A 115343-nucleotide genomic window follows, 5' to 3' on the forward strand; every position below is an offset into this window, starting at 1 on the left:
CGGCACAGAACCTGAAGAAGTCCACATGGTATTGATGGTCCAGCTGGTTCCTCCATTGGTCGATTTCCAGGTATTTACACCTCCTAAATAAATGGTATTCGCGTTGGTTGGGTCAGTTACCAGAGTCAGGTCATACCAACCCTGACCACCAGCATCATTCCCTGTTGCATTCCAACCCAACAAGTTAGGGGTAGAGGCTTTGAGCGTCCAGGAAGTGCCACCATTGGTGGAGGAATAGAAACCATTGAAACCACTATCCGAAGATTTGGAATAAACCGCTCCCACGTAATTGGCATTGGCTGCAGAAACGGTTAATTCTGCACGATTGGAGCTCGCGAGCGAGTGTACCTGAGTCCAGGTTACTCCATTGTCGGTAGAACGAAGGATCTGTCCTGTAGTGCCATTGACAGCCGTGGCATAAAACGTCCCGGTAGAACCTGGCATTTGTTCCAGGTCATAAAACACCCCTGTATTGGCTTGTGTCCAGCTGGCCCCTGCGTCATCAGTATACCAGATACCGATAGAAGTAGCCACCAGGATTCTTCCACCTGTAGGGTTTTTCACCAACTTGCGGGTATAACGTACATCGGAACGAACCCAATTCAAGCCAGTGGTAGACCAGGTAGCCCCCCCGTCAGTTGATTTTAAGATGCCTATTGATGGGGAGTCGCGGCCATCACCATCGCCTGTAGATACATAAATGGTATTGGGGCTTGCCGGATCGACCAGGATAGAGCTTACGCCCAAACTTGGGCTAAAATCGGTAAGAGCTGTCCAGGAAGTACCACCATTGGTAGTTTTCCATACTCCACCACCTGCGCTACCAATGTAAATGACACTTGAATTGCCAGGATCGAACGCGATGGCGTTGATCCGACCAATCCCGGCGTAACCACCCGTAGAGGATGTTGGTCCCAGGGGAGTCCAGTTGCCAACGGGTGTGAGGGCACTCGTCACCACGTCAGGAGCAAATCCATGGCTTTTTTGGTAACTGTTGAATTCTTCTTCGTTGATACCCGCTTTTGGCAGAGAGCCATCAGGCATCAGGCGGTTTTCCCAGTAATATTCCCAGCGTAAAAAGGGTTTAAAACCTTTGCCTTTTTCTGGTGTTTTGTCTTTCCAGAACACTTTAAAATCAGCCTTTGCTGCCTCAAAACTAGCCTTTTCTCCTTTTGTCATCAAATCTGCCCAAGGTTGAGCAAAACTTGAAACCGTACAACATGTAGTAAACCATAACAATAGAGCAGTAGCTCCAATTAAGCGTCTTTTCATAAAATCCGTTTATAGTTAAGAGTGATAAAATCTACGACTCTTTCAAATGAAAAAGAACCTTGAGAAAATGATTTGGCTGGAAATTTTTAAACTGTTTAAGTAAAGGCAAGATAAGTGGATTTTACAATTTGGCAAATTTATTTTGGTCAAATTGTAAAGCAACAAAAAAATGGCAAGGAAAAAAGGAATAATTGTGAAATCTTTAAAAGGCAAGGTCTAAAGACAGGTAAGCCGATTCCATGATTAGGCCTCGGCCTTCCTGTCAATGTTTAAGACAGAATACAGTAACGCTAGATAGAGTTCGGGCAAAAATGTTCTATTGCTAGCACAGTGTTAGATGGAGGCCAATAATAATTTTACTTGCTTGGGAAAATTGTAGAAATGTGGGAATTAAGGCGGATGTGAATGGCTGGAAGAGAATAGGAATACAAACTTGTTTCTGGTGTAAAATTATAAAAATATTGATTTATAAAAGCATTATTCTTAATTTTTTTATAAAATTAAAAAAGAATCAAAAAAGCGATCACTGGCAGCGTTGATGGCCATGTCTTTGAGCGTAACCGTTTGAATGGTGTAAAAACGATTGCGGACCATAAATGCTTTGGTTTTGATTACAGCTTGGTCCCTCAAGTAATTGATCCGCCATATTTTTCCTGGAAAACCTTGTTGGACAATGTCGGCTTGGTAGGCCAATTCTCCTTTGACACTACTCGTGGCCTGATCAATGCTTGCGTCAAAAAAATCCTTGAGCAATTCAGTGGAATCCGAATGAACCGTCCCTGAAGGGTAATCACAAAAGGTGATCATATAAAATAGGTTTTCAGCATTTTTTTGAGTGTTATTGTACACCAGGATGTAATAGGCCAGTTTTCCAAGTGGGGTTTGCACCGAATCAACAGCTTTGGCAAACTCCCCAGGGACAAGCACCCGAAATTTTCCCTCTAAAGATTGGTACTCCTTCCAGGGGGAGCTTCGCCAATCTTCTGCCGATGTTTGAATGAACGTATCCCGTAATACCTGTGCATTACTGATGTTTGCCGACATCATCCACAAAATCGCCCCAAGACCCAAATTTTTCAATAATTTCATTGCACGTTGATTTACTTCAAATGAGCGTATTTCCTGCCAAAAAGTTGTGCCCTCCAATTTTTTTTTGTTAACATAGGACATTTTTTTTGCAAAATTCAATAAAGCGCCATACCTTAGTTTTAAAATCAAACTAAGTGACAAATTCATCCCATTTATCCGCAGTATACCGTGAGCGATTTGCCCTGGTTGCGGACCTTTATCACCTGACGATGGCTTATGGTTTTTGGAAAAACGGAGTTCAGGACCAACCTGCTGTTTTCCAGTTGTATTACCGGCGCAACCCTTTTTCCAATCAGTACGCCATTTCCACGGGTTTGGGCCTTGCCATCGATTACCTTCAACAGTTCCGGTTTACAGTGGAGGATATCCACTACCTTGGCTCATTGAAAGGTTCAGATGGGCAGCCCCTGTTCGAAATCAGCTTTTTAAATTATCTCCAAAGGCTTGAATTCAAATGCCACGTGGACGCTATTCCCGAAGGCACGGCAGTGTTTCCCAACCAACCATTGGTACGAATTGAGGGGCCGCTGCTGCAAGCCCAAATCGTAGAGTCAGCCTTACTCAACCTGATCAATTTTTCCACTTTGATTGCTACCAAAGCGGCCCGTGTTGTGCAATCAGCTCAAGGCGATCAAATTCTGGAGTTTGGATTGCGCCGCGCTCAGGGACTGGACGGTGCACTTACCGCCTCCAGAGCAGCTTACATCGGCGGGTGCAATGCTACCAGTAATTTACTGGCTGGCAAATACTATCGCATTCCCGTTCGTGGTACCCATGCCCACAGCTGGGTGATGAGTTACGGCAATGAAAGAGAAGCTTACCGCAGTTTTGCTAATGCCATGCCCAACAATTGTATTTTCCTGGTCGATACCTATGACACCATCGAGGGGATTAAAAACGCCATCGAGGTTGGCAAAGAATTGCGTAGCATAGGATACACCCTGCTCGGGATTCGCTTGGATAGTGGCGACCTTTGCGCTTTGAGTATTAAAGCCCGCAAAATGTTGGACGATGCAGGTTTTCCTGAAACCCTCATTCTAGCCAGTGATTGTCTGGACGAAAACTCAATCAGCAGCCTTAAAGACAAGGGCGCGGCAATCAACATCTGGGGAGTAGGAACTGAGCTCATCACAGGAGGAACCCAGGCTGCATTGGGTGGTGTCTATAAACTAGCCGCAACCCAGGGAAAAAACGGAGAATGGGAATACCGCATCAAAAAATCAGAAGATTTGTACAAGATGTCTAACCCAGGTATTCACCAGGTGCGGCGTTATTTTGACCCATCCGGTAAACCTTTGGTAGATGTACTCTATGATGCCACCCAAACTGAACCTCAAGTAGAGGTCATTGAAATTCAAACGGGCAAGGTAGCCCCCCTACCCTTCCCTGCACCTTCCCAAGATCTACTTGTGCCCATTTTTAGGTCTGGAAAACTGGTGTACACCGTGCCCGATATCCACCAAGTACGAGAAAGATCCTTACAACAACAAGTTTTATTCAAGGGAACCCAAAAAGACTTTATCCATGGCTTGGACCGTTATTTGTTCGATATGAAGCAAAGATTCGCACAAAAGTAGCGGCTCAAAAAAAATAATTGTTCATTTTCTCTAAGCCCAAGGGCAAGGTAAAAAACTCAAATTGAATCGTTTATTGGTTAAACCCTTGGGCAAAATGAAACACTTATTTTTTTATCGCCCTAAAGAGCTAAATTGCATTCTTATTTTAGTTAAGGATCCGCTCACCATTTATTATGGCGGGTTCTTATGAACCTGGAATTTGCACGATGAAATATTGCTATGAATATCCTCGGCCATCCGTTACAGTAGACTGTATCATTTTTGGCCTTGATGAATCTCAAGTGCTTAAGGTACTCCTCATTCAACGAGGACATGATCCTTTTCAAGGGCATTGGGCCTTACCAGGAGGTTTTGTTGATTTGCAGGAGGACCTGGAGTTTGCAGCCTTGCGGGAACTTGAGGAGGAAACAGGCGTTCGAGACGTATTTATTGAGCAATTGTTCACTTTTGGGGCTCCGGGTCGAGATCCCCGGGGGCGGGTAATCAGTGTAGCTTACTATGCCTTGGTCAATCTTACCGAACACCCGGTAAACCCCTCTACTGATGCACAATCTGCAGAATGGTTTCCGATTACCCAACTTCCCCAACTAGCCTTTGACCATGAGTTGATTTTGGAAACGGCCTTGAACCGCCTGCGGGCCAAGGTACGTTACCAGCCCATAGGTTTTGAGTTGTTGCCCGAAAAATTCACCCTGACCCAGCTCCAAAATTTATACGAGACCATTTTGGGTTTGCCAAAAAACGAACCTTTGAACAAACGTAATTTCCGCACCCGAATCCAAAAAATGGATGTGCTAAAGGAGGTGGGCATTCAAGAGGGTGTCTCACATCGTCCGGCCAAACTATACAGTTTTGATAAGGCCCGTTATGAAGAATTACAAAAAATGAAGTACAAGGATCTGGTCTATCGAGGTCTTGATTTCGAAATATGACAAGTGTACAATGTTAACACTGTGCTACAATGTTAACTTAACTGTACAATTTAATGCTACTGCTCTATGAAAACCGTTTTTTTTGTTCGTCATGCCAAGTCAAGTTGGGACAATCCATCACTTAGTGATAGGGATCGCCCACTCAATGCACGTGGCCTGCGTGATGCACCACAAATGGGTTTAAAGCTTAAACAACTCAATGCAAATATTGAGCTCATTGTGAGCAGCCCTGCAAAAAGAGCTTTTACAACGGCAACCTTTTTTGCAGCAGCCTTAGGTTTACCTCTTGATGAAATTGTACTGGAACCCCGTTTGTACGAAGCTATGTCAGAAGATGTGATCAGCGTCATCAATGGGTTGTCGGATGAATACAAGGTTATAGCCATTTTTGGGCACAACCCCACTTTTACCTTCATCGCCAATCTTTTTACGGAAGATTACATCGACAATATTCCTACTTGTGGGGTCTTCAAAGTAGACGCCAGGATTAACTCCTGGAAGGAATTTGGCGAAAACAGCGGTCGATTGACTGCTTTTTATTACCCTAAACAATCTTTGCTTTAATGAAATTACGTATTATTTTTTTTCTAATGTTTTTTTCCTTTTTTGCCTGTAATAGAACGCAGAAAAAACTTCCTATTCCTGAAAAAAAATTAATCCAAATCCTCACCGATGTGCATTATGCGGAGGCTGCCTTGCAAGATGTTTATGGAATTCAAAAGGACAGCCTCAAAAAAATATACTACCAAGAAATTTACCAGTTGTACGAAACATCGGAGGAAGAGTTGACCAAAACCATGGATGTCTTGCGTCAGAATCCTGAAAGATTGGACAAAATTTACCAATTCATTGTCGACAATCTAAATGGTTAACAATTATTTAAACTACATAGCATCTAGGTCATCTTGGATTAATTATAGCTTTGCACATCTTTTTAAGATTGCCGAACCAATCTTTGTGCATGGATAATATAAAAATTCTCATCGTTGATGATGAGCCAGACATCCTGGAGATCCTCCAGTACAACCTTGAAAAGGAAGGCTATCAGGTCGTAACGGCCTCTGACGGTGAAGAAGCCATTGCTGTGGCCGAACGTGAACAGCCTAACCTGATCATTTTGGACATCATGATGCCTAAAATGGACGGGGTTGAAGTCTGCAGAATTCTACGGAGCAAACCTGATTTTGACCGTACCGCCATTGCCTTTTTAACTGCCCGTGAGGAAGACTATTCCCAAATTGCGGCACTGGATGTTGGTGGCGACGATTACATCACCAAACCTATTCGTCCTCGGGTGTTCATCAGTCGGATCAAAGCCTTATTGCGCCGTTCTGATCGTCTCCCCCAGGAAGAAGGTTTGGATGTGGTTAAAGTAGGCGACCTGGCTATTGACCGGGATCGGGTAAGTGTACAACGTGGTGATGAATTGATTGAATTGGCAAAAAAAGAGTTCGAATTATTGTTTTTACTGGTTTCCAAGCCCGGCAAGGTATTTTCCCGGGAAGAAATATTCAACAAGGTTTGGGGTACCGATGTTATTGTAGGTAACCGAACCATCGATGTACACATACGTAAGTTGCGGGAAAAAATTGGTGAAGATTACATCAAAACCATCAAAGGGATCGGGTATAAATTTGAATTTTAATGCTTAAAAACCCAACGCCCCGGCAAATCGCCATTGCTTCTGCCGCACTCATAACCGCAGTAGGCATTGCCATATTTTTGATGGTTCGTTTTTTGCGTTGGGATGCATATCCCTGGCTGGAATACCTGACCTGGGTACTTTTGTTTTTTGTATTGACCTACCGGGTAGTTTTGTATTTTTTGCAAAACTACATTTACCGCAAAATCAAGCTCATTTACAAAACCATCCACCAGGAAAAGATCAATCCGGCCGAAAAAAGCAAATCCATCAATGCTGATGCGAAAATATTCGAAGAAGTAAGTCAACAAGTGGCCGACTGGGCAGCAAACCAACAAAAGGAAATTGACCAGCTGCGCTCTTGGGGCGAATACCGAAGGGCTTATTTGGGTGACATCTCCCATGAGCTCAAAACGCCAATTTTTAACATCCAGGGCTACCTGGAATCCGTCATTGACAATGGAGTTGAGGACCCGGTGTTCAGTTTGTCTTTTTTGAAAAAAGCATCCAAAAACGTAGACCGACTCCAAACCATCATCCAGGATTTGGAGACCATATCTAAATTGGAAACGGGCAATATGCTACTTGAGTTGACTAGTTTTGACATTAAAGAGTTGGGTAGGGAGGTATTTGAAGACCTTGAAATCAAAGCTGCTGAACGCAATATTTCCCTTGAGTTCAAGGAAGGAGCCAGCCAAAGCTACCGGGTCAAAGCCGATCGGGAAAAAATCCGCCAGGTACTCATCAACCTCATCCATAATTCTATCAAATACGGTATCCCCAATGGGCGCATCAAAATCGCCTTTTATGACATGGACAAAAGAGTATTGATTGAGGTGGCTGACAATGGCATTGGCATCCCCAAAGAGCACCTTGCCCATGTCTTTGACCGTTTTTACCGGGTGGACAAAAGCCGCTCGCGGACCCAGGGTGGGTCTGGCCTGGGGCTTTCCATCGTCAAACACATCATTGAGGCGCACTCCCAAACCATCAATGTAAGGTCGACCCCAAATCTGGGTTCTACTTTTGGATTTACCCTGGATAAAGCTAGTTAAAAAAATTTAGGAAAAACCGTGCTAAACTTTCTCACCCACTCTCAACCTTCTCAACCCTTTTTTTACGTACTTTTGCACCCCGAAATCAAGATTCATCTTTTATGCTCAACATAACCAACGTTTACGTACAGTACGGCGACCGGATTTTGCTCAATCGCATTAATCTCACTATTGGCGAAAAAGACAAGGTGGGTTTGGTCGGTAGAAATGGTGCGGGGAAATCAACCCTGTTGAAGATAATCGCTGGTGAGATGAGTCCTCATGAGGGTAAGGTTAGCCGACCCAATGGTGCCTCCCTGGGCTTTTTGCATCAGGAAATGGACATCCCCAAGGGCCGTACCGTACTAGAAGAAGCCATGACCGCTTTTGCGGAAGCCAAAGACCTTGAAATCCGAATCGCCGAGTTGCACAAGGAAATGGAGACCCGTACGGATTACGAGACGGACGCGTACATGGAACTTTTAGAGGAATTTGCCCACGTCAACGACCGCTTCCATTATCTTGGTGGCGAGTCGGTGCAAGGCGAAGCAGAGCGGGTACTCAAAGGGCTGGGTTTTAAACAAAGCGACCTCAACCGCCTCACTGACGAATTCAGTGGTGGTTGGCAAATGCGTGTGGAATTGGCCAAGATGCTCTTGCGCCGCCCCGATTTTCTCTTGCTCGACGAACCTACCAACCACTTGGACATTGAATCCATCATTTGGCTGGAAAGTTTTTTGAAAGACTACACCGGCGCAGTAATCCTGATTTCGCACGATAAAGAATTTTTGGACAATGTGACCACCCGCACTGTAGAGGTGGAGCTGGGCAATGTGTTTGACTATAAAGCTGCCTACACCAAGTTTGTAGAAATGCGCCGCGACCGCCGTGAAAAACAACGTGCGGCCTTCGACAACCAGCAAAAAGTCATCGCCGACAAGGAGCGCACCATCAGCCGATTTATGGCCAAGGCCTCCAAAACCAAGATGGCGCAGTCCATGCAGAAGCAGTTGGACAAAATAGACCGCATTGAAATCGATGATGAAGACATCGCGGCCATGAACATCCGCTTCCCACCAGCACCACGCGCAGGACAGATCGTAGTAGAAGTAAAACAACTGGAAAAACGTTACGGCGAACTGTTGATTCTGGACAAAGTAGACTTCAAAATGGACCGCGGCGACCGAGTTTCCTTTGTCGGCCAAAACGGCCAGGGCAAAACCACCCTGGCTAAAATCATCGTGGATGAAATCCAGTATAGCGGCGGTAGTCTCAACCTTGGCCACAACGTCAAAATTGGCTACTACGCCCAAAACCAGAGTGAGACCCTGAAATCCAGCGACACCTTGCTGGAAACCATGGAAAATGCTGCACCACCGGAAATGCGCAGCCGAGTGCGCCACATTTTGGGCGCCTTCATGTTTAGTGGTGAAGATGCGGAGAAAAAAGTATCGGTGCTTTCCGGGGGTGAAAGGGCACGTTTGGCTCTCGCTTGCCTCTTGCTCAACCCTTTCAACCTGCTGGTACTCGACGAACCTACTAACCACTTGGACATTATCTCCAAAGACGTACTCAAAGCGGCCTTGATGGAATACGATGGTTCCCTGATCGTAGTGTCACACGACCGGGAATTCCTCGCAGGATTGACCAATCGCACCATCGAATTCCGTGACCGTCATCTTTACGACCACATCGGTGACGTAAATGCCTTCCTCGAAAAACGCCAATTGGACAACATGCGGCAAGTGGAAATGAGCACGAAAAATACGCCTCCCACAGTAGTTGCCGCACCCCAAATGGCCAATGTACACCCCACTCCTACCCCAGCCCGCGAATTGAGCTTCGACGAACGAAAACGCCTGCAACGGGCGGTGAGCAACGCCGAAAAAAAAGTAGAACGCCTGGAAGAAGAGTTGACCAAGTTTCAGGCCCAAATGTCCGATCCTGATTTTTTCAGTAAGCCGGATGCGACCAAGCTGATGCAGGCGTATGAGGCCAAGAAAAAGGAACTGGAATTGGCGATGGAGGAATGGGAACAGGCTACCATGGAGTTGGAGGGGTAACGTTTTTTAGACTAAAACGGACAAAGTTGCAGTGGCTTTAGAAATGCACCCGAATTTTCAGTTTGTATGCATTAAAGCCCTACCTTACCCCTCTCCAGGGTTTTACGCCATGCAGAGCTCAATTCAAGCCATTGCAAACGCAGTTTGATTGCCTCATCGACAGTTTTATCGCAGACAAAGTAGGTTTAAGTGAAAATTTTCTTGAGGAGCAGCTCGCTGCCCAATTGAAAGCACATTTAATCGATCTACATACAAGCCAACAATTCCACGCTGCCGGAATCGGCAATCAGGATGTACATCATCAAGACCAAAGCACCCGGGGCGACCAGATTTATTGGTTGGATCCCTAACACCAGCATCCACTAGAAAATCTCTTTTTTGAACTGCTGGATCGCTTTGTACTATATCTGAACCAAAGTTGTTACACGGGTATTACCGGCTATGAATTCCATTATGCCCTGTATGAAAAAGGCAGTTTTTATAAGCGCCACCTCGATCAATTCCGCAGCGACAAAAACCGGGCTTTTTCCATGATTTTATACCTCAATGAGCACTGGGTGCCTCAGGATGGCGGCGAATTGTGCATTTATCACCATGATCGGGTACAAACCATCGCTCCACTTAGTGGTCAATGTGTTTTTTTTAAAAGTAGCGATTTAGAGCACGAAGTTTTGTTGACTCAAGCTCCTCGGATGAGCATTACTGGGTGGTTGAAGGTTGGTTAAAAAAAAGGTCCGTGGTATTTCCTTAATTGGCAACCCACGAACCTTTTTCATCAACTATTCAGTCCATTCTATTTTTGATACAACTCAAACTCTGTTCTACGGTTTAGGGCCCGGCCTTGTGGAGTGGCATTGTTGCCAACTGGCCGTGTTTCGCCAAAACCATCGTGGGTAATCCGGGTGGCGTTGATGCCTTTGGATACCAAATAATCGTTGCACGCTTTTGCCCGGGCCTTAGACAATTTGAGGTTCAAATCATCACTGCCTGAGCTATCGGTGTGACCGCTAATGCGCACACTGTAATCAGAATAGCGCTTCAAAATATCCACTACCTGATCCAGGATTGCATTGGAACTGGCTTTCAGTACTGAGCTACCTGTTTCGAACTGTACATTGCGCGCTGCAAAGCTCAACGTTTCTTTGTCTTTTTGGGTAATCTCCGGGCAGCCATTGTTACTTGCTGGACCTGGCTGGTTTGGGCACTTGTCCGCACTATCAATCACACCATCACCGTCTGTATCCGGGCAACCACGATTGGCCAAAGAGCCTTTCACATCTGGACAAGCGTCGTTTTTATCCGCAATGCCGTCACTGTCCCGATCTGGGCAACCTTTGGTAGCGGCTGAACCAGCTTGATTGGGACATTCGTCGTTGGCATCAAGGACACCATCTCCATCAGCATCCTTAATTGGGCAACCATTGTTGGTGGCTGGACCAGCTTCATTAGGGCACTGGTCTTTGCTGTTGATGATGCCGTCGTTGTCGGAGTCGGGGCAGCCATTGTTGGTGGCAGTACCAGCTTCAGTAGGGCATTGGTCTTTGCTATTGATGATACCATCATTGTCGGTATCAGGGCAACCGTTGGTGGAGGCAGGTCCAGCTTCTTCCGGGCATGCATCTTTGGAATTGGCAATGCCATCGTTATCGTTATCGGGGCAACCCATCGCTTTTGCAGTACCCGGAATCGTTGGGCATTGATCTTCCGCATCAACGACACCGTCCTTGTCTGTGTCTTTTCCAGCGGTGTTGTCTTCTCCTCCGCCCAAATAAAATTTCAAGCCGGCGCCCAATTGAATGTTGTCACGCAGATCAGCAAATCCAATGCGGTACTCCCCTTTGGTAGTGAAATAAACCGCTCCACCCAGTTTAAAATCGAGTCCAATTCCCACTGGAAGAGCAAAATTCACCTTGCGCAAATCTTCATAATTGGCACCCAAACCAGCAAATAGGTTGGGGCTAAAAAAGACATTGGGTTTTAAGGGACGCAATTGTAGTAAGGCGTCCAAATTGAAAAGCCCGCCTTCGCTCAAGGTACGTCCGGTTGCGTCGATGGGGTATTTCACCTGTCCTATCTTCAATGGAAATGCCAGATTGAGTGGGCCAGTCAAATGGCGGCCATACTCGAATTCAAAACCGGAGGTAAAATCATCCCAATTCCAGTCTTTATCGATTTGGTATTGGTAGTTGGGGAACAAGGCACGAACGGCAATGTAATCTTTCGTCAAATCGTGTTGTGCTTGTACAAGTGGTAAGCTCAGCGCAAATGCGAGCGTCAAGGTAAGTAGAAGCGTTCTCATGTTGCAGTAGATTGGTTTCAAATAGGTTTTGTAAACAAATATAACCATAACTCATCAGAAAGAAGTTATTTTCCCAATGTTATTTGTTATAGTCAATTGTAGACGAAACCTACTGCTTTTAGTCACCAATCAAACCACGACCTTCCTTGGAAATTTTTCCTTCATCCCCCAATTGTTTGAGCAGGCGGTCCAAAATCCCGTTGATGAAGTCTTTACTTTTATCCGTACTGTAATTTTTAGCGATTTCAACAAATTCGTTAAGGGTAACTTTAGAAGGAATTGATTTAAAAGTCATTAACTCAACCAAGGCCATTTTGAGCAAAATCATATCAATGACTGCAACCCTTTCTACATCCCAGTTGCGCAGGGTAGGTTCAATCACTTTGAGCAATTGTTCATCTTCGTGATACACTTTGCGCATGAGCAACTCTCCAAAATCCACTGTTGCTTCGGCATTGGGCTTGTAGGCTTCAAAAAAATCCATAGCGGCAGGCAGTGCCTTGAGGGTTTTTTTAATGGACCCAATGATTAAAGATTCATCATCTTCCCATTGGGCAAAAGTATCGTCATTTAATTCTAAAAACAATTCATTGGCACATAGGGTGCGGTACAACAACAAAAGCATCTCTTCGTGATCCTTGTTGGTTGTTGCTTCGTTGTAAACATATTGGTTGTATTCTTCTTTTTTGGCCAATTCATTGTAAAACGAGCGAATATGGTCTTCGTCGAGGAAAGTTTCTGTCTTGTATTGCTTGAACAAGCGATACAATCCTTCATTTCTACTCAGAGACTCCATGAGTGGGTTGTGGGCCAGTTTGGCCTCAAATTTTTTATCTTCTTCGCTTGGTCTGAGCTTGGTTCGCCGGGAATCGGCATCTTGAATGGAAAACTGGGCAACTCTGATGAGATACAACAAATTGAAAAGATAAAGCTCGAACGATTTGTTCACCTTATCGCGATACCTCAATAGGGCTTCATCAAATTTCAGGCTCTTATCTCTCCCTAAGGAATAGAGCATCTGCATGACTTTTATGCGGACGTTCCTACGACTTAACATGTCAATATTTATTTAGCTGCAAATATAGGCTTTCTTGTACTCATTTAGTTATTTCGTCACGATTTCTAATGGATAAAAAAACGATACAAATGCAAAGCTCATTTCGCAGTCCCTTCTTTTTATTTTATTCTTTGTTTGCAACACTCTGTTTGTTAACTCCTTGCCTTGTTATTGCTCAAGCTCCAAAAAGTAATTTCGCCAAAAAAGCGACCTGGAAAGATGAGTTCAAAAAAGCAGGTAAACCCGAAGAAAAAAACTGGAGCTACGATTTGGGGTGCAATTGGTACAACGATGAAGTACAATGCTACACCGATCGGCCTACAAATGTAAGGGTAGAAAATGGGCATCTAACCATTGAAGCCCACAACGAAAAAATGGAGCACCGGGAGTTCACCTCAGCCCGCTTGGTGAGCAAAGGTAAAGGCGATTTCACCTATGGGCGTTTTGAAGCCCGGGCGAAACTGCCCAAAGGGGTAGGCACCTGGCCTGCCATTTGGCTGTTGTTTAGCGATGCGCCTTATGGCAACAAGGGCTGGCCCGACAATGGCGAAATTGACATTATGGAACACGTGGGATTTGACGTGGAGCACGTCCATGGCACCATTCATTGCGCAGCGTTCAACCATGTGCAAGGCACCCAAAAAGGAACCAAAAAAGCTGTTCCTGGACTGGAAGAAGCCTACCACACCTACCGTTGCGACTGGACCCCCAACAACATCAAAATTTTCGTGGACGATCAGGAGTATTTCAGTTTTGACAAACCTGTCAATGCCACTTGGAAAGAATGGCCCTTTGACCACCCTCATCACCTGATCCTGAACATTGCTGTAGGCGGCGGCTGGGGTGGACAAAAAGGGATCGACAAGGCGGCATTTCCGGCGCAGATGGAGGTGGATTATGTGCGGTATTATCCCTACACCGGAAAATAAAATAAAAAACCGGAGGGGTTCAAATCTCCCCTCCGGCCAAATGTATGAAACTTATTCATTTAACTTTAATACTCCAGTAGCCACCGGCGCCACCAAAAAATATCCTCTTGCTCCACCACTCAAATTGGTGTACACATTCGCCGGCTGACCGCTAAACATCCCGCCGTCATTGTCCAGGTTGGCGGCCAGATCGCTGTAAAATTTGTAGGCATTGCGAGAGATGTTCAAAATTTCAATTTTTGCCTCATCGTGGGCAGCGTAATAAATGGGAAAAGGCAACCCATCCACCCGGCCGTTAAGCAATTTGTCTTCACTGAAATAGATGGTTTGGCCTTCGTCATTCTCCAGTTTGCCATTGCGGTAAAAATTAAAGAGGTAGAAGTCCTCCGTTTCTTGCGGTTCTCGGACGTAGAGCAATACTTCATAAAAACGGGCGCTATCTTTGGGATCTTTCATTTCCTGCTCGTCGAGCCGATAGGTCAAGCTATCGTAGTCCACAATGTGGTTCATTTTCTCAGATGCACTATATGTTTTTCCCTCTGCTTCGATCAGCAAAGTGTAGGTTCGCCCCGCCACCCCGGCAAAGGCTTGTTCCGACACATACAACCCAGGTTCTTTTTCCACAAAACGAAATTCATGGTTGGCGTCATCTTTGACCCGTACCATCGCGCCAGAGACCACCGGCGCTTTACCCGTCGAACCAAAAGGCCGACTTTTACTCAATTTGACTACTTGTGATTGGTACTGGTTGTTCACACTCCCCTCTACAATCAGGACGCCGTCGAGTTGTTCGAGGTCCAATTGGATGGTTTTTTCACAAGCCAAAAGGCTTAATAGCGCCAAAAGCGCAAATAGGATATTCTTCATATTGATTCTGCTTTTAAGTCAAAGATTCATTGCTTCACTTTCAGGCTATCCTTCTCTAAGATGCCCTTAGGTGCCTTAGGTGGTTCAAAAAAAATTAAAATTTAAAACTCCAGGTCACATACGGCAACACCGAAAACAAGTACACGAGCCGCGCTTCTTTCTCCGTACCATCCCCAATGACATTGCCTTCGTCATCCTGTTTGGTGCGGGTGTAAATGGTGAAAGGATTCTGCCGATTGTACACGTTGTAGATGCCAAAAACCCAGGTGTTTTGCCAACGGCGACCTTTATTTTTGGCAGGATCAAAGGTCGCTGCGATGTCCAGGCGATGGAAATCCGGCAAACGGTAACCATTGCGGCCCGAATACAAATTCGCCTCGTAATTGCCAAAACTGTATTTACCCGTAGGTAAGGTGATCGGGCGGCCCGTAGCATAAGTGAAATTGCCACCAATGCTCCAACGAGGGCTCAAATCGTAGGTCAAAGAAAGATTGAAACTGTGACGGCGGTCGTAATTGGCCGGAAAAGCCTGGCCATTGTTTACGGTGGGGATTGTTACGTCCGTTTTGCTCAGGGTATAACTGGCAAAACCCCGCAGGTCGCCCACGTTGCGGCGCAACAACAATTCCAGTCCGTAGGAAGTGGCCTTGCCCTGGCGGAATTCGGTAGCGATGTGTTCGTTGAAAAAGATGTTGGCATTGTCCGCAAATTCGGTGATGTTGTCCGAAGCTTTGTAGTAGGCTTCCGCCGAAAACTCCCAGGTGTTTTTATCCAGGTTTTTGAAGTAACCAATCGCCACCTGATCCGCTTTTTGCGGTTTCAGATAAGGAGAACTGGGCGACCAGGTGTTGAAGGGAATCGGCACCGTGGAATTGGACAACAAGTGGATATACTGCAGCATGCGGTTGTACGAAAACTTCAAAGAACTACTGGCATTCAACTGGTAACGGGCAGCAAAACGGGGCTCAGGATTGGCAAAAGAAGCGATCACCTGCCCTTTTTTGTAATGGGTTGAATCGGTAATGGCGTAATTTACGTTGTCGGAAGCATTGGCGTAAGTGTAGATGGTTTCCGGTCCCAAATGTTGGAAAAGGGAGAAACGAAGGCCATATTGCATGGATAAACGCTCGGAAAGCTTTTGTTCAGCTCCCACGTACAAGGCCTGATCCAAGGCATGCCGAGGCTGCAATTTGGTGGGTTTAAAAATGGTATTGTCGCCATTGGGCTGGATATCGCCGGGTTGAAACTGGCGGTAGGTACCCTGGTAGCCAAACTGCAAGGTGAACTTCGGACTGGGGAACCAGGTAAAATCCTGCTTCACAGAGTACTCCTTTTGGTTGGCATCCCAGCGGAATCCTTCCAATGCGTCATTCTGCTCCAGGGTGTAATCAAAATCGCTGTACACCAGCGTAGTATTAGCAAACAAACGCTCGCTAAACAAATGGTTCCAACGAAAAGTGGTGGTTTTATTGCCCCAATCCATTTCAAAGTCGTCGTTGAATTTCCAGATGTCCCGCCCAGCGTAAGCAGACAAGAAGAAGCGGTTGTTGTTGTTGATTTTCCAGTTGAGTTTTCCGTTCAGGTCGTAAAACTGGACGCCAGTTCCCTTCAAATCCGGGATTTGTTTCATGATCAAATCCACGTAAGAACGGCGAGCAGCCAGGATAAAGGAGGCCTTGTCTTTTACAATTGGCCCCTCCAAACTGGCTTTGGCCGCTAAGGTGCTCACACTACCTGCTGCTTCCAGTTGCCGGGCATTGCCGTCTTTGGTGCTGACTTCAAGCAGGGAGGACAAACGTCCGCCATACTTAGTTGGAATTCCACCTTTGTACAGTTCGGCACTTTTTAAAATATCGGCGTTGAACACGGAAAACAAGCCGAACAAGTGGGATACATCGTACACTGGTGCCTCATCGATCAGCACCAGGTTTTGATCCGCTGCCCCACCCCGCACGTAAAAGCTGGAGGTTCCTTCGCCAGCACTGGTCACGCCGGGTAGGGTTTGAATGGTTTTGATGATGTCGGGTTCGCCCAGCAAGGCTGGTAGTTTTTTGACCTGGGCGATGGGTACGTCCAGGCGGCTCATGGCGACTTCCCGCACGGCTTCGTCGGCTTTTTTATCCGAAATCTGGACCTCTTGCAAGGTCTGGGCATCGGATAACATTTCGATGTTCAATTCCAGATCGCGGTCCAGATTGATCTCCTTGCTGATGCTTTGGTAGCCGAGGTAGGAAAAGGTAAGTCGATAAGTACCCGGTGCCAGGGTCAGGGAATAAAAACCGTAGGTGTTGCTGGTTACTCCACTTTTGAGGGGCTCTACCCATACATTGACGTAGAGCAGTTCTTCCGCCGAAGCAGCGTCTTTGATGTACCCGCTTAGGGTGTACTGTTTTTTGGCGGCGGTGCCTGCGTTTTGGGCAAAAATAGTCCCAAGACTCAGGGTCAGCACGACCAGAGTGGCGATGGTTTTCATAATAACAGTCGGTGTTGGTTTGGTTGAGGAGTTGAGAAGGCTGAGAAGTTGAGGCTACCGCAAGCGACTCAGACAGAGACCTTCTCAAAATCGCTTGCGACAGCTACAACTCCTCATCCCCTCAACTTCTCAACTCTCTTTAAATCCTTTCATCAAACTAGATGGGAAAAAACAAACCTACCCCTATCTTTTTCTTATAAAAAAAAATTTGCGCGGAGTGTATTTAAAGATTTACAAAAAAAATTCCCTTGCGGGGAACTTATACACCCACACCTCGGTTTACACCTACAATTCAACAATTAGAAGGTCAAAAACCTGTACACATGACACGCTCATCATTTTTCACCACAGTACTCCGACGCCAGGCTTCTCCGGCAGCGCAACCGATCCGAGATCGGGAGGGTGCTGAGGTTCGAGAGCGTGGATAAACCCACTGCTCAAGCCATGGCTTGAGCAGTAGTGTGGCCTCCCACGGGTGAATCCGTGGGTTGGCGGGAACCATCGCAGAGCAGAATTTCAGCTCAATTACAATTTTACACATCACATACGATAGGGTGCTGTAGTTCAATGGTAGAGCAGGGGATTGTCTATCCTCAAGTTGCGGGTTCGAGTCCCGTCGGTACCGCAAATAGCTTTGTCGTTCAATGGAAGGATATCAGATTACGAATCTGAGGATCGGGGTTCGAGTCCCTGCAAGGCTACGAGCCACATAGCCCTGACCAAGGCTCCGTAATTGTTGGGACGCACGGCCGTGCGTCCCAACAGCGCATTGCTCCAAATTTTGTCGGGATTCATATTATTATAGGGCCTTTAAGCGTATAATATGCAATAATCACGAACCTAAACATGCAACACCACCAAATCACCCTCTTCTTTTGCCTATTTGTTCTCCACCAAATAGTCGCCCAAACCGACGCCACCATCCTTAGCTCCATCCGCCAGGAATCCGCCCACAACTCCCAGGTCATGCACACCTTGAGCCAGTTATCCGACGTACATGGCCCTCGCCTGATGGGCACCCCGAACTATTACCAGGCGGCCCTCTGGGCCCAGCAACAACTCAAATCCTGGGGCATTGCCAAGGTGGATTTACAATCCTTCGATCGAGGGCATCGCGGTTGGGCGGTACAGCATTTTCAAGTGGAAATGACTGTGCCCCAAAACAGCCATATCCCGGCCTACCCGCTTGCTTATACCGCTTCTACGGAAGGTGTGAAAGAAGGCGAAGTCATTTACCTGCCGAGCCTTGATTCTGTTTATGCCTTTAGTGGCAAACTACAGGGCAAAATCCTGCTGCTTGGCTCCTTTTACCAACCTGTGAGCAATATCTTCCAGCCATTTGCGCAACGCTTAACACCTGGTATTTTGCAACAAGCCGAACAAAACCCCGATCCCAACGACCTGATCATCGGCTACCACAGTCGGCGCTCCACCCCTCAGGTATTTCAATTGCAAAACCTGATCCGCAAGCGCCGGGAACAGTTTTTGAATTTTTGCAAAAGCCAAAAAGTACTGGCACTACTCGAACCCAGCGACTTTCCTTACGGGATTCTGCACGCCGATGGCAACCGGGCCATTCCTTCCTATATGCGGGTAGGAGACATTCAGCCCATTGCCTCCTTTGTCATTGCCAATGAGCATTTTGGGAGGCTGTTACGGCTAATCAAAATGGGAATTAAGCCCAAATTAAAGGTCGAACTTAAGGCCCAATTTTACCAGGAGCCCAAATACAACGTCAATGTCATCGCTGAAATACCCGGTAGCGACCCTATTCTCAAAGATGAATTGGTAATCATCGGCGCCCACCTCGATAGTTGGCACGCTGGAACCGGAGCAGTCGACAATGCTTCAGGTTGTGCGATCATGTTAGAAGCGCTTCGCCTCCTGCAAGCCAGCGGGGAAAAGCCCAAACGGACCATCCGCCTGGCCTTATGGGGTGGAGAAGAGCAGATTTTTGCGGGTTCGGCGGCTTATGTAGAACAAAAAGTGGGCGACCTCAACACCGCAGCTGCACAAAAAGAACAATCCAAAATTTCGGCCTATTTCAACCTGGACAATGGAGCAGGTAAAATCCGGGGCATTTACCTGATGGCCAACCCGGAGCTTAAACCCATTTTTGCAGAGATGCTCCGCCCTTTTGCCCCCGACACCATCTTAACCCTACAAAACGCCAATCAAAGCGATCACGAGTTGTTCGACTTTCAAAACATTCCAGCCTTTCAGTTCATTCAGGACCCGCTCGACTACATGAGCGCAGTGCACCATACCAATCTGGACCTATACGAATACGTCCCAGCCAAAGACCAACAGGCCAACGCCGAATTGGTGGCGTACCTGGCATATCAAGTAGCACAGCGGGCGGATCTTTTGCCACGCAAAAAGTTCAACTCACCGATCCCCAGCCTGGTGGGCAATGCCCATTTTCAAGTAAAAGGATTTTTGCAGGCCCAGCAAGTTAGTTTGGTTAGCGATTTCAACAACTGGAACATGTTCGGCACACCTTTGGCTAAAACTGCGGATGGTTGGGAATGCCGCCTCGAGCTTCCACCCGGCAAATACCTCTACAAGTTCATCGTGGACGGAGATTGGACTGCTGACCCAAGCACGCCCAGCGATAAACTGCTCAGAGATGGTAAAGGGCATGCTGGTTTGACAGAATTTTGGGTGAAATAAAGCTTTGTGAATGGAAACGAAATAAATTTCCACTCCCGAAGCAGAAGGGTACAGGAAACTTCTGACCAAATTATTCCTACTTTTAAGCCGAACAAAACAAAAAACCTATGTCAGAAGTCCAAATGGAGCAAACAATCGTCGCTCAAAGTGAAGAATTTGAACGCGAGCCAGTGCCCCAATCAAAGTGGAAAAGTTGGAAAAGCTTTTTGGGTATGTACGCTGGTGAACATGTAGCCGGCACCGAATTCATCATTGGCCCATTGTTCCTCACCACCGGGGTTAGTGCTTTCGACCTCATTGTCGGGCTATTGATAGGCAACCTCATGGCCGTTTTGTGTTGGCGTTTTTTGACCGCTGAAATTGCTGTCAAACACCGCTTGACCCTTTATTATCAGTTAGAAAAAATTTGCGGCAAAAACCTGGTCAAGTTTTACAACGTAGCCAATGGAGTCCTGTTTTGTTTTTTGGCGGGTTCCATGATCACCGTTTCCACCACCGCGGTTGGAATCCCTTTTGATCTTCCAATGCCCGCCCTCAACGATACGATGCCCAATGGAGTCCCCTGGGTTGTCATTGTACTGATTACCGGAGCCCTGACCTCCGTTATTGCCGCCCGGGGTTATGATTCGGTGGCCAAGGCTGCCAACTGGATGGTGCCTTTTATCCTGTTCGCATTTGTCGCCGCAGCCGTAGTAGCTCTGGGGCAACTGGGGGTAAAAAATTTCAGTGACTTTTGGAACATCTGGGGTGAAGGCTCTGAACCATTCCCCGGTAAAATCAAATATACTTTCTGGCATGTAGTGCTTTGGTCCTGGTTTTGCAATGCGGCCATGCACATTGGTATGTCTGACCTCTCGGTGTTGCGCTACGCCCGCAAGGCCAGCGCAGGTTGGACCACCGCCGCAGGTATGTTTGTGGGGCATTACATGGCCTGGATTGCTGCGGCTTTGCTGTATGCGGTGTACCTGAAAAGTGCTGAAGCACAGGCCATGTTGGCTCAAGGCATTGCACCTCCGGTTGCTCCCGGCCCATTGGCATATGGGGCCATCGGCTATTTGGGCGTCCTAGCCGTTATTTTGGCCAGTTGGACTACAGCCAATCCCACCATTTATCGCGCAGGTCTGGCTTTTCAGGCCATCTTTCCCAAATCTTCTACCTTTTGGATGACCATGCTGGCAGGCGGCATTGCTACTGTCGCTGGGATTTTCCCGGCTTTTGCCATGAAGTTACTGGATTTTGTAGCACTGTACGGCTTCATCCTCGCGCCCATCGGTGCCATCATTGCTTTTGAACATTTTTTTGGGGCCAAATACGGCATTATCAGCAATTATGCCGAAAAGGCAGGGATTTCCTTCAATGTTGCAGTGCTGGCAGCATGGGTGCTTAGCGCAGGACTGTGTTATGTGCTTTCGGTGACACAGGGCATCTTTTTGTCCTTTTTGACCTTGCCGGCCTGGTTGGCTTGTGGGATCTTGTACTTGGTGCTGAGTAAGTGGTGGCAGAAGGCAGTGTAGGCTTAATACTCAACCTTCATCATGAATCAAACAATCATCATCATAGGTGGCGGTGCTGCCGGTTTTTTTACCGCCATTCGGGCAGCCGAATGTGCCCCCGGTGCACAGGTCATTATTTTGGAAAAAAGTAAGGATGTATTGGGCAAGGTCAAAGTATCTGGCGGTGGGCGGTGCAACCTGACCCACGCCTGTTTTATTCCTCGCGAACTCAGTAAATTTTATCCTCGTGGGGAAAAAGAATTGCTCGGGCCTTTCAATCGCTTTGCTTGCGGTGACACCATCGACTGGTTTGAAAAAAGAGGGGTCGCTACCAAAATTGAGGAAGATGGCCGCATGTTTCCCACCAGTGATGATTCCCAAACTGTTATCGATTGCCTCTGGAGTGCTGCCCGCAAAGCTGGCGTAAAAGTATACACCAATACTCCGCTTAAAAACATCAAAGCGCCTACTCAGGCTGGCAAAACCTGGGTCATCGAAACCAGCAACCAAACCTTACATGCCCATAAAGTAATGATGGCTACCGGCAGTGCACCGAGCATGTGGGATTTGTTGGCCAAATTGGGTCATCAAATTGTCCCGCCAGTTCCGTCCCTATTTACTTTCAATATTAAAGATGCCCGTTTGAGTGATCTACTAGGTGTATCTGTTCCGCTGGCTGAAGTGCAGGTGGAGGGCCAAAAGTTGCGCAGTTCTGGCCCCTTGTTGATCACCCATTGGGGTTTGAGTGGTCCTGCTATTCTGAAGTTATCAGCCTGGGGCGCCCGCGAATTAGCCGCCTTGAACTACCGTTTTGTGGTGCGGGTCAACTGGATCATGTCTAAAACGGAAAGTACACGCGAGGATCTCGAGGAATTAAAACAAGAGGATGGCCGCAAAATGGTCATGGCCAATGCCCAATTCGGCCTGGCCAACCGCTTGTGGAAACGCCTCGTTCAAGCTGCAGGCATTCGAGAAGACAAACGTTGGGCGGATCTGAGCAAAAAAGAAATCCAGGCCTTGGCAGAAGAATTGACCCAAGGCCGTTTTCAAGTTAATGGCAAAAGCACCTTCAAAGAAGAATTTGTGACGGCAGGCGGTGTAGATTTGAAAGAGGTAGATTTTAAAACTTTCGAAAGCAAGTTGTTTCCAGGGCTGTTTTTTGCTGGCGAAGTGCTGAATATTGACGCCATAACGGGCGGTTTCAACTTTCAGGCAGCCTGGACGGGAGGATGGATTGCAGGGGAGGCGATGTCCAAACTTGAGCGGTAATTAAGGATTTAAATCCACTCCTTTGTAAATGCCTAGCATCGGGATTTCCAGACCCATAGATTGTAAGGGAATCATGTCTTCCAAGTTGTAATAATCAGAAGTACGCCACAGGTCTGGTGCTTCACGGAAGAAACGTGACACATGATGCTGCTCCTGGCTCACCAATAAGTATTCTGAAAAACTGGGGATGCTGCGGTAATAGCCAAATTTACTATTGTTGTCATAACCCTGGCTACTTGGAGAGGTCACTTCTACAACAAGTAAAGGATTGGTTATGATGTCTCGCCGATTGTTGTACAGCTCAGGTTTTAGTGCAATTGTAACTGCATCGGGATATAAAAAGCGATTGAATTTTTCAATCCATATTTTCATGTCGCTACTGTATACCTTAAAAACAGCATCTTTTGCATCTATGGCAATATTGAGCTGAGTAATTAATTTACCGCTAAGTTCATTATGAGTTGTAGTTCCTCCGGCCATCTCGATAATTTTTCCATTATGGTACTCGTGTTTAGAAAGGCTGTGTGCTTCTAACTCCAGGTATTCCTCGATGGTAAAAATTTGACTTGCCGTAATCGTCATGGTTCGGAATTTATCAGCACAAGTTAAAGCATTTTTAAAACAAACTCAACTGTCCATTTTTGAATTGTTGGTGCAGCTCCAAATTGTAAACAGGCAGCTTGTTCTCCTTGAAGTACAACTTCTTCGCCAATTGGTACTGCTGTGCGATGATGTCTGCAATTTTTCCTTCGCCCCGCATGCGGATACCCGGGCGATTGTCGTTGAGCTGGCCGTTGTGGCAGTCGCGGATGCGGTTGAGCACCCGCTCGGCACGATCAGGCAGGGCTTTGTGAATCCAGTCTTCAAAGATGGGGCCAATGTCACCATTGAGGCGCACCACTTGATAGCCCATCGCGCTAGCCCCCATTTCCGCCGCTTTTTCTGCCATTGGAATCAATTCATGGTCGTTCAGGCCGGGAATGATTGGAGCCAGAAGTGCCATAACCGGGATGCCGTTGTCAGCCAGTGTTTTTAGGGTTTTGAAACGGCTGTTCACCGAAGCAGTTCGTGGTTCCAGTACCCTGCGCAGGTCTTCATCCAAATTGGTGATCGACAGGCAAACGTGTACGAGGTTTTCCGAAGCCAATTGTTTCAAAAGATCCAAATCCCGCAAAATGAGGCTATTTTTGGTAATCATACCCACCGGGTGGCGGTATTTCCATAGCACCTCCAGGATTTGGCGGGTGATTTTATACTCTCGTTCAGCGGGTTGATAACAATCGGTATTGCCAGACAACATGAGTGGTACCGCCTTCCAGGTAGGTTTGCGGATGGCTTCGGTCAACAAACGTGGTACATCTTTTTTGACCAGGATTTTTTGTTCAAAATCCATCCCGGCGCTGTAACCCCAATAAGTGTGGGTGTTGCGGGCATAACAATAAATGCAGCCATGCTCGCAACCCTGGTAGGGATTGAGCGAAAAGCCCATACCTACATCTTCACTTTCGACCTTATTGAGGATGGTTTTGGGATAAACTTCGATGTACTCGGTAGGCAATTGCAGGCTCTCTTCCCACTCTTCAGCCGGAATAGGCGCGCTATCGTACACAAGTTTGTGGTACGGATTGGGTGTATTGATTTGGGCTCCGCGGCCTTTGAAGTAGGGCGTTTCTGGCATGATGTAAATTTGAGCACACTACCCTCAACGGCACTTCGGCTTCGCTCAGTGACCGTTGAGGGTAGTGTGCTCAAATTTACATCAATTATTTTTAAAATCAAAAAATAAAAACAATTGCTACAAGCTAATTCCAAACACTGGCCCCACATTCCACTTCCCTCCTGCCTGCCTGGAAACCGCCATATCAAAACGGAACAAGCGGAACACCCCAAAGCCAACGTTCTCTATGCCAGCTGCTAGTTCTAAATAGTTTTTCTTTTGCTCTACCGTCAACAAATGGCCACTCAAGACCAATTTCCAACCTAGTTTTTTAACCAGGGGAATCCAATCCAGGATTGCTCCTTCAAAATGATGTTGCCAATGTGCCTGGAAAAAAGATCGGTCGGTGGAGTAATCATAATAAGGCAAGAGCATAAAACTGCTCATGTAGCGGTCTTGGTCACCCAAGATGGTTTGATTGCCATTGAAATGCTTGAAGTCCATAAATTCCAGCTCCTTGCGTTGGAGAAAGGTACCTGCCTGAACCCTTAATTGTGAAAAGCCCCAGGCCCCCAGGGGAAGTTCATCCTCTTCTATGGCTACGCTCAGCAATTGGTAATTGACATCGCCAGCTCCAAGCCGATAATTGAGGAAAAACTCGGGAGACTTGTTTTCAGCAGCATATTTGCGACCAGGATATACGTAGTATTTCTGGCCAGGGCGAAAGCTGAAATTCAGGTCAAAAGTGAGGGCCCGGCTTTGATCAAAACTACGCGGTGCAGCGGCAGGTAGGTTCGGCGTAAAGGCCCGCCGATCAGGATCCTCGCGTTGGTACCAGCTTTGATCACTCGTGTTCTCCAGGCTATTTCGATTGGCCCATTCCAGTGCGGTGTTCATCCGAATGCCATTGCTCAGTTCACGACCAAATCCCAATCTTGCCGAAACCTTATCATACAGCTTCATATAATTGTGGCGTGCCAATAAGGAATAAACTGAATTGACAGTCGGTGTAATCGGATCTCCTGCATTGAATTGTGTAACCCTGCGCCCTCCGCTGAGCGAAATCTGGGTGCTCCGTAGGCCTTCCAATTGGCGTACATAACTCCCCCAAGCGCGCAGCTTTTTTTCTGAAAATCCATAACTCAGCTCTCCATTCAAACGATACCACTTCATGTTGTATTCGTCGTAATCCTTGGTGTAGCCAAGTTTGAGCGCCGCATTGTAACCTTGTACAGTATTGTACTGAATGGTTCCGATGGGAGAACCCACACTGAAATACTCCCGATAAAACGAGCGATTGTAGTTGTAACCCGTCAGGAGTTTCATTACAGTAAATTTGTTGTTTTTTCGATCGATGGAATCCTTGTAAGGCTTGGATTTCCAGATGGTTTGCAAGCTGTCCTTTTTGACGTAGTCGCGCGCTTCTTCCGCTGTGAGTGGAATAGGGCGAAGAGTATCCCAAAATTCCTGATTTTTTTCGTTTGCTCCTTCTTTAACAATGAATACATCTTTGCCAAAAAACTTTTTGTCCAGGGCTGGTTTGATGTTGTAATTGCTTAAAATCGAGGTGAAGTTACCCACCAGTTTAAAGCCCAATGCACCCGCCTTGAAGCGAATATTGACCGAAAAGGTCCGCCATACATCCTCGGTGTTGGGAATCGGGAAAAAAAGCTGTTTGATCCATAAAGAATCCAGCCCAGGTTGTTTGATGGCCGATTGCAACAGTATAAAATCTACTGACTGCACCGCCCAATCCTGATCAACGATGTAAATGAAACCTCGGTAAACGGGGTCTTCACTGCGTTTTGGGATGACCTGGATTTTATAGATTACCTGGCCCTGATCATCCCTGATGGTGCCGATCAGTTTGTATTTATAGTAAAAAAAGGCGTTGTCGGCAATGGGCGAAACGATGCGGCGGCCCAAATTGGAATAAGGATCGTAGGGGCTGAAATCCATATCCTGCGCCCGGTTGAAGCCAAAACCCCGGTCATTGCCCGCCACTTTTGAAAAAATCATCTCCTCCCGGTATTGATCAGGTTGGCGGAAAAACAAGGTTGAGCGGGATTCTGACAGATAAATGATGCCTTTACCTGTGCTGTCCAAAACGCCTCCCATAGTGCCAATCTCCTGGCCCATGATCTTTTTGGGCGTTTTGTCAAAAGCGATATTGCCTTTCACATAAGCATCGCAGCGGTATTCTTCCACCTGATCGCGGTAAAACTCCCGTTTTTTGATGGCTGCCCGAATGATGGGATAGGCAGGATCTTCGGCGTTGGAGCGCACCACAAACTCGCTGAGTTCTATTGCCGCTTCCTTGAGGGATACATCGAGTTTTTGTGGCTCGCGGGTCATGGTCACCCGAATCGTTTTGGTTTCGTATCCAATGTATTGAAAGATCACATCGTGAGTACCTGGCAGCAGGCTGAGGTTATATTCTCCATTGACATTACTGGTAGTCCCATTGGTACTGCCTTTGAGGTATATGCTTGCAAAAGGCAAAGGACTACCTTCAATGTCGGTCAACTTGCCCGACAACTGAGCAAACAATCCATTACAAGCAAGGGTAAATAGGAGGAAGAGGGTAAATTTCTGCATACGCAATGAGGTTTTCAAAAGAGAACCCAAAAAAAGAGAAAAGGATGGTTCAACACAAACACTTTAAGATAGGCTTAACGATCTGCTCGACGAAAATCTTTGTGTAAAAAATACACATTGAAGCATTGTCTCGCCGCTTTTTTTTTCGATCTTTCTCCATCAAAACGTTTCAACCTGCAAAATCCTGAATCATGCTGCATCGTCGACAATTCATCAAAAGCACAGGCTGGGCAACGGCTTTCGCACTGAGTCCTTTCGCTCAAAACTTAATAGACGACATGACTAAAAAGAAGAAAAAACTGGGTGTACAATTGTTTTCCATCCCTCAAATGGTTGACAAAGACCTAAAAGGCACCCTCCATCTGCTGAGCGAAATTGGCTACAAAGAAGTAGAATTCTTTGGCCCCTACCCTTTCAGCGCACCAGAAACCATTGAAGGTTGGAAAGGCCTGGCTGCCCAATTGGGCATCAAACGCAATGCCTTTTATGGCTACAGCATCCCGGAAATCAAAAGCATGTTGAGCGATTTTAAGCTCAAAACGCCCTCCATGCACCTGGACCTGATCACCTTCCGCAAAAACCTCAAGACTACCTTGGATGCAGTTGCACCACTTGGGGTAAAATACCTGGCGCTTCCTGCTCTCAGCGATATCAATGATCGGCGTACTTTGGATCATTACAAACGCCTGGCTGAGGAATTTAATGGTTTTGGTCAACAGATGGCAACCTATGGCATGGCTTTCGTGTACCACAACCACGGCTTTGAACATGCCAAAATGGACGGAGTGGTCCCCATGGATTACCTCCTGCAAAATACGGACAACAAAAACGTCAAATTTGAATTGGATATCTTCTGGATGAGTGCGGCTGGTGCCGATCCGGTGGATTACCTGAACCGTTACCCTGGCCGTTTTAAATTGATGCACATTAAAGATGCTGCTGAAAAAGTGCGTTTTACGGGCGATGGAGGTACTCCAGATCAGTGGATGGCGGTATTCTCCAAAATGGCGGACCCTGGGACGGGGGTATTTGACATCCAACGGATGCTACAGGCTGGTCAAAAATCCGGGGTTGAGCATTTTTTCCTAGAAAGGGATTTAACACCAACACCAGAGGCAACTTTGAAAAATTCATTCGCGAATTTGAGCAAAATGAACTTCTAACCTTAAGAGTATCTTAAGTGCCTTAGGTTTCTTAGGTGGTAAAAAAAATTATTTCACCACCTAAGAAACCTAAGGCACTTAGGCACTCCTAAGGCAGTTATTATCACTCGATTTTCAAACTCTTCACCTCGCCTGTCGGAGTCACCAAAATAAATTCCTTCTTCACCTCAGTTTTCACCTTCGGCTTGGCATCCGGCATTTTAAACCTTACCGCCAGGTTGTATGAAAACTGCACCGCCGGCTCTAATATTTCCGGATTGATCACAATGTCATAATCATTTGCTGCTACTGCGTTGTAAAAGCGTAGCGTAGGTTTATCCGCAGGTTGAACCACCGAGTTGTTCTTTTCTGAAGCATCCAATGACTGGGTGCTAAAGGCCTGGTAGCTCTCGTAACGATTCGTTGGGTAAGCCACCCAAGCATTTTCGGCAGTGATGGTATAGGCTGAATCCAGCTTAATCCCCATTTTTGCATAGGAATCCTTGATGTTTTCGAGGTATTCAAAAGAAAGTGCGCGTAGTTCCTGATACACTTTCTGCTGGTCCTTGATAAAGTAATCTACTTTCACAATGTCGTAAATTTCCTGTTTGGCCGCGGCAGTGACAATCTGATCCAAAATGGTAGGTTTTGTGTAACGAATGTGGATGTTTTTTTGCAGCTCAAAGCCTTTAGGGATTTCGGTGAGGGTCTTTTTGGAAAAAATCTTTTTGCTCACATCGTACTCGTATTTGGGCAAGAAGTTAACCATATCAACATAGATATCCGTTTCCGGGATGCCCAGCCCCTTCAGGTCGTTCAGGAAATTATTCAAACGATTGTTGAGTAAGGTGTTGGTTTCATCAGCAGTTCTGGCAACTTGTAACATAGTGAATACAGCAGTGTAAGAACTGGCCCGTTGGTTGGACATGGTATTAATCGTGATTTCAATGCTGTTGTCGTCCTGCAATTTGGCACTGCGGGGAATAGAGCGGTACTGAGCATTCAAATTGGCATTTGACTGGATTTGCTGGTATTCATTGCTTTGCTTTTTTTGTTCGGCATAGTTGCCCATCACCTGAGCATGAAGGGATGCAAAAAAGCAGCTGCTAATGACCAATGGGATAAGGTGTTTTCTCATGACTGGATTGTTTTGAATCAATTAACCAGAAGGTAACGCATCCTGAGTTCCATTAATTTTTTTGCTAAAAAAAATATTTTTAGCGAAAATTCGCTAAAAAATTCAATCAAGGCTTTACAAATTCAAAACTTGCGCTTATTTTTGTAGCGAATTTTCGCTAATTCTTTCATTGAACGAACAAACACATTATACTTATGGAAGCTGTGATGAGCAAAACCGCACTTCAGGGAGGTGAATTTTTAATCAAGGACTCCCTGTCCGAAGATGTTTTTATCCCCGAGGAATTGAATGAAGAGCAAAGGATGATCCACGAAACCGTTCGGGATTTCCTGCACAATGAAATTTTCCCCAACATTGAAAAAATTGAAAACCAGGAGGACAATATCGCCCCACGTTTGTTGGAAAAAATGGCGGAATTAGGGCTCCTGGGTACCCATATGCCCGAAGTTTACGGCGGAATGGAATTGGATACCAATACCAATACGCTGATTGGTGATGCACTCGGCCCGGCTGGAGCATTCACCGTTTCTTTTGCGGCGCATATCGGCATCGGCATGTTGCCGATCCTGTATTTTGGTACAGAAGAACAAAAACAGAAATACCTGCCCCGCCTGATCAACGGCGAACTCAAAGCTGCATATTGCCTTACTGAGCCAGGTTCTGGTTCGGATGCACTGGCGGCTAAAACCCGGGCCGACTTAAGCGCCGACGGCAAAAACTATTTGCTTAATGGGCAAAAGATGTGGATTTCCAATGCCGGATTCGCTGACCTGTTCATCGTTTTTGCCAAAATTGACGGCGATAAATTCACCGGGTTCATTGTAGAGCGGGATACCCCCGGTTTGACTTTGGGCGCCGAAGAAAAGAAATTGGGCATCAAGGGATCCTCTACCCGTCAGGTGTTTTTTGAAAATGCGCCGGTACCCGCCGACAATGTTTTGGGTCAAATCGGCAAAGGTCACCTGATCGCCTTCAATGCGCTGAACATTGGCCGTTTCAAATTGTGCTCCCTCAGTTTAGGTGGTGCAAAATACAGTGTTACCACTGCGATTCGTTACGCCAACGAACGCATCCAGTTTGGTGTGCCAATCTCTAGCTTCGGAGCCATCCAACATAAACTGGCTGAACAAACCATCCGCATTTTTTCCACCGAATCTGCCCTCTATCGGGTTTCCAATTTGCTGGAACTGAAAAAGCAGGAGTACGAAGCCCAAGGTCTGGATTTTGCCCAATCCAAATTAAAAGCTGCCGAAGAATACGCCATTGAATGTTCCATTCTGAAAGTAACTGGTTCTGAAGCGCTGGACTTTGTGGTGGATGAAACCCTTCAAGTACACGGCGGAATGGGCTTCTCCGAAGAAGGCACTGCTGCCCGAGCCTATCGCGACGCCCGCATCAACCGCATTTACGAAGGCACCAATGAGATCAACCGCCTTTTGAGCATCGACATGTTGCTCAAACGCGCCATGAAAGGTGCCCTCGACATCGTAGGGCCAGCCTGGCAGGTTCAAAAAGAGTTGGCCTCCATGCCTGGTTTTGAGAAGGAAGAAGGTCCTTACGCCGAAGAGCGTAAAGCAGTCAAAGATTTCAAAAAGGCCGTTTTGATGGTTGCTGGTGCCGCTGCAAAATTGCAGATGGAAGGCAAACTCGACCTCAAAAACGAGCAGGAAATCATCATGAATGTAGCCGATATGTTGTCGGATTTGTTCCTGGCGGAATCACTCTTGCTACGCGTTGAAAAACTGGCAGGGATGACCGGTAAGGTAAAACAGGAAGTATACGATGCCATCTTAAGGGTATTCATCCACGACGCGACCTTGCGCATGAACAAAAATGGTACCGATGCACTGGCTTCTTTTGCTGAAGGAGACCTGTTGCGCACGATGTTGATGGGCTTGAAGCGCTTCACGAAGTATCCTGCCCAAAACGTCAAAACCTTGCGCAGATTGGTCGCTGACGTATTGATTGACGCAAACGAATTTGCATTGTAGCCTAACTAATAACGGTCTAGTTGTTTACTGACCTAGCATTTGTATTCATAAGTTACTAAGTGTTTGTTGAGCGCGCTTCAGTCCATTCGGCTGAAGCGCTTTTTTTTAACTTAATTTTTGCAATAATAAAACATACTTCTGTCGTTAATGAGGCAAAAGAACCATCAATTCAAGCCATGCGTAATCTGTTTTTCTTGCTCGTTTTCAGCCTGTTGATTCCAGTATTTGGCCAAGCCCAAAACAAAGTTAAGCTGAGCGGTGCTGCTCAAAAGGAGCTCAAGCTCTACGAAGACACATTGGGTGTGCTCTCTTTTTTGGTAATCAATGACTCTCTGCCTGAAAGTCGTTTTGCGGCCACTCGCAAGATGATCCTCACACTTAAAAAAGCACTAAAGGTCACCAATTCCTACCATTACAAATTTGAACGCCTCAAGCCCATTTCCATCCAATATGCGCCCGACAGCACCTTCCGGATTTTTACCTGGCAGCTTTTTGTCGACGACAATACCTACCATTATTACGGAGTGATTCAAATGAACAGCCCCGAATTAAAGATGTATCCTTTGGTAGATCGCTCGGCTAAAATAGAAGATGTACAACAGTCCATCAGTGGGCCAGACAACTGGTACGGGGTGATTTATTACAACATCCTGAAACTCAAAGATCCGGCTGGACCTAAATATTTGCTCTTTGGTTTGGATACTTATTCCTTTTTCAAGCGCCGCAAAGTCATTGATGTTTTGACCTTCAAAGACGATCAAGTGGTCTTAGGTGCGCCCGTTTTCCCCAAAACCATCAACAACGATGGGCCAGTCAATCGTCTTATGCTGGAATACAGCGCTGAAACCAGCGTGAAAATGAACTGGGATGAAGCCATGGGCATGATCATTTACGACCACCTCATTCCTTTCAATGGTACCGCCAAATCCGGACCAGTTAATGTACCCGATGGTACTTACGAGGGTTTTAAAATTGAGCTGGGAAAGTTGGTGTATTTTGATAAACTGGAAACACAAATTCTGGATGAAGCACCAACGCCAACACCACTGAACGGCAAAAAGAATGTCATTTACGATCGGAGCAATCCGACGGGTAAGAAGAAAACGGGGCAAAATTAGTGCCTATCGTGATAAAAAGAAAGAACGGAAACCTTCTAACTCTTTCCGTTCTTGTTCTACAAAACGGTCAAAGAGTTTAGGGCCAACCTGGGTTTTTAGGGCAGAAATACCTACATCAATAAGGCGGATTCCGGTATTGGTTAAGAAGATATTGTCGAAGGTAAGACCTGGCATATCCGAGGGTCGACGCAAATCGCGGTGAACAAAACCAGCTTTGTGCAATTGTTCCAATTCGCTTTCAAAAACATCAAAGAATAACTCCCGTTTTTCGTATTCAAAGGCCCGAAAATCGTATGGGAAAAGCCTTTCCATAACCAACATCTCCGCATCCTCACCAAAAACTTCCAATCGTAAGAATTTTACTACCAAATCATTGATGCTGTTGGCAAATTTCATTTTTTCCGCCTCAGAACCAATGTCTGAGCGAGTGTCTTCTTTAAACAATTTCCCTGCTTCCGTTTCTGAAATAGCAATGACGGTGTTGTTCGCTCCGGCAGATAAAGTACGTGGATAACGTTTTTTCATGGACAAGAAGGCTTTCGCAAAGTGCTGTTTCGCTGCTTTACCTCCCCGAAGGTCTGAAACCTTCGGGGAGGGGTTCTAGATTTTTGCACAAATCCTTGATTTTCAAATCAATTCTTTCGTACAATTCATACCTCATTCAAATCAATCGGCAACTTGCGCAAACGTTTGCCCGTAGCTGCAAAAATGGCATTCGCCAACGCTGGTGCCACTGGCGGCAAACCAGGCTCGCCTACCCCACCGGGTACCTCTCCACTGTTGACAATGTGGATGTCCATCTCCGGCGCCTCGTTGATGCGCATGATCGGATAGTCGTGGAAGTTAGACTGCTGCGCCACGCCACCAGCATAGGTGATGCCAGGCTTGATGGCAGCAGTAAGCCCCATCACGATGTTGCCCTCAGTTTGTGCCTTGACGTTGTCTGGGTTTACGTGCCAGCCACAGTCGATGACCGAAACCACTTTATCAATTTTGACGCTGCCGTCGCCTTGTTTGGAAACGGTCACACAACAAGCGCTGATGCTGCCAAAACTTTTGAACACGGCCACACCCCGGCCTTGTCCTGTTGGCAGTTTTTCCTTCCAGTTGGATTTTTCAGCAATGACTTCCAACACTTTTTTGAAGCGGGCATCCTGAAGTAATCCCAAACGGGCTTCAATTGGATCCTGACCCGCTGCATGCGCCAATTCGTCCATAAAACACTCCTGACCAAAAGCAAAGTTGGAAGCATACACCGAACGCCACCAAACGATGGGGATGTCGGTTTTGACATTGCTCCAGCTCAGTTTCCACACGGGTAGGTTGTACTTGTGGTTTTCGGCGCTCAATTCACCTGCGATCCAGTCATCCACTTCGTGGTCTTTCAAGCCGTTGAAAACCTGACGGTTGATGGATTCCCCAATGGCGTGGTGGTGGAATGCCGCGATTCTTTTGCCGTTCACTGCGCCGCGCATGGCGCTCAACATCCCCGGCCGATAAGGACCCTGGCTGATGTCGTCTTCACGGGTCCAGATGACTTTGACCGGCTTTTTCAATTCTTTGGATAAGAAGCAGGCTTCCAGCAAAAAGTCGTGGTAGGCTTTGCGACCAAAGGCACCACCGAGCAAAAAGACATTGATTTTAATTTGCTCGGGTTTCACTTTGAGGTAACCCGCTACATCTCTCAACGCCCAGTCTGGCCCTTGAATTGGAGCCCAGATTTCTACCTCGCCATTGTCTTTGACGTGGGCGATGGCATTTTCAGGCTCGATTGGAGCATGCGCCAGGAAGGGGGTTTCATACACCGCTTCTAGGGTCTTTTCAGCGTGCGCCAGTGCTTGATCGATGTCACCCTTTTCTTCATAGTTGATGCCTTCCGCTTTGGCGGCTTCATAACTTTTGGCGAAATAGCTATCGGTGGTCATTTTATCCAGCCCGCTATTGTCCCAAGTCACGTTCAGGGCTTTTTTGGCTTTGAGGGCGGCCCACCAGTTGGTTGCAATGACTGCCACCGCTTCCGATTTACGGTGTGGCATTGGTCGTTCGGCCTTCATGACCTTGATGACGCCAGGAATTTTTTTGGCTGCAGCATCATCGATAGAGACGATCTTGCCATGGATTGCTGGAGCGTGGAGTATGGCAGCATAAACCATTCCCGGCACATCAACATCCATCCCGAAAACGGCCTTTCCTGTTACCCGATCGGGTACATCCAGGCGTGGTTTGGTTTTGCCAATGATTTTAAAATCCTTCGGATCCTTCAGCTTAGGATTCTTAGGAATGGGCAATTTGGATGCTTCGTCGGCCAAGTCTCCGTAGGAAAAACTCTTGTCGCTGCCTTTTTGGTGTATGCGGCCGTCCTCAGCGTAACATTTATCGATAGAGATTCCCCAGCGTTTGGCCGCAGTTTCTGTCAACATTTCTTTGGCAGCCGCGCCAGCTTTGCGTAAAGGCTCCCACAATTCACGCACACTGCTGCTACCGCCGGAGGTTTGGCTACCGTATTTGGATTTTCCATCCGACTGGATGAGTTTGACTTTTTCCAAACTCACTTCCAGTTCTTCCGCCAATAGCGAAGGTACCGCCTGGGTTGAGCCCTGTCCCATATCTGGGCGTGGGTTGACCAAGGTAATATTGCCCAGATTATCGATGATGATAAAAGGGTTAATTTCGAGTTGTAGGGCTTCCTCTGTCAATTTGACGATTGAAGCATTTTTTGCGAAAGACGAGACCCCCAGCATCAGTCCCAAGCCGGACAAACTGCTTAGCCTCAAAAATTCGCGACGACTATTGGAATTTGGTGTCATAAGCTTTTAACAATTGAGGATGAGGGATTATTTACCACCAGCTTTGCCAACTTTCTGACTGCCGCCACCACTGGTTTTGGACAAATCAGCGGCACGGTGAATGGCTTTGCGGATGCGGTCGTAAGTGCCACAGCGGCAAAGGTTGCCACTCATGGCCGTGTTGATGTCTTCGTCGCTAGGATCTGGATTGGTTTTGAGCAAGGCGACAGCTGACATAATCTGGCCGGATTGGCAATAGCCACATTGGGGCACTTGCTCTTCGATCCAGGCCTGTTGTACGGCGTGGAGGGTAGCACCATCAGAAATACCTTCAATAGTAGTCAATTTGGCACTTTTGGCCAAAGAGGAAACGGGCGTTTGACAGGAGCGAATGGGTTGACCATTCAGGTGGACCGTACATGCGCCACAAAGCGCCATACCGCAACCAAATTTTGTCCCTTTTAGGCCTGCAAAATCGCGCAGAACCCATAGCAAAGGCATGTCTGGCTCAACATCCACCGTTACTTTTTTCCCATTGACATTTAGGTTATAAACAGCCATTGTGATGAATTTTGGGTGTAAAACAGCTTTAAAGGTACTCAATTCTAACAGTCAAAGCCAGATAAATGTGGTGATTTAGGGCAAAAATGCAATTTAGAAGGTGGCAAGATGCCGCTTGCGAAAATCCTTCGGGTTTTCTCCATTCAACTTTTTAAAGGTCTTATTAAAATGAGACAGGTTTTCAAATCCACTTTCGTAACAGGCTTCCGATACATTGTATTGCTTTAACAACAGGCGTTTGGCCGTATTGATCCGGTATTGGTTCAAAAATTCCGTGAAGGTCATCCCCGTCATTTTTTTGAAATAACGGCAAAAAGCTGCATTTGATAGATTAGTCAATGCGACTATTTCCTCCATGACAATTTTTCCCTGGTGGTGTTTTTCTACAAAATGATAAATTCTCTGCAAACGTTGCTGATCCTGAAAATACTGCTCGTTTTGAATGGGCGTTGCGCCCAATTTTTGCGCCTCATTACTCAAGGCCAATGTTTGAAAAATATCCAATAATTCCATCAGCTGCTGAAAATGGCTAAGATTGACTAAGCGCTTGAGGCGTTGCCCAATGGTGGTTTTGGTTTCCCCAAAAAAAGAGACCCCTTCCCTACCCTGTTCAAACAAACGTCGCATATCACTCAGCTCTGGTGCTTGAAAGAAGTTTTTGCCCAAAAAATCCTCCTTGAGTTGAATGACTATTTTGTAGTGTTCATGCTCTACCCCATAATCAAAGTTTAGGTGAGGTACATTCGGGCCAATAAAAACCAAATCGCTGCCTTCGTAACGCGAGATATGATCCCCGATGTGCCGGGTCCCATTGGCGCCTTCAATGTAAACCAGTTCGTATTCCGGATGATAATGCCATAAAAAAGTGTTGTGCAAACGTGGTGTGAGCAAAATCCGGAAAGAACGATCCGTATCAGGTCGAATGTCTTCAAACTGGATTTTCATGCTTTTTTGTTCAAAAATAACCAAGCAAACTGATTTTTAGTCCAAGCAGGTCAATGGAGAACAAAAAAATGCAATCTACGGGGTGGAAAAGGCTGCGTCGCGTGGATAATTTTGCTTTATTCATTAAAAGTTCCTTTTTTACCTTCAAATTCAATACCATGCAACCTGAAACACCCACCATGGCTCCCACAATGACGCCAACCATGGCCTTTGACCACAATCATGAAGATATCCCCGGTAATCCCTCCACTGCAAAAAGCAGCCAGGCCAAATTGAGTGACCGTTCGAATGGCCAGCCATTGCGCGTATTATCGGAAGAAGACTGGCAGTTTTGGCAACACAATGGCTACATCGTGGTCAAAGGTGCAGTACCCAAGGAAAACTGTGCAAGACTGGCGGCCCTCCTCTGGGAATTTGAAGAAAAAGACCCTGCAGATCAGGATACCTGGTACACCCCCGCCCGCGCCGAAATGCGGATGAAGGAGTTGACCAACAGCGGGATGGTAGAAATTTACAACCACCAATACCTCTGGGATAACCGCCAATCTGAGCGTTTGTACAATGCTTTTGTAGACATCTGGGGCACCGAAAAACTTTGGGTGACGATCGACAGGGCCAATCTTAATTTCCCCTCTCGCCCCGGGCACGAGTTCAAAGGATTTATCCACTGGGATTACGACCCTGAAACCAAGCCTCAAAACGTTCAAGGTGTTTTGGCACTGGCCGACCAAATCGATGAGAACATGGGCGGATTTCAGTGTGTACCGGAGCTGTTCCGCACCTATGATACCTGGAAACTCACTCAGCCTGCCGATCGTGATCACTTCAAGCCAGATATTACAGGTTTTGAATTGGTGAAAGTAAAAATGGAAGCTGGCGATTTATTGATTTTCAACTCCTGCCTGGCCCACGGCATCCGCCCAAATATGAGTAAAGACAAGGTCCGAATCGCTCAATACATCTCCATGATGCCTGCCCAGGAAGAAGATCAGGCACTGTTGAACTGGCGCCTCAATTCCTGGTGGAATCGCATTTCACCTGAGGGATACGCTTTCCCAGGCGACCCACGCAAATGGGAACAGACTCTTTACCAAACTGCCGAATTAAGTTCATTGGGCAAAAAGTTGCTGGGATTGGAAAAATGGTAAATTTACACCTCCATTTTAACCCGTTCTTATGCAACTAGCTTCTTATCCCGATTTTTACACCGAGCTCAACAACGGCGTTCCGATGCCCTTGCTGGGCTTGGGTGTTTATGATATGTACAATCAGGAAGCCGAAAATGCCATTCTTCAAGCTCTGGAAATAGGCTACCGCCTGATTGATACCGCCAGCATGTACAACAATGAAGTTGAAGTTGGCAATGCCATCCGCCATTCCGGGCTTCCGCGAGAAGCAATTTTCCTGACGACCAAAGTCAATGATTCGGACCATGGGTATGACCAGGCTTTGCGGGCTTTTGAAGCGAGTCAGCAGAAATTGAATTGTGAATACATCGACCTTTACCTGATCCACTGGCCCATCAAAAACAAAAGACAGGATACCTGGCGCGCGCTGGAGCGTTTGTACCAGGAAGGGCTGGTCCGGGCCATTGGCGTTGCCAATTATTTAGAGCCTTTTTTGGATGAACTGTTGCCCAGTGCCGCAGTTGTTCCAACAGTCAATCAAGTTGAATTCAGTCCTTATCTGTTTTTAGAAGGTTTGCTACAGCGTTGTCAACATGAAAAAATTGTGCTACAGGCCTACACTCCTTTGGTGCGTGGCGAACGATTTAATGATCCGAAATTACTGAGCATGGCAAAAAAATACGACAAAACGCCTGCCCAAATCATCCTGCGTTGGGCCCTCCAACTGGGCGTTTCAACTATTCCCAAGTCAGCCAATCCAAAACGGTTGCAAGAAAATTTTGATCTTTTTGATTTTTCCATTACCGATACAGATATGGCATATTTGGCTACCTTTAACGAGGATTACCGGGTAGTCCCGAGTCCAATCTCAATGCTTTAAATCAATTTTTTCGTATGAAACCTACCTTAATAACGATCGCCTTACTACTTTTCGGGCTCACTGCCAACGTGCAGGCCCAATCACCTAATGCAGGAAAAAAGATGCTCCTACGTCACGCAGTATTGTTCAAGTTCAAGGACAGCAGTAGTCCAGCCGAAGTGAAACAAGTAGAGGACGCTTTTCGGGCCCTGCCCAAGCAGATCAAAGAAATCAAAAGCTTTGAATGGGGCACGAACAACAGTCCGGAGAACCTCAACCAAGGGTTTACCCACTGTTTTTTCGTCACTTTTGTTTCGGAAGCAGATCGGGAAGTCTATCTCCCCCACCCTGCGCACAAAGCTTTTGTTGAGGTCTTGAAGCCTCATTTGGACAAAGTTTTGGTATTGGATTATTGGTCAAAAAAATAGCAACACAATGAACAACCGTACTGCGTTGTACACCCTGATGAGCGTGTGGTTCTTTTGGGGTTTTATCGCTGCGTCAAATGGCATCCTGATTCCGATGTTCAAAGAGCAGTTTAATTTGCAGCAATGGCAATCCCAATTGGTGGATTTTGCTTTTTATGCTGCCTATTTCGTAGGGTCAATCCTCTATTTTCTGGTTTCAGCCGCACTCAAGGGTGATATCCTTAACCGCATTGGTTACCGTCAAGGGATTATGTACGGTTTTATCATTTCAGCAGTAGGCACCTTGTTGTTTATTCCTGCTGCTTCACTGCAATCCTTTCCGCTGCTTTTGGCTGGTTTGTTTGTGGTAGGCCTTGGGTTCTCTTTGCAACAAACTTCTACCCAACCATTTATGATTGCGTTGGGCGATCCAGCGACCGGTGCACACCGCATCAACCTGGGCGGCGCAGTCAATAATTTGGGTACTACCATCGGACCAGTTTTGATCAGCTTTGTGATCTTTGGCTCGGTTGGAGATGCTGCCCCAAAAGGAGTTGGGATTGAAGCCGTAAAAATGCCTTTCCTGGTGATTGGTTTGATTTTTATCCTCTTCGCGCTGTTTTTCCGTTTTTCCAAACTGCCAACCATCACCAATGACGAAGACGTTCAGATTGGCACCGGGGTGTTGAAATACCCGCAATTGGTATTGGGGATGATTGCCATTTTTTGCTATGTAGGTGCAGAGGTAACCATCGGTAGTAACCTGGGGGAATATTTGAGCAAGACCCAAAACCTGGATTCCTCCCAAATTTCTGAATACATTTCCCTGTTTTGGGGCAGTATGATGATGGGGCGTTGGACTGCTGCTTTGAGCAATTTTAACTTTAGACCTGCAGTAAAAACCCTCTTAACCATCGTTACTCCATTTGTAGCCTTTGGGGTGGTTTTGTTTGTCAACTCCCTCCGTGGATCGGATGTTTCACCGCTTTACACTTATGCATTCTGTGTATTGATCATCATTGGAGCGTTTTTTGCAGCGCAAGAAAAGCCCATCCGTACTATGGTGCTATTCTCTCTTTTGGGTGGCGTAGCCATGATTATTGGGATGCTGACCTCAGGACAAGTGGCCTTGTTTGCCTTTATTAGCGGCGGTTTGTTCTGCTCGGTGCTTTGGCCCTGCATCTTTTCATTGGCTACAGCTGGCTTGGGCAAATACACCAACCAGGGTTCGGCTTACCTGATCATGATGATTTTGGGTGGTGCAGTAGTTCCGGTTACTCAAGGTGCGCTGGCGGATGTGCCTTCCATTGGCATTAAGTTATCCTATGCCATTCCATTGCTTTGTTTTGCATACCTCTTGTTCTTTGGCATTCGTGTACAAGCCATCCTGAAAAATCAGGGCTTGGATTTCGACCGCGATGTGGCAGTGAAAGCTGGGCACTAATACGATCCAGCCCACTGGGTGATTTCTAAAGTGCCTTGGGTTTTTTCAGTAGTGAAGAACACTGCTGTGAAGTTTTTTACCATCTAGGAAACCCAAGGCACTCTAGGATTTACCCCAGCCGCTGCAAAATTCGGGATGCTCAGTTTTTTGTAAAAATGCCGCTTTTCCATTCACTTTTGCCACCAATCAGGCTCATTAATTGCCTCAGGTGGAAAAGAAAAATGGCCTATGGATTGTTTTTCAAAAAAGTCATCACAATTTCCCGGGAGGGACTTTGCCTTGCTTGATCAATGCCGTTTGTTCAGCATTAAAAGGTGGCCAAAACATATGTTCATCCTGCTGCGCCGAGCGGAAAAAATCGGCAATAAAATTCATTCTTTCGCCCAAATTTCCCCAATCTTTTGCCGCGCTACCAGCACTGGAATCAGGGCTGCAATCCAAATCTTCAAGAACCTTCAACAATTCGGGATTTCGGATCACAAGCAATTCTTCGGGAAACATTTTAGCTGGCTCGTAAGCAATCAAGGGAATGTCTTCCGACAAGTCCAAATGACCATCTGGTACTTCAATCCGCATCAGCATTTTGGTTGAAATTTTGCGCCACTCTGTTGCCATGTGCTGGACTACAGGTCCCAGGTAACTTTTGAGAAATGGCGAGAGAAGTTGAAAGAGGAACCTCGGAATACTTGCTTCAATGAGTTGTTCCATTTCACCTAGCAATTTCTTTTTTAAAATTTGCTCAATGGGCGCATTGAGGGAATTGTTGATGGCTGGGTCAAGTCGGATTTGTTCGTGGTACCCAATCAACACATTGGCGTAAAAAATCAACTCCGCTTTTGCTTTGGGGTCAGTTTCAAAAATTGCTTCCTGATAAGCAGTGTAAGCCTTTTCCAGTTTATCGTAAGCATTTTCTTTGCTTTGGTTTTGCCACAAATAATCCAAAAATGCCTTCAGATTCGATTCCTTTTGATCGGGATTTGAGGCAATGCTTTGCAGGAATTGCGTGTACAAAGGAGCCAATTCAGCAAAAACCAAAAGATTCCCCTTTGCTACTTCCTTCGCTGAAGCCTTGGCTGTTTCGTTCAGGATTTTGAGTAAAAATGAATTGTTGATTTTGACTTTCCAGCCAAACCAGGTCATGGCCCCGGGGATAACGCGCACCAATTCCCTTACCCAGTCCTTCCCACGCAAAAACTCTTCAATTGCCGCGTCCACATTTTCCAATCGAATGAATTTTCCAGCCGTTTTGGAGGCCCAGGTGGCATAAGCACACCAACTAACATTGTTTTTTCCTAAAAGCTGACTTAATGCCAAATTGATTTCGCTGTAGGTTTGGGTAATTTGCAGATTGCGGAGTACGGGCTCTGGGTGCCCAACTATGGTGGAGATGGTTTGATGATCAATTCTAGGGTACATGGCGTTTAAAGTTTGAAACAAGATAACATTTTTCGGCATTTAGAACAGGTTCCAAAGCCTTTCTTCAAGATTAATCTTTAAATTTAGAACATGAAGTACCTAGATCAACAGCAGATAAAAGACCTCCTGCCTATGACCGATTGTATAGCGGTCATGCGCAATTTATTCAGCCTAGACCCTGAAAAAGACCTGATCAATCCTTTACGCCCCAAAATGATGTTGCCCAACGGTGGAATTCTTGGCATGATGCCTGCTTCTATTCTGCCTTATGGTGTGATGGGCATCAAGATTATCAGCGTCTATTTACAGAATTACGAAAAAGGACTGAGTTCCCATCAGGGCATCATTCATCTTTTTGATGCGGAAAACGGAATGCTTTTATTGAGTATGGATGCAGATGAAGTAACAGCCATCCGCACCGCAGCAGTTAGCGCTTTGATGACGGATCTCCTTGCTGAAAATGGGGCCGAAACGCTGTGTCTGATTGGTACAGGAACACAGGCGATCACCCATCTGGAAGCCATTAGATTGGTGCGGCCGATAAAACGAGTACAGGTTTGGAGTAAAAACCAGGCAAATGTTGTACGTTTTGTGCAAGAACAGTCTGCTCATCACGATGTAGAGATTCTTGCTTGCTCAGATGCAGAAAATGCAGTACGAGGGGCTGACATTGTTTGTACGCTCACATCCTCTGCTGAACCTTTGGTTTTTAATCCATGGTTAAAACCGGGGGTACACATCAATGCGGTTGGCGCCAGTACACCCAATTACCGGGAATTGGCACCCGAGATCATTTTTGATGCAGATGTATTTGTGGACAATTATGAATCCGCTGTTAATGAAGCGGGTGATTTGATTTTGGCGGTGGGTGGCAAAACCAAAGTCAGGCCTTTGATAAAAGGGGATATTCATGCAGTTTTGAGCCAACCGGGGTTAGTTGATAAATCGCACAAGACCCTCTTTAAATCCCTGGGTTTGGCCATTGAAGACATTGCAGTGGCGCATTATTGTTGGCAAAAAATCAGTTGAGAAAACTTCAAACGAATGGCCAATTTCCATACCAAAACCATTGTGCAAAGCCTCGAATTGCTCAAAACTGAGCCTGGGGGCTTACCTACTACCGAAATGGTCAATCGCCAAAACCTGTATGGTCCCAATGAACTGGTCCAAAAAAAGCCCAAGCCACCTTGGTTGATGTTTTTGCTACAATTCAAAGATTTTATGATCCTGATCCTGATGGTTGCCGCCATTATTTCAGGCATTGTGGGAGAAACCACCGACTCCATCATCATTTTGATCATAGTTTTGTTGAATGCAGTCATCGGTTTTATCCAGGAGTACCGGGCAGAAAAAGCCATTGATGCCCTCAAAAAAATGAGCATCACCATGACCAATGTCCGCAGAGATGGGGTGGTACAGACTCTTTCCTCTACTGAGCTCGTACCTGGCGATGTGGTGCTATTGGAAGCTGGTAATGTTATCCCTGCTGATTTGCGCTTATTGGAAGCCAACAACCTGCGCATCGATGAATCTACCCTCACCGGAGAGTCCGTACCGGTGGATAAACTGACTGAAGTTTTAGAACTGGCCGATAGCCCATTGGGGGATCGCTTCAATCTGGCTTTCAAAGGCACCTTGCTCACCAACGGGCGAGGACTGGGCGTCGTTACGGCCACGGGTATGCAAACAGAACTTGGGAAAATTGCCCAACTTCTTCAAGGCGAAGAAGTAGATACGCCCTTAAAACGGCGCATGACGGCTTTTGGAAAAAACCTTACCTACATCATTCTCTTTATCTGTGTCATCATCTTCGTGGCGGGTTGGTTGCGCGGTGAAGACGAGTTGAAGATGTTGTTGATTTCCATAAGCCTAGCTGTTGCGGCCATTCCAGAGGCTTTGCCTGCCCTGATGACTATCGCGCTGGCTCGTGGGGCCAATCGGATGGCTAAAAAGAAGGCCTTGGTGCGTAAATTGCCCTCAGTCGAAACCCTGGGCTCAGTTTCCTACATCTGTAGTGACAAAACGGGGACTTTGACCCAAAACAAAATGAAGGTGGTCAGCAGTTTTGCAACAGAACCATTTATTGATGGCATTGAAGTCACCCCACTTCTACTGGTTATGTCGCTCAACCAGGACGTCAATGTAAAATCGGCCACGGAACTGCATGGCGATTCCACTGAGGTGGCCATCGTGGAAGAGGCCATAGCACAATTGGGTTTTGAAACCTTCCAAAATCTAGTCCAACAATTTCCAAGAGTAGCTGAATTGCCCTTTGATTCCGACCGCAAATGTATGACTACGGTACATCAGTTTGGAGAGCAGTTTTTGGTGCTAAGTAAAGGGGCAAGCGAGTCCTTAATGCCTGTGCTGAATTCATCACTCCACCAGCAACATCTGGAAAACATGTCCGATTCCTGGGCTAAAGAAGGCCAAAGAGTGCTTGCCTTTGCCTACAAAATTTTGCCTGCATTGCCCCAGCCCTTTTCGTATGAAACCGTAGAAACCCAGATAGACTTTGCTGGCGTGGTTGGCATCATTGATCCGCCTCGGGAAGAGGTCAAAAGTGCCATCGCTGAATCCAGAGCCGCAGGTATCCACCCGGTGATGATTACCGGGGACCATCCCGCCACCGCGGCAGCCATTGCCCGAGAAATCGGGATTTTACAAGCCGGTGACCAAACCCTAACCGGAGGAACTCTAGCCCAACTTTCGGAAGAAGCCTTTCTGGATCAGGTTGAAAACACCACGGTGTATGCCCGGGTTTCTCCTGATCAGAAACTGCGCATCGTCAAAGCTTTACAAGCTAAAGGACACTACACTGCCATGACCGGGGATGGCGTAAATGATGCCCCTTCTCTCAAAGCCGCTAACATTGGTATTGCCATGGGCATCAACGGCACCGATGTCAGCAAGGAGGCGGCACACATGATTTTGTTGGACGACAATTTTGCGACCATCATTAAAGCCGTCAAAGAAGGTCGCCGGATCTACGACAATATCCGAAAATTTGTCAAGTACATCATGACTTGCAACAGTGCAGAGTTATGGACCATCTTTTTAGCCCCTCTGATTGGTTTACCCATGCCCCTTTTGCCCATCCATATCCTGTGGATCAACCTGGTTACCGATGGCTTACCTGGTTTGGCGCTGGCGGGCGAAAAAGCGGAAAAAGATGTGATGAAACGCCCTCCTAGGGGAGTCAATGAAAACATTTTTGCGGAAGGGCTTGGTTACCACATCATTTGGGTGGGCTTGTTGATGGCGGGGGTTACCCTGGGGGTTCAGGCCTGGAGTTTAAAGGAGGGAGGACATTGGCAAACGATGGTTTTTACAGTGCTTTCTCTTGCCCAGTTGGGCCACGCCTTGGCGGTACGGGGTGAGCGCAGTTTTTTGTTTCAGCAAGGTTTGTTCAGCAATTTGCCTTTGGTTGGGTCTGTTTTTTTTACTTTTTTACTGCAATTGGCCGTAATTTATGTACCCTTTTTAAATAGCGTTTTTCGCACTCAGCCTTTGTCCTTGCGGGAGTTGGGGATTTGTTTGGGATTAGCAGCCGTGGTATTTCACGCGGTGGAATTGGAAAAATGGGTGAAAGGGAATTTGCGGAAAAGTAGCCCAAAAGCGATTACCAGAGCTTAAAATCGAGTACTCTCTTTATCCAGAACCTCAATGGTTTTGGCAAAATAAGCCTGGGCTTCGGCAATGTTTCTCCCGATACAGACCATGCCCAATTTTCCGTATTGCGACAGGGCCCCAATCATGTGAAAAGTAACTCCGCATTGGGTCACCCCATCATATTGAATGCGGTTACAATGAGCGATATCAATCAGGTCTTGAGGGCTTAACCCCTTGTATTTTTCGTTGACCACATTATCTGAGGCAAAATAACAGCGGGTTTGGCCATTTGGCATTTGATAACTCCCTTGTTGCCAATCAAACATCCCATCAGTCAAAAATTGGAGCATCAAAAAAGGGTGAGTTGTACCTCCTTTGCGCAAGTTGATTTCTATCGCATAGTGTTTCCAGGTATTGTCCTCTTTTACCGAAATAAAATCAATACCAAAACGGCCCAATACGCCCTGTTGCTGCAATTCGTCTGCAACTTTTTTGCCAATGGTCGCGATCTCATAAGTGTATTCCGGGTTTGCGGGGAAGGTAGCGCCCAGAAAAACCTGCCCACTTTCCCCACCCAGTACCTGATCGTGAGTAGAAATGACTTCACTTTCGCCCAAAGGATTGATGCGCAATTGAACCGAGGGAGATTCTTTGATTTGACCTTCGATGAATTCCTCCACGATCCCTCCCATGCTATTGAATTTCTGCATAAAACTGCTGTAATCCAGGCCTTCAGCTACTATGGTTGTTTGTTGAGCCAATCGTTCTTGAATTACCGCCAACGGGTTTGTTTCCTCCAACAATGATTTAGGGAAACGAAAAATGGCATTCCCATCTCCCGAAAAACCATCATTCATTTTGATGACGGCTTTTTGCAATTGTGGCTGATTGCGTTTGAGTTGCAGCAAAGCACTGGCGATTTCTGTTTCAGAATGGATATTTTCAATCCCGAAGGGTAAGTTCAGGTTCAGTTTTTTAAAAATTCGTCGGCTCCCCGTTTTGGTTCCCAAATACAACAAAGCAGGATCACAGCCGTAAACCGGAATATCCAAAGCCAGTGCCAGTTGTTGCTCGTAATACGTCTCATTAAAACAAACCAAATGAGCCAATTCCGGGCCTTTAATGTTCGATTTGATGCGCTGAATCAGCCGAGGTCGGGCGAGGATTTTTTCAGTCAAGGAAATTTTGCTGGCGTCGTAACAACTCAGTAGAGTAAGCCGCTGCCGGGCATGAAAACCAGTAATACCAGGCAATAAATGCAGGTAATAATCAATTATGATCTCGTCGATGGGCATGCTGGTCACGTAAACTACCCGGGTGCGGGGCATACGCAATAGCATCAGCAAACAGAGGAGCCTTTCTTCGTAAAATTGGACACCTTGTAAGGCTTTCAGGATTTTTTGATCCAGCGTCAAACTAGGAATAACCACCACGGTTTTTTCGGCCAGGTCGTTGGAAAAGATATGCGGATACTGCTCTGCAAAGCGCTGTTGGAGAAGTTGGTATTGGTGATTTGAATGGTCTATGCCTGGTTTTTGCATCATCGGAGGAGCTTGTTGAAATTCCAACAAGTTAGCCAGATGGGTTAGGCCAGGGCAATGACTTTTCAACTGGTAATGAGATGATTTTCAGGTTGAAGATTGGTCGGAAGCGTCGTCGCCCACCCTCTCACCCCATCAAAAACACCGTCATCGTCCTTGCGCCATGCGCCCCCAATACCAGTGATTGTTCAATATCCGCAGTTTTAGAAGGCCCGGCAATAAACACCCCGAAACCATACTCCTGGCCTTGCAAACGTTCATAAGCCTGATGCATGTTGGCAACGAGGGCGTCTGCGGGCAAGACAACAGCCAGGTGTTGGCAAATAAAAGGCACTGCCCGTTGTTGAAAATTGGCTTCGGTCACCCAGATGGCTGAGTTTTCCGCCACACCAAAGGTTCCGGTAATGATGGCCAGTTCTACATTCGCCAGTTCGTGCGGATCTGTATTTTCGGGAATAGGATCGGCCAAATGTTGCAAGGCAGGAATGGAGCTGATGATGCGTCCTGGATACGGATTTTCTTGCAAATAAGTCTCTATCCCTGAATAATCCTTTACCTGCACGGGTTTACCACCGATGCTACTCAATACCGTCATAAACTGATCCAATACCTCACTTGTCCGCACCGGGAAGGAAGTCAAATCCGGCAAAGGGCGTTCATTTACAGGTTGATTGGCCCGTACTTGGGCCAATATTTGATCTCTTACTGACATACGTTAGCCGTTTAACTTCTATTTTTGAGGTACCATTCCCGGAATGATTCTTTGGGTGCCGCGGGCATTTCCCTTTGTTTGAACCAGGGATTGAAGGAATTACTGACCATCCCTGGAATGGCCCGCATGGTCCAACGCCCCATTTTGCCCATACTTCGGTACACCCTTGGATTGGACAATACAGTAGACATCATTTTGAGGCCCATTTTTTTACCAAAATCAACTTTGCCTTGACGCGTCAATTCTTGTCGCCATTCGTACAACTGCTCATGGATATTGATCTTTACCGGGCAAACGTTGGAGCAGGAACCACAAAGAGTAGAAGCAAAAGGTAAATCCGCGTTTTTAGTCATGTCCAAATTGGGCGCCAAAATTGCCCCAATTGGCCCTGCTACCGCGTTGTGGTACGAATGCCCACCACTCCGGCGATACACAGGGCAAGTATTCATACAAGCCCCACAACGGATACATTTGAGTGAATTGCGGAAGGCTTCACGACCCAGTTGTCGGCTGCGGCCATTGTCTACCAGTACGATGTGCAACTGAGCTCCGGCACGTGGGCTTTTGAAATGACTGGAATAAGTAGTGATGGGTTGCCCGGTAGCACTGCGGGCCAAAAGGCGCAAAAATACTCCCAGGTGTTCGCGGCGAGGGATGATTTTTTCGATGCCCATACAAGCAATGTGGACATCGGCAAGATGGACGCCCATGTCGGCATTGCCCTCGTTGGTGCACACCACAAATTCTCCGGTTTCGGCGACGGCAAAATTGACCCCTGTCAGGGCTACCCGGCGACTAAGGAATTTGTCGCGCAAGTGTTGGCGGGCCGCTTCGGTCAACAATTGTGGGTCAGCACTTCCTTTAGGGGTGCCCAGGTGTTGGTGAAACAATTCTCCAATTTCTTCTTTTTTCCAGTGGATGCAGGGCATCACGATGTGGCTGGGTGGTTCGTCGGCCAGTTGCACGATACGTTCACCCAGGTCGGTATCTACTACTTCAATGCCATTTTCGGCCAGGTATTCGTTGAGGTGGCACTCTTCGGTGAGCATGGATTTTGACTTGACCATGCGAGTAGCGCCAGCTTGTTGTAGAAGGGAAAGGACAATTTGGTTGTGTTCTGCTCCATCGGCTGCCCAGTGTACGATGGCGCCGTTGGAAATGGCTTGTCGTTCAAAAGACTCGAGGTAATCTGCAAGGTTGCCCAACACATTGTCTTTGATGGCGGAAGCAGTGTTGCGCAGGGCTTCCCAATCTTCGTAGAGGGTATGTGCGGCTTTGTCCCGCTTTTGGCGTATCCACCACAATGTGGCATCGTGCCAGTCTACGCGGGGTTCATCCGCGTTGAAACGTTCGGATAATTCGGGATGTTTGGGCTTGGTAGACATTGCTTGCAGTTTACGGACTAAAGTAACTGCTTTCTCCAATAAAATCCTACTTGTACTCTCCTATTGTAGCTCAAAATTTAGAAAAACGGATAACCCTTTAGTGCCTTCGGTTTCTTAGGTGGTGAAAAAGAATCATTATTTCACCACCTAAGAAACCGAAGGCACTAAAGGGGCATCTAAGTAGCTTTTACTTCAAAGCCAGCACCACCACTGAAAATGGCGGCACCTTCACCTTCAATTGGCTACCACTCAAGGTGGCACCTGTGTAGGCAGCAGGTTTGATTTTTTCCGGATTTTCAAAAGTATTGTGATCCTGCAAGGTAGCTGCAGTCAAAATCCGACCATTCACGCTGGCGTACTTGGCACCGCGCAAATCGATGGTGATTTCCTGCGCTTCACGAGCGTGGATGTTGGTCAGCGAAATATGCGTTACCCCTTCTTTGTTTTTGGAAGCAGAACAAGTCAAGGCGGGCAACTGGCGATTGTCCAGTTTGTACTGGTTGGTCTGAATCGTCAAAGGCAGCATGGTAGCTTCCTGATGCACATTGTACATTTCCATCACGTGATAGGTCGGCGTCAGGATCATTTTTTCCTCCTTCGTCAGGATCACCGCTTGCAGTACGTTGACGATCTGGGCCAGGTTGGCCATTTTTACTCTGTCGCAATGGTTTTGGAAAATGTTTAGGGTCATCCCTGCCAATACGGCATCACGCATGGTGTTCTGCTGGTACAAAAATGCACCATTGGTACCTGGTTCAACATCGTACCAACCACCCCATTCATCCACAATCAAGTCTACCCGTTTGTTGGGATCGTACTTGTCCATGATGTTGCTGTGGCGGGTAACCAGTTCTTCCATTTGGTAGGCCCGCTGCATGGTGGTAAAGTACTGATCTTCGGAAAAAGTAGTTGAAGGGCCTTTTTTGTTCCAGTCAATGACCGAATAATGGTGCAGGGCTACGGCATCGAGCATGTTGTGGGGAATGTCGCGCATCAAGACCTCCGTCCAGTTGTAATCCGCATCGCTGGCACCTGAGGCGATTTTGTACAGGCGCGTATTGCCCGTTGAAGTCATAAAGGTGGCGTATTGGCGGTAAATGTTGGCGTAGTACTCTGGCTTCATGTTGCCACCACATCCCCAGGCTTCGTTGCCCAAGCCCCAAAAGCGGACTTTCCAGGGTTTTTCACGGCCATTTTCTTTGCGCAAATTGGACATGGGGCTGACTCCGTCAAAATTGGTATACTGTACCCAATCGGCCAATTCCTGAACCGTTCCACTACCTACGTTTCCGGACAGGTAGGGTTCAGTGCCCAGCCTTTCACACAGATTCAAAAAATCGTGGGTACCAAAACTGTTGTTCTCGGTTACGTTACCCCACCAGGTATTCACAATCGTGGGGCGATTGGCGAGGGGGCCAATGCCGTCTTTCCAATGATAAGTATCGGCAAAACAACCACCTGGCCAGCGTAGGTTGGGAATTTTGAGTTTGATCAAGGCGTCGATCACGTCTTTGCGCACCCCATCTACAGTGGGGATTTTGGGGTTGTTTTGGCCCACGTAAATCCCATCGTAGATGCACCGGCCCAGGTGTTCCGAGAAATGGCCGTAAATGTGCTTGCTAATGGTGTGTTTGCCGAGGTCGGCATTGAGGACTATCTGGTTTTGAGCAAATAGGCTCAGGCTGCCAATAGTCAGCAGCAGCGTCAGATGCAGGTTTTTCATCGTTTACGTTTACGTCAGAATAATTGTAAAAATAACATTTAAAATGAAAGTGGCAAAAAAATCGAAGAAATTTTGAAAAAAGGGCAAGTGCCACCTAAAGTTATACTTTGTAGAAAACTTATAGTACCCAATTCCTCCTAAGTTTTAGTTTATCTTTAAATATTCTAATCAAAACCTAAGATCACATGAAGGCAGACCATTTTATCGCTATAACCTGGATAGTATGGTTAAACATTCTTCCCCTGTCAGCCCAAATCCCCACCCTGGAAACCGGCTCCCAAAAACCCATGCCCGCCGAATGGATCGATCGCAGCACGGGGCACCACATCAAACGCCTCACCCCTATCGACCAGCCCAACGAGAGTTTTTATTTCCACAACAATCCCTTCCTCAAAACACCTGATGGCAAAGCGGATTTGATGGTTTATTACCGTGGGGCACAGTTGTATGTGCTCAACTTAAAAACGATGATGCATACCCAACTCACCCACAAGTTGGCTCGAAAAGCCGGGGAAATTGTCGGAAAAATCCGTCGGGAAGTTTTTTATCAGGTCAAAGACAGTGTGTTTGCCACCCATATTGACCGGGCCACTACCCGCCTGGTTTGTATTTTTCCTGCTGATTTTAAAGGTTCAATCAGCACTCTGAATGCGAATGAAACCTTGCTGGCAGGCAGCTGGGCTGCGCCTGGCAAAGACTCCATTTACAAACTGTACCCTGGCAAAGGTGAATATTTCGACCGGATTTTTGACGCCAAAATCCCCCATACCTTGTTCACCATCAACCTAAAAACCGGAGCCTTGGAAAAAATCCACAGCGAGAATACCTGGTTGGGTCACATCCAATTTTCGGTCACCGATCCCAATATTTTGATGTTTTGCCACGAAGGCCCCTGGCACAAAGTGGACCGCATCTGGAACATCAACCTCAAGACCAAAGTGATCCAAAAAATCCACACCCGCACCATGGAGCGCGAAATTGCCGGGCACGAATTTTGGAGCTGGGACGGCAAAACCATCTGGTACGATTTACAAATTCCCCGTGGAGAAACATTTTATCTTAATGGATACCGCTTAGCAGATGGCCTACAAACCCGCTATCAAATGCTCCGCGACGAGTGGTCGATCCATTTCAACATTTCCCGGGATCAAAAACTCTTTTGTGGAGATGGCGGGAACCCCGGCCAGGTGGCAAAGGCAAAAGATGGCATGTGGATTTATCTTTTTCATCCCGAAAAGGATCATTTCAGGTCGGAAAAACTGGTAAACATGAAATTGCATGATTATCGACTGGAGCCGAATGTGCATTTTTCGCCGGATGGGAAATGGGTGATTTTTCGGGCGAACTTTGAGGGGATGAGTCAGATTTATGCGGTGGAACTTTAAGCTTAGGTGGTAAAAAATATTCTTTCACCACCTAAGAAACTTAAGGCACCTAAGGTTTCACCTAAGTAGTTTTGTATAAAAGGGATGGTTATCGACTATTTCGTCAAAGTCCCCAGCAAGCCAGCAAACTCACCCGCTAAATGCCTTCTGGTAAATTGCTGAATCCCTTCCGCACTCCCCTTCAATTCCGCCTTTTGGTAGGCAGCAAAAAACGCCAGAATGCTGTTTTTTAGCCCATCAACGTCTTCATAATTGTGCAGTGCACCACCTTTGGTCAATTCAACAACTTTCGCCGAGTCACTGTCTTTGGGGCCGATTGCCAACAAAGGCCTGCCCGAGCCTAGGTATTCGTACAATTTGCCTGGAATAATCGTGCAGGAGTTCGGTGAATTATTGATCAACAAAAGTAATACCTGAGATTGTTGCTGGTACAATACAGCATCTGAATGAGGCACGAAGTCGATGAATTCGGTATTGGATTCCAATCCGTATTTTTGCACCGATTCACGCACCGAAAAATCGGTTGGGCCAATCAGGCGGATTTTAAGTTTTTGTTGCAAGTCTGGCGCTTCAGCTAAGGCAGCTTGTACTGCTTGCCAAAACACCTCGGGATTGCGGTCTTTGTTCATCGAGCCGATGTGAGCGATAGAAAACTCAGTATCGAGTTTTGCCGTTTCTGCTTGTGCAAAATCGGCATCGTCAAAACCATTAGGGATGACCGCGATGTCTTTTCGGCCACAAAGTTCCACAAATTCATCCCGAGAGCGCCAGGTAACCGCCACCACCCGGGATGCCTTGCGCAGGACCTTTTGCTCTAGTGCTTTGTGGCGCGCATCCGCCCAGGAAGTCAGACGAAGGTCTTTGTAAAAGTCGATATTGGTCCAGGGGTCCCTGAAATCGGCTACCCAGGGGATACCAGTTGCCTTGTGCACGCCCTCTGCAATCAGGTGCATGCTGTGCGGCGGCCCGGTGGATACGATGGCGTCTACCGGGTGCTCCTTTAAGTATTTCGTGAGGTACTTGATCGAGGGTTTGATCCAGAACATCCGGGCATCGGGAATAAAAAAATTGCCCCGGATGAAGACCGATACCTTTTGAGCCAGGCTTTCTTTTTTCCCTTCGTTGATGAAGCCGGAGTAAATTTTTTCTTCTTTTTTCCGACCTAGAAATTGCTTGTACAATTGATAGGGCTCCCAAATCGGCGTTTTGACCACCTGCAAATCGGGTGCAACTTCTTTGGCCAGGCTTTCGTCAAAGGCCGCGGTTTCGCCATTTTCAGGCGTGTATACGACGGGTTCCCAGCCATATTGCCGAATGTATTTGGTCATTTTGACCCAACGCATTACCCCGCCGCCGCCAGCGGGGGGCCAGTAATAGGTGATGAGTAGAAATTTTTTCATAAGGACGCAAAAGTAAACAAATATTGAAACCCTTAAAAGTAAAGCATAGCAATCGAGCCACAGACTGCCTTAACCAACAATAAACCGTCGATCACGATAAGATAGTACAAAATGGAGCGTCTTTTTTTGAGCGCTTGCACTGCAAACAGCATGCCTATGAAGGGCGTTGTGTTCAAGCTAATTTTCATCATCGAAAAGTTGTGGGTGAAGCCATACAACCAAAAGATAGCCAGTCCGATGATGCTCAGGGGGAATAAAATGCTGAACAGGGTATTCCGCAAGCCCCGTTGCACTACGAAGGTATTCAGGCGTTGTCGGGCATCGCTGGCGTAATCCTTAATGTCGAACATGATGCCGATCAGGGCAACAAACATTAGGTTTTTGACGAACAAGCGATAGCCTACCCCATCCAGCCCACCCGCTTGCGTGTGGGTAATTTTGAACCATAAAATGGGATACAAGGTGCAAATGCCCGCCCAGCAAAAGCCAATCACAAAGGGTTTGAGCACTCCGATTTTGCGCAGGTTGTACTGCTCATTAAAACTAATCCCGTAATAAGCAATGCCCAGAAATGGAATAGATAAACTCAAGGCCCATTGTAGGGCGCTCATTTGTAGCATGGCCTGGCCATAGGTCAGTACAAAATAGAAAGCGTATCCGCAACAAATCACCAGTAAAAGGGCCTGACTCCACCGAACAAAGTGCCCGTGGTCTAAATACCAGGTTGCTCTTAAATCTTGCACAGTTTCCGTTTTGTCCAAGAGGTAAGGTAAGGTGTAAAACCAGGTCGTCAGGGCAAAAACAGCAAGGTAATACGCCCAATCCGCCAGTGGGTATTCTTGCTGCAACGTTGCTTCAATAGACAGGGCTACCGCACACAGTCCATAAAAGTAATTGCCATAAAAAAAGCCATGAACAATGGAGCGAATTTGCATGGAGCTTTGGGTCTAAAACCTTTTTCATTCCATGTAAAATTACAGTACTTGGTTCAAAAATGAAACGATTCAAATTTATCCCCCAGTACAAATTGCCGCATTTCTTCATCCAGTTGCTGGAAGTCCTTCTTTTCTACCCTTTGGGCAATTTCGCCACCCCGCAATACGTAAATTTGGTCGCAGGTATCGTTCAAGGTGGAAAAAATATGGGAAGAAATCAAGATGGTTTTCTGTGCTACCTTCAAACGCTCAATGATCGCAGCAATAAGCATATTGCTTTGGATGTCAACGCCATTGAAGGGTTCATCCAGGATGAAAAAGTCGTTTTTTTGGAGCAAAATTCCTGTGAATGCCAGTTTCTTTTTCATGCCTGTTGAATAAGTTTCAGCATATTGGCTCAAAGGCAAATCGAAGATGTTTTTTTCGGCAAAATTACTCAACGGGATATTCCGGGCATTGCACAACAGTTGCAGGTACTCTAATCCGGTGATTTTGGGCAAAAAGAAAGGATTGGTGGGTAAAAAGCCCAACTGGTTTTTTAAAATCGGATAAGGACTGCTGATGTTCCCGGAGCAAGACTCCAAACCTGCAATACATTTGAACAAAGTGGTTTTGCCTGCGCCGTTTTCGCCCACGATGCCGTACACTTTTCCTGGCTCCAGCTCGAAGTTGATTTGCTTCAACACCGATTTTGGGCCGTAACTTTTGCTCAAATTGTCAATCTGAATCATTGTAGGTACACATTTAAACGCTGTACAGCTCGTTTGTAAAATAGAGGCATTACAATCAACAGCAAAGGTGGAAACCATACACCAAGACCAAAAAACAACACCTGAGGCAGGCTCATCTCCCGAGGGTAAGCGGAGTATTTAGCCAAAATTATCGCCCCCATCAGAAACAAACCCAATCCTAAAACCAACCACAAAATCCAGCTTTTGTCCCAAAAGAAAATACTCATTATCAGCACCATTGGAAAAGCCAACAGGGACAGGTAAAGCCAGGCAGTTGCCATTTTTTTAGCTAAAAATCGTTGAGCAGTACAGTTGTAGATCCAAACGTAGTACTCATTTTCCGGTACGGCATAATGGCTCATGGCCAATAAACACACAAAGGCCAGGCTCCCCACACCAAGGTTAAAATTATCCACATCAATGGCTTTCCAGGCTACAAAATAAGCAACCAAATAAAGCAGCCAGTATTTGCGAAACCCGGCGGTAAACTCAAACGGAAAGCGAAAAAATGGTGTGGGAATGCTCAGGTTAAGGCGACCGGCTGAATTAAACAGGCTGAGAAGCAAGGCAGCGACCAATAGGCCTCCCGCTAATAAAAATTCAGCTTTATAGTACAAAAAAAAGACAAAGGGAATCTCCAGCAAAGTATTCTCAACAGCCCTAAGTTGCCGATAACTTGCCAATGGAAAAGTCGATTTTAAAAAATCATTGCGTTCCTTGTTACCAAAACCAAATGTCAGGCTGAGACCAACCGCAGCATAGAAATATCCAGCATAAGTCGTTTTGTAAAACAGGTAAAAGGACAACCCGAGGAAAACCAGAATGCCAAGGAAGTAACCCATAACAGGATGCAGTCCCAGCTCTTCCATTTTTCGGCTCAGGATCCGTTGTTGGAGGATAAAATAGTAGTACATGCGCCGATTAGTTGCCTACAAGTCTAAAAAATTACAAGGGGAGTTATTTTCCCAGCACCTCCACGGTATTCAACTCCGGCCCACCGCCCCGGTTTTTTGACCCAGCACCGATGTACAATTTTCCTTTGACTTGCACGACCTGGGTGCCGTGGCGAGTGGTGTTGAGTTTGGCCCATTTCTCCCAAACGTTCTTTTTTACATCGTAGGCTTCTACTTCATTGTGGGCTTCCACATGGGCAGTTGATTCACCACCAATAACTACAACCTTTCCTTTGTACGCGATAGCCGTGGCTCCGGCCCGAGGCGTGGGGATGTTTTTGCTCGCATCCAGCGTTTTCCAGGTATTTGTTTTAAAATCGTAGACATCCACCTCATTCAAGGTGAGTTGCAATACCTGATTGGTTTTGGCCCAGGAGGTGCGGCCACCAGCCACCACCAGTTTATCTTTGACCACTGCCACCGAAATGTGATCCCGGGCATGCGGAGCATCGGGTAGTTTCCTCCAAGTGTTCGTAGCCGGGTCGTATTCGTCAAACCAGCCTACAAACCCATCCCAGTGCCCATCCTGAATGCCACAAACGATGTAAAATTTGTCATCGCGAATGAAGGTGCCCGCTGCACCGCGCAGGCGGTCTTTGGGGATTTCCGGGCCTTTGCGCCAGGCATTTTGGACGGGGTTAAAAATGTATATGTTTTCAATCGGCTTCTCGTGTGGGTAAGAACCCGTAAAAGCGCCCAACACATAGATTTCTCCTTTGTAGCTCAAGGCCTGAAAGTGGCTCATTTCCATCGGCGTTTGTTGCAAAGCCTTCCAGGTTTTGGTCGACAAATCGAGTTCGTCCACGGGCCGCATGCCCCGGCCGCCCAACAAGTACAGGCGATTGCCGATGGCAGCCATGGCATTTTCGTGACGGGTGCTGCATTCATTTTGGGTAGGTAAAATCTGCCAGCTTTGAGCTGTAAGAACCCCGCTAAGGCCCAGTACGCTGAGGAAAAAAAGACCAATACGCATGTTTGTTCAAGTTTGGCTAAAGATAATCAAGATAAAAAGGGTGAATAATATCTCTAGCAAAATTATGTCGCAATCGCCCCACAAGTTGTCGCATTCGCACCACATTTTGTTTTCAAAATAAATATATCTTTACATTGTTAAACTTTTAAAACACATTTATCACCCACAAAACTTTAAACATGGCAAGCGTAAGCACCTATCTCAATTTCCCTGGCAACACCGAAGCAGCTTTCAATTATTACAAATCAGTATTTGGTACGGAATTCAGTGGCGATGGCATCATGCGTTTCAGCAGTGTACCACCACAGGACGGGGCACCTCCTATGCCTGAAGAACACCTCAATCTGGTGATGCACGTTGCATTGCCCATCATGGGTGGACACAGCATCATGGGCACTGATGCACCTGATACCATGGGCTTCAAGATCCAATTTGGCAACAATTCCTATATCTGCCTTTCTCCTGACACCAAAGCAGAAACCAAACGCTTGTTTGATGCGCTTTCCGCTGGAGGCAAAGTAGAGACAGCGTTGCAAGAAATGTTTTGGGGAAGTTTATTCGGAAGTTGTACCGATCAATTTGGCGTACTGTGGATGTTTGATTGCGCAGAAAAAGCTTAATTTCAACGGCAAAAAAAACAGTCCTGATGCAAAATAAAATCTATCCCTGCCTTTGGTTTGATGGCCAAGCTAAAGCAGCCGCCGAGTTTTACTGCTCCGTTTTTGGAGATGGTAAAATTACGACCGACAGTGGCATGGTGGTCAACTTTGAATTGAGTGGCCAAAAATTCATGGGGCTCAATGGTGGGCCTCAGTTCAAAATCAATCCTTCCATTTCCTTCTATGTGGTTTGCGAAAGTGAGGCCGAAATAAACTCGGCCTGGGCGCAGCTCAGCAGCGGAGGTATGGTGATGATGCCTATTGGCAAATACGCCTGGAGTGAAAAATACGGTTGGTTGCAAGACCAATACGGAGTATCCTGGCAATTGACCCTGGGCAAAATGGAGGATGTTGGTCAAAAATTTACGCCGCTGATCATGTTTGCCAATGAACAGAATGGCAAGGCCGAAGCAGCCATCAATGCCTATTCCAGTTTGTTTCCTGAATCTTCTCTTGTAGGTATCGCCCGTTTTGAAGAAGGAGAACCCAGCCCCGGTATGATCAAACACGCCCAGTTCAAACTACATGGTCAGGTTTTTATGGTCATGGACGCTCCGGGCAACCATAATTTCAAATTTAACGAAGGTTTGTCTTTGGTGGTGGATTGCCAGGGGCAGGAGGAAGTTGACCATTATTGGAATGGCTTCACTGCCAAAGGGGAAGAAAGTATGTGTGCCTGGCTGAAGGATGAGTTTGGCGTATCCTGGCAAATTGTACCTCGGGAATTGATGTTTGCCCTAGCAGACCCTGATCCCGATGCAGCTCAATACGCGATGAATGCCCTGTTTCAAATGCGGAAAATCGAAATTATCAAGCTCAAACCACCCACCGTCATTACCGTAAAAAGCACGGTCACCGTGCCTGTTGAAAAAGCCTGGGAATACTGGACCACACCGGAACACATCATGCAGTGGAACAATGCTTCCGACGATTGGCATACACCCAAAGCGGAAAACGACCTACGTCCAGGTGGCCGTTTTGTTTACACCATGGCGGCCAAGGATGGCAGCATGAGTTTTGATTTTGGTGGTAATTTTGATGAAGTGGTTCCCAATGAACGCCTGACTTACACCATCGACGACGGTCGTAAGGTGGAGGTGACTTTCAAGAGGAGTGACCAGAGTACTGAAGTGATTGAGGCTTTTGAAGCGGAAAATATGCATAGCCATGAGTTGCAGGAAGCGGGGTGGCAGGCGATATTGGATAACTTCAAGCGGCACGTTGAGGGATAATTTTCGCCTTTGACCTTATAAAAGGGGTACAAACGTAACGCTCTAATTTCACCTGTACCCCTTTTATTCAGTGCTTTGATTTTATGCCAATTCCGGCTATCTTTGTAAAAACCAGTTTGAACAATTATGCCAACTGTACTCGAATCTCAGGATGTGGTTGCCAATGTTTTCAAGGTGAAATTTCACCTTGAAAAACCCTTGCGCATGGATGCAAAAGACATGAGCAGTGAGGAGTTTTTTGCCTTCTGCCAACTCAATGATGACCTGCGGATTGAACGTGCTGCGGATGGCCAAATGATTATAATGGCGCCAACGGGATCAGAAACTGGAAACAGAAATTCAGAAATTAATGCTGAAATAGTTTTTTGGAATCGTATACATAAATTAGGGGTTACTTTTGATTCTTCCACTGGTTTCACATTGCCCAATGGAGCTGAGCGTGCCCCCGATACTGCCTGGATTCGCAAAGAGCGCTGGGATGCCCTTGGCATTCAGGAAAAGAAAAAATTTGCTCCTATTGCCCCGGATTTCGTACTCGAACTGCGCTCTGAAAACCAAAGCCTCAGCGAACTCCGCGAAAAAATGGACGAATACATGGATTGTGGCTGCCGCTTGGGTTGGTTAATCGACCCACAAAATCGGCGCACCTATGTGTACAATGAAAATGGAGAAATCCAAACGGTGTCGTTTGAAGAGAAATTGAGCGGAGGTGAGGTGATGCCGGGATTGGAAGTAGTCTGGGGGGAGGTAATTTGAAGGAAGGCATCAGGTCATAATAAAGGTGCTATCATCTTGAAATAGCACCTTTCATCTATCACAATTTACGCTCCCGCCATCTCTTTCTCCATCTCCACCCCCTTCACAAACAAGATATTATTCTCCAAATGCACATGCTCGTGCAACTTGTCCGCGAACTCTTTTAACATCGAAAACAGCACCCGATACGTCGTACAAGCCTCCTCCGGAGCCTGGTATTGGTTGGTCAAATCGGAAATGTGTTGCATCAGTGCACCAGCGTTTTCGTGCTCGGATTCCATCACGGCCAGTGGGTTTTCGATGGTGCCAAAGCCCGGTTGGTGCCATACCGTTTTGTTTTCCAGGGTTTTGATGTAAGGAAAAAGAATTTGTTCCTCTTTAGCCAAGTGTTGAAGCAATTCCTCCCGCAGTTCATTCCAGGATTGTAGTACTTCAATCAGCTCGGGGTGTCTTTGCCCGTGTACCCGAGCGACCTTTACGGCAAATTCGGTGATCGGGTTAGCTGTACGTTGGATGTAATGATGATATTTGTTGACGATGTAGTCGATGAGGAAACTCAAAGACCATTCGTTGTATTCGGCTTCAGGCGCGAAAGCAGATTGTTCCAGCTCTTCCAAAGCAGCTGCCACTTCCTGCGGGTCTACTCCTTTGGATTCGCAGCTTTCAACCAGGGTGCGGCCGCCGCCACAGCAAAAATCGATGCCGTAGTGTTTGAAGATGGCCGCTTTGCGAAAGTCTTCGGCCACAATTTGGCCTACAGTTTGGTTGCTATTCATTAGACAAGCTATTTAAGTTTTTGAAAATCAATTTATTTTTTCCAAAGCGACATTAATTGAACCATCTAAGGCATCTAAGGGCCATCTTAGATCGGCAATGCTCCTGAGGTGTTTCTTAGATGTCTTAGATGGTTCAATTAAGTCGCTTTGGCCATTCAAGCGCGAAGCGCTAAATGCCCATGCTGTAGTTCTCAAAAGTCCTTCCGACTAAAACTCCGCACACTCCCCCACAGCGGCAAAGCGAACCACAGCAGCATAATCAATACTGCATACAACACGCCCCAGCCACTGCCAAAAAACTGCTGCATCACCGCCCCTGTGAAGCCCATCAAAGCCGAAGCATCGGTGTGCAACATCACCAGGATGCGCCCCAGATCAATTGGATTGAAGGAAACAAAAGCAATCACTGCCTTTTCCAATGGGTAATCACTGAAGGCGAAGAGCAAAAAGAGCACGATCCCATTGTAGAGCAGCGCGAAATAGAACCACAGCAGCAATGCCACACCAATGCCTCGGGCTTTATCTCGGGTGCGCACGGCTGCCAACATGGCCAAAGCCACAAAAATGAGGGTTAGAAACACCCCCGTCAGCACCAGACTGAGGGCCGCGCTACTGAATCCCGTTAGTAGAACAGGGATACCCACTCCAATCAAAAAAGCCAGCGAAAGCGCCATACCCACCCCCAAAAACTGCCCAAAAGCCAACCTTTTCCGCGGAATCGGTTGCGCCAACAAGAGCTCAATGAACTCATAAGAATTGTAATAATGAATGGTGCTAAAAATGATGCTAACCAGGGGCACCACGATCAAAACAATGTTCAACAAATTGAGCAAACCTTTGCCAGGATTGCTTTCAATGCTGAACATCGTAGCCGACATCAGCAACAAAAAGAGGGTATACGCAATGATCATGCGGTTGCGCAGGATGTCGTAAGCGATGTAACGAAGTAGAATTCTCATAGGGCGATGGTTTTGCGTTGAGGAGTACTGGAAATTTTGCCTTGTTGCGCCATAATTTTGGCGATGGCTTTGGCAAAACGGGTTTCCTCGGTTCGTTCCAAAATGTTTTCAACCGACTCAAAAAACAGCAAATCACCTTCTACCAGGTACATCACATCGGTGGTTAGTTCTTCCAGGTCGTTGAGGATATGGGAAGTCATCAAGACCAATTTTCCTTTTTGTTGCTCGCGCAAAACCTTGGCTTTGAGCGCTTCTGCCGCCAGTGGATCTAAACCCGCGGTGGGTTCATCCAGTACCAATACGGCTGGATCGAATAGAAAAGCCAAGCAGGCGCTGACCTTTTGCCGGGTTCCACCAGAAAGGGTGCGCATGGGTTTGTCGAAGCTATTTTTTAAGCCAAATTCTTCGATCAACTCTTCGTCCAAAGGCCCGCAATGGCTATCTTTACGCAGGTCGGTCATCAGGTCAAATACCTGCCGCACCCGCATGTTGTCGGGATACCGGCCAATTTGGGGCATGTAACCAATCTGCTTGCGGTAGTCCCAGGAATCGCGGAGAATGGGTTGCTCATTGAAACAAATCCGACCCGAATCGGGGATCACCATGCCCAGTAAACACTTGATAAAGGTGGTTTTACCCGAGCCATTGGGGCCAATCAGGGAGACCCCTTTGCCCCTTTGCAAGCTTACACTCACATTATTGAGGGCACAGAGTTTGCCAAAATGTTTGCTCAAGTTTTGGGTCTGGATCATCGCTTGATTGGTTTGAGGAGTGGACTGGAATCTTTCAGTTCAGTCGGGGTCAGGCTAGGGAATATTTTTTCACTTTCTTCGATCAGGCGCACGACAAAACTGTGTAAAAACATCAGTCCCGCCGGAATGCGCTCCACAATCATGGCGTACAAACTCACCGGGTGATAGGGCACATCCCCTACTCCATCGCGATTGAGGTCGTAACCTGCGTACTGATCCCAATAGTTGTGCGAAAAACGGTTCATGACCGTGCCTCCATTGGTGGCCACGTCGAAGGTGTTGGCCAGGAAGTTGTTTTTTTCAAAAACATTGTCGCTGCAATTCGCCTGCAAACGCAAAGCCCAACCGTTGTTTTCGAGCGTGTTGTCCGCCAGATGAATCCGGCTGGAGCCCTCCATGTAAATCCCGGTGGTATTGTTGTAGAAGGTATTGTGCTCGATTTTGCTGTCGGATATGTCTTTAAGCAGCAGGCCATAAGCCGCGCTGCCCCAGTTTTGTTCAAAATGGTTGTGTTGCATCACCACGTTGCGGGTGTACATCACCGCTACTCCAGCTCCGTTTTCCCGAAAGCGGTTGTAGGAATAAGTGTTGTTGTGGGAAAACATAAAATGCAGGCCATACCGAATGTTGTTCTGGCAAAAATTGCGGTGCATATGGCTCTCGGTTACAAATTCAAGGTAAATACCATCGCGGTGTCCTTTTACCGTGTTACCACTGAACGACAAATGATTGCATTTCCAGGCATGGATGGCGTTGCCGGTGTTTTGTTCCTCGGAGGGTTTTCCCTCAATGGTGTTGTTGCGGGCAGTGCAATGGTCTGCATTGGAGAAATAGATCCCAAAATAACTTTGGCTGATGTGGTTATTGAGCACTTGAACATCTTTGGCACTGAGCACTTTCACGGCTGCCCAATCCGTAATACTGGTACGCCCGGTCCGCTGAAAGCGGAAGCCTTTCACCACAACTTTATCCGCGCTGACAGTCAGAATCTCCCCTTGCCCACTGGCATCAAGCAGAGGTTTGCCTTGCCCCAGGAAGGTCAGGGATTTGTTGATTTTGATGCCGTATTGGTAATACGTTCCGGCACGCACCAAAACGGTATCACCCGCTGTGGCCCGGTCAATGGCTTGCTGAATCGAAGTGCCGGGCGCAACTTGGATGGTTTTTGCCCCCAGATTGGTGATCAGAAGTATGCTGAGGATGAAAAAGGGAGTACGCATAGGGAATGACGAATTATAGAGTGACGAATGACGAATAATCGCCTGTGCCTAGGGATGATAGGTTTTTAGCGTTATTTTTTTAGATTAGACCAGTTGGTGATTTCAGCTTGCCACTGTTTTTCAGCCTCCAGCACTTTTAGCTTTTCCAATGAGGAAAAAGCGGCAATGTTTCCGGCCATAGGGCTGCGCAGGGCTTCTGCTTTCAACAAATGCGCATGGCGAAGGTCGATCAAGGTGCCCTTTTGCAAGTAGTCATTTACTAAAATGTGCTGGTAATCCGCGTCTTTGGCCTGCTGCATTTGGTAGTATTTGTTCAGGCAAAACAAGTCGTCAAACTTGTACACTTTTCCTTTGGTCGTGACCAGTTCTGCCGCAAAACGATCGTCCATGATGGTCATTTTGCAAAATTCACATTGGTCATGGCCGTACTGGATGGGGCTGGGTTGGGGGGTGCAGGCAAACAGAAACAATAAGCCAATTGCAGCCACTGTGCGTATGGATTTTAATTTGGTTTTTGAATCAGGGCGGAGGTTTTTGCAAAAATAATATTCACAGGCAACCACCAGTGTCAGCACCAAGCCAGCAAAAATGAATAGGAACCCTCCCCAGTCCGGCACCGAATACGCGCCAAAATTGAGCAGTTTCTTGTATCCGATCAAGGGCGGTTGGTAAGCCATGCCAGGCACTTTAATCGCGGCATTGGGATCAAGGTTGTGGCCATATTGGTAACCCCATTGATAAAAATCAACCATGGCGACAATGCCCGCAATCACGATCAGTCCCAGATAAGCCAAGGCCCCAACCCGCTTGTTTAGCCAGGCCACCACCAGCCCAAGCAAAACAAATAAAGCGGCGAGGTATGGCAGGATAATGAACTCTGGAAACATCTCCTCTTTGATGTGGGCCATACCGATGTAGTGGTTCAGACCGTTGATGATCTCCACGTCGCCAGAAAGGTGGCTGAGCCAGATTTTCATCATCAAGCCCTCGGGGTACTGAGGTGCCCACAGTTCAATTCTCCAGATGGGCAAGAAAAAGGAACCAGTCATGGCCAAGGAGGCGATCAGGATGGCAATGCGGGATGAAGTGCGCAGTGGCTTCATAATGTGTCAATTTTGTTGAGGAGTTGAGGGGTTGAGAAGTTGAGGCTGCCGCGAGCGACCCGGTCACTGAGCGTAGCCGAAGTGCAAGGGTCGCTCGCGGCAGCCTCAACTTCTCAACCCCTCAACTCCTCAACTATTTTTATTTCAAACTCACTTTGGCTTCTTCATCCAGGTTGACACCCGTACCCCAGCGCAATGCTACATTGCTGTTGGCGGGCGAGACCCTGACGTAGCCTTGCATTTCCTGGTGCAGGGCCGAACAGAAGTCGGTGCAATACATGGGTACTATGCCAGCTTTAGAAGGAATCCATTTCAGGGTGCAAGTTTCCCCTGGCATGATCAGGATTTCAGCGTTGTTGGCCCGTCGGATGGCAAATCCGTGTGGTACATCCCAGTCTTGTTCGAGGTTGGTGACGTGGAAATATACTTCATCCCCCACTTTGATGCCTTCGATGTTATCCGGGGCAAAGTGTGAGCGAATAGAGGTCATGTACACGTGTACCTCTTTGCCCTTGCGTACAACCTTGGATTCTTTCTCACCTTTGGCGACATAAGGGTGGAAATTGTCTTCCAGTTTGAAAAATTTCACACTATTCGGTTCAACCAATGCCGCCGGAAGCGCTTCCGCGTAGTGCGGTTCACCCACAGTGGGGAAGTCAAGCAGGAGCTGCATTTTATTGCCATCAATGGAGTACAACTGCGCCGATTGTGCCAATTCAGGCCCAGTAGGCAGGTAGCGGTCTTTGGTGATTTTGTTGTAGGCAATCACGTATTTGCCGTGTGGTTTCATGGTGGGACCACCAGGAATACTCAAGTGACCTACCGAATAATAAGTAGGCACACGGTCGAGTACTTCCAGTTTTTCGATGTTCCACTTGACCAACTCAGACGATACAAAGAAAGAAGTGATGGCATTGCCTTGACCATCAAATTCGGTGTGCAAAGGCCCCAAGCCAGGTTTTTGTACTTCACCGTGCAACACTGCTTCGTAATTTAATACAGGAATGCTTTCAAACTCGCCGTCAAATTTTTTAGCGGTAATGGCTTTTTGCATTTTGCTGAAAGAAAATACCGGAATCACTGCGGCCAACTTCCCACTGCCCACAATGTATTCACCCGTAGGATCTACATCGCATCCGTGGGGCGATTTGGGGCAAGGGATGAAGTACAACATGTCTGGACAATCTTTGGGGTCCAGGGTCATTACTTCCTTGATCATGGTAGAAGTAGCCGAGTGGGTTCTTTCGTCGTACACGTTGTGCGCGTATTCGGCGGGTTCTTTTTTGCCTTTGCCAGCTTTGAGGTATTCCTCAGCCTTTTTCCAGTTTACGGCCAGGATGAAGTCCTTGTCTTTTTGTGAAGCATTCACTTCCAGCAAAGTATTAGCTTGTTCCGTATTGTAACAAGAGAAGAAAAACCAACCATCAGATACCCCACGGCCGCAACGCGACAAGTCGAAACTTACCGCTGGCGTTTTTAACTGAAACCCAATGGACATCCGCCCGCTGGTTTTGTCAATTTTGACAAAACTGAGGTAACCCTTAAAGTTTTCCTTAAAACTGCTGATTGGAACGTCAGCAACCTCATCCGGTGGGACGGAAAAACGGGTACCCGCTACGGCATACTCGGTATTGGCGGTCAAAAATGGTGAGGAGTGGTTGCCCCCGCTATTGGGCAATTCGATGATCTCTTCGGTCCGGAAGGTTTTGAGGCTGACGCGCGCAATTCTTGGCGTGTTGTTGCCATTGATAAAAACCCAACGCCCGTCGTGTTCGCCTTTGGTCGTTGATAGGGCGATGTGGTGCGAATCATCCCAGGGCACAAAACCGTTGGAGGTGTTGAGCATGGGTTTGGTTTCCTCACTGTATCCATATCCACTTTCCGCAAACTGTGAAAAAACGGGTATGATGCGCAACAAGCGCCCGGAAGGGATGCCATAAACCGACATTTGCCCGTTGAAGCCACCCGATACGAAGCTGTAAAATTCATCCTTTTGACCCGGTGCTACGTACACCTTGGCGGCTGCGTCACCGGATATAGTTGTGCCCAAATCTTTGGGTTTACAGCTGAATGTTAGGGCCAAAAGCGAAAAGAATCCAAAGGTTGGTATGACCCAAGTAAGTTTCATAGGTGTATTGATTTAGTGATGAAGAATATGCTGTAAAGAATGTGTAAATCACACCCCATGAGCACCTGATTGATGGTTCAAATATATTAAGATAAAAAGGTCTTAAAATATGATAAATTTCAACTCCCCTATTGACAATTGTCAACCTCAACAATAAAAGACATAAATATCTTTATCTCCGAAAAATAACTCATTTATCAGCAAAACTAGTTGATTATGAAATCACTAAGAACCACAACCATAGGTTCATTGGCACTATTACTGGGCCTACTTGTATGGGCCTGCCAGTCCAACACCTCAAATTCTACAGAGACAAAAGTCAGTGCCGCTGCCGGTGCTGGGCAGTCAGCGGTATCCGACGATGAATCGGCCAAGGATGTTGTCAAAGTTGCAGTGGCGTCGCCTGACCACAAAACCCTAGTCACCGCTGTGCAAACCGCAAACCTGGTAGACGTGCTGTCCAACGCTGGCCCTTTCACGGTTTTTGCCCCAACCGATGCAGCCTTCAATGCCTTACCCAAGGGTACGGTTGAAGACCTGTTGAAGGAAAAAAATCGGGAAAAACTCACCGACATTTTGCAGTATCATGTAGCGGTAGCGGGTTACCCAGCCGAGGCGCTTACAGATGGCCGGGTGCTCAGTATGGTCAACGGCGGATCAGCGACCATCAGCAACAAAGACGGCATAATTATGATCAATGACGCCAAGGTGGTCGGTACGGTCAAAGCCAGCAATGGCATCGTACACGTCATCGACAAGGTGATTTTACCGAAATGATTTCCCAACTTGTTGAGTATCTTGTGCACTGATTTTTTCGCTTTTGATTTTGAGCTTATGTTTTCCAAATCTTGTCAATACGCCATTCGCGCCGTGCTCTATCTTGCCGACAAAGGTAAGGATGGCCAATGTGTAGGGGTGAAAGAAATTGCCGAAACGCTGGAGGTTCCAGGGCCTTTTTTGGCCAAGTTGTTGCAACAATTATCTCGCAATCAGCTCATTGGTTCCACCAAAGGGCCACACGGCGGTTTTTGTATGAGCCCGGCACACCTGCAAGCCTCCCTGATTCGGGTGATTGAATGTATCGACGGGCCGGAAGTCTTCAGCTCTTGTGTCTTGGGTTTACCGGCGTGTAATGCAGCGAATCCCTGTCCTTTGCACTACCAATCCCTGGCTTACAAGCAGGGGATGCTCAAAATCTTGAAAGACAAAACCATTGCGGAAGTTGCTCAACAAGTCCCTGAAATCGTGTAGTTTTTAAATTCAATCCTCATTCACTTTTTCAATACTTGTTTATCATGAATAAGCACTTAGCACTGCTATTGGGCCTGGGCATTTTATTGTCCGCCTGCGGCGGTAATTCCAATCAAACAACGGATCAAGCCAGTGAAAAAGCGCCTGCACCAGCGGTCAGCGACAAAGGTATTGGTGAAATCAAATCTGTCACAATGAACAGTCCACTTAAACCCGATATGGTGGCCAAAGGACAAGCCATTTACGACATGAAATGTGCGGCCTGCCATAAGTTGGACGAAATGCGGGTGGTTGGCCCAGGTTGGAAGGGCCTCACTGAGCGCCGCAAACCCGAATGGATCATGAACATGATCACCAATGTTGAGGTGATGCTGGACAAAGATCCTGCCGCTCAGGCTTTGCTCGAAGAATGTCTCACACGGATGCCCAATCAGAATGTATCCGTTGGGGATGCCCGGGACATTCTGGAGTTCATGTACTCCATTGATGAAAAAAAGTAGTGTATCAATTGGGTTGGATCATCTATAATCACCTGGGTGATCCACCCTATAACTTTTAAGGCCATGCCCTCACTTTGGTTTCGAGTCGCCCTAGGTAACTTTTTCATCGCAGCACTCTTGGGGTTAACTCTTCGTTTCGCTTTTATCCAGGAAATCCCGTTTTTCAATTACAAAAACATCCTGCATGCTCACTCGCACGTGGCCATGTTGGGCTGGTTGTATTTGGGTTTGTACGGGCTGGTGGTCACTAATTTTGTACCAAAGGAACAGCTGGCATCCAAATTTTACCAGCGCCTATTTTGGCTTAGTCAAATCAGTGTTTTGGGTATGTTGTTTAGTTTTCCATTTCAAGGGTATGGCCCAGTGTCGATCAGTTTTTCCACCCTGCACATTTTTTGCGCCTATACCTTCGCAGCCAATGTATGGATAGATAGCAAGGCAACACCGGGTTATAGTCGACTTTTATTGCGAACATCTCTTGCTTTTATGGTACTCTCCACCTTTGGCATTTGGTCCATGGGCCCTCTAATGGCTTTGGGATTCAAACACAGCATTTGGTACCACCTGGCGGTGCAGTTCTTTTTACACTTCCAGTTCAATGGTTGGTTCATCATTGCGGTGTTGGCTTTGTTCTTTCGTTTGATGGAGCAAAAAGGACATTTGCCTTCCAAAACATTCCAGCGATGGTTTTATGGTTTACTGCTTAGCGCCACCTTTTTAACCTTTGCCTTGGCGGTGGCCTGGTCTGAGCCCCATCCGCTGGTATTTGCCTGCAATAGTATAGGTGTATTGCTCCAATTGGCGGCCCTGGTGTTGCTGCTTAGGCATCTTTGGCCAATCCGTGCGAGTATTAAAGCAGCCTTAGCCCCTGTTCAACTCCACCTTTGGCAATTGTCCCTGCTTAGTTTGTGTTTTAAAATAGTCGTGCAAGCCGCCGTGGCACTTCCCATCGTAGCCCAAATGGCCTACACCATCCGCAATTACATCATTGGTTTTATTCACCTGATGATGTTGGGCATTTTGAGTTTTTTTATCCTGGGTTTTCAATACGGGCAAGGTTTAAGTCTGAAGAAGAATCAAAGCTGGGGCTTGATTGCCTTGGGTACTGGGATCCTTGGATCAGAATCTTTGTTGTTTTTACAAGGCACTCTGTTTTGGGTTGGCTGGGGTTTTATGCCTGGCTATTATTTATTGCTCTTTGGCGCAAGTGCGTTGATGCCGATTGGAGTTGGATTGTTGTTGGTAAAAAGCAGCCCCAAAGTGGTGGTTTAAAACAAAACCTTCACATCCTTTTTCGTCACCTTACCCATGGCATTGCGCGGCAATTCAAGCACCAAAAGGTACTGCCGAGGCACCCGATAAGCGGGCATTCGTTCACGCATCCAAGTATTTAGTGCTTTAAGGTCAATTTCGGCTTTGGTGACCAGTGCAGCCGCTACCGTTTCGCCCCATTCTTCACTCGGCAAACCCACCACAGCACAATCCGCAATGGCTGGATGAGTGCGCAAAACTTCTTCTATTTCCAAGGCTGACAGCTTATAACCTCCGGATTTAATGATGTCCATCGAGGTGCGGCCGAGAATGCGGTAATATCCTTCTTCTACCACGGCAGTATCACCCGTCATAAACCAGCCATCAGCGGTGAAACTTTGCGCAGTAGCCTCCGGGCGTTGCCAGTATTCTAAAAAGACGTTGTCGCCTTTGATTTGAATCTCCCCAACCTCGCCGGGGCCAATTTCTTGCAGCTGGTCATCTACCAATCGAACCTCCACCCCCGGCAAGGGCATTCCGATGTATCCAGCCCGACGCTCTCCAGCATAGGGATTGCTGATCGCCATACCAATCTCGGTCATTCCGTAACGCTCCAACAAACGGTGGCCACTGATGCCTTCCCATTTTTCCATCACCGATACTGGCAATGCCGCTGATCCCGAAATCATCAAACGAAAAGCTTGCAAGCGAGTCTTCAATTGTGTTCGCGCCTCCGTTGACATCGCCTCCACTGCTTCGATCAATTTGAAATAAATGGTAGGCACGGCCATAAAGACGTTCAAATCACCATGTAAAAATATATCCAGCACTTTTTGAGCCTCAAAATGAGGCAAAAACTGCACTTTTCCCCCAGCCCACAAGGTGCAGGATACCACATTGATGATGCCATGCACATGGTGAAGAGGCAGAATACACAAGGTGTGGTCGGTATCCGCATAAGCCCAGGCTTCGATCAGCGATTCAATTTGCGCAGCAATGTTGCGGTGGGTAGTGACCACTCCTTTGGGTAAATTGGTCGTGCCGCTGGTGTATAAAATCATGGCCCGGCGGCTTAGCTCAATCTGAGGCAAAACGTCTTTTGCTTCTGGTTCTTCATTGCCCAGAATAATCAAACGAAGTCCTTTTTCACGACAGTAATCGGCTAAAACAGCCTCAAATTCCGGTGAAATCACCACAATTTCCGCTTGGGTATCCTCCAAAACATACTGCAATGAAGGTAAGGGGTAGGTAATGCATAATGGTACAACAACACCGCCTGCCAGCCATATCCCCCATTGGGTGCGCACGTAGTCGAAGCCGGGTTTGACCATGAAGGCGATACGGCGTTCAGCAAGATCAGACTCATTTTGCAGCAAATTGTAAGCAAACGCTTCGGCTGCGTTTAAAAGGTTACCGTAGGTATACGATTGATCCTCCTGAAGGATAGCAATGCGATTAGGATGCGATTTGGCGTAGTTGAAAATGGGTAGTGACATACTGTATTGGAATAATCAAAAATGAACTGCCAAAATAAAAATCCTTATCGAATCAGTACTGGAATCCACCCAAAATCGGCTAACTTTCCCACAAACAATCACGGATTCCGTATGAAAACCAATAAAACCATTCAACTTCTACTCTTTTCCCTGCTGGTATTTTTCCAGGCACAGGCCCAACCCTACGACGCCAAACTGTTCAATTCCATGCGTTGGCGGATGATTGGCCCGCATCGGGGAGGCCGCACCGTGGGTGCAGTAGGTGTGCCCCAACAACCTAACGTTTTTTACATCGGGGTCAACCATGGTGGCGTTTGGAAAACGACTGACTATGGCCGTACCTGGGTGCCCATTTTTGACGATCAACCCACTGGTTCGATCGGGGATGTTGGCGTAGCACCTTCCAACCCCAATGTGCTCTATGTCGCCAGCGGTGAAGGCCTCCAGAGGCCCGATTTGTCCGTCGGAGATGGGATGTACAAATCGGTGGATGCAGGCAAAAGCTGGCAACACATTGGCCTACGCGAAGGCCAACAAATCGGGGGCATCGACATAGATCCCCGCGATGAAAACCGCGTTTTTGCCGCCATACTGGGCCATCCCTACGGCCCCAATACCGAACGTGGCGTTTACCGAACTACCAACGGCGGCAAAACCTGGGAACGAGTATTGTACAAGGATGAAAACACGGGCGCGATCCAGGTGACCATCGATCCCAGCAACTCCAATATCGTTTATGCCAGCTTGTGGGCTGCCCGCCAAGGGCCCTGGGAAAATGGCGCTTGGCAAGGCCCTGAAACTGGGTTTTACAAATCCACTGATGGCGGAACTACCTGGCAAAAAAAGGCCACAGGTTTGCCCACTTTTGCAGAAGGACTAGGGCGCATTGGCTTTTGTATAGCGCCCAGTCAAACCCAACGGCTCTACGCCACTGTCGACGCGCCGACCAAAGGCGGCATCTACCGCAGCGACGACGGTGGTGAATCCTGGACCTTGATGAATCCCGATGCCCGGTTTTGGGGCCGAGGTAGCGATTTTGCCGAAGTGAAAGTGGATCCCAAAAACCCCGACATCGTTTATTCCGCCAATGTTGTGGCCTGGAAATCGTCGGACGGAGGCAAAAACTGGACCGCATTTCGCGGTGCTCCCGGCGGCGACGACTACCACCGCATCTGGATCAATCCCAACAATCCAGACATCATCTTGTTTGCGAGCGATCAGGGAGCCATTATTACCGTCAACGGTGGAGAAACCTTCAGTTCCTGGTACAATCAGCCTACTGCGCAGTTTTACCACGTGAGCACCGACAATGCGTTCCCTTACAATGTATACGGCGGCCAACAGGAAAGTGGCTCGGTGGGGATTACCTCAAGAGGCAACGACGGCCGTATCACCTTCCGGGAATGGCATCCCGTAGGAGTAGAAGAATATGGATATGTAGCCCCCGATCCACTCGACCCCAACATCATTTACGGCGGCAAGGTCACCCGTTTTGACAAACGTACGGGTCAAACCCAAAACATCGCTCCAGAAGCTGTTCGATCCGGCAAGTACCGTTTTATTCGAACTGCGCCCATTCTGTTTTCGCCCATCAATCCAAAGACCTTGTATTATGCAGGAAACGTGTTGTTCAAGACCCGAAATGGAGGAAATTCCTGGGAAATCATCAGCCCCGATCTGACCCGGGAAACTTACGATGTACCAGAAAGCGTAGGCGTTTACACCAGTGCAGACATGAAAACCATGCCCCGGCGAGGCGTCATTTACACCATTGCACCCTCCCCTCTGGATTCCAATTTGATTTGGGTTGGCACCGATGATGGATTCATTCAAGTAACAAGGGATGGCGGCAAAAACTGGAGTAACGTCACTCCACCTGCGATTACTTCCTGGAGTAAGGTATCGATCATGGAAGCCAGTCATTTTGACAAAAACACTGCTTATGCTGCGGTCAATCGCATCCGTTGCGACGATTTGCGCCCCCACATCTACCGCACCCGCGACGGGGGCAAAACCTGGCAAGAAATTGTTACCGGTTTGCCGGATGACCCAATCAACGCCGTCAAAGAGGATCCGCTCAAAAAAGGTTTACTTTTTGCAGGTTCGGAGCGAATGGTTTCAGTTTCCTTTGATGATGGGGACCATTGGCAGTCCTTGCGTTTAAATATGCCAGCAACTTCTATCCGCGATTTAGTGATCAAAGACGATGATATTGTAGTGGGTACCCACGGGCGTTCATTCTGGATTCTGGACGACATCACGCCACTGCGGCAATTGACACCCGCTATGGCCGCCCAAAACTCGATTTTGTACAAACCCCAATTGACTTACCGGGTGCGCTGGAACATGAACACGGATACGCCAATTCCGCAGGAAGAACCCTCCGGAGACAATCCTCCCGATGGTGCAGTAATCAATTATTACCTCAAAGAGGCCGCCACGGTGAGTTTAGAAATTTTGGATGCGGCTGGGAATTTGGTGCGCAAATTTACTCCAAATGACCCCTCAGATAATATTCCCCCAAACAATGTACCGCCCTATTGGATTCGCCCTCAACAGATTTTGTCAGGCGCAGCAGGTTCGCATCGTTTTGTTTGGGATTTGCACTACACTCCGCTGCCTGGACCTGTCAATTTCCCGATTGCAGCCACCTATCGCAATACTGCTCCACGGCCCACTGGCCCTTGGGTCATGCCAGGCAATTATACCGTGCGACTGACCGTCAATGGTCAAAGCTTTACACAGCCTTTGGTGATCAAGATGGATCCTCGGGTAAAAACCAGTACTGCTCAATTGCGGCAACAGTTTGACTTGTCGATGACTTGTTATGATGGGCAAAAAAAATTAAATGCTCTGCTCAATCAGACAGCAGGATTGCGTGGGCAAATCAAAACCAATTTGGGCTTGCTCAAAAATGGGGTGTTGGCGCCAAAATTGCACGATTTGAACGAATCCCTGGTCGCCCTGGAAAAAGAATTTGGACCAGCAAGTCGGACTTTTGCTGGCCTTTTTGGCGTTTTGCAGGATGCGGACATGCCACCTACCAACCAGGCCGTTGAGGCTGTTTCAACGGCTCAATCCGTTTTGGAGGGGATCAATAAAAAAATGGAAGCCATCAAGGGAACGCTGCCAGATATCAATACTGCCTTGAAAAGGATGAATTTGAAAATCCTGGAATAGTGTGAAGCATAGCCGCTTACCTCCAAGTCTGTGCGGCACAGAACCTTCCGAAAGTGGAAAACTTTCGGAAGGGCGTTTTGAATTTGGTACCTATGCTCCAAATCTAGAGCCCCCTTCCCGAAAGCTTTCCACTTTCGGGAAGTTCTTTTACCGCAAGATTTTGCGCATTAACTCATCCAAAATCACTGCAAGCCCAACAACAACACCACTCCCCACATCAACGCAAAACTGATCAACAAAGAAATATTCAGCAGCGTCCCCGCAATCCGGGAATCAAAATTCATTTCATCCGAAAAAGGCAAAATAGTCATGCCAATGGGCAGCAACACACAAACGATCAATACGCTGCGCATCTGCGAATCCGCAGGCAACAAAAAATACAACACTGCCACGGCCATAAATCCCACGCCATATCGAATCGCCAATACTTTGGAAATGGCCTTCAATTTGTTTTTGTCCAGGGCAAAACTCAGGTAAAGCCCCATTAGCAACAAGACCAATGACTTGTTAGCAGAAGCCAAAACATCCAGGCCATCCATCATCAACTTTGGCACTGGAATGTTCAAAACATTGATTGTCAGACCCACAAACATGGCTAAAAAAGGTGGCAAACTAAACACCCGCTTGAGGATCTTCCGCCAATCAACTGCTTGCGCTCCGCTTGATGCGATGTAACTCCCCAGAGGATAGACAATCCCAAATGCAATGATGGTATTCCCAATATCGTACATCACTGCATAAACCAGGGCTTCTTTGCCAAATAGCCCTTCGATGATTGGAAAACCAAATAAGCCTACATTGGCTGTGCCAGCACCCATGGTGAGCACGCCCCTTAGTTCGTTCGAATAGTTGCCAAACCAAAACCAGGCAATTGTAAGCATCAGGCTACAAAAGCCGATACAAAACAGCGGAAGTAAAAACAACGAAGGAGTCAGTTCCACCCGCACCATGGACACCAGCATCAAAGCAGGAAAAGTAGTGTGCATCAAAAACTTGGAGATGATCTTGCCCTCCTCTTCTTTGATAAACCCGTATTTTTTCAAAAAAAAACCTAAAGCGATGATGCTGAGGGTGATGATAAAGACGTGGTTGGCTTGGGTCATTTCAAGCGTGCGTTTTTGTGTTTATGGCCTCAAAGATAACAGCCAATATCCAAGCATAAAGCTCAAATATTGGCTGTCGTAATATTTAGAAAAGAAACTTATTATTTAAACTCAAACTTTTCCACTCCTCCTAGGAAATTCCCCTTCGCATCCGGGTTTCGGAATACGATGAAAATGTCCTGTTTCCCAGCGGGAGCAGCAGCAGTCAATTTTAAGGGCGCATCCTTTTTGTCTCCTTTGGGGAAACTGGTTTCAGCCAACAGGGTACCTTCCGGCGACCCCGTACGCAATTCTATTTTTCCACCCACGCCATAACCTTTGGTGTACACCGTGACTTCAGAAACACCCGCCAGGTCAATGCCATTGTAGCGCAAGTAAGCATTGTCGTTGGCCACTTGCATTGGGTTGTTGCCCCGTGCGCGCATCATTTCCCGATTGGCATCCGCTTCGGTTGCGTACAGGATGGGAGAACGCAATGCAATCGTCTGGCTGGCGATCAAAGCGCCTACCATGGGAATCCCTTTGTCAGTATAGCTGGCACTAAGAATGTACATCCCCGGCTGCTTTTTCTCATGTTCCGTCAGGCTGACAGTAGCTGCGAGTGGGCGGTTTTCCGGTTTTTTATCTTTTGCCAATGACAAAATGTATTCTGCCATTGATTCGGCTTCCGACTTGGTCAATTGAGGGTGAGCGTTCATCGCTTGTTCTCCCCAGACTCCTTTGCCTCCTTTGAGGATTTTATTGGCCAAAATTCCGGCTACTGGCTCCCAACTGGTTTTGTATTTATTGGAAACATCCATCCAACTTGGTCCTACCGACTTATCATTCATCTGGTGGCAAGACTTACAATCGGAGAGTTCGATCAGGCGTTTGCCTGCCACAAAACCAGAGTTGGTTTGGTGCCCTTGAGCTACGCCCGTACGGTCGAAGCCTTCGATGTAGTTCAAACTCACCGCCACATCTTCGCCACTGATGCCTTTGCCCACTTCGCCGTCTTCTTTGTCGCTTACCTTAATGGCATACTCCAATGGTTTTCCAGGGAAGAAGAAGGTTTGGTTACCCTTTACCGTTAAATCCAGTTTCGGCATTTCATTGCCTACCCGGATGCCCACTTTTGAGCTGGACGTTTTGCCCTGTGCATCAGTTACTGTGAGTTCAGCCTCATAAAATCCAGGTTTTTTGTACTTGGCAACCGCACTGGAGGCCTTGCTGCCTTTACCATTACCAAAATCCCAGTCGTAGGTCAAAGCTTGACCTTCGGGGTCTTTGGAAGCGGTAGCACTCAAGTTTACACTAAGTGGTTTTTTGCCAGCAGTGGTACTTGCTTCCAATTTTGCCATTGGTGGTAAATTGCCCGGGTTATATTCAATTTTGAACAAGGTTGCGTCTTCATTGGCAGAAAACCATTTTTTGCCATACTCCAACATGTACAAGGTTCCATCGGTGTGGAAAGCCATGTCCATTGGGTTGGACAAAGGTACATTTGGCGCAAAACGCTCCATGTCGGCGTATTTTCCGTTTTCATCCAAGGTAAATACCATGATCCAATCGCGCATCCACTCGTAGGCAAAAAACTTGCCATTGTAGTAGTTCGGGAAACGATTGGGGGCGTTTTTGAAATCGTCGGCATAATAAACAGGACCAGCCATAGGGTTGCGGCCTCCTTTGCCCATCAGGGGAAATTCGTTGGATACAGCGTAGGGATACCATACCAGTGGCGATTGTGCAGCGGGCAATTCAATCAATCCCGTGTTGTGCGCACTTTCGTTCACTGGTGCTTTAGGGTCATAGGCGGCACCCGCAGTTTTGGTGTCAAAATCCCAGCGGCGATAGGGTTTGTTGTTGGCAACAAAAAGTGGCCAGCCAAAGTAACCCGCTTTCTGAGCCTGATTGAACTCACAGTGACCACGGGGGCCACGCTCAGCATTGTCTTCACCTGCATCTGGGCCTACATCGCCCCAATACACAAAACCAGTACGTTTGTCTACCGAAATGCGGTAAGGATTGCGGCAACCCATTACATAAATTTCCGGACGGGTTTTGGGCGTGCTGGGAAGATACATGTTGCCTTCAGGAATGGTGTAAGTGCCATCAGGTTGTACTTTGATCCGCAGAATTTTACCCCGCAAATCATTGGTGTTTGAGGAAGTATATCTAGCGTCAAAACCTGCGCGGCCGGGGCGACCATCCATTGGGCCGTAGCCGTCCGATTCAAAAGGATTGGTGTCGTCTCCAGTGCTCAAAAAGAGGTTGCCTTTGCCGTCAAAATCGATGGAGCCGCCGGTATGGCAGCAGCCGTCTTTTTTAACTTGAACCCGCAAAACAACTTTTTCGGAAGAAAACAACAGCGTGTCTTTCACATCGTCATACGTGAACTGTGAGAGGCGGTTTTCCTTTGAGTTATCGTTGGGCGTGTAAAACAAAAACAGGCGTTTGTTCTGAGCGTAGTTGGGATCCGCACCCAAGCCCATCAAACCATATTCGTGGGTAGAAAAGACGGGTACATTGGCCACTACTTTTACATTGCCTGTTTGGGGGTTCCACATTTTTAATTTTCCCTTGCGCTCGGTGAACAACACCTTCCCGTTGGGCAAAACGGCCAACTCGGTCGGCTCGTCAAGGTTATTCACCAAGACGGTTTTTGTAAAGCGAGCCGGATCTGGTACCTGTTCACTTTTGGCCTTGCTGTAGTCCAGTTTTTCGGACATGGCCCAAGTCAAACCACCGATGAAGTGTTTGGCAATCCGAGGGTCGGAAAAGGACTCCCAGGTGTGGCCATAATTGGAATAAAATGACTTTCCACCATCAAATTCATGGTACCAGGCCATAGGGTGAAAATCGCCCATCTTGCCATCCTTGTACGATTTTTCATCCACTTTGATCAGTGGTTTGATTAAATCAGTACGCAGAGATTTGAAGTCGTAAAATTCGTCGGTGTGGTCAAAAGTGGCATCCAGATGCTGCGTAGAAGGGTGATTCCGATCCATTACGGTCATGGTCCCTTTCTGAACATTCGGGTTGCCAGGGTGACTGGCAAAATACCCACCCATCAGCTTGTTGTACCAGGGCCAGCCATATTCGGTATCGGAAGCGGCGTGGATGCCCACATAAGCTCCTCCGGCCTGGATGTAGCGTTCAAAGTTGACTTGTTGTGATGGGCTCAATACATCGCCCGTGGTGTTTAGCCACACCACGGCATTGTAACGCTTGAGGTTTTCCTCGGTAAATTTGTTGCTGTCTTCAGTAGTGTCCACTACAACTCCTGCGGTTTTGCCCCAATCCTGAAAGAATTGGATGCCACGCTGAATGGAGTTATGGCGCCAACCCATGGTTTTGGAGAAAACCAAAATTCGCTTTTGGGAAAAAGCGCTCAATGAAAAAAGACAGAGAAACACTAGGATGATGTGATCTTTGCGCATTTTAAACATTATTTTACAATCATTTTTAACAATAAATCGGCTACCAACTGATTGCCTGCATCATTCAAATGGACCCGGTCGGTGGTCAAAATACCTGACTCCTGATTTTTAGGATTGTTCTTCAGGTTGTAGGCCAGGAATTCCTTGCGCAGGTCAGCCAATGGGCAATCTAATTTGCCAGCAATGTCCCGAATCATGTTGGAGTAGCGATTGAGGTCGCCATCCTGTTGGTTGCTGTGATCCGTGCGTTCACCAATCACAGCAGGAGTGCAACAAATGACCTTGATGCCGTTGGATTGGAACTTTTTGATCAGGGCAAGATAGAATTTTTCAAACTTGTCCGGATCAGTGCCAGTCTGATGGCTGGTTTTGTGCCAAACATCGTTGACTCCCACATAAATCACCACAAGATTGGGCTTGTGAGCCAATACATCTTCTTCCAGGCGGAGGTACAAGTCGTAAACTTTGTTGCCTCCAATCCCTGCACCAATGAGTTGGTACTTGTCCTTGATGCCCTGTTTGATCAGTGCATCTTTCATTTTGGTAATGTACCCTCCGGGTTGCACACCGGCCTGGGTAATCGAATCGCCAAAAAATACGACTTTCACTACTTCGTCTTTGGTCATGGCCAGAGAAAGTAAACTCAAGGCCAGAGTGAACAAAAAGGTGTTGGATTTGAACATCGCTAGAAGTTTATGTTGAGAAGTTGAGAAGTTGAGGCTACCGCAGCGACTTGAACAAGGACATTGTCAAAGTTATTGCGGCAGCCTCAACTCCTCAACTTCTCAACCCCTAAGTTTAAAAATTGTCGCTTTCTTCATACGCCTTAATCAAGGCCATTTCGCCATCTTTACCAGGTTTGGCATTGCCGTGTTCCATCCCCATTACACCTTTGAAGCCCTTGTCATGGATGTACTTAAAGACGTTTTTGTAATTGATTTCCCCGGTGGTAGGTTCTTTGCGACCTGGATTGTCCCCAATTTGGAAATAAGCAATTTCGTCCCAGGCGCGTTCGATGTTCGGGATGAGGTTGCCTTCAGTGATTTGTTGGTGGTAAATGTCGAAGAGAATTTTGCAGGAAGGACTATCAACAGCCTTGCATATCTCGTAACCCTGGGCAGCTTTAGAGAGGAACAGTCCTGGGTGGTCCCGGAAATTGAGTGGTTCCAAGACCATGACGATGCCATGCGGTTCCAGAATGTCACAAGCTTGTTTGAGGGATTCCACCACATTGGCAGTTTGGTAACCCATGTCCTGACGCAAATCCACATAACCAGGTACCACCGTGGCCCACTTGGCGTTTACCCGTTTGGCAACTTCTACCGATTCTTTGATGTGTTTGAGGAATTCATCCCGTTTGTCTTGTTTGCCGCTGGTTAAACTGGGTTCCGTCCAATAAATTTTATGTGCCACAAAAACCCCCATTTCCATGCCCAATTTGCCCATGGTGTCGGCGATTTTACTTTGCAATTCCGGGGTGCGATCTTTCATCCCATTGTCTTCCAGGGCTGTGAACCCTTGGTCGGCCATAAATTTCAATTGATCGATTGGGTCGTCACCTGCGCTATTTTTGAACATCCCAAAATGTGGCGCATATTTCATTTTGAATTGGCGCTTCGACGAAGCAGGACTATTGGGAGTTGCGGCGTTTAAAGTAGCACCGGACGCGATAGCCGCAGAGGCAGCAAAAGCGGATTGGACGAATTTCCTTCTAAGCATTTGTACTTTTGTTTGTTCGGTACAAAATAAGGAAAAGACTTTGAGGGATAAAATGTTATTTGTAGATATTCAGCGTACAAATCCCTAATCTTTTGATTTATACACTTCTAGGCTGTATCTGGAAAATTTTTTCATCAAATTTTTTCGCTCTTCTGGATTGGAAACATTGAAGGCGGTAGCCAGTGCATCGGTCAAGGTAGCCTTTGGCCCAATCACTCGGCTCAATTGCCGGTGCTGAATTCCGAGTCCTGTGCGGGGATCGATGATGTGTGAATAGCGCTGGCCCTCCCAATCCAAAAAACGATAAGTATCACCTGAGGTAGACACTGCTGCATGCACCAATGACAGTTCTATATCCACGGTTTCGCCCTTTTCACTTAAACCCTTGCTGGCAATGATCCAGGCAGTTTTGCCAGGTGGTGGCGCCCCTACCCTGATATCGCCCCCTGCGGCCACCAATGCGCTGCTTATTCCCGCTTTACGTAAAATTTTAAAACATTCATCAACCGTAAATCCTTTGGCAATGCCACCTGCATCCAGACGAATGCCAACTTCAAGCAGACGAATCTTTTTTCCAAAAGGAAAGCACTGAATAGAGCGGCAGTTGACTTTTGCCTTGGCTTCTTCAATTTCTGCTTTGGTCGGGAACTGGCTTTGCCGAAAGGCCCGCCGCCACAATTTACTCAAAGGGCCAACGCTGAGATCAAAGGCACCATTACTCCTTTTGGCAATTTTTTGGGAAAGGGTGATCAAGCGCCACATTTCGGGGCTTACTTTTACTTTTCCACCTGTCCCTGCCGAAGCCGAGAGCCGATTGATTTCACTACTTTCTAAATAATCACTAAATAACGCATTGAGGCTATCAATGCGATTAAATATTTTTTTGGCGATTTGCTTGCCTTTTAGGGTATCATTTGTGTACAAAACAACTTGAAACAAAGTCCCCATTTGAGGATGAAAAAATTCCTGCCTTTGCCCATGAGCCAAGACAGGAATCAAGAAAAAAAACCAACAAAAAAATCGCATTCGAATAATTTTAGCGGCAGGGCAAAATGAACATTTATGTTTATCGCCCTTTATATTTTGACCATCCTCAGGGTCTGCACCTCGCGGCCAACCTGGATGCGACAAAAATATATTCCAGCTGGCAAATAGTCTCCAACAAAATCTACTTGATGATCACCAGCCCCCAATTGTTGGCTCATTAACACCTTTAATTCGCTACCAATGTTGTCAAATACGCTGATTCTGGTCCAGGCAGAGCCATTCAAGCGGAAGCTAATGCGGGAACTCTCGCGGAATGGATTAGGATAAGCTTTGACCGAAGTAGGTTCGAAGCTCAGGTCTTCAGTATCCGTTGCCACTGCACAGTTTTTGACAATTGGCAAACGAGTGTAGTTGGCAAACAGGTAATCTTTGATCTCTGCTTCACTTACCCCGAACCAGTCCTGCAAAATCGAGCCATACACATCACGGAAGTCGATTTGCATTGGCACACCGGTTTGGTCAGGCACTGTAGCTGGAATTTCAGGATTTTTGCCCACAATCTGTTTGCCTACACAGGAGCCGAACACAAACAGCGGAGCTGCAGTACCGTGGTCGGTACCCATGCTAAAGTTGGATTTAATCTGGCGGCCAAACTCGGAAAAAGTCAAGCCCAGCACCCTTTCTTCCAACTGCATCAAGCGCAAATCCTCCTGGAATGCCTTGATTGCTTCCGATAAAATCAGCAGCAATTCACGTTGGGTTCCTCGGGTGGTATCACTGACATCGACCTGGTTGGCGTGGGTATCAAAACCGCCCAAGTTGGCGACAAATACCCTGGTTTTAATCCCCCCCGAAAGCAAAAGAGCTACGTTTTTTAATTGAGAAGCTAAATTGGAGGTTGGGTATGTAGCCAGGTTTTTGCCTTTTTTGGACGCTGCTCCAATTACATCCGCATACTGGTTGGTTTGCGATATAGAAGTGCGTAAAAAGGACAGTTCTTGACCATATGGCGTTTCAGGAAACAAGGTTTCTTTACCTTCGGTCAATTTTCCAAAGTTGAAAGGGTCGGTCAGCGTCAGACTGAAATTCCCCACGGTGCCCTGGCAAGTTTCGGATACAGTACTCCCCAATGTGATTGCAAAGGGGTCAGGAAATTCACCACTTGGATAACCTTCCGGATAAGTAGGGTGGTCATCCTGAAAGTAGCGGCCTACCCAGCCAGTATTTAAGTATTCATTGGCACTTGAAGCCGATTGCCAGATGTCCGTTGAGCGAAAATGGGAGCGGTTTTGGTTGGGATACCCAACACTGTGCACAACTCCTAATTTTCCATCCTGAAACAATTGCTGAAAGCCAGTCATCGTTGGATGTAAGCCCGTTTCAGTGGAGATTTTTAGTGCTTTGGTATCTGGAATCAGGATGTTGGCGCGCAATTTCGACAAATTACTGTATTGGTCCAATGGCAGTACCACGTTCAACCCATCATATCCTCCACTCAACCGAACGATGACCAATACTTTATCCGAATAGGGATCTACACTGCTAAAAAGAGGGCTCATGGGTGCAGCGGAAATTTTCATCCCGTTTAATACCATTGGAACCGTTGCAGCTACCCCCGCCGTTTTGATGAAATTTCTTCTTTTCATGGTTTTGAAATTTGGGAAACAACCCGAAAGGTTTGTTCTAGCTTAGGAAAAATTCAGGCAAACTCAAAATGGCTTTCACCAAATTCCGCAACTTGGTTTCCGCACTTGAACGCGCGGTGTTGTTACCAGGATTTTTGGTGTAGTTCGTCCAAATCGTATTCCATTCGTAGTCCGGGGTTCCTGCCAGAAAAGCATTCATCAAATCGGTCATCTGTGGTTCGGTCAAAGACTGTGGCAGCAGTACACTGATCATGTCTTCAACGAGCAAGTATGGATCGTTGGGGTTAGGCATTGTATTGGCGAAGTTCAACACATTCAGGCCAGTCCGTACCCCAACCGTATAATTGTTGGTTGCCATACGGTCGGTCAGACGCATCCTGGCTTGCAACGTAGTGGCATTGATCCAAATGCGGTAAAAAGCTGGCTCCTGGTAATAGGGTTTCCAACCAGCTACGTCTGGAGGATCAAAATAGACCATTTGTTGGTTGTTCACCTCCCTGATTAATGAAGACAAAGCCCGGTGCCGGGCGGCCAAATCCGAAGCCTCCATGGCATTCCATCCAATTTGTTTGAGCAGATTCAGGCTAAATACCAGGGGGTTTTTGATCATAGGCCCCATGTTTAAGACGTCAAAAAAGTGCTCACTTTTTAGCAGAGCCATCAAAGCTGGCTTGATTTCGTAGTTGTTTTGCACCAAAACCTCTGCCATCGGCTCAATCACATTTTGGTCTACCTCGGCACTGATCTCGTAATACACGAACCAGCGGTACAGTTTTCTGCAAATGAAACGCGCTACTTCTTTTTTGGTAAAGATAATGTCCACCACGGTCTCGTGCTCCTTGTCAAAACCATTGTTGATCACAGTTTCGTCAAAACGGTGCGACAATTTTTTGGTTTTTGTATCGTGGGAAGAAATGCGGAAGAAGGAGCCTACTTTGGTGGTGGCATCGGTGGTGTTGTACCCCTGATCTCGCCAACCTGTGAGTGCACGGGCAAACTCCCGGATGTCTTGCTCAGTATAATTGGAATAGTCGCCTGGCCCGACCAGAGGACCTTTGCCAATGGTAAACAATTCCAACACTTCTCGCGCATAGTTTTCATTGGGTGCGTTGACCGTATTTTGATTGCTGTTCAAAAAGCGCAACATTAAGGGATCAATGTTGATTTTTTTGATCAACTCCTTAAAATTGCCCCAAGCGTAGGTGCGCAAAAGGGTGATGTGGCGGTACCAAAACTTGGGATCCTGGTTGTCTCCAACCCCAAAATGATTGTGCCAAAATAAGGTCAACTGCTCGCGAATCGATACCTCTTCATTGAGAATGTTTTCGTAGGTCCAGGTTCGCAATGAGGTATTGCGGTACCCTTGGTGCAGAAGATTACCGTTGGTAGTATCCCTTACGTAAGGTGCATCGATCCAGGTAGAACCCACCGGTACACTGGGATCGGTGGTATAATCATAATTCAGTGGAGGATTCGGAAGTGGTCTGTCCTTGAACAATTCATCCAAAGTCGCATTCAAGCCCTTGCTTGCTGCATCTTTAATTTGGGCGTATTTTGGCCCAAAAGTAGCGCGGCGCAGTAGGTGAGCGGCCTGTTCAAACCCAAAAGTACCAGCGTAGGGAGCTAGTCCCAATACAGGTGGTTTTGGCGTTTCAATTGGGGGAGTCGCTTTCGCAGCATGGGAGCGGCCCAATAGAGTAGAAAGCGTAGCTCTTCTATCCATAGGTTAAGAGTTTGGTTGTGAGGTGGAAAATGACCTTGCCGGATTAGACGACACAAGTTAATAAAAGTTTAATGAGCTTGAAAAAAGATTGCTACTGGATTAATGAAGATAAATTTAAGACTGAGGAACGGAAATGAACTAAAGTGACAATCTGGCTGGCTCTTTTTTGATTTTGCTGCGTTGCGCATCAGTTGCGTAGGCCCGCTATGGGCCTAGCCAAATCAAAAAAGAGCCAGCCAACTTTGTAACTTTTTTTCATTTCTGTTCCTTACTTTTGCAACATCACCAAAGCATCTCATTATTTATGATCAAAGCCTGTATTTTTAACCTGGAAGGGGTCATCGTAGATACGCAGCGTATCTTTTATGAGGCTTTGGACGATTTGGCATTGCGCTGGGGCCTAGGTTCCTTTGAACATCCCAGTGAAAATGAAGTCACCTACGGCGAGGCCCGGAAAATAGCCCTGGAGGCGTTAATCCAACGCAGTGGCAAAATAATTGATGCGGCTCAGCGTTCCGACATTATGGAAGCCATCGATGCTGAAATCGCTGCCCACATTGCAGGCATTACCCCTGATGACATTGAGGATGATGTGTTTGTTTTCATCAAGGAACTCAAAAATAAAGGCCTCAATTTGGGCATCGTTTCCACCTATCCCAATACAACCAAAGTCCTCAATCGGCTTAAAATCACCCACCTGTTTTACTCCATTGTAGAGATAGAAGCTAGTGGGTTTTCTTCAATTTCGTCGGAGGTATACCTCAGTGCTGCCAAGGAATTGGGCATGTCTCCCGAAGAAACCATTGTGTTTGAACACACCAAAGATGGAGCCGCTGCAGCAGGAGAGGCTAATTTTTTTGTAGTAGGCGTAGGAAAAGCCGATGATTTACAGGATGAAGCTGATTTAGTGATTCCAGACTTTGATAGCGTACGGTTTCGCAAGATCATAACCGCATTAGGTACAGACTAAAAATTTTTTTCTACGACAAAAATAATCCTTCATGATTAAAAGTGTACTGCTGATAGGATTTACCGCACTAATGGCGGTAACCGGCTGCAAACCAGACAAAGCTAGTTCCAGCTCCGAAGACCTGAGCCCAGTAACTGGTTTGGAAAAAAAAGGCGCTGCTGCTGCACCTGTAGCCCCCCCAAATCATCCAGTGATTCAAAGACTTCAAATGAATTATTGGGTTTTTGAACATTACCTGGTTCCAACTGGCCAGGAAAGTTACATTCGCAAACGGACCAACAAGGGAATTTGGTTCCAATTCAATTCGGATGGCACCTACATTGCCGGGCAGTGGGGCAAAACCATGGATGAAGGAACTTACTTCGTGCACCAAGAAAAAAACCAATACATGGGCCGCATTCAGCAAAATGTTTACCTGGATTCCGCTATTGATGACAATCGAGATGTTGAGTGGCAAATTCAAGGAATGTCGGAAGATGGCGGCTACATGTCCTGGGTGAAAATTACTACTAACTCGGTAAATCCTGAACCAGGTATGGTCAAGGTGATTTCGATGATGACCTTACCTACGCCAGCCGTACTGCGGGTGGATTCGTTGGGGAATCCAGTGGAGTAAGGTGGCTTGGTGTACCACAAGGTTATGCCAAAGCAGCTTTATTTTTAAGCACAAAGGACATTAAGGCAGCACAGAAATCACCAAGTAAAGCGTAGTCAACGTCTAACTTTGTGTCCTCTGTGCTGCCTTTGTGTCCTTTGTGCTTAAATAATGTCACTTTGGTGTATCCTTTCGTAAAAGGCTACGATAATGATTCTTCCCAGATTATTTCAAAAAATCACCATCTACAATCAACAATTTCACCCCTTCCTCCGTGACAGAACGATGAGAACTTAGCTCATCTGATACGATGTAACTCATGCCTTTTTGCAGCGTAATCTGCTCACCGTCCTCCATTTCGCTGACAAATTCACCTTCCAGGCAATGTACCAAGTGTCCTTTTTGGCACCAGTGATTGGCAATGTAGCCCGCTGAATATTCCACGATGCGGATGCGCAGGCCAGGCAGTTGGAGGGTTTGCCAGTAGGCGGTACCGGATGCGCCTGGGTGCTCGGTTTTGGGGATGAGGGACCAGTCGATGGATTGGAAAGGGATGGATGGCATGGGTGGTCGATTTTAAAATTTATATTCATTTTTGGTTCTCGTCGATTACTACCCTCACCCCTCCAACTCCTCTACCCGATCCACAAAAAAGCAATACTCATGCCGAGTCATCCCGATCTTCGGGTAATATCCAATCGCTTTGGGTGCAGACAACAGGATCAATTTCGCCTGTGGGCTCGCCAGTTTGGTTTGCCGGATTAGTTCAGTGCCAATCCCCTGGTGCTGGTACGCCACATCCACCGCCAAATCAGACAGATAGGTGCAAAAAGCAAAATCACTCAAGGAACGAGAAACCCCGATCAACTTGCCCTCATCCCGAGCCGTTACAATCAGGTTGGCGTGTTCCAGCATTTTATGCAAGCGTTCGGGTTCATCGATGGGGCGGCGTTCGCCGAGGGTGGAAGCGATTAGGACAGCGCGAAATTCAGCGACTGAAAGATCATTTTCAATTTGGTAAGTGAGCATATTGATATGGATTGGGTTAGCGTGTGATTTGGTTCTGGTGCCAGCCAAGGCCTCTGCAAGCGAAACATGACGATGTGGAGTCAACCCACCCCTTGCCATCACAGTTTATACATGCCTGCGCTCCGTCTGGAACAGGCGGAAGCAGTTCTGTAAGCGCCGGGTAGGTATTGGCGCCGTGAAACAATGCCGCATAACAGGCTAGGGAGTCATGCTCTAACACTATTGGGTGGCCAAATGCTTCATGGTCCATACAATAAACCTGGCCATCCAACTTCAGGGCCCAAAGGTAAATGTTTGTGGCGTGCAAAGGCAACATTTGCTGTTCCTTGCAAACTTTGTAGAGCCATTGGGAAAGCGCTGAACTTGGCAAATCCTGAATCCATTTCCAGATTTGTTCGGTCAGTTTTGCTGAAGGTTGCGGCATGGTGTGGGTAGATAATTCAGCCATTACTTTTTCAATTGCCCGAGCCAACTTTCAATCGCCTCTTTTTCCCCAGACCGCATCGGCAAAAGATAAGTAGTCCCTGCCATTGTATCGGTGATGAGTTCAATGATCATTCCAGAGCCTTTGAGTCTTGAAGTTTCATGAATGGTTTTATTGGCTACCCCTGCCTTCAACAGGGCCTCAAGTTCCGTAAATTGTGCTTCGGAAATGACCTTTTCAAAGGGTTCACCTCCACTATACGTACCCGTTGAACTCATGGCAGGAGTGACGGGTTGGTATACGATTTTTTGAGCGCCAATGCTCCATACATTGTTGCTGCCATCGTGATAACGGTAAACAAAATCGTGGGGTAGATTGGCAAATCTGGCCCTGTCTAATACGGCACAAAATAATTGGTGGTACTTCGTCAAATCACTGGTTTTGTCCAAAGGCAGCAGCTCTTGGGCATTCACAGCAAAGGCTTCCACATTTTTTTTGTAAAAGACAATGCTTTTTTCTCCATCCGCACCTTCCCTTGCGATGTATTCAAAGCCATTCCCAAGTATGATCCGCCCATTTTTATTGATTGTTTTTAATGTTTTTAGTTTCCATTGGGCATATCGAAAGGTCAGTGTAAAGTTATAGGCAGAAAGGCATTGCTGCATTGGTGTCTGGTTAAACGTTGTACTGAAAAAATAGCTTTGCTGCTCCCCCACTCCATTATGCAATGGGTAAGAAAAAAAGAAAGCAGCAAGAAATAAAAAAACCGGACAGTTCATTGGTGGACAAGTCATAGGCTAAAAGTAAAGGCTTTTTCAAACATTTACTAAAAAAAGAAGCAGTTGCTCTTTTGCCCATCAATCGGATGAATAAGTTTAATTTTTCATTATTTTTGGCAAAGTAAGCACCTATAACTATGCCAAAAAAATCATACTACCCTACCTTATCTATATTGTTGTTGCTACTGCTCAGCTGGACAAGTTCCTGGGCAGCAGATGAAAAGCCCAAAAAAGAACCTCAAAAGGTCTACACCGGCATTTACCTGATGAACGTGTACGACCTCGACATCAATGGGTATTCCTATTACGCGGATTTTTACCTCTGGTTTCGTTGGAAAGGCAAATTGGACCCAACCAAAATTGAATTTGTCAATTCGATTGAAAAATGGGGTTCCACCCAGGTCGTTTTCCACGACTCCACCAAGGTCCTGCCCGATGGTTCTTTTTACAATGGCATGCGTTTTGAAGGCAGGTTTTACCATTCCTTTGAGTTGAAAGACTTTCCGATGGATCGGCACCCTTTGGACATTCGGATAGAGAGTGTTGAATATCCAAAAGATTCTTTGATTTACGTACAAGATACCAGCAAAGCGCTGTTACGGGAGGGCTTCAACATTCCCGGCTGGAAAATCAAAAGTGCAGAAATTGTCACCCACGACAATACTTACAAAACCAATTTTGGAGAGCCCACCGGGCCACCCACCTTTTCCAATTTCACCTTTAAGTTGACCATTGGTCGGCCACTGAGTTATTTTTTGCTCAAACTCTTATTGCCATTATTGGTCATGCTGATGGCCAGTTTGTTGGGTTTATTCATTCACCCAGATTACATTGACGCTCGCATATCCCTGCCGATTGGTGGTTTGTTGAGTTGTGTGTTTTTGCAGCAATCCTACAGCACCGCTCTACCAGACGTAGGCTACATGGTATTGATGGACCGAATTTATTTGGTGGCATATGTATTGATTGCCATCATCATGATGCGGATCATTCGGGGTTCTAACCTTTTGACCGATAAAGACCAGCGTGAAAACATCCAAAAAATCTGGGCCTCAGACCGCCGGAGAGGGTATCAGCTTATGTTCTTTATTGCTTTGGCGATTTTGATTCTGGTGCTGGTAAGGTAGGTTTAGCTTTTGTTCTACAATGTGGTGATTTTAACAAGGATATAAATGCATTAGGTCGCGGATTGGTCATTCGGGAAATATTTATTTTTTTCCCTTGCATCATTCCTTCAGCATACTTACATTTGTGGTATCCACACAGGTGGCGAACATTTTATTTTGACTCTAACAATTGAACAAAATTAGGGGGAGATTCGGTGTAACTAGGGCGGGCCTCAACTGCTTGACTTGTCGCAGTTCCCTTCGGGGACAAGAGGATTACCGAACCACGCTGACTACCTTATTCGTGTGCTATCGAGGGTCTCAAAATAACCCTTTAGTTGCTTGTGTGGTGTTTTTTTTCAAAAGAAAAAGGGTGAATCTCGTTGGAAGTTCACCCTTTTTCTTTTAGTCTAATCCGAGTTATGCCCGTTGATTCCGATGCAATAAATCGTACAACATGCCATTAAACCCGTCTTGCCCCAGCAAGTTTTCCAAAGTCAAATGCATGCGGTAGCGCCAGTAATAAGGCATAATGGCGGGCACATTGATTCGCTCTTCTGTAGGATTTTCCCTGCGCAATTCCAGATCCATCGCCAATAAATCCTGCAAGGGGAACACCGTCCACATGCTTGGCCAGCGCAGGTGTTTTTCCACCACCGCCTTGGCGATAAAGGGCTCACAGGTATAAGGCTCCTGCCCCATAAATTGCAATTCGTTGTGGAAAAAGCGGCTGATCAGCGCGGGATCCTCCTCTTCCCACCAAGCCCGGATCGGGGCCATGTCGTGAGTAGAAGGGCTCGCCACGGAGAGGTAAGGAATGTCCGCTTCCTGCAAAAACTCTGTCGCCGGGTTTTTGGACATGCGTTGAATTTCGAGGGTCAAAATTCCCATTTCGCGCATCACCCCTGGCACACAAGCGGGCACCATCCCAAGGTCTTCCCCACAAATCAACATATCGGTAGCCGCCTTGAGCGCAGGCAATTTTTGCATGGCCTGAGCCCTCCAGAAATCCTCCTGGCGGCGGTAGAAGTAGTCGATGTACAAGTCTTGCAACTTGTTCTGTTGGTTGTAGTCCAGTTGCTGGAAAGAGTAGGTTTTGTTCAGATCAATCCGTGGGTGAAACTCCCGGCCATTGCTGCCCGGAATTTCCAACAACAACACATTGCTGATCAGTTTGAACAGACCAGTTTGCAGCTGGATTTTATCCTGATTTTCTGGCGCTTTGAAAAAAGCTTCAATTTTGCGCTGGGTATCAAATTCGGGTTTGAAGGCAAAATAATTGAAGCGGATTTCATCCAGGAATTGGGTGCGCACGTACGCTGCTTCCTCCCCAAAACGCTCGTCAAGCAATTGTTTGGTGATGTAAGGTTTGCAGTAGCGCTCATGGTCAAAATAGATGCCTCGGGCATCCAGTTCTTCTCGCACAATGGGCAAGGCCGGGTTGAAAAAGCCCAGGGTACCTTCTACCTGATCGAGCGGAATCTGCCAGATGCGGAAAAAGCCCAGAATATGGTCGATGCGGTAAGCGTCGAAATAACGAGACAGTTGGGACATGCGTTGCCGCCACCAGAGGTAGCCATCTTTGGCCATTTCCGCCCAATTGTAGGTGGGAAAGCCCCAGTTTTGGCCATTGTCGGAAAAAGGATCGGGTGGTGCGCCCGCCTGGCCGTCCATGTTGTACAACTCCGGCGCGACCCAGGCATCCACGCTGTGGCGGTAAATGCCGATGGGCAAGTCGCCTTTGAGGATCAAACCTTTGGAGCGGGCGTAATCAGATGCTTCGCGCAATTGTTTGTCCAGGTGGAATTGCAGGTAGTAGTGGAAAGCCACATCGGCATAATCCGGAGCATCCGGCGAGGCCAACTCAGCCAGGACGGCTGTGGAAAACTGGGCGTATGGGCCCCAATTTTCCACAAATTCGACCGATTTGAACTTATCCCGCAGGTAACAAAATACCGCGTAGGGTTCCAGCCAATGTTTGCTTTCAGCAAAAAAGGCCTGGAATTCGGTATTTGCCAAAAAGGTCTTTTGGGTTTTATTAAAAGCTTCCCGAGCCAGACTCAGTTTAGATTTATTGACGGCCTCGTAATCCACCGCTGGGTGGGCATTCAGTTTTTTGCGTTCGGTGGCTACTTTTTTGGCATTGATGCCTTCCAATACGTCCAAGTGCAAAAACTGTGGATGCAAGCCAAACACGGTAATGGCCGCATAAGGGTATGAATCCGTCCAGGTGTGAGTAGCCGAAGTATCGTTAACGGGCAGGATTTGCACCATGCGCAAACCGGCTTTTTGTGCCCAGTCGATCATTTTTTTCAGGTCGTTGAACTCCCCTACCCCAAGGCTGTCCTCAGTGCGCAGAGAAAATACCGGAACTGCTACTCCGGCACCTTTCCAATTGCCTCCTGACTGGGCGTAGTACTCGTCACAAACGATGAGTGAATTCACCAGTGCATCCAGTGGCGCGCCATCCAATTTGCGGTTGGGGCCAGCTTCGAGCTCTACGATTCGTTTGAGTTTGGGGTCGTAAAAGCCGTATTTGTATTCAAATCCCTGACGGTAACTGATGCTGATTTCGCCCGTCCAGCTGGGAAAATCGGCATTGCCCAAAAGCACTGGGTGGCCATAATCCCAGGAACCCAATTCAGGCAAACTGCCCAACAAAGCCAGTTGTAGCCCCGCCGGAACCTGCACCGCCCGCATTTGGAAACGGATGCTCAAGCGCAACTCGTCCGGTGCAACGGAGATACTTTTATAGGTAGCTTGTGGTTTAAAAATTACTTTTTCAAACGCAGCGGTGTAAAAAGCATTTTCAGGATGGTCGATGGCCCGCCAGCTGTCTTTCAAAAACAGGTGCTCGCCCGCAGCACGGGAAATCCGCAACTTACGGCGATTGCCCCATTCCGCGCTGAAAGCAGAAAGGGTGCTGTCATCCTTGATCAGGTATTTGTACTCCAGGTTGCTGGGTGCTTTTTTAAAGGGGATGGAAATCCGCCAGTAGCCGCCACCGATGTATTGCATCACCTGGGCCTGTTGTTCATTGCCGCTGCCCAGCTCGGGTACGTTGCCCACAATGGCAAGTTGTTGCCCCCATTTGGTCAGATAGTGGATTTGAAAAGTAATCGTCATGTTTCATACATTGAAGTGGGGCGAAAGATAATAAAAGTTGGGGAGTTTGGATGGATGAAGGGAATAAGCGGAGGAATCTTAGTTTAAACTAATCAATTTCGGCATCAATAATTTTATCTTCTTCCCTCGAATCTCTATTGATTTTCCACATTTCTATTGGTGTAATTAAATGAGTTAAAGTGGCTGCCAAGCTTCCAAAAATCCAAAACCCCATATTAATGGCAAAAATAGGTAACCCACAATTTACCCGATCAGGCTTGGGTTCAGGGTAAAAATATTGGGGTAAAATGAAGAAATAGGCTACAAGAACTGTAGCTAAAATAAAATACCTAGCCGGTTTAAATCTCAGTGCTGAGGCAAAAAGATAGAGCAATGCCTGGAAAAAGGAGATTAAGAGGATGATTGGGATCATTCGTTGTGATGAATTATGTTTTTAAAACGGTTCATCTTTTTGTAAAGTATTATGAAATGCTGTCGATTACCCACAAATCCGCGCACGTTATTTGGATTTGGCGAAGTTGCGTAAAAAATCTAATCTGTGGTTTTGTGGGTAATTGATAGATTCAGCTAACTAGAGCCTACCTCAGCGCAACAAACTTACGCTACCCTGCAAATCCACCGCCTTACCCAAAACATCTACACCCCGCAATCGATAATAATACATCCCAGTGTCCATTGCGCGCCCCCGCGAGCTGCCATCCCAACAAGGCTGGGTCTCATTTGGGTTGGATTGAAAAACCAGATTCCCCCAGCGGTCATAAACCCACAGCTGCGCCTCCGCAATACAAGGGCTATACGCACAAAAGGCATCATTGATTTGATCGCCATTGGGGCTAAAAACATTAGGCATGTATACCTGGCATTTGCCTTCAATCGTAACCTCGGTACAAGCCTCGCTGCGGCAATTGCCCTCGCTGACGACGGTGACGCAGTATTTCCCAGATTGGGTGCTGCGCAGTTCAGGGTCGGGGCAATCGGTGCAGCTCAAGCCATCGGCAGGTATCCATTGGTAGGTTCCAGGCTGAGTTCCGGCAATCAGTTTGAGGCTTTTGCCCAGTTTAAGTTTGTATTCTGGCAAAAGTGTCAACTCGGGATGAGCTTGCACCTCCAGGGTATAACTTGCGGTATCCCGACAGGCATTAGCATCCTGCACAATCAGGGAATAGGTCCTGGTTTGTTGGGGAGCTACTTCGATTTGTTCCGAACTTTGGCCATCCTGCCAGCTGTAGCGATAAGGCGCTCGTCCAAGCGCGATGGATTTTTTCAAAGTGGCCTTTTCTCCCACACAAAGCTGTTTGGGCCCGGTAATAGACAAGTCTGGCAAAGGGTTGACCAGAATAGAGACATTGCTACTGGTTTCACATCCTTGTACGTCTGTGATGCGGAGGCCCAGCGTTGAGGTACTTTGGGCACGAAATTGGAGATTAGTAGCACTTGAACCATTGCTCCAGTTGTAGGTAAAGGTACCAGTCCCCCCACTTGCCATGGGTTCAAGGTCCACTGTTTCCCCTGCACATACCTCAATGACAGGAGGAAGTATTAGTTTAGGAACAGGATTAACTAGCACCTGTACTTGAGCAGTATCTTTACATCCTTCGGCACTGGTGCCTATCATGGTATACATCTTGGTGTCCTTTGGGAAAAAAGCCTTGCCATCAAACACTCCTGAATCCCAGGTGTAGCTCAGAGCTCCACTGCCTTGCAAAGTCAGTGAATCTCCTGCGCAGATTTGGCGATCCGGACCAGCGCTTACCTCTGGCCTTTCATTCAGCTTTACGGTGAGATAAGCAGTATCCCTGCATTGATTATAGGCAGTGAGAATCAGCCAGTAGGTCTCGGTCCGTGTTGGTTTCAAGCGGATTTCCTGAGTTTGCGCCCCAGTACTCCACTCCATTCGCTCCGCCTGTAAGCTCGACAAAACCAGGCTATCGCCTCTACAAATGCTGGAAGGACCAAAGATTTGCGCTAAAGCAATCGGTGGAGTGGTGATTTGAAAGTAGGTATTTGCGCTACAGCCTCCCCGGGTGTTTATTCCAGCTATGTCATATCTGCCTTGCATGGGTACCCTCATATATATAGTAGAATCCGTGCTTTGAAATCCGTCCGGGCCCCGCCAAATGTACTCATCCGCTCCAGAAACTTTTACGGTTAGGGGTAGGCCAGAGCAAATAACGATATCCAGCCCGGGTTCAACGCGCAATTCAGGGGTAGCAAAAACCTGTAGGGTATAACTTGCCGTATCCCGGCATCCATTGCCATCCTCTACGATCAAAGTGTAAGTGCTGGTTTCACGAGGCGATACCGCAATTTGTGGGGTACTTTGGCCATCTTGCCAGGTGTAGCGATAAGGGGCCAGACCTACGCTGATTACCCTTTCTAAAATCGCCTGATCGCCTGCGCAGATGGAGTCGGGACCAGAAATAGACACCTGTGGTGCCGCATTGACCACAATAAAAGTGGTATCCCTGGCCTCGCAGCTTTTTTGGTCGGTAATCAAAAGCCTCAATTCCAAATTGTACTCCACTTGAATCTGGACGCTAGTCCCCTTAAATCCTCCCCCCCAGGTATAGGTGTATGTTCCGGTACCTCCACTTACCCGAGGTTCAATGGTCACGGTTTCTCCGATACAAGCACCGATGGTGCCAGGGAGTTCGACGACTGGTCGAGGGTTTACGGTTACTTGTACTTGCGCGGTATCGGTACAATTGTTGGCATCGCGCCCAATAAGCGTGTAGGTTGCAGTACTCGACGGCTGAAAGAGTTGATTGTTGATCACTCCACGATCCCAGATATAGGTCAGGCCCCCTTTCCCTTCCAGCCGTATTTGTTCCCCTTCACAAATGACCCGGTCGCTTCCAGCACTGATCCTAGGGCGGGGAAGAACCGAAACTTGTACCTGAGCGGTATCCCGGCATTGATTGGAGTCGATCCCAACTACGGTGTAAAGGCGACTTTGGGTAGCCTGAAAAGGTTGCGCATTTTTAACACCCCAGTCCCATTCGTAAGTGATTGCACCGGAGCCTTGCAAGCTCAAAGTGTCGCCAGTACATACCCGGCGCTCCGAGCCTGCACTTACACTCGGTTGAGACATCAGACTGATCGTCATACTGGCAGTATCTCGACAACCATTGTTGGCTTGACCAATCACGGTATAGGTCTCGTCTGTGGTTGGCACAAATTGCTGACCATTTACAACCCCTTTATCCCAGGTATACCGCAAAGCACCAGTTCCTTGCAAGACCAGACTTTCTCCTGGGCACAATCGCCGATCGGGCCCGGCACTGACCTCGGGTCGGGGTAGTACCGTAACCAACAACTGTGCAGTGTCCCGACAACCAAAACTTCCGGTACCCACTACAGTGTACGTCCGCGTTTCATGAGGAGTAAAGGGAATGCCATTGATGGCTCCACCATCCCAAAGGTAAAAAATGGCGCCTCGGCCACTGACTACTACCCGTTCACCTGCACATACCGTTTGAGGTGAACCAGGATTGACATCCGGTCGGGGATCTACCTGGACTGTGACGGCAGTGCGGGTACGGGAGCGCCCACAAACACTGTCCTGAACATAAAAAGTGGTGGTGGCAAAAAGCGGAACGGTGCGCAAACTATCCCCTTCACCCAATAAACGGCCGCCTTCGGGCTGATCAAACCATTTGATGAATCCTTCACCCCTGGCTTTCAGGGTGGTGCGCAAACCGCCACAAATGCGCAGGCTTGTAGTGGGAGTTGTATTTTGAGGAGCCAAAGGGGCGTAACAATCTTTAAAGCTGCTCAACAATAGATCAGCTGCATCCCCACCGTAATAACTTTGTTGAGTGTTTGGGGTCCCCATCCCTTCCCGGGAACTCGTGTGTCCAAGACAATAAATGTTCTTACTGCTATCGACATCTATTGCGCGAAATCCATCATTACCCGCTCCACCGTAGTAAGTAGACCACAACAACTGCCCACTTGCATCCAGTTTTGCCAAAAAGGCATCTGCAAATCCCCCACCATATTCGGTTTGCCAAGCTTTTGAGCCAACAAAACCAGAACTTTCGGTGCTGCTTCCTGCAACAAAAATCGCTCCAGTACCGAGGGGATCAAGTTTCAGATCATTACCGTATTCATGCCCAAAACCACCTAAATAGCTAGCCCATAACAATTGACCATCTGCAGAAAATTTGGTAACCTGGGCATCATACATCCCCCTCAATACATTCAGTCCTGCATTGCTTCCCAATGGGTAATTGGCAGAGGAAGTTGCTCCTGTAAAATAGAGGTTTTTCTGGGCATCTAAAAAAAGAGCCACGCCCGAATCATCACCACTACCACCACAATAAGTACTCCAAATTATTTTAAAATTGGAGTCCAGTTTCCAGAGCCAAACATCTGCACCTCCTGCATTGCGGGTCTGGTATGCATTGCGGGAAACAGCCGCATTTAACGAATAAGTAGTACCTACCCCGTAAATATTGCCCTGTTCATCACAAAGCAGGTCGTGTACACCATCATCACTGCCGCCACCCAAAAAAGTGGAATTGATGAAACGCCCATCTGTAGTAAAACGAGCTAAAAAGCCATCCGTTGAATAAAAAAGGGGATCATTTGGTAATCCAGGTATCTCTTTACCTCCGCCGATAAAAATATCTCCTTGTTGGTTTGTGGTTAGAGCAAAAGCATAATCATAATCGGGCGACCCCCAATACCGACTCCAAATACGGTTCCCATCTGTTGTAAATTTAGCCAAAAAAACATCTTCTTTTCCATTGAGTTGGGGCGTTTCAGTCCCTGGACTGGCAATGTCTTCAATGGACATGGTGCCGCCCGTAATGATGAGTTCACCAGCCAAGTTTAGCTCAATATTGTGAGCATAATCAACACGGCTACCGCCAAAATAACTGGCCCAGACGCGTTGTCCAGTGGTATCAAACTTGGCAATCAAAGCATCGCTGTCACCATTGTGAACGCTTTGATGGATGCCTCTAGTCGCTACGTTGCTGGTCGATTGGGTGTCCCCGCAAAGATAGAGTTGCCCTTTCCCGTCGTATTCCAAATCCCATCCGTTATCATAACCGATGCTGCCAAAATAGGTCGACCATTTTAGGCTGGGAATTGGGTCAATGACCAGGGTTTGGTTCAAGGCGCCACTCGGGCCACTAAATCCAACGGTGATGCTGCCTTCTGGCTGCTGATCCTGATCAATCAAACGGTAGCTTAGTGGCACTTCCTGTTTGCTTTCGGCCCAAAAACTAGCAGGTATACTTTCCCGAAGACTGCCCATGCTGAGCTGCAAATCCAGGTAATCAGGGTGAAATTGCGTTTTTAAAGCCCCTCGGTAGCGTATTTTTATGTCGGCCAAATCAGCGCCGGGATGCAGGATAAAATTGTATTCAAAAGCTTTTTCCATACCTGGGTTGGCCACAAACTCCAGGTCGATATGGGGATAAAGGTTATGGAAAACTACCTTTTGATGGTGTCGAACCCGCAATCCGGCAGGATGTTCTGCCGGGTAAAAAACCAGGTAATCCTTGGCCGTTTCCAGAGATTCAATTTGAACATCAGGATTCGATCCGGGAAAATCAATATCTACCCGGTGAAACTGGTAGGTCCTGGGCAATTTTCGGGATTTTTTGGTTTTTGGATCAACGATCAGGCTATCCCGAATAATTTGATGGGCATCATAACTGAAACCTCCCTCATGTATCTGAACGTTTAATCCCGATTGGGCGATATAGACAAAGCGGCTAGGAGAGGTGGTGTTTTCTTGAGTCTGGATTTGGCCCCGGTTTTCGATGAATCCATAAGGTTGCATTTTTTGGCCCCAGGAGAATTGGCTGAACAATAGCAAGCAAACCAAAAGCGAGGGGGTAAACATTTTCATGGGAATATGATTTGCAGTTTTTGGGAAAATGCCTGTTTCCAGGTGTGCAAATCCAAAGGTAAGGTGCTTGCGGATGCAAGGTCCATAGCAATGTATAAACGTAAGACTGTGTTTAGTTTACGCAGGGTTTAATCGAAGTAACGTCATTACTCCCATTTTTGATTTTGACCCAGCCCCAAAGGGCGACATCTCATAAGGAAGGGTGCAGCCCTTTCGAAGCAGGTGACATCAGGCTGATCACAGCTCCGGAATCCTCCCTCCCCAGGGCATAGCCTCCTCCAACTGCGCAGCCAACTGCAACAACAAATCCTCTCGCCCTTGCATGGCCGTAAACATGGTACCAACGGGCAGGTTCTCTTCTGTCCAGAGTGTCGGAATACTCATTGAGGGTTGACCTGTCATATTGGCAAAAGGGGTCCAGGGAATATAACCAAAGGCTTTATCTGCCAATTGGCCAATGCTGGTTTTGACCATAAATCCCAAATTGAAGGCATTGACAAATTTGAGCAAAGTTTGTTCGGCAGGGCTGTTTTGCAAAGCTCCAATTTTGATCGGGCGGCTGGCAAGGGTGGGCGTGAGCAGTAGATCGTACTGTTGGTGAAAACGGGCTGCCCGCTGGGCAATTTCATTCCATTCCTTTTTGGCCTGAGCAAAATCACCGGCTTTGAAGGTACGTCCCAACAAGGCTAGCGCATAAGTATTCGTTTCTACATCCGAAGTAGTCGGTCGGCGTTTGAGGAATTTACTCAATTGTTGCAGTTCCCCTTCGGCTTCACCAGATACTACTACCAAAAAACGTTCCAATAAATCTTCCTTGAAATAAGGTAAGGGCCTGGCTTCCTCCACACTGTGCCCCAGGTCACTGAGTTGTTGGGCCATTTGGGCCACTGCATCTTTGCAGGCCTGGTCTACCTCAAGGCCAAGGGGGTGAACAGTGCTGAAGGCGATCCGCAGTTTTCCTGGGTTCTGCCCCAATTGAGCTACATAAGTGCCCTCTGATGGAGACGTAAGGTATGGATCTCCTGGTTGAGCACCACCAATGGCATCCAGGTACGCAGCAGAATCGCGCACTGAGCGGCTGACACAACCCTCAACCACTGCCCCGCTCCACATTTCGCCACCTGTAGGTCCCAGGGAAATGCGGCCCCGGGTTGGTTTCAATCCAAACAAACCACAACAAGAAGCCGGAATCCGAATAGAACCACCCCCATCGCTCGCTGTAGCCATCGGTACAATCCCTGCCGCCACCGCAGCTGCCGATCCACCACTACTGCCTCCCGGAGAATGTGCCAAATTCCAGGGATTATGGCTGGGACCAAATAACTCGGGTTCCGTGTAAGGAGTCAGGCCGAATTCGGGTGTATTGGTTTTGCCCATAATGACCAAGCCAGCCTCGCGAATCTTTTGAATGGCATAACTATCTTGTTTAGAGATGTATCCTTCATAACCCCTGCAGCCGGTTCGAATTGGTGTGTTTTTTATTTCCAGTCCTAAGTCTTTCACCAAAAAGGGAACGCCGGAAAATGGCCCAATTGCACCAATTGCTGCAGTAGTCCGTGCAGATTCAAATAAGGGGTAAATGATGGCATTGACCTTGGGGTTGACTGCTTCAGCCCTTTTTATGGCTGTTTCCAGTAATTCGGTAGCAGTAAGCTCTTTTTTTTGAATCAGTTCGGCCAACCCGATGGCGTCGTATTGACGGTATTCAGTGTAATTCAACATTAGACTACATTTGGATTTTTCGTTGAATAAAACTAAGCAATCCAACCTACATTCCAGTTTTTATTTTACGAGATATTTTATTTTCCTAAAAAACATTGCGGAATCGAGCCGTTTCCCTTTTTTTATTCTTCAAGATTTATCTAGGTGTAAGAAATACACTATCTTTCTGGCCATTTATCAATCTTTATAGTTGAGGCGTTTAGGAGTTGAGAAGTTGAGGCCACTTAGGCGAAAAAAAAATGTGCTCAACTTCTCAACTCCTAAACACCTCAACCTACACAATCATTAGAACTATGGATAGACGTACATTCAACCAGTTGGCAATCAGTGGCAGTATGGCTGCCTTTTTGCCTGAGTTTGTACTGGCGAAAAAAAACGCCATTAGTGTGCAATTGTACAGTGTAAGGGGTGACATGGAAAAAGACCTGGTGGGAACCCTCACTGCGGTTCGAAAGATGGGGTATCGCCTGGTGGAGGGTGCAGGGTATAGTCAGGGAAAATTTTACGGCAAAACGCCTGCGGAGTTCAAAGTGCTGCTGGCTGATCTGGGCTTAAAAATGCCAAGCGGCCACTTTGGCTTCGGCAGTGCCAACTACGATGTTCAAAAGAAGAGCATCAACGATGAGTACAAAAGGGCCATTGATGATGCTGCATCTATTGGACACGAATACGTTATTGCACCGTATATGATCGATCCCGACCGGAAAGGGGAAAAGTTGAAGCAGTACATCCATGGTTTGAACAAAGCTGGAGAATATGCCAAACAGGCTGGGGTAAAATTTGCCTACCACAACCACGCATTTGAGTTCGAAATGGAAGGGGGGCGCCTTATCTACGACGCCATTCTGCAAGACACAGACCCTAGCCTGGTTTTGTTACAGATGGACTTGTATTGGACAGAAAAGGGCAAAGCCAACACCATAGAGTTGTTAAAGAAAAATGCTGGCCGGGTCCACCTCGTTCACGTCAAAGACATGGCTAAAACCAAAGAACAGGAGACAGTTGAGGTAGGTCAAGGAAGCATCAACTTCCAGGAAATATTCAAATACACGCCAGCGGCAGGTGTGAAATATTACGTAGTAGAATTGGAGCATTACAAGACGACTCCTATGCAGGGTATCGCTGAAGCATACAATGGTTTGAAAAAGTTGAAGTTTTAATTTTCCAAACCAAACCTTTTCAGCGTTTTCAAGTTGCGGAAAAGAGCCATGTGCTTTTTTCCGCATTTTTTTGTCAAGGTACAAAAACGACTTTAACAAAATTTTAAGAATAAATCATCACTATGAGCAGAAGTAAATTATAAGAAATTTTAAAAAAGGATATTTTTTTTTGTTAACGTCGATCTTTTTTCACCAAATCTACGTTTTAATAATAACTTTACCCCGCTTGAATTGTACTAACCTTAACCGAACACGCACCGTATCAATTATGGTCACGAACAAAATCAAACGGCGATTGCTCCGTGCGAGAGTGGTTCTGAATCAGGCCATTCGCCAAATCCTGGAGATCAATCGTATTCGCAAGCAGCTTCCATTTTTCCAAAATCGTGAAGCAAAAGAAAAAGAAATTGAGCAGGACTTAAAACTGCTTAATAAAATTGCTCAGCAACAAGCTGTGCTGATTAAAAAATACGAAGAAGAGTTGGAAACAACCGGTTGATGCCTCGGCACTTCGACTACGCTCAGCGACCGGTCACTGAGCGTAGTCGAGGTATCAACTTCTCAATGCTTCTAGCTCCCCAATTTCCTTTGGAATCCCAGGCCCCAAAACCCGTGGTTCATCATAAGTAACCAGCACATCATCCTCGATACGCACGCCTGAAAAATTCCGATAAGCTTGCAAGGCTGGATAATTGATGAATTGGTTAAACTGGCCTTCAGCTTGCCATTTATCGATGAGTTGTGGAATAAAGTAAATTCCAGGTTCAATGGTCATTACATAACCAAACTGTAATTCTCGGGCCATCCGCAAGGATTTCAAACCAAATTGGGTACTGCGCTCCAAACCTTCCCTATAACCAACATAGTTTTCACCTAGATCTTCCATGTCGTGTACATCCAAACCAATCATATGTCCAAGGCCATGTGGAAAAAACAATGCATGTGCTCCTGCCTGAACAATTTCATCGGTATCTCCCATTAGCAAGCCCAGAGATTTCAACCCATTGGTAATTACCTTAGCCGCAGTAAGATGTACATCCAGATTGCGAACACCCGGGCGGCACGCAGCAATTCCTGCCAGTTGAGCATCTAATACGATCTGATAGACCTCTTTTTGCTGTTGGGTAAACACAGCATCAACTGGCCAGGTGCGGGTGATATCGGCAGCGTAATGCATGCTGGACTCAGCACCCATATCAGCAAGGACCAACTGGCCTGACTTAAGGACGTTGTGGTGTTCGTGATTGTGCAATACCTGCCCATTGATCGTAAGGATAATCGGGTAAGCCAAATCGCCACCACCAGCTATCGCAATACCTTCCGCAATGCCCGCCAATTGTGCCTCCCTTATGCCAGGTTTGGTTTGCTTCATGGCGGCCAGGTACATGGCTTTGGTGGTTGCCAGGGCCTTTTCCATTTCTAGTATCTCTTCACCAGTTTTAACCGATCGTTGGGCTACAATGGCTTTGATCAAGGGAACTGATGCTTCCTTTTGGATGTCCAGCAAGGGTAAATGCAGCCAATAAGCCAAATTGATTTGGTTATCTGCTCGGTAAGGAGGTAAAAAATGAATAGCACGGTTTTGTTTATTGGTAGCATGCAGCACTTCAACCAAAAGATCGTAGTCCTGAACTTCTGAAATGCCCACTTGTTGAGCCTGGTCTTTTAAGGAAGGCTGGTCTCCCATCCAGATGATGTCTTCAATGCTTAGCTCGTTCCCGAAAAGGATGGTCTCACCCGTTTCTGTGTCCATGATTGCTGCCAAATGGGCATGGTCGAGGCCGATATAATAGAGAAAATTGCTGTCTTGCCGAAAAGGGAAAGTGTTGTCCAGGTAATTTTTAGGGCTGTATTCATTACCCATCAATAAGATGATGCCTCTTCCTACCTGATGCATCAATTGCTCCCTGCGGCGGGCATAAGTGTTGGCAGAAAACATAAGTTAGATTTACGATCGTTTGCAATGTTGCATAGTGGCAATCAAGAATATGAGTCATCCCGAATTTAAAAAAAGAAAAATTGGGATGACTCATGTTTTGCCAACTGTTTAGTCTCGTAAAGCTAAAAAAGGATTTAACAAAAATAATAAAAATTAACATGAATAGTCATACGTCCCACAAACCGACCAATTGGGCATTGGTGCGGCGGGTTTCCATGACCTGGCCGTTGCTGGGATTGATCCTAAAAATCCGATCACCCCAAACGGCATAGAGGTATCCAGCCTGGAAAGTCATGTCAATTTGATAGGATTCTTCACTACCAAGGCCAAAACAGCGCAAGGTTCGTGACCATTTCCGGCTGCCATCTTCAGCATCAAGGGCAAATACTTTGCCGTCCCATCCGACGTAAACTACTTCCCCGTTTTCGAGGGCAGAAATTTCGGATTCACGGTCCTTAGGTAAACCGTAACGTTTGATCGATTTGAGCCAAACAGGGGCTCGGGAATAATCTTTGAATACCATAATGATTCCTTTTGTTGTTTGAAATCTCAGGAATTCCATCTAGGGTTTGCTTTAAAACTATCCCTTCCTTGCCGAGGATAGTCAAGCATCAGGAATTTAGTTTTTTACAATTTTGTGACAATTTAAAACCGTTTTCTCGTAAAAGCAACCGATTTCTAGTTAAAACGAACAAAACACCAATTTAGGTTCCCTAATTGTCATATTTTCTTTACAATTAACTGTTAAAATCAAGAGGAGAATATTTGTAGCTGAATAGTGTTATTTTTGCCTCGGCGTAAGTTTAAACCCATACAACATCCATGAGACACATCCATGAATTGCTTTCTTTGTTGGAATTGGAACAGTTAGATGAGGATCTTTTCCGAGGCACCAGTAAAAGTGTAGGGAGCAGCACCGTTTTTGGGGGGCAGGTTTTGGCCCAATCCCTCTATGCTGCAATGAAAACTGTCCCTGCCGACCGTGAGGTACATTCCCTTCATTCCTATTTTATTCTTCCTGGTGACCTGGAAATTCCAATCGTTTTTCAAGTTGAACGGATACGTGATGGTGGAAGTTTTACCACTCGGCGGGTTAAAGCCATCCAAAAAGGTGAACCCATTTTTTTTATGTCTGCTTCGTTTCAGTTGTCACAAGAAGGTTTTGATCACCAAATATCGATGCCAAATGTCTCGCCTCCCGATTGGTTGGTGAGCTGGGAAGATCTGGCTCAAAAATTTGGTGAAATGCTTCCTGAAAACATCCGAAACTTTTTGAATCTGGATCGCCCAATAGAGTTCCGGCCAGTGGAGTTGGTCAATCCAGCCTTACCTACCAAAAGTCAACCTTTTCGGCACATCTGGATGAAAGCAAAGGGTGAAATGCCCAAGGATCCACAAACCCATCAATGTGTGTTGGCCTACACTTCAGATTACAATTTGCTCACCACCGCATTGTTGCCCCATGGCAGTGAAGCCTCCTTTGGAAACGTAAAGATTGCCAGTTTAGACCATGCCATGTGGTTCCATCGCCCCTTCCAGATGGATGAATGGTTGTTATACGCAATTGATAGCCCAAGTGCATCCAATGCCCGTGGATTTACTCGTGGAAATATCTTTACCCAGGATGGGCTTTTGGTTGCTTCGGTTGTGCAAGAAGGATTGATCCGACCCAAAAAATAATTATTTTGCGGCCTCAATAGTGGGGCAAAAATAAATGTTCATGTTTCTTGAGCCAAAGGATTAGGTAAGACACTTAAAATGAAATATTTACTTATCTAATCCTTTGGCAAAATGAACATTTTATTTTTTACCCCACTCTTAATAATAACCATATTAGCCTCATGCAAACGATCTACGAGACCAGACTTTTCCAACTCGCATCTGAGTACGAACACATGATGCGCCGCTCTAACGATTACAAAGGGCTGAGTAATGGCATTTTAGATCGTTATGCCCATCCCGTGCTTACCACAGGGCATCTACCACTCACCTGGCAATACGACCTCAACCCGGAAACCAACCCAAATTTGATGTTGCGTCAGGGGGTACTATCCATTGCCAACGCTGGGGCGGTAGCGGTGGGTGATAAAATCGCCCTGATGACGCGTTTACAAAGTTTTGATGGTCAATTCTTTTTTGCTTTGGCGGAGAGCAACACTGGGGTAGATCACTTTCGGTTCCGCACCCACCCAACCGTGATCCCAATCATGACTACGGTGCGTACCAGCATTTTCAATTTGCGGCTTACTCCACATGAAGATGGTTGGATCTACGCTTTGTACAACCTGCGTCAAAAGGATCAAAACAGTGCTGCAGCGACCTATCATCACGCAGTTGCCCGAACCAAGGATTTACAAAACTGGGAAAGTTTACCGGATTTGGTTTTTGATGCGCCAGCACAACGTTTGTGCCTTTTACACCCGGCAATGGTGGATGGCAAATACATGGTGTACAGCCAACAAATTGATCAATTGCAAAGTGGGATGGGAAGAAGGCCCATAACCATCAACAGTTTTGAGGATTGGGCACATGCCACCTGTAGCGAAGAAAGTACCATTAAGGGGGTGGCTTTTCCGGAAATAGAAACCCCGGCTTATGTTTTGGGCCCTTGCCCCATCAAAACAGAACTCGGCTGGATCCATCTGTGCTCAGGCCTGCGGCGGAGCTCCTATGGGTGGCGGCATATTTTACAAGTCTTTTTAACCGATTTAGACGATCCGGCTAAAATAATCGCACAACCTGGCGGCCATTTTTTAGAATTAAACGAAAAAGACAAGTCAAGTCCCGCTTTGCGAATGTTGCATTCCAATGGGTGGGCGATGTTTAAAAACAAGATTTATTTGTACTACACCAATCTGGACAACCGGGTCAAGGTAGTCAGTACTCCTTTAGATCGGCTGATAGATTACGTAGTCAATACTCCTCAGAATCAAATAGATGCTTCAGCGGGTTTGAAAATGCGTCTTGAAATGATTGATCAGAATCAGGCTTTTATGAATAAGTTTCATTTATAAATCCGGACCACAAATTTGTCCTTTTTTTTCGAAATTAATCCTTCTTTCAAACTACACCATTTGGGCAAATGCTAATTTTTTGTCCAAAAATATGGTATTTTCAAACTTCTATGCTATTTTAGCCCGAAGAAACTATAAGAAACAAAACGCATTTCAGGGTTAGAATTACGTTATTGAGCGACTTTTGAACACCATTTGTCTTCCTTTCCATTTCTGCAACGATTCCATTGTCAACACTGGTAACTATGGGAAAACGTCCAATGTGGTAACTGTTTTTTTCTAAATAAATGTCCAAATTATGCAAAAACGAGTACGTTTTTTTTCAGTAGTGTTTACACTGCTGCTCACTAGTAGTGCTTTGCTGGCACAAGCTACTTTAAAAGGTTCGGTAAAAGACGAAAATGGTGAAGCACTGATTGCTGCATCAGTCAGCGTAGCCGGCACCACCACTGGAGCCATTACCAAATTGGATGGCACTTATGAATTGCCCTTGCCATCCGGAACCCACACCATCAATGTTTCTTACACTGGTTACGAAGCGGTCGCCCAAGTAGTAACAATTGGCAATCAAGATGTAGTACTGGATTTTATCCTCAAATCATCGGTGACCAACCTTAACGAAGTAGTCATCAGTGTAGGTAGCCGCAACACGCTACGGACTTCCACTGACACACCACTGCCGATTGACATCCTGGGGGCAAAAGATTTGGTTGCGAGCGGCCAGACGACTTTTGATAAGGCTTTGACCTATCGGGTTCCCTCCTTCAATAGTGTCCAAACGCCAGTCAACGACGCCACTTCTTTACTCGACCCTTATGAAATCCGCAACATGGGGCCAAGCCGTACTTTGATTCTGATCAACGGGAAACGGAAAAACATGAGTTCCCTGCTGTACACCCAGACCTCGCCTGGTCGGGGGGAAACCGGGGCGGACATTTCTGCCATTCCGCAAGATGCGATTGAAAGGGTTGAAATCCTGCGCGATGGAGCTTCTGCACAGTATGGTTCGGATGCTATTGCCGGGGTAATGAACATCATTTTGAAGAAAGATGTCGACAAAGGTGGCGTTACCCTTCGCACGGGGATGACCAGCGAGGGCGACGGTGAGATGTTTGGGGTTTCGGTTAACAACGGAGCTCGCCTGGGGGCCAGAGGTTTCCTCAATTACACCCTCGATCTTTCCAAGATTGGATTGGCCAATCGCCCTGGTACAGTAGATGCTGAAGGCGAGGCTGCCGATTTTGGTGCCGATATCGCTACGGTACGCAGCTTTTTGAACGAGTTTCCAGATGCAGGAAACATCAATGGATCACCTGCAACCACGGCGATGAAGTTTTCGGTTAATACTGGAGGTAAAGTCAGTGAGAACAGTGAGGTGTATGGGAATGCTGCCTACATTTACAAAAAAGTCAACAGCTTTGCCAACTACCGTACTCCATACTGGCGTACATTGTCTTCTTTCCCATACTTGACTGATTTCTTTGGCGTAACTGGTGCCAATGGCCAGAAAAGATACGTTGGTTATGTCCCTACTTTTGATGGCGACCTCATCGATTATCATGCTACTGCTGGTTTCAAATCAAGCAGAAACGGCTGGAATACTGATCTTAGTTTTACCATCGGTGGCAACCAGCAAACCTACACGGTGACCAATTCACACAACCGTAATGACACCAAAAATCCTGATGGGACCAACAAATACCGCGAAAACAGCCCGATCATTTTTGATCCAGGAGGAACTCGCTTTACCCATGCGGTAGGAAACATTGATGTTAGCAGACGTGTTTCAAGTATCTTTAGCTTTGCATTCGGCTCTGAGTTCCGTAGCGAGGATTTTACTGTAATTGAAGGCGATGAAGCTTCTTACGAAGACGGTGGCGCTGACTCCTTTGCGGGCAATGACCCACGAAATTCAGGCACTTTCAACCGCTACAACGTTGGTGCTTATGCTGATTTCGCTTTTGATTTTACTGAAAATTTCTTGATCAACGCTACTGCACGTTTGGAGAATTACAGTGATTTTGGGGACGCTTTCGTTTGGAAAATCAGTTCACGGTACAAATTGGCCGATGACAACGTTGTACTCCGGGGATCGATCTCTACGGGCTTTAAAGCGCCAACCCTACACCAAATTTATACCCAAAAAGCGCAGTACAGCTTTGTACCTGGCCAGGGTATCCAAGTAGGTGGTTTGGTGAGCAACGTTTCCCGTGAAGCACGTTTGTTGGGAGTTCCAAGTCTTAATCCAGAAAAATCCACTAACTTCACTTTAGGGATAGGACTTAAACCAGCTCCTAACTTCAACATCACGATTGACTACTTCAACATCGACCTGACTGATCGGATCATTTTAAGTACTGAAATCAAATCTACTGGTGGCACCACCCCCTTGGACAAGATTTTGGCAGACAATAACCTTTCAGACCTCAGTTTCTTTGTCAATGCACTGGATACCAGAACTTCTGGTCTTGACTTTGTAGCCAATTACCGTGCGATCAAATTTGGTGCAGGAAAACTGGGTGTCAGCCTGGCTGGCAACGTCATGCTGCAAAATGAACGGGTGGGGGCAGTAAAAAACCCAGCTTTGATCGCAGGCGCAAGACAATCGGTTGCAAATGCGACTCAGGAAGCCTTGTTTTTCACCTCTCGTCCTAAGTTTAAAACCATCCTGGGTATCGACTATGAAGTTGGTCGTTTCATCTTCACACTTGGCAATACACTATTTGGCCCAACCAAGTTCAAGCAACAAGGTTTGGATGATAATCTGTATACCGAGTTTAAAACCAAGCTGGTTACCGATTTAGCGATTACTTTCCAAACGAGCAAGAATTCGACGATTGCTTTGAATATAAATAACTTGTTTAATGTGTTGCCAGAATGGGAGTTTAAAGCTGAAAACGCAGCAGGTGAAACCCTGCTGAAAGATGCTGCGGCGTTGAAAGTCAATTCCAACCTGATTACCTTCAACCAGCGGTATTCAATTACCACTTATGATGGTTCCCACTTCAGCCAGTTGGGAACGATCTTTAATTTGTCTTATAACTTCCGCTTCTAAGGGAGAGAGTTTAGTAAAACAGAACCGCCACTTTCCCATTTGGAGAAGTGGCGGTTTTTGCTTTGAACAACTTTGAAATTCAAAACAAACGATCGTTGAAACGAAAATTTGTTAAGCATTCTTTTTCAAAGGAGCTCTGGTCACAAAATCGATGACCTTTAGCTCATGTTCAATTTCGTAGTCTTCTGTAGTTAACGTGTCTTCAGGTTCTTTTCGAAGGCCTAAAGTGAAGCACACGAAAAACAGGACTAAGGCAAGGTAGAAAAATCCAAGATAATACAGCATCGTGTTCTAATATTTATAGGGTGTGAATCAAAATAGTAACCACTCAAATTCAAAGCATCAAAAATGTGATGGCATTGAAAATCAGTTAAATCAGATACAACGAGGCACCTAATTTGTAAACGCAAACAGTTTAAAATTGTTTTTTAGTGAAAGTGATTCATTGGAAGGAACAGGAAAAATTCGGAAAAATACAGTGAAAAATACCTTGGTAAGTAGGAAATCGAATAGAGACCAACGATGAATATGGTTTTAAAATAAAATCTTTTTCAATCCTCTCTCCACAAAAATAGCATTTTTTTCTTAATGTATCAAAAACTGCATCTTTTTTTTCAAAAAATACCTAAATATGGCCCAATCATCGTAAGAAGGGCACCTGAAACACCGCAGCGTTGCTGTAACTTGTTCAAAAAAAGAAAGGCTGCTCTTGGCAGCCTTCTGAACTACTAATCTAGCCCGGTAATCAGTCTTTGCACTACAAAGATAGGAGTGTTTTTAGCTGATGTCTTGTACTCGTTCTGGCGTTTTTTGGAAAAAAATAAGTATGAAAATTAAATAATAAACTGTAATTCAGTTTATTATTTAATTTTTTTTTGATTTTTTTGATTTACGCATTAAAAAAATATAAATTATTTTTCGCGGAATTCGCTCAACTGATTTTCCTTTTCCACATAAATCACGGGCACATTCCCCAAATTATTCACCTTTCCTCGCACCACGATGTATTTGTCCTTCCAATTGCTCAGGGGGTCATAAGAAAAATTGACCAGTTGTTCTTTGTTGATAAAAATGGTGAACAGCTCATTGGGGTATTGTTGATCCAGATTGAGCAGGATGTTGCCTTTGCGGCTCGCCCGAGCACCGACCACTTTTCCGCACACTTTGATTTCTTCGTTTCGCCCCATGTATAAGCGAGCTTGCACAGAATTGAAATGTGCCGGAGGTAGGGTTACGGCACTCAGTGGTTCCACATCACCGGAGGCAATGGTGGTCAGGAATGTACTTTTATCGATCTGCTTTTCCAGGGTTTCCTCCAAAGTATTTTCAAGGCCGGTAAAAAAATCAATTCCGGTAATTTTTTCAATCTCGTCAATGGAAGTAGCAAAACTGGTAAGCGGATAACCTTTTGTGTTTTGAGGCACCAAAAAAGCAATGGCTTTGCGGTTTTTGAAGTCCAGGGCGATTTTCCAATACTGCTCGGGGATGGCCACCTTGTTTTTGGCACGAGGGATGGTGGGCAAACCCGGCTTCAACACTGGCCCGGTGAACACAAACAACTGCGTAGTGCTGTTGCGAAACAGGTAAGCGCGCAACAAACTTTCCAAATCTGCCCAAATACCCCGGTTGAATTCGGCCAGTTGGGGCGACATATTGGAATAATAGTAGGATTCAGAAAGGGCTTTTTCGGACCAACGAAAATCAGCGGAAGGTGCCAGGTGCCCGCGGTCGTAACCAAAACCATCGTACACATAAGCGCTGTCGGGTTGTAAAGTTTTGATGAAATAGTCCTGTTCCACCGCTGATCCGGTTTTGATTTTTGGGTCGGGTCGAAAATCGTTGGTGCGGCCCACTACCCCATTCACCACATCTGGAGTAATGATGTGTCCCACCCATCGGGCTTGCTCATAATCCTCAGCGTACACCAACGCCATGAGGGAATGACTCACTAGCTCCTCTCCTACCCCCAAAGTGGGCAACATGGGCTGTAAATCGGCCATTACCTTTTGCATTTTCAGGTCTTCGATAGCCAGTAGCACTTCTTTTTGCTGCAGGCGCAGGTTTTCCAGCTTAGTTTCCAGATTCTTAAGCTGTATTTCTATGTTTTGTGCTTCAAGAAAATTATAACTGAGTAAAAAAAATAGTAGTATGATTCTCATGATGCTTATTTTTGCCATGAATTTCAGGATTCTGTGAAAACTTTTTGCATAATTCGACGGTTCTTTCTGCACAATAGATGCAATTAAACCATTAAAACGAGGATGAGCTACTTAGAAAACTTAAAACACGCGCAACAAGGACTGAGCTTTGACGCTTGGAAAACATTGCATGACGAGCAGCAATTGGACGAGATCATTGAGACTTCTAAAGAAAAACCCGTAGTGATTTTTAAACACAGTACTACGTGTGGAATCAGTGAAGGTGCCAAATATACCCTGATGGAAAATTGGGATTTTGAAGGGCACGAGCTAGATTTTTATTACCTGGATTTGCTCAAACACCGTCCGATCTCCAACCGCATTGCGCAAGATTTTCAGGTTACCCACCAATCTCCGCAAGTATTGTTGGTCAAAGATGGGAAAGTGGCTTTTCATACTTCACACCATCGGATCAGTGTAGATGGGTTGCGGAAAAACCTCTGATATTTCGGATTTGGTATTTCGGCTGAATAGGTCACTGAGCGGAGCCGAAGTGCCACTCAACCGAAATCCCAAATCCGAAATCAATAAATGCCTATGACACCTCAAATCCTTCAACACCTCGACCGCTTGGACGCTACGCTCAATACCTTATTCGAGTGGCTGCTGCAGGAAGATCCCAGTTATTTGGATAAAAAACTGTCACCTGAACGTTGGTCTGTGTACGAGGTCATGCAACATTTGATGTTGTCAGAAGGCAATTCTCTCAAGTATTTGCGCAAAAAATCCCTGGGATTTGCGGAGCTCCAAACAGCGGGCTTTCGCGCGGGGTTTCGAGTTTGGTTGCTCGAATTGATCATGCGCTCCCCTATCAAATTTAAAGCACCAAAAGGTGCTGGCGTAGAAGTTTTTGTACCTGTAGAAAGTTTTGCTGCACTGAGTGGGCAATGGCAAAAACAACGTAAGGAATTGCGTCAGTTTCTTGGCGAATTACCATTGGAGATTTTTGCCAAAGAAGTTTATCGTCATCCACGCAGCGGAATGCTGAGCATTGAAGGGATGTTGCGTTTTTTTCAGGTACATTTTGATCGGCACAATAAACAGATAAAACGTATACTTCAAGAAATTAAGCCTTTACCAACTGCATAAACCTTTTTTGAAAATAACGATAGGCAAACAACACCAGGATCCCATAACTTCCCAGCAATACATATACCGCATAGACCAAAAAGGTGGTATAAGAAATATCAGCTTGCCCAAAGTTCTTGTACAATTGTAACCCAAAACTACCCATGTAACCCCAGGTATCAGCCAAAGTCACAATAAAACCGACCGTGCCTGGGTAACGGAAAGCTCCAATGATCCGCTCAAAATAAATACCATTGGCCGGTACGTATCCCAAATACATGCCTGCACCGACAAACAACATCCAATATTCCACCCTAATCAGATTAGCTTGAAAAAGGACTGTGGCAAAAATGGCCATGACAACCCCAGAAAAGGTGAGCCAATTGACGATGGTAAAGGCTCGAAAATTGTCCTGCACCCGAGCAAGAAAACCAAGCATGACCAATATTCCCAACGCAATGGGGGTTTCTACCGCTGAAAAAACTGCTGGATTGTTGACCCCCTGTTCCTGAAAAATTTCTCGCCCGAAATTGTCGCGAAAATCCCGGAGAATGGTCAGTAAGACATACCCAACAATAAAAAAAACGATGCCTCGAAAAAAAGTTTGAACAAATTTCCGGCGTTCGGGCCCCTTCATGGTTACCCGCACTGTGCGCAGTGCTTCGTCCTCCACAGTAGGGGCTGGTAAACGCATCAACATGGTCAAAAACACGGCAATAGCTGGGATGAATAAACCCGCCGTAACCATAGGCATGTAAAATTCGGATACCCCCCAGTTTTGCATCACGTATAGGCCTACTGTTTTGACAAAACCTGAGGCAAAAATAAAGGAAGCGGTCAGGGCGGCCATCAAAATATCGGTTTGCCGCCTACCCTCCAAAAAGCCCAATACCAGGCCGTAAATCATACCCAGGGGCAAACCATTGAGGAAGAAAAAGAACATGTTGTAGGGCGGCGGCACCAGTGCAAACCCCACCAGCGTTAAGCCCGCAAAGCTCACCAAACCCAAAATGTACCAACCCCGCAGGTGCCTGGCTACCTCTGAAACGACCTTGATCCCAATCAGTTTGGACAATGCGTAGCCAAAAACCTGCAAGTTGACCAACCAGATTTTGTAACTCACTCCCCAGTATTCCATGCCTTCAAACGTGGCGGCAGTGATACCTTTGCGAAAGGCGTACATGCAGGTATAGGTTCCAAATGCAGCTACAGCAGCCAGGATGGTAAATTGAAGGTCACGACGAGAAATGGGCATGGTGGGTCATTTAAGGCACAAAATGCACAATTCGTCCTGAAATCGGTTAATCCAGCTCCGATTTGTGCAAAAATTAATCTCCGCTTTACAATGTTTTCTTCATTGAGCTTTCCCAAAAATCTACTTAGATCCTTCTCCAGTGCCCTAGACTTCTTCAATTAAAAATGCCAAATTAGCGAATTAGAGTTTTTTTTACGGCTCCGCCGTTTGTTTTTTTACCATCTAAGGCAGTAAAGAAGCACCTAAGCAATCAGCCCCAAGACCTCGCCCTTAATTTTCCCTACCAAAGCCTCCGCCTCCGCCAAACTAGGCGCCTCCGCATAAATCCGAATGATCGGCTCCGTATTCGACTTGCGCAAGTGCAACCAACTTTGAGGAAAATCAATTTTCAAACCATCAATGGTGCTGTGCTCCTCGTGCTGGTATTTTTGCTCCAATTGATGCAAGATGGCCTCCATATCAAGTCCTTCAGGTAGGGAGATTTTATCCTTCACCATTTGATAATTAGGGTAAGTGGCGCGCAGAGCGGAAGTGGTGCCCCCAAATTTGGCCAACCAGGATAAAAACAGGGCAATACCTACTAGCGCATCCCGACCGTAGTGCAATTCAGGTACGATGATTCCGCCGTTTCCTTCCCCACCTATTCTGGCATTAACTGCTTTCATTTTTTCCACCACATTCACCTCTCCAACTGCGGCAGCAAAGTACTGGCCACCGTGTTTGAGGGTGACGTCGCGCAAGGCACGGGAAGAAGAGAGATTGGAGACTGTATTGCCTGTGCGCTCCTGCAACAAGTAATCAGCCACGGCCACCAGGGTGTATTCTTCACCAAAAGCCTCCCCATTTTCGCAAACCAGTGCCAGGCGGTCAACATCTGGATCAACTGCTATGCCCAGATCAGCATGATGCTCCAGGATGGCTGCGGATAAGTCGTACAAATGTTCGGGCAGTGGTTCAGGGTTGTGCGCA

General features: G+C 46.7%; 92 protein-coding genes and 2 tRNA genes (2 of these 94 cut by a window edge). 43 read left to right on the forward strand and 51 right to left on the reverse strand.

Annotated features, from left to right (window positions below):
- Positions 1 to 1272: the beginning of a T9SS type A sorting domain-containing protein gene (locus tag SFV55_RS03860; protein ID WP_320028145.1), read on the reverse strand. It extends 1344 nt beyond the left edge of the window; 1272 of the gene's 2616 nt are visible here — the first part of the coding sequence; the start codon lies at positions 1270 to 1272; the stop codon falls past the left edge of the window.
- Between the two features lie 492 nt (positions 1273 to 1764).
- Positions 1765 to 2361: a hypothetical protein gene (locus tag SFV55_RS03865; protein WP_320028146.1), complete on the reverse strand. Its 597-nt coding sequence runs from the start codon at positions 2359 to 2361 to the stop codon at positions 1765 to 1767.
- Positions 2362 to 2495: 134 nt separating this feature from the next.
- Here SFV55_RS03865 and SFV55_RS03870 point away from each other — a divergent pair, with 134 nt between their 5' ends.
- The 9 genes from SFV55_RS03870 (at position 2496) to SFV55_RS03910 (ending at position 10334) form a co-directional block, all read left to right on the forward strand.
- The gene (locus tag SFV55_RS03870) at positions 2496 to 3938 is read left to right on the forward strand and encodes a nicotinate phosphoribosyltransferase (protein ID WP_320028147.1); all 1443 of its coding nucleotides are present in this window, start codon (positions 2496 to 2498) and stop codon (positions 3936 to 3938) included.
- 206 nt (positions 3939 to 4144) lie between these two features.
- Positions 4145 to 4870: an NUDIX hydrolase gene (locus tag SFV55_RS03875; RefSeq protein ID WP_320028148.1), complete on the forward strand. Its 726-nt coding sequence runs from the start codon at positions 4145 to 4147 to the stop codon at positions 4868 to 4870.
- 66 nt (positions 4871 to 4936) lie between these two features.
- Positions 4937 to 5434, forward strand: a complete 498-nt coding sequence (locus tag SFV55_RS03880) for a SixA phosphatase family protein (protein ID WP_320028149.1) — start codon at positions 4937 to 4939, stop codon at positions 5432 to 5434.
- Positions 5434 to 5742, forward strand: a complete 309-nt coding sequence (locus tag SFV55_RS03885; protein WP_320028150.1) for a DUF4296 domain-containing protein — start codon at positions 5434 to 5436, stop codon at positions 5740 to 5742. Before SFV55_RS03880 ends, SFV55_RS03885 begins: the two co-directional genes overlap by 1 nt.
- A gap of 89 nt (positions 5743 to 5831) precedes the next feature.
- Positions 5832 to 6515 (forward strand): response regulator transcription factor, encoded by a 684-nt coding sequence (locus tag SFV55_RS03890; protein ID WP_320028151.1) that lies wholly within the window; start codon positions 5832 to 5834, stop codon positions 6513 to 6515.
- The gene (locus SFV55_RS03895) at positions 6515 to 7567 is read left to right on the forward strand and encodes a sensor histidine kinase (RefSeq protein ID WP_320028152.1); all 1053 of its coding nucleotides are present in this window, start codon (positions 6515 to 6517) and stop codon (positions 7565 to 7567) included. The genes SFV55_RS03890 and SFV55_RS03895 overlap by 1 nt, the downstream gene beginning before the upstream one ends.
- Positions 7568 to 7668: 101 nt before the next feature.
- Positions 7669 to 9609, forward strand: a complete 1941-nt coding sequence (locus tag SFV55_RS03900; RefSeq protein WP_320028153.1) for an ABC-F family ATP-binding cassette domain-containing protein — start codon at positions 7669 to 7671, stop codon at positions 9607 to 9609.
- Positions 9610 to 9740: 131 nt separating this feature from the next.
- Positions 9741 to 9959, forward strand: coding sequence for a hypothetical protein (locus SFV55_RS03905; RefSeq protein WP_320028154.1), 219 nt, complete (start codon positions 9741 to 9743; stop codon positions 9957 to 9959).
- 108 nt (positions 9960 to 10067) lie between these two features.
- The gene (locus SFV55_RS03910; protein ID WP_320028250.1) at positions 10068 to 10334 is read left to right on the forward strand and encodes a 2OG-Fe(II) oxygenase; all 267 of its coding nucleotides are present in this window, start codon (positions 10068 to 10070) and stop codon (positions 10332 to 10334) included.
- A gap of 68 nt (positions 10335 to 10402) precedes the next feature.
- Here SFV55_RS03910 and SFV55_RS03915 read toward each other — a convergent pair whose 3' ends face one another.
- Positions 10403 to 11908, reverse strand: coding sequence for an OmpA family protein (locus tag SFV55_RS03915; protein ID WP_320028155.1), 1506 nt, complete (start codon positions 11906 to 11908; stop codon positions 10403 to 10405).
- 118 nt (positions 11909 to 12026) lie between these two features.
- Positions 12027 to 12926 carry a transcription antitermination factor NusB gene (nusB, locus tag SFV55_RS03920; protein WP_320028156.1) on the reverse strand — a complete coding sequence of 300 codons (900 nt, stop codon included), beginning with the start codon at positions 12924 to 12926 and terminating at the stop codon, positions 12027 to 12029.
- A gap of 128 nt (positions 12927 to 13054) precedes the next feature.
- Between nusB and SFV55_RS03925 the strand changes: the two genes are divergently transcribed.
- The gene (locus SFV55_RS03925) at positions 13055 to 13894 is read left to right on the forward strand and encodes a glycoside hydrolase family 16 protein (protein ID WP_320028157.1); all 840 of its coding nucleotides are present in this window, start codon (positions 13055 to 13057) and stop codon (positions 13892 to 13894) included.
- Positions 13895 to 13945: 51 nt separating this feature from the next.
- Here SFV55_RS03925 and SFV55_RS03930 read toward each other — a convergent pair whose 3' ends face one another.
- A complete protein-coding gene (locus tag SFV55_RS03930; RefSeq protein ID WP_320028158.1) occupies positions 13946 to 14761 on the reverse strand; it encodes a DUF4249 domain-containing protein in 816 nt (271 codons plus the stop codon).
- Between the two features lie 94 nt (positions 14762 to 14855).
- Positions 14856 to 17234 (reverse strand): TonB-dependent receptor, encoded by a 2379-nt coding sequence (locus tag SFV55_RS03935; protein ID WP_320028159.1) that lies wholly within the window; start codon positions 17232 to 17234, stop codon positions 14856 to 14858.
- Between the two features lie 553 nt (positions 17235 to 17787).
- On the opposite strand from SFV55_RS03935, the gene SFV55_RS03940 reads away from it, so the two are divergent.
- The 5 genes from SFV55_RS03940 to SFV55_RS03960 all read left to right on the forward strand — a co-directional run bounded on the left by SFV55_RS03940 (position 17788) and on the right by SFV55_RS03960 (position 22669).
- A tRNA-Asp gene (locus tag SFV55_RS03940) sits at positions 17788 to 17859 on the forward strand.
- Positions 17860 to 17864: 5 nt separating this feature from the next.
- A tRNA-Arg gene (locus SFV55_RS03945) sits at positions 17865 to 17935 on the forward strand.
- A gap of 145 nt (positions 17936 to 18080) precedes the next feature.
- Entirely contained in the window at positions 18081 to 19907 is a 1827-nt protein-coding gene (locus tag SFV55_RS03950; RefSeq protein WP_320028160.1) for a M20/M25/M40 family metallo-hydrolase, read from the forward strand.
- A gap of 107 nt (positions 19908 to 20014) precedes the next feature.
- Entirely contained in the window at positions 20015 to 21421 is a 1407-nt protein-coding gene (locus SFV55_RS03955; protein ID WP_320028161.1) for a hypothetical protein, read from the forward strand.
- 21 nt (positions 21422 to 21442) lie between these two features.
- Positions 21443 to 22669, forward strand: a complete 1227-nt coding sequence (locus SFV55_RS03960) for an NAD(P)/FAD-dependent oxidoreductase (RefSeq protein ID WP_320028162.1) — start codon at positions 21443 to 21445, stop codon at positions 22667 to 22669.
- On the opposite strand, the gene SFV55_RS03965 is transcribed toward SFV55_RS03960, so the two are convergent.
- The 3 genes from SFV55_RS03965 to SFV55_RS03975 form a co-directional block, all read right to left on the reverse strand.
- The gene (locus SFV55_RS03965; RefSeq protein ID WP_320028163.1) at positions 22670 to 23251 is read right to left on the reverse strand and encodes a Uma2 family endonuclease; all 582 of its coding nucleotides are present in this window, start codon (positions 23249 to 23251) and stop codon (positions 22670 to 22672) included.
- A 34-nt stretch (positions 23252 to 23285) separates the two neighbouring features.
- Positions 23286 to 24347, reverse strand: coding sequence for a PA0069 family radical SAM protein (locus tag SFV55_RS03970; RefSeq protein ID WP_320028164.1), 1062 nt, complete (start codon positions 24345 to 24347; stop codon positions 23286 to 23288).
- A 117-nt stretch (positions 24348 to 24464) separates the two neighbouring features.
- Positions 24465 to 26924 (reverse strand): DUF5686 and carboxypeptidase regulatory-like domain-containing protein, encoded by a 2460-nt coding sequence (locus tag SFV55_RS03975; protein ID WP_320028165.1) that lies wholly within the window; start codon positions 26922 to 26924, stop codon positions 24465 to 24467.
- A gap of 191 nt (positions 26925 to 27115) precedes the next feature.
- Between SFV55_RS03975 and SFV55_RS03980 the strand changes: the two genes are divergently transcribed.
- Entirely contained in the window at positions 27116 to 28087 is a 972-nt protein-coding gene (locus tag SFV55_RS03980) for a sugar phosphate isomerase/epimerase family protein (protein WP_320028166.1), read from the forward strand.
- Between the two features lie 103 nt (positions 28088 to 28190).
- On the opposite strand, the gene SFV55_RS03985 is transcribed toward SFV55_RS03980, so the two are convergent.
- Positions 28191 to 29204, reverse strand: a complete 1014-nt coding sequence (locus SFV55_RS03985) for an SIMPL domain-containing protein (RefSeq protein WP_320028167.1) — start codon at positions 29202 to 29204, stop codon at positions 28191 to 28193.
- Positions 29205 to 29398: 194 nt separating this feature from the next.
- Here SFV55_RS03985 and SFV55_RS03990 point away from each other — a divergent pair, with 194 nt between their 5' ends.
- On the forward strand, positions 29399 to 31195 hold the full coding sequence (locus SFV55_RS03990) for an acyl-CoA dehydrogenase family protein (RefSeq protein WP_320028168.1): 1797 nt from the start codon (positions 29399 to 29401) through the stop codon (positions 31193 to 31195).
- Between the two features lie 176 nt (positions 31196 to 31371).
- Positions 31372 to 32313, forward strand: coding sequence for a hypothetical protein (locus tag SFV55_RS03995; RefSeq protein ID WP_320028169.1), 942 nt, complete (start codon positions 31372 to 31374; stop codon positions 32311 to 32313).
- A 3-nt stretch (positions 32314 to 32316) separates the two neighbouring features.
- Here the strand turns inward: SFV55_RS03995 and SFV55_RS04000 are convergent, their stop codons facing one another.
- The 4 genes from SFV55_RS04000 to SFV55_RS04015 form a co-directional block, all read right to left on the reverse strand.
- Positions 32317 to 32838, reverse strand: a complete 522-nt coding sequence (locus SFV55_RS04000) for a hypothetical protein (RefSeq protein ID WP_320028170.1) — start codon at positions 32836 to 32838, stop codon at positions 32317 to 32319.
- Between the two features lie 125 nt (positions 32839 to 32963).
- Positions 32964 to 35120 (reverse strand): xanthine dehydrogenase family protein molybdopterin-binding subunit, encoded by a 2157-nt coding sequence (locus tag SFV55_RS04005; protein WP_320028171.1) that lies wholly within the window; start codon positions 35118 to 35120, stop codon positions 32964 to 32966.
- A gap of 27 nt (positions 35121 to 35147) precedes the next feature.
- A complete protein-coding gene (locus SFV55_RS04010; RefSeq protein ID WP_320028172.1) occupies positions 35148 to 35660 on the reverse strand; it encodes a (2Fe-2S)-binding protein in 513 nt (170 codons plus the stop codon).
- 93 nt (positions 35661 to 35753) lie between these two features.
- The gene (locus tag SFV55_RS04015; RefSeq protein ID WP_320028173.1) at positions 35754 to 36605 is read right to left on the reverse strand and encodes an AraC family transcriptional regulator; all 852 of its coding nucleotides are present in this window, start codon (positions 36603 to 36605) and stop codon (positions 35754 to 35756) included.
- 158 nt (positions 36606 to 36763) lie between these two features.
- Here SFV55_RS04015 and SFV55_RS04020 point away from each other — a divergent pair, with 158 nt between their 5' ends.
- From SFV55_RS04020 to SFV55_RS04035, 4 genes are all read left to right on the forward strand, one after another.
- Complete coding sequence (locus SFV55_RS04020) at positions 36764 to 37753, forward strand: phytanoyl-CoA dioxygenase family protein (protein ID WP_320028174.1); 990 nt, start codon at positions 36764 to 36766, stop codon at positions 37751 to 37753.
- Between the two features lie 28 nt (positions 37754 to 37781).
- Positions 37782 to 38612, forward strand: coding sequence for an aldo/keto reductase (locus tag SFV55_RS04025; protein ID WP_320028175.1), 831 nt, complete (start codon positions 37782 to 37784; stop codon positions 38610 to 38612).
- A 101-nt stretch (positions 38613 to 38713) separates the two neighbouring features.
- Complete coding sequence (locus SFV55_RS04030; protein ID WP_413776689.1) at positions 38714 to 39019, forward strand: Dabb family protein; 306 nt, start codon at positions 38714 to 38716, stop codon at positions 39017 to 39019.
- Positions 39020 to 39026: 7 nt separating this feature from the next.
- Positions 39027 to 40442: an MFS transporter gene (locus SFV55_RS04035; protein ID WP_320028177.1), complete on the forward strand. Its 1416-nt coding sequence runs from the start codon at positions 39027 to 39029 to the stop codon at positions 40440 to 40442.
- A 252-nt stretch (positions 40443 to 40694) separates the two neighbouring features.
- On the opposite strand, the gene SFV55_RS04040 is transcribed toward SFV55_RS04035, so the two are convergent.
- The gene (locus SFV55_RS04040; RefSeq protein WP_320028178.1) at positions 40695 to 41858 is read right to left on the reverse strand and encodes a hypothetical protein; all 1164 of its coding nucleotides are present in this window, start codon (positions 41856 to 41858) and stop codon (positions 40695 to 40697) included.
- A 90-nt stretch (positions 41859 to 41948) separates the two neighbouring features.
- Between SFV55_RS04040 and SFV55_RS04045 the strand changes: the two genes are divergently transcribed.
- The gene (locus SFV55_RS04045; RefSeq protein ID WP_320028179.1) at positions 41949 to 42887 is read left to right on the forward strand and encodes an ornithine cyclodeaminase family protein; all 939 of its coding nucleotides are present in this window, start codon (positions 41949 to 41951) and stop codon (positions 42885 to 42887) included.
- Between the two features lie 15 nt (positions 42888 to 42902).
- A complete protein-coding gene (locus SFV55_RS04050; protein WP_320028180.1) occupies positions 42903 to 45494 on the forward strand; it encodes a cation-translocating P-type ATPase in 2592 nt (863 codons plus the stop codon).
- Here SFV55_RS04050 and SFV55_RS04055 read toward each other — a convergent pair.
- The 4 genes from SFV55_RS04055 to SFV55_RS04070 form a co-directional block, all read right to left on the reverse strand.
- Positions 45491 to 47014: an ATP-grasp domain-containing protein gene (locus SFV55_RS04055; RefSeq protein ID WP_320028181.1), complete on the reverse strand. Its 1524-nt coding sequence runs from the start codon at positions 47012 to 47014 to the stop codon at positions 45491 to 45493. The genes SFV55_RS04050 and SFV55_RS04055 overlap by 4 nt on opposite strands.
- Positions 47015 to 47138: 124 nt before the next feature.
- On the reverse strand, positions 47139 to 47723 hold the full coding sequence (locus SFV55_RS04060) for a LutC/YkgG family protein (protein ID WP_320028182.1): 585 nt from the start codon (positions 47721 to 47723) through the stop codon (positions 47139 to 47141).
- Between the two features lie 11 nt (positions 47724 to 47734).
- On the reverse strand, positions 47735 to 49108 hold the full coding sequence (locus SFV55_RS04065) for a lactate utilization protein B (RefSeq protein ID WP_320028183.1): 1374 nt from the start codon (positions 49106 to 49108) through the stop codon (positions 47735 to 47737).
- 187 nt (positions 49109 to 49295) lie between these two features.
- On the reverse strand, positions 49296 to 50831 hold the full coding sequence (locus tag SFV55_RS04070; RefSeq protein WP_320028184.1) for an alpha-N-arabinofuranosidase: 1536 nt from the start codon (positions 50829 to 50831) through the stop codon (positions 49296 to 49298).
- 185 nt (positions 50832 to 51016) lie between these two features.
- Here SFV55_RS04070 and SFV55_RS04075 point away from each other — a divergent pair, with 185 nt between their 5' ends.
- The gene (locus SFV55_RS04075) at positions 51017 to 52216 is read left to right on the forward strand and encodes an oligogalacturonate lyase family protein (protein WP_320028185.1); all 1200 of its coding nucleotides are present in this window, start codon (positions 51017 to 51019) and stop codon (positions 52214 to 52216) included.
- Between the two features lie 95 nt (positions 52217 to 52311).
- Here SFV55_RS04075 and SFV55_RS04080 read toward each other — a convergent pair whose 3' ends face one another.
- From SFV55_RS04080 to SFV55_RS04100, 5 genes are read right to left on the reverse strand one after another with little or no spacing between them, the layout of a single operon-like run.
- A complete protein-coding gene (locus SFV55_RS04080) occupies positions 52312 to 53616 on the reverse strand; it encodes a glycosyltransferase (protein ID WP_320028186.1) in 1305 nt (434 codons plus the stop codon).
- 32 nt (positions 53617 to 53648) lie between these two features.
- The gene (locus tag SFV55_RS04085) at positions 53649 to 54551 is read right to left on the reverse strand and encodes a hypothetical protein (RefSeq protein WP_320028187.1); all 903 of its coding nucleotides are present in this window, start codon (positions 54549 to 54551) and stop codon (positions 53649 to 53651) included.
- 53 nt (positions 54552 to 54604) lie between these two features.
- A complete protein-coding gene (locus SFV55_RS04090; RefSeq protein ID WP_320028188.1) occupies positions 54605 to 55282 on the reverse strand; it encodes an ATP-binding cassette domain-containing protein in 678 nt (225 codons plus the stop codon).
- Positions 55279 to 56196, reverse strand: coding sequence for a hypothetical protein (locus SFV55_RS04095; RefSeq protein ID WP_320028189.1), 918 nt, complete (start codon positions 56194 to 56196; stop codon positions 55279 to 55281). Before SFV55_RS04095 ends, SFV55_RS04090 begins: the two co-directional genes overlap by 4 nt.
- 43 nt (positions 56197 to 56239) lie before the next feature.
- A complete protein-coding gene (locus tag SFV55_RS04100) occupies positions 56240 to 57208 on the reverse strand; it encodes a Kelch repeat-containing protein (protein WP_320028190.1) in 969 nt (322 codons plus the stop codon).
- Positions 57209 to 57387: 179 nt separating this feature from the next.
- Between SFV55_RS04100 and SFV55_RS04105 the strand changes: the two genes are divergently transcribed.
- From SFV55_RS04105 to SFV55_RS04115, 3 genes are all read left to right on the forward strand, one after another.
- A complete protein-coding gene (locus SFV55_RS04105) occupies positions 57388 to 57828 on the forward strand; it encodes a VOC family protein (RefSeq protein WP_320028191.1) in 441 nt (146 codons plus the stop codon).
- Between the two features lie 26 nt (positions 57829 to 57854).
- Positions 57855 to 59099: a VOC family protein gene (locus SFV55_RS04110; protein ID WP_320028192.1), complete on the forward strand. Its 1245-nt coding sequence runs from the start codon at positions 57855 to 57857 to the stop codon at positions 59097 to 59099.
- A gap of 126 nt (positions 59100 to 59225) precedes the next feature.
- Complete coding sequence (locus tag SFV55_RS04115; RefSeq protein WP_320028193.1) at positions 59226 to 59855, forward strand: Uma2 family endonuclease; 630 nt, start codon at positions 59226 to 59228, stop codon at positions 59853 to 59855.
- 65 nt (positions 59856 to 59920) lie between these two features.
- On the opposite strand, the gene ric is transcribed toward SFV55_RS04115, so the two are convergent.
- The 6 genes from ric to nosZ all read right to left on the reverse strand — a co-directional run bounded on the left by ric (position 59921) and on the right by nosZ (position 66793).
- Positions 59921 to 60631 (reverse strand): iron-sulfur cluster repair di-iron protein, encoded by a 711-nt coding sequence (ric, locus tag SFV55_RS04120; RefSeq protein ID WP_320028194.1) that lies wholly within the window; start codon positions 60629 to 60631, stop codon positions 59921 to 59923.
- Positions 60632 to 60822: 191 nt separating this feature from the next.
- On the reverse strand, positions 60823 to 61590 hold the full coding sequence (locus tag SFV55_RS04125) for an ABC transporter permease (protein ID WP_320028195.1): 768 nt from the start codon (positions 61588 to 61590) through the stop codon (positions 60823 to 60825).
- Positions 61587 to 62342: an ABC transporter ATP-binding protein gene (locus SFV55_RS04130; protein ID WP_320028196.1), complete on the reverse strand. Its 756-nt coding sequence runs from the start codon at positions 62340 to 62342 to the stop codon at positions 61587 to 61589. The genes SFV55_RS04125 and SFV55_RS04130 overlap by 4 nt, the downstream gene beginning before the upstream one ends.
- Positions 62339 to 63562 carry a nitrous oxide reductase family maturation protein NosD gene (locus SFV55_RS04135; protein ID WP_320028197.1) on the reverse strand — a complete coding sequence of 408 codons (1224 nt, stop codon included), beginning with the start codon at positions 63560 to 63562 and terminating at the stop codon, positions 62339 to 62341. The genes SFV55_RS04130 and SFV55_RS04135 overlap by 4 nt, the downstream gene beginning before the upstream one ends.
- A 71-nt stretch (positions 63563 to 63633) precedes the next feature.
- Positions 63634 to 64665, reverse strand: a complete 1032-nt coding sequence (locus SFV55_RS04140; protein WP_320028198.1) for a nitrous oxide reductase accessory protein NosL — start codon at positions 64663 to 64665, stop codon at positions 63634 to 63636.
- 139 nt (positions 64666 to 64804) lie between these two features.
- Positions 64805 to 66793, reverse strand: coding sequence for a Sec-dependent nitrous-oxide reductase (gene nosZ, locus SFV55_RS04145; RefSeq protein WP_413776686.1), 1989 nt, complete (start codon positions 66791 to 66793; stop codon positions 64805 to 64807).
- Between the two features lie 216 nt (positions 66794 to 67009).
- On the opposite strand from nosZ, the gene SFV55_RS04150 reads away from it, so the two are divergent.
- The 4 genes from SFV55_RS04150 (at position 67010) to SFV55_RS04165 (ending at position 69816) form a co-directional block, all read left to right on the forward strand.
- Positions 67010 to 67570 (forward strand): fasciclin domain-containing protein, encoded by a 561-nt coding sequence (locus tag SFV55_RS04150; protein ID WP_320028200.1) that lies wholly within the window; start codon positions 67010 to 67012, stop codon positions 67568 to 67570.
- Between the two features lie 57 nt (positions 67571 to 67627).
- The gene (locus tag SFV55_RS04155) at positions 67628 to 68044 is read left to right on the forward strand and encodes an Rrf2 family transcriptional regulator (protein ID WP_320028201.1); all 417 of its coding nucleotides are present in this window, start codon (positions 67628 to 67630) and stop codon (positions 68042 to 68044) included.
- Between the two features lie 44 nt (positions 68045 to 68088).
- On the forward strand, positions 68089 to 68544 hold the full coding sequence (locus SFV55_RS04160) for a cytochrome c (protein WP_320028202.1): 456 nt from the start codon (positions 68089 to 68091) through the stop codon (positions 68542 to 68544).
- Between the two features lie 63 nt (positions 68545 to 68607).
- Positions 68608 to 69816 carry a hypothetical protein gene (locus SFV55_RS04165; protein WP_320028203.1) on the forward strand — a complete coding sequence of 403 codons (1209 nt, stop codon included), beginning with the start codon at positions 68608 to 68610 and terminating at the stop codon, positions 69814 to 69816.
- On the opposite strand, the gene SFV55_RS04170 is transcribed toward SFV55_RS04165, so the two are convergent.
- Positions 69813 to 71291 carry an acyl-CoA synthetase gene (locus SFV55_RS04170; RefSeq protein ID WP_320028204.1) on the reverse strand — a complete coding sequence of 493 codons (1479 nt, stop codon included), beginning with the start codon at positions 71289 to 71291 and terminating at the stop codon, positions 69813 to 69815. The two genes, SFV55_RS04165 and SFV55_RS04170, sit on opposite strands and share 4 nt — an antisense overlap.
- A 111-nt stretch (positions 71292 to 71402) precedes the next feature.
- On the opposite strand from SFV55_RS04170, the gene SFV55_RS04175 reads away from it, so the two are divergent.
- Positions 71403 to 74471 carry a glycoside hydrolase gene (locus tag SFV55_RS04175; RefSeq protein ID WP_320028205.1) on the forward strand — a complete coding sequence of 1023 codons (3069 nt, stop codon included), beginning with the start codon at positions 71403 to 71405 and terminating at the stop codon, positions 74469 to 74471.
- A gap of 182 nt (positions 74472 to 74653) precedes the next feature.
- Here SFV55_RS04175 and SFV55_RS04180 read toward each other — a convergent pair whose 3' ends face one another.
- The 7 genes from SFV55_RS04180 to SFV55_RS04210 all read right to left on the reverse strand — a co-directional run bounded on the left by SFV55_RS04180 (position 74654) and on the right by SFV55_RS04210 (position 85068).
- The gene (locus tag SFV55_RS04180; protein WP_320028206.1) at positions 74654 to 75574 is read right to left on the reverse strand and encodes an AEC family transporter; all 921 of its coding nucleotides are present in this window, start codon (positions 75572 to 75574) and stop codon (positions 74654 to 74656) included.
- A gap of 101 nt (positions 75575 to 75675) precedes the next feature.
- Positions 75676 to 79002 (reverse strand): ThuA domain-containing protein, encoded by a 3327-nt coding sequence (locus tag SFV55_RS04185; protein ID WP_320028207.1) that lies wholly within the window; start codon positions 79000 to 79002, stop codon positions 75676 to 75678.
- On the reverse strand, positions 79002 to 79676 hold the full coding sequence (locus tag SFV55_RS04190) for an SGNH/GDSL hydrolase family protein (protein WP_320028208.1): 675 nt from the start codon (positions 79674 to 79676) through the stop codon (positions 79002 to 79004). Before SFV55_RS04190 ends, SFV55_RS04185 begins: the two co-directional genes overlap by 1 nt.
- A 115-nt stretch (positions 79677 to 79791) precedes the next feature.
- Positions 79792 to 80712, reverse strand: a complete 921-nt coding sequence (locus SFV55_RS04195) for a hydroxypyruvate isomerase family protein (protein WP_320028209.1) — start codon at positions 80710 to 80712, stop codon at positions 79792 to 79794.
- An 84-nt stretch (positions 80713 to 80796) separates the two neighbouring features.
- The gene (locus SFV55_RS04200) at positions 80797 to 81651 is read right to left on the reverse strand and encodes an FAD:protein FMN transferase (RefSeq protein ID WP_320028210.1); all 855 of its coding nucleotides are present in this window, start codon (positions 81649 to 81651) and stop codon (positions 80797 to 80799) included.
- 137 nt (positions 81652 to 81788) lie between these two features.
- Positions 81789 to 83345, reverse strand: coding sequence for a DUF1501 domain-containing protein (locus SFV55_RS04205; protein ID WP_320028211.1), 1557 nt, complete (start codon positions 83343 to 83345; stop codon positions 81789 to 81791).
- 37 nt (positions 83346 to 83382) lie between these two features.
- Entirely contained in the window at positions 83383 to 85068 is a 1686-nt protein-coding gene (locus SFV55_RS04210; RefSeq protein ID WP_320028212.1) for a DUF1800 domain-containing protein, read from the reverse strand.
- 304 nt (positions 85069 to 85372) lie between these two features.
- Between SFV55_RS04210 and SFV55_RS04215 the strand changes: the two genes are divergently transcribed.
- On the forward strand, positions 85373 to 86038 hold the full coding sequence (locus tag SFV55_RS04215) for an HAD family hydrolase (protein ID WP_320028213.1): 666 nt from the start codon (positions 85373 to 85375) through the stop codon (positions 86036 to 86038).
- Positions 86039 to 86069: 31 nt separating this feature from the next.
- Entirely contained in the window at positions 86070 to 86654 is a 585-nt protein-coding gene (locus tag SFV55_RS04220; protein WP_320028214.1) for a hypothetical protein, read from the forward strand.
- 204 nt (positions 86655 to 86858) lie between these two features.
- Here the strand turns inward: SFV55_RS04220 and SFV55_RS04225 are convergent, their stop codons facing one another.
- Genes SFV55_RS04225 through SFV55_RS04240 form a run of 4 tightly spaced genes read right to left on the reverse strand, consistent with a single transcriptional unit; the run spans position 86859 to position 88751 of the window.
- Positions 86859 to 87197 carry a DHCW motif cupin fold protein gene (locus tag SFV55_RS04225; RefSeq protein WP_320028215.1) on the reverse strand — a complete coding sequence of 113 codons (339 nt, stop codon included), beginning with the start codon at positions 87195 to 87197 and terminating at the stop codon, positions 86859 to 86861.
- 54 nt (positions 87198 to 87251) lie between these two features.
- Positions 87252 to 87662 carry a GNAT family N-acetyltransferase gene (locus tag SFV55_RS04230; protein WP_320028216.1) on the reverse strand — a complete coding sequence of 137 codons (411 nt, stop codon included), beginning with the start codon at positions 87660 to 87662 and terminating at the stop codon, positions 87252 to 87254.
- 16 nt (positions 87663 to 87678) lie between these two features.
- The gene (locus tag SFV55_RS04235; protein ID WP_320028217.1) at positions 87679 to 88110 is read right to left on the reverse strand and encodes a hypothetical protein; all 432 of its coding nucleotides are present in this window, start codon (positions 88108 to 88110) and stop codon (positions 87679 to 87681) included.
- Positions 88110 to 88751, reverse strand: a complete 642-nt coding sequence (locus tag SFV55_RS04240; protein ID WP_320028218.1) for a hypothetical protein — start codon at positions 88749 to 88751, stop codon at positions 88110 to 88112. Before SFV55_RS04240 ends, SFV55_RS04235 begins: the two co-directional genes overlap by 1 nt.
- Before the next feature lie 251 nt (positions 88752 to 89002).
- On the opposite strand from SFV55_RS04240, the gene SFV55_RS04245 reads away from it, so the two are divergent.
- Complete coding sequence (locus SFV55_RS04245; protein ID WP_320028219.1) at positions 89003 to 89992, forward strand: hypothetical protein; 990 nt, start codon at positions 89003 to 89005, stop codon at positions 89990 to 89992.
- 399 nt (positions 89993 to 90391) lie between these two features.
- Here SFV55_RS04245 and SFV55_RS04250 read toward each other — a convergent pair whose 3' ends face one another.
- The 4 genes from SFV55_RS04250 to SFV55_RS04265 all read right to left on the reverse strand — a co-directional run bounded on the left by SFV55_RS04250 (position 90392) and on the right by SFV55_RS04265 (position 100685).
- A complete protein-coding gene (locus SFV55_RS04250) occupies positions 90392 to 93097 on the reverse strand; it encodes a 4-alpha-glucanotransferase (protein ID WP_320028220.1) in 2706 nt (901 codons plus the stop codon).
- A gap of 88 nt (positions 93098 to 93185) precedes the next feature.
- Positions 93186 to 93509 (reverse strand): hypothetical protein, encoded by a 324-nt coding sequence (locus tag SFV55_RS04255; RefSeq protein WP_320028221.1) that lies wholly within the window; start codon positions 93507 to 93509, stop codon positions 93186 to 93188.
- 171 nt (positions 93510 to 93680) lie between these two features.
- On the reverse strand, positions 93681 to 98963 hold the full coding sequence (locus SFV55_RS04260) for a gliding motility-associated C-terminal domain-containing protein (RefSeq protein ID WP_320028222.1): 5283 nt from the start codon (positions 98961 to 98963) through the stop codon (positions 93681 to 93683).
- A gap of 237 nt (positions 98964 to 99200) precedes the next feature.
- A complete protein-coding gene (locus SFV55_RS04265) occupies positions 99201 to 100685 on the reverse strand; it encodes an amidase (RefSeq protein ID WP_320028223.1) in 1485 nt (494 codons plus the stop codon).
- A 293-nt stretch (positions 100686 to 100978) separates the two neighbouring features.
- Here SFV55_RS04265 and SFV55_RS04270 point away from each other — a divergent pair, with 293 nt between their 5' ends.
- Complete coding sequence (locus SFV55_RS04270) at positions 100979 to 101845, forward strand: sugar phosphate isomerase/epimerase (RefSeq protein WP_320028224.1); 867 nt, start codon at positions 100979 to 100981, stop codon at positions 101843 to 101845.
- Between the two features lie 268 nt (positions 101846 to 102113).
- Positions 102114 to 102344: a hypothetical protein gene (locus tag SFV55_RS04275; protein WP_320028225.1), complete on the forward strand. Its 231-nt coding sequence runs from the start codon at positions 102114 to 102116 to the stop codon at positions 102342 to 102344.
- Between the two features lie 54 nt (positions 102345 to 102398).
- On the opposite strand, the gene SFV55_RS04280 is transcribed toward SFV55_RS04275, so the two are convergent.
- Both SFV55_RS04280 and SFV55_RS04285 read right to left on the reverse strand, forming a co-directional pair.
- The gene (locus SFV55_RS04280) at positions 102399 to 103784 is read right to left on the reverse strand and encodes an aminopeptidase P family protein (protein WP_320028226.1); all 1386 of its coding nucleotides are present in this window, start codon (positions 103782 to 103784) and stop codon (positions 102399 to 102401) included.
- A gap of 166 nt (positions 103785 to 103950) precedes the next feature.
- Positions 103951 to 104307, reverse strand: coding sequence for a PQQ-binding-like beta-propeller repeat protein (locus tag SFV55_RS04285; RefSeq protein WP_320028227.1), 357 nt, complete (start codon positions 104305 to 104307; stop codon positions 103951 to 103953).
- A gap of 299 nt (positions 104308 to 104606) precedes the next feature.
- Here SFV55_RS04285 and tesB point away from each other — a divergent pair, with 299 nt between their 5' ends.
- The 3 genes from tesB to SFV55_RS04300 all read left to right on the forward strand — a co-directional run bounded on the left by tesB (position 104607) and on the right by SFV55_RS04300 (position 109853).
- The gene (tesB, locus tag SFV55_RS04290; protein WP_320028228.1) at positions 104607 to 105464 is read left to right on the forward strand and encodes an acyl-CoA thioesterase II; all 858 of its coding nucleotides are present in this window, start codon (positions 104607 to 104609) and stop codon (positions 105462 to 105464) included.
- Positions 105465 to 105625: 161 nt separating this feature from the next.
- Positions 105626 to 106798: a hypothetical protein gene (locus SFV55_RS04295; protein WP_320028229.1), complete on the forward strand. Its 1173-nt coding sequence runs from the start codon at positions 105626 to 105628 to the stop codon at positions 106796 to 106798.
- 298 nt (positions 106799 to 107096) lie between these two features.
- Positions 107097 to 109853 carry a TonB-dependent receptor gene (locus SFV55_RS04300; RefSeq protein WP_320028230.1) on the forward strand — a complete coding sequence of 919 codons (2757 nt, stop codon included), beginning with the start codon at positions 107097 to 107099 and terminating at the stop codon, positions 109851 to 109853.
- A gap of 911 nt (positions 109854 to 110764) precedes the next feature.
- Here the strand turns inward: SFV55_RS04300 and SFV55_RS04305 are convergent.
- Positions 110765 to 112012: a DNA/RNA non-specific endonuclease gene (locus tag SFV55_RS04305; RefSeq protein WP_320028231.1), complete on the reverse strand. Its 1248-nt coding sequence runs from the start codon at positions 112010 to 112012 to the stop codon at positions 110765 to 110767.
- Positions 112013 to 112114: 102 nt separating this feature from the next.
- On the opposite strand from SFV55_RS04305, the gene ytxJ reads away from it, so the two are divergent.
- Positions 112115 to 112495: a bacillithiol system redox-active protein YtxJ gene (gene ytxJ / locus SFV55_RS04310; RefSeq protein WP_320028232.1), complete on the forward strand. Its 381-nt coding sequence runs from the start codon at positions 112115 to 112117 to the stop codon at positions 112493 to 112495.
- Positions 112496 to 112588: 93 nt separating this feature from the next.
- Positions 112589 to 113140 (forward strand): DinB family protein, encoded by a 552-nt coding sequence (locus tag SFV55_RS04315; protein ID WP_320028233.1) that lies wholly within the window; start codon positions 112589 to 112591, stop codon positions 113138 to 113140.
- Here SFV55_RS04315 and SFV55_RS04320 read toward each other — a convergent pair.
- The gene (locus SFV55_RS04320; protein WP_320028234.1) at positions 113118 to 114374 is read right to left on the reverse strand and encodes a DUF5690 family protein; all 1257 of its coding nucleotides are present in this window, start codon (positions 114372 to 114374) and stop codon (positions 113118 to 113120) included. The two genes, SFV55_RS04315 and SFV55_RS04320, sit on opposite strands and share 23 nt — an antisense overlap.
- 242 nt (positions 114375 to 114616) lie before the next feature.
- Positions 114617 to 115343 carry the 3' portion of a phosphoglucosamine mutase gene (glmM, locus tag SFV55_RS04325; RefSeq protein WP_320028235.1) on the reverse strand. Its footprint extends 653 nt past the window's final position, so the window shows 727 of its 1380 coding nt (coding positions 654–1380); the start codon falls outside the window, past its right edge; it ends in the stop codon at positions 114617 to 114619.

It is taken from the genome of Haliscomenobacter sp., assembly GCF_033763495.1.
In the GTDB taxonomy this organism is placed as follows: domain Bacteria; phylum Bacteroidota; class Bacteroidia; order Chitinophagales; family Saprospiraceae; genus Haliscomenobacter.

Coding starts and splice junctions, on each gene's coding strand:
- SFV55_RS03865 (WP_320028146.1), bottom strand. CDS start 2,361: ATGAAATTATTGAAAAATTTGGGTCTTGGGGCGATTTTGTGGATGATG.
- SFV55_RS03875 (WP_320028148.1), top strand. CDS start 4,145: ATGAAATATTGCTATGAATATCCTCGGCCATCCGTTACAGTAGACTGT.
- SFV55_RS03880 (WP_320028149.1), top strand. CDS start 4,937: ATGAAAACCGTTTTTTTTGTTCGTCATGCCAAGTCAAGTTGGGACAAT.
- SFV55_RS03885 (WP_320028150.1), top strand. CDS start 5,434: ATGAAATTACGTATTATTTTTTTTCTAATGTTTTTTTCCTTTTTTGCC.
- SFV55_RS03890 (WP_320028151.1), top strand. CDS start 5,832: ATGGATAATATAAAAATTCTCATCGTTGATGATGAGCCAGACATCCTG.
- SFV55_RS03895 (WP_320028152.1), top strand. CDS start 6,515: ATGCTTAAAAACCCAACGCCCCGGCAAATCGCCATTGCTTCTGCCGCA.
- SFV55_RS03900 (WP_320028153.1), top strand. CDS start 7,669: ATGCTCAACATAACCAACGTTTACGTACAGTACGGCGACCGGATTTTG.
- SFV55_RS03915 (WP_320028155.1), bottom strand. CDS start 11,908: ATGAGAACGCTTCTACTTACCTTGACGCTCGCATTTGCGCTGAGCTTA.
- nusB (WP_320028156.1), bottom strand. CDS start 12,926: ATGCTCTATTCCTTAGGGAGAGATAAGAGCCTGAAATTTGATGAAGCC.
- SFV55_RS03925 (WP_320028157.1), top strand. CDS start 13,055: ATGCAAAGCTCATTTCGCAGTCCCTTCTTTTTATTTTATTCTTTGTTT.
- SFV55_RS03930 (WP_320028158.1), bottom strand. CDS start 14,761: ATGAAGAATATCCTATTTGCGCTTTTGGCGCTATTAAGCCTTTTGGCT.
- SFV55_RS03935 (WP_320028159.1), bottom strand. CDS start 17,234: ATGAAAACCATCGCCACTCTGGTCGTGCTGACCCTGAGTCTTGGGACT.
- SFV55_RS03950 (WP_320028160.1), top strand. CDS start 18,081: ATGCAACACCACCAAATCACCCTCTTCTTTTGCCTATTTGTTCTCCAC.
- SFV55_RS03955 (WP_320028161.1), top strand. CDS start 20,015: ATGTCAGAAGTCCAAATGGAGCAAACAATCGTCGCTCAAAGTGAAGAA.
- SFV55_RS03960 (WP_320028162.1), top strand. CDS start 21,443: ATGAATCAAACAATCATCATCATAGGTGGCGGTGCTGCCGGTTTTTTT.
- SFV55_RS03965 (WP_320028163.1), bottom strand. CDS start 23,251: ATGACGATTACGGCAAGTCAAATTTTTACCATCGAGGAATACCTGGAG.
- SFV55_RS03970 (WP_320028164.1), bottom strand. CDS start 24,347: ATGCCAGAAACGCCCTACTTCAAAGGCCGCGGAGCCCAAATCAATACA.
- SFV55_RS03975 (WP_320028165.1), bottom strand. CDS start 26,924: ATGCAGAAATTTACCCTCTTCCTCCTATTTACCCTTGCTTGTAATGGA.
- SFV55_RS03980 (WP_320028166.1), top strand. CDS start 27,116: ATGCTGCATCGTCGACAATTCATCAAAAGCACAGGCTGGGCAACGGCT.
- SFV55_RS03985 (WP_320028167.1), bottom strand. CDS start 29,204: ATGAGAAAACACCTTATCCCATTGGTCATTAGCAGCTGCTTTTTTGCA.
- SFV55_RS03990 (WP_320028168.1), top strand. CDS start 29,399: ATGGAAGCTGTGATGAGCAAAACCGCACTTCAGGGAGGTGAATTTTTA.
- SFV55_RS03995 (WP_320028169.1), top strand. CDS start 31,372: ATGCGTAATCTGTTTTTCTTGCTCGTTTTCAGCCTGTTGATTCCAGTA.
- SFV55_RS04000 (WP_320028170.1), bottom strand. CDS start 32,838: ATGAAAAAACGTTATCCACGTACTTTATCTGCCGGAGCGAACAACACC.
- SFV55_RS04005 (WP_320028171.1), bottom strand. CDS start 35,120: ATGACACCAAATTCCAATAGTCGTCGCGAATTTTTGAGGCTAAGCAGT.
- SFV55_RS04010 (WP_320028172.1), bottom strand. CDS start 35,660: ATGGCTGTTTATAACCTAAATGTCAATGGGAAAAAAGTAACGGTGGAT.
- SFV55_RS04015 (WP_320028173.1), bottom strand. CDS start 36,605: ATGAAAATCCAGTTTGAAGACATTCGACCTGATACGGATCGTTCTTTC.
- SFV55_RS04020 (WP_320028174.1), top strand. CDS start 36,764: ATGCAACCTGAAACACCCACCATGGCTCCCACAATGACGCCAACCATG.
- SFV55_RS04025 (WP_320028175.1), top strand. CDS start 37,782: ATGCAACTAGCTTCTTATCCCGATTTTTACACCGAGCTCAACAACGGC.
- SFV55_RS04030 (WP_413776689.1), top strand. CDS start 38,714: ATGCTCCTACGTCACGCAGTATTGTTCAAGTTCAAGGACAGCAGTAGT.
- SFV55_RS04035 (WP_320028177.1), top strand. CDS start 39,027: ATGAACAACCGTACTGCGTTGTACACCCTGATGAGCGTGTGGTTCTTT.
- SFV55_RS04040 (WP_320028178.1), bottom strand. CDS start 41,858: ATGTACCCTAGAATTGATCATCAAACCATCTCCACCATAGTTGGGCAC.
- SFV55_RS04045 (WP_320028179.1), top strand. CDS start 41,949: ATGAAGTACCTAGATCAACAGCAGATAAAAGACCTCCTGCCTATGACC.
- SFV55_RS04050 (WP_320028180.1), top strand. CDS start 42,903: ATGGCCAATTTCCATACCAAAACCATTGTGCAAAGCCTCGAATTGCTC.
- SFV55_RS04055 (WP_320028181.1), bottom strand. CDS start 47,014: ATGATGCAAAAACCAGGCATAGACCATTCAAATCACCAATACCAACTT.
- SFV55_RS04060 (WP_320028182.1), bottom strand. CDS start 47,723: ATGTCAGTAAGAGATCAAATATTGGCCCAAGTACGGGCCAATCAACCT.
- SFV55_RS04065 (WP_320028183.1), bottom strand. CDS start 49,108: ATGTCTACCAAGCCCAAACATCCCGAATTATCCGAACGTTTCAACGCG.
- SFV55_RS04070 (WP_320028184.1), bottom strand. CDS start 50,831: ATGAAAAACCTGCATCTGACGCTGCTGCTGACTATTGGCAGCCTGAGC.
- SFV55_RS04075 (WP_320028185.1), top strand. CDS start 51,017: ATGAAGGCAGACCATTTTATCGCTATAACCTGGATAGTATGGTTAAAC.
- SFV55_RS04080 (WP_320028186.1), bottom strand. CDS start 53,616: ATGAAAAAATTTCTACTCATCACCTATTACTGGCCCCCCGCTGGCGGC.
- SFV55_RS04085 (WP_320028187.1), bottom strand. CDS start 54,551: ATGCAAATTCGCTCCATTGTTCATGGCTTTTTTTATGGCAATTACTTT.
- SFV55_RS04090 (WP_320028188.1), bottom strand. CDS start 55,282: ATGATTCAGATTGACAATTTGAGCAAAAGTTACGGCCCAAAATCGGTG.
- SFV55_RS04095 (WP_320028189.1), bottom strand. CDS start 56,196: ATGTACTACTATTTTATCCTCCAACAACGGATCCTGAGCCGAAAAATG.
- SFV55_RS04100 (WP_320028190.1), bottom strand. CDS start 57,208: ATGCGTATTGGTCTTTTTTTCCTCAGCGTACTGGGCCTTAGCGGGGTT.
- SFV55_RS04105 (WP_320028191.1), top strand. CDS start 57,388: ATGGCAAGCGTAAGCACCTATCTCAATTTCCCTGGCAACACCGAAGCA.
- SFV55_RS04110 (WP_320028192.1), top strand. CDS start 57,855: ATGCAAAATAAAATCTATCCCTGCCTTTGGTTTGATGGCCAAGCTAAA.
- SFV55_RS04115 (WP_320028193.1), top strand. CDS start 59,226: ATGCCAACTGTACTCGAATCTCAGGATGTGGTTGCCAATGTTTTCAAG.
- ric (WP_320028194.1), bottom strand. CDS start 60,631: ATGAATAGCAACCAAACTGTAGGCCAAATTGTGGCCGAAGACTTTCGC.
- SFV55_RS04125 (WP_320028195.1), bottom strand. CDS start 61,590: ATGAGAATTCTACTTCGTTACATCGCTTACGACATCCTGCGCAACCGC.
- SFV55_RS04130 (WP_320028196.1), bottom strand. CDS start 62,342: ATGATCCAGACCCAAAACTTGAGCAAACATTTTGGCAAACTCTGTGCC.
- SFV55_RS04135 (WP_320028197.1), bottom strand. CDS start 63,562: ATGCGTACTCCCTTTTTCATCCTCAGCATACTTCTGATCACCAATCTG.
- SFV55_RS04140 (WP_320028198.1), bottom strand. CDS start 64,665: ATGAAGCCACTGCGCACTTCATCCCGCATTGCCATCCTGATCGCCTCC.
- nosZ (WP_413776686.1), bottom strand. CDS start 66,793: ATGAAACTTACTTGGGTCATACCAACCTTTGGATTCTTTTCGCTTTTG.
- SFV55_RS04150 (WP_320028200.1), top strand. CDS start 67,010: ATGAAATCACTAAGAACCACAACCATAGGTTCATTGGCACTATTACTG.
- SFV55_RS04155 (WP_320028201.1), top strand. CDS start 67,628: ATGTTTTCCAAATCTTGTCAATACGCCATTCGCGCCGTGCTCTATCTT.
- SFV55_RS04160 (WP_320028202.1), top strand. CDS start 68,089: ATGAATAAGCACTTAGCACTGCTATTGGGCCTGGGCATTTTATTGTCC.
- SFV55_RS04165 (WP_320028203.1), top strand. CDS start 68,608: ATGCCCTCACTTTGGTTTCGAGTCGCCCTAGGTAACTTTTTCATCGCA.
- SFV55_RS04170 (WP_320028204.1), bottom strand. CDS start 71,291: ATGTCACTACCCATTTTCAACTACGCCAAATCGCATCCTAATCGCATT.
- SFV55_RS04175 (WP_320028205.1), top strand. CDS start 71,403: ATGAAAACCAATAAAACCATTCAACTTCTACTCTTTTCCCTGCTGGTA.
- SFV55_RS04180 (WP_320028206.1), bottom strand. CDS start 75,574: ATGACCCAAGCCAACCACGTCTTTATCATCACCCTCAGCATCATCGCT.
- SFV55_RS04185 (WP_320028207.1), bottom strand. CDS start 79,002: ATGTTTAAAATGCGCAAAGATCACATCATCCTAGTGTTTCTCTGTCTT.
- SFV55_RS04190 (WP_320028208.1), bottom strand. CDS start 79,676: ATGTTCAAATCCAACACCTTTTTGTTCACTCTGGCCTTGAGTTTACTT.
- SFV55_RS04195 (WP_320028209.1), bottom strand. CDS start 80,712: ATGCTTAGAAGGAAATTCGTCCAATCCGCTTTTGCTGCCTCTGCGGCT.
- SFV55_RS04205 (WP_320028211.1), bottom strand. CDS start 83,345: ATGAAAAGAAGAAATTTCATCAAAACGGCGGGGGTAGCTGCAACGGTT.
- SFV55_RS04210 (WP_320028212.1), bottom strand. CDS start 85,068: ATGGATAGAAGAGCTACGCTTTCTACTCTATTGGGCCGCTCCCATGCT.
- SFV55_RS04215 (WP_320028213.1), top strand. CDS start 85,373: ATGATCAAAGCCTGTATTTTTAACCTGGAAGGGGTCATCGTAGATACG.
- SFV55_RS04220 (WP_320028214.1), top strand. CDS start 86,070: ATGATTAAAAGTGTACTGCTGATAGGATTTACCGCACTAATGGCGGTA.
- SFV55_RS04225 (WP_320028215.1), bottom strand. CDS start 87,197: ATGCCATCCATCCCTTTCCAATCCATCGACTGGTCCCTCATCCCCAAA.
- SFV55_RS04230 (WP_320028216.1), bottom strand. CDS start 87,662: ATGCTCACTTACCAAATTGAAAATGATCTTTCAGTCGCTGAATTTCGC.
- SFV55_RS04235 (WP_320028217.1), bottom strand. CDS start 88,110: ATGGCTGAATTATCTACCCACACCATGCCGCAACCTTCAGCAAAACTG.
- SFV55_RS04240 (WP_320028218.1), bottom strand. CDS start 88,751: ATGCAGCAATGCCTTTCTGCCTATAACTTTACACTGACCTTTCGATAT.
- SFV55_RS04245 (WP_320028219.1), top strand. CDS start 89,003: ATGCCAAAAAAATCATACTACCCTACCTTATCTATATTGTTGTTGCTA.
- SFV55_RS04250 (WP_320028220.1), bottom strand. CDS start 93,097: ATGACGATTACTTTTCAAATCCACTATCTGACCAAATGGGGGCAACAA.
- SFV55_RS04255 (WP_320028221.1), bottom strand. CDS start 93,509: ATGATCCCAATCATCCTCTTAATCTCCTTTTTCCAGGCATTGCTCTAT.
- SFV55_RS04260 (WP_320028222.1), bottom strand. CDS start 98,963: ATGAAAATGTTTACCCCCTCGCTTTTGGTTTGCTTGCTATTGTTCAGC.
- SFV55_RS04265 (WP_320028223.1), bottom strand. CDS start 100,685: ATGTTGAATTACACTGAATACCGTCAATACGACGCCATCGGGTTGGCC.
- SFV55_RS04270 (WP_320028224.1), top strand. CDS start 100,979: ATGGATAGACGTACATTCAACCAGTTGGCAATCAGTGGCAGTATGGCT.
- SFV55_RS04275 (WP_320028225.1), top strand. CDS start 102,114: ATGGTCACGAACAAAATCAAACGGCGATTGCTCCGTGCGAGAGTGGTT.
- SFV55_RS04280 (WP_320028226.1), bottom strand. CDS start 103,784: ATGTTTTCTGCCAACACTTATGCCCGCCGCAGGGAGCAATTGATGCAT.
- SFV55_RS04285 (WP_320028227.1), bottom strand. CDS start 104,307: ATGGTATTCAAAGATTATTCCCGAGCCCCTGTTTGGCTCAAATCGATC.
- tesB (WP_320028228.1), top strand. CDS start 104,607: ATGAGACACATCCATGAATTGCTTTCTTTGTTGGAATTGGAACAGTTA.
- SFV55_RS04295 (WP_320028229.1), top strand. CDS start 105,626: ATGCAAACGATCTACGAGACCAGACTTTTCCAACTCGCATCTGAGTAC.
- SFV55_RS04300 (WP_320028230.1), top strand. CDS start 107,097: ATGCAAAAACGAGTACGTTTTTTTTCAGTAGTGTTTACACTGCTGCTC.
- SFV55_RS04305 (WP_320028231.1), bottom strand. CDS start 112,012: ATGAGAATCATACTACTATTTTTTTTACTCAGTTATAATTTTCTTGAA.
- ytxJ (WP_320028232.1), top strand. CDS start 112,115: ATGAGCTACTTAGAAAACTTAAAACACGCGCAACAAGGACTGAGCTTT.
- SFV55_RS04315 (WP_320028233.1), top strand. CDS start 112,589: ATGACACCTCAAATCCTTCAACACCTCGACCGCTTGGACGCTACGCTC.
- SFV55_RS04320 (WP_320028234.1), bottom strand. CDS start 114,374: ATGCCCATTTCTCGTCGTGACCTTCAATTTACCATCCTGGCTGCTGTA.